The 113,288-nt window shown below is 70.5% G+C and carries 111 protein-coding genes and 1 tRNA gene (1 of these 112 running past the window's edge); 60 read left to right on the top strand and 52 right to left on the bottom strand.

Features of this window, described 5'->3' with window-relative positions:
• The 3 genes in view from ACZ7CH_RS04980 to ACZ7CH_RS04970 are tightly spaced (at most 9 nt apart) and all read left to right on the top strand, a layout consistent with a single transcriptional unit that may run on beyond the window.
• Positions 1–31, top strand: the end of a protein-coding gene (locus ACZ7CH_RS04980) for a serine/threonine-protein kinase (protein WP_470373173.1). Its footprint begins 1,595 nt before the window's first position; 31 of the gene's 1,626 nt are visible here — the last part of the coding sequence; the start codon falls outside the window, past its left edge; it ends in the stop codon at positions 29–31.
• Between the two features lie 9 nt (positions 32–40).
• Positions 41–832, top strand: a complete 792-nt coding sequence (locus ACZ7CH_RS04975; protein ID WP_360396055.1) for a purine-nucleoside phosphorylase — start codon at positions 41–43, stop codon at positions 830–832.
• On the top strand, positions 829–2,448 hold the full coding sequence (locus ACZ7CH_RS04970; RefSeq protein WP_470373172.1) for a phospho-sugar mutase: 1,620 nt from the start codon (positions 829–831) through the stop codon (positions 2,446–2,448). The genes ACZ7CH_RS04975 and ACZ7CH_RS04970 overlap by 4 nt, the downstream gene beginning before the upstream one ends.
• Positions 2,449–2,457: 9 nt before the next feature.
• Here ACZ7CH_RS04970 and ACZ7CH_RS04965 read toward each other — a convergent pair whose 3' ends face one another.
• Positions 2,458–2,793, bottom strand: coding sequence for a hypothetical protein (locus ACZ7CH_RS04965; RefSeq protein WP_360396051.1), 336 nt, complete (start codon positions 2,791–2,793; stop codon positions 2,458–2,460).
• Positions 2,794–2,814: 21 nt separating this feature from the next.
• The gene (locus ACZ7CH_RS04960; RefSeq protein ID WP_470373171.1) at positions 2,815–3,438 is read right to left on the bottom strand and encodes a class I SAM-dependent DNA methyltransferase; all 624 of its coding nucleotides are present in this window, start codon (positions 3,436–3,438) and stop codon (positions 2,815–2,817) included.
• Positions 3,439–3,458: 20 nt separating this feature from the next.
• On the opposite strand from ACZ7CH_RS04960, the gene ACZ7CH_RS04955 reads away from it, so the two are divergent.
• Entirely contained in the window at positions 3,459–3,923 is a 465-nt protein-coding gene (locus ACZ7CH_RS04955; protein WP_470373170.1) for a hypothetical protein, read from the top strand.
• Positions 3,924–3,934: 11 nt separating this feature from the next.
• Positions 3,935–4,384 (top strand): flavodoxin family protein, encoded by a 450-nt coding sequence (locus tag ACZ7CH_RS04950; RefSeq protein ID WP_470370102.1) that lies wholly within the window; start codon positions 3,935–3,937, stop codon positions 4,382–4,384.
• 70 nt (positions 4,385–4,454) lie between these two features.
• Here ACZ7CH_RS04950 and ACZ7CH_RS04945 read toward each other — a convergent pair whose 3' ends face one another.
• From ACZ7CH_RS04945 to ACZ7CH_RS04930, 4 genes are read right to left on the bottom strand one after another with little or no spacing between them, the layout of a single operon-like run.
• Complete coding sequence (locus ACZ7CH_RS04945; RefSeq protein ID WP_470373188.1) at positions 4,455–5,369, bottom strand: aldo/keto reductase; 915 nt, start codon at positions 5,367–5,369, stop codon at positions 4,455–4,457.
• 47 nt (positions 5,370–5,416) lie between these two features.
• Positions 5,417–5,794 (bottom strand): MerR family transcriptional regulator, encoded by a 378-nt coding sequence (locus ACZ7CH_RS04940; protein WP_360396035.1) that lies wholly within the window; start codon positions 5,792–5,794, stop codon positions 5,417–5,419.
• A gap of 34 nt (positions 5,795–5,828) precedes the next feature.
• Positions 5,829–6,215: a type II toxin-antitoxin system death-on-curing family toxin gene (locus ACZ7CH_RS04935; RefSeq protein WP_360396033.1), complete on the bottom strand. Its 387-nt coding sequence runs from the start codon at positions 6,213–6,215 to the stop codon at positions 5,829–5,831.
• Between the two features lie 32 nt (positions 6,216–6,247).
• A complete protein-coding gene (locus ACZ7CH_RS04930; RefSeq protein ID WP_053737502.1) occupies positions 6,248–6,454 on the bottom strand; it encodes a ribbon-helix-helix protein, CopG family in 207 nt (68 codons plus the stop codon).
• 56 nt (positions 6,455–6,510) lie between these two features.
• On the opposite strand from ACZ7CH_RS04930, the gene ACZ7CH_RS04925 reads away from it, so the two are divergent.
• Positions 6,511–7,110, top strand: coding sequence for a TetR/AcrR family transcriptional regulator (locus ACZ7CH_RS04925; RefSeq protein WP_360396031.1), 600 nt, complete (start codon positions 6,511–6,513; stop codon positions 7,108–7,110).
• A gap of 101 nt (positions 7,111–7,211) precedes the next feature.
• Here ACZ7CH_RS04925 and ACZ7CH_RS04920 read toward each other — a convergent pair whose 3' ends face one another.
• Together ACZ7CH_RS04920 and upp are read right to left on the bottom strand one after the other, a co-directional pair.
• Positions 7,212–8,510 (bottom strand): glycoside hydrolase family 18 protein, encoded by a 1,299-nt coding sequence (locus ACZ7CH_RS04920; protein ID WP_470373169.1) that lies wholly within the window; start codon positions 8,508–8,510, stop codon positions 7,212–7,214.
• A gap of 95 nt (positions 8,511–8,605) precedes the next feature.
• Positions 8,606–9,229: a uracil phosphoribosyltransferase gene (gene upp, locus ACZ7CH_RS04915; RefSeq protein ID WP_360396027.1), complete on the bottom strand. Its 624-nt coding sequence runs from the start codon at positions 9,227–9,229 to the stop codon at positions 8,606–8,608.
• Between the two features lie 100 nt (positions 9,230–9,329).
• On the opposite strand from upp, the gene ACZ7CH_RS04910 reads away from it, so the two are divergent.
• The 6 genes from ACZ7CH_RS04910 to ACZ7CH_RS04885 all read left to right on the top strand — a co-directional run bounded on the left by ACZ7CH_RS04910 (position 9,330) and on the right by ACZ7CH_RS04885 (position 14,697).
• A complete protein-coding gene (locus tag ACZ7CH_RS04910; protein WP_470373168.1) occupies positions 9,330–10,322 on the top strand; it encodes a Gfo/Idh/MocA family protein in 993 nt (330 codons plus the stop codon).
• Between the two features lie 171 nt (positions 10,323–10,493).
• On the top strand, positions 10,494–10,688 hold the full coding sequence (locus tag ACZ7CH_RS04905) for a hypothetical protein (RefSeq protein WP_360396023.1): 195 nt from the start codon (positions 10,494–10,496) through the stop codon (positions 10,686–10,688).
• A gap of 19 nt (positions 10,689–10,707) precedes the next feature.
• A complete protein-coding gene (locus ACZ7CH_RS04900) occupies positions 10,708–11,352 on the top strand; it encodes a DUF1707 SHOCT-like domain-containing protein (RefSeq protein WP_360396021.1) in 645 nt (214 codons plus the stop codon).
• A gap of 101 nt (positions 11,353–11,453) precedes the next feature.
• The gene (gene deoC / locus ACZ7CH_RS04895) at positions 11,454–12,410 is read left to right on the top strand and encodes a deoxyribose-phosphate aldolase (protein WP_360396019.1); all 957 of its coding nucleotides are present in this window, start codon (positions 11,454–11,456) and stop codon (positions 12,408–12,410) included.
• Between the two features lie 3 nt (positions 12,411–12,413).
• Positions 12,414–13,841, top strand: coding sequence for an aldehyde dehydrogenase family protein (locus ACZ7CH_RS04890; protein ID WP_360396017.1), 1,428 nt, complete (start codon positions 12,414–12,416; stop codon positions 13,839–13,841).
• Positions 13,834–14,697, top strand: a complete 864-nt coding sequence (locus ACZ7CH_RS04885; protein ID WP_470373167.1) for an aldehyde dehydrogenase family protein — start codon at positions 13,834–13,836, stop codon at positions 14,695–14,697. The genes ACZ7CH_RS04890 and ACZ7CH_RS04885 overlap by 8 nt, the downstream gene beginning before the upstream one ends.
• 4 nt (positions 14,698–14,701) lie before the next feature.
• Here ACZ7CH_RS04885 and ACZ7CH_RS04880 read toward each other — a convergent pair whose 3' ends face one another.
• From ACZ7CH_RS04880 to ACZ7CH_RS04870, 3 genes are read right to left on the bottom strand one after another with little or no spacing between them, the layout of a single operon-like run.
• Positions 14,702–14,908, bottom strand: a complete 207-nt coding sequence (locus tag ACZ7CH_RS04880; RefSeq protein ID WP_360396014.1) for a helix-hairpin-helix domain-containing protein — start codon at positions 14,906–14,908, stop codon at positions 14,702–14,704.
• Positions 14,905–15,534, bottom strand: coding sequence for a response regulator transcription factor (locus tag ACZ7CH_RS04875; protein WP_360396012.1), 630 nt, complete (start codon positions 15,532–15,534; stop codon positions 14,905–14,907). Before ACZ7CH_RS04875 ends, ACZ7CH_RS04880 begins: the two co-directional genes overlap by 4 nt.
• Positions 15,531–16,661: a sensor histidine kinase gene (locus tag ACZ7CH_RS04870; protein ID WP_360396010.1), complete on the bottom strand. Its 1,131-nt coding sequence runs from the start codon at positions 16,659–16,661 to the stop codon at positions 15,531–15,533. The genes ACZ7CH_RS04875 and ACZ7CH_RS04870 overlap by 4 nt, the downstream gene beginning before the upstream one ends.
• A 109-nt stretch (positions 16,662–16,770) precedes the next feature.
• Here ACZ7CH_RS04870 and ACZ7CH_RS04865 point away from each other — a divergent pair, with 109 nt between their 5' ends.
• The 3 genes from ACZ7CH_RS04865 (at position 16,771) to ACZ7CH_RS04855 (ending at position 20,233) form a co-directional block, all read left to right on the top strand.
• The gene (locus ACZ7CH_RS04865) at positions 16,771–17,457 is read left to right on the top strand and encodes an ABC transporter ATP-binding protein (protein ID WP_360396008.1); all 687 of its coding nucleotides are present in this window, start codon (positions 16,771–16,773) and stop codon (positions 17,455–17,457) included.
• Positions 17,454–19,631: an FtsX-like permease family protein gene (locus ACZ7CH_RS04860; RefSeq protein ID WP_470373166.1), complete on the top strand. Its 2,178-nt coding sequence runs from the start codon at positions 17,454–17,456 to the stop codon at positions 19,629–19,631. Before ACZ7CH_RS04865 ends, ACZ7CH_RS04860 begins: the two co-directional genes overlap by 4 nt.
• Before the next feature lie 77 nt (positions 19,632–19,708).
• Positions 19,709–20,233 carry a VanZ family protein gene (locus tag ACZ7CH_RS04855; protein ID WP_360396005.1) on the top strand — a complete coding sequence of 175 codons (525 nt, stop codon included), beginning with the start codon at positions 19,709–19,711 and terminating at the stop codon, positions 20,231–20,233.
• Here ACZ7CH_RS04855 and ACZ7CH_RS04850 read toward each other — a convergent pair.
• On the bottom strand, positions 20,196–20,732 hold the full coding sequence (locus ACZ7CH_RS04850) for an SMI1/KNR4 family protein (protein WP_470373165.1): 537 nt from the start codon (positions 20,730–20,732) through the stop codon (positions 20,196–20,198). The genes ACZ7CH_RS04855 and ACZ7CH_RS04850 overlap by 38 nt on opposite strands.
• Before the next feature lie 91 nt (positions 20,733–20,823).
• Between ACZ7CH_RS04850 and ACZ7CH_RS04845 the strand changes: the two genes are divergently transcribed.
• Both ACZ7CH_RS04845 and ACZ7CH_RS04840 read left to right on the top strand, forming a co-directional pair.
• Positions 20,824–21,150 (top strand): type VII secretion target, encoded by a 327-nt coding sequence (locus ACZ7CH_RS04845; protein ID WP_360396001.1) that lies wholly within the window; start codon positions 20,824–20,826, stop codon positions 21,148–21,150.
• Positions 21,147–22,340, top strand: a complete 1,194-nt coding sequence (locus ACZ7CH_RS04840) for a C40 family peptidase (RefSeq protein ID WP_470373164.1) — start codon at positions 21,147–21,149, stop codon at positions 22,338–22,340. The genes ACZ7CH_RS04845 and ACZ7CH_RS04840 overlap by 4 nt, the downstream gene beginning before the upstream one ends.
• Here ACZ7CH_RS04840 and ACZ7CH_RS04835 read toward each other — a convergent pair.
• Both ACZ7CH_RS04835 and ACZ7CH_RS04830 read right to left on the bottom strand, forming a co-directional pair.
• The gene (locus ACZ7CH_RS04835; RefSeq protein WP_470373163.1) at positions 22,322–22,756 is read right to left on the bottom strand and encodes a limonene-1,2-epoxide hydrolase family protein; all 435 of its coding nucleotides are present in this window, start codon (positions 22,754–22,756) and stop codon (positions 22,322–22,324) included. The two genes, ACZ7CH_RS04840 and ACZ7CH_RS04835, sit on opposite strands and share 19 nt — an antisense overlap.
• Positions 22,757–22,766: 10 nt before the next feature.
• On the bottom strand, positions 22,767–23,093 hold the full coding sequence (locus ACZ7CH_RS04830) for a YnfA family protein (protein WP_360395996.1): 327 nt from the start codon (positions 23,091–23,093) through the stop codon (positions 22,767–22,769).
• Positions 23,094–23,124: 31 nt separating this feature from the next.
• Between ACZ7CH_RS04830 and ACZ7CH_RS04825 the strand changes: the two genes are divergently transcribed.
• Genes ACZ7CH_RS04825 through ACZ7CH_RS04810 form a run of 4 tightly spaced genes read left to right on the top strand, consistent with a single transcriptional unit; the run spans position 23,125 to position 25,772 of the window.
• Positions 23,125–23,481: a hypothetical protein gene (locus tag ACZ7CH_RS04825; RefSeq protein WP_458430258.1), complete on the top strand. Its 357-nt coding sequence runs from the start codon at positions 23,125–23,127 to the stop codon at positions 23,479–23,481.
• A complete protein-coding gene (locus tag ACZ7CH_RS04820; RefSeq protein WP_458430257.1) occupies positions 23,478–23,915 on the top strand; it encodes a hypothetical protein in 438 nt (145 codons plus the stop codon). Before ACZ7CH_RS04825 ends, ACZ7CH_RS04820 begins: the two co-directional genes overlap by 4 nt.
• 55 nt (positions 23,916–23,970) lie before the next feature.
• A complete protein-coding gene (locus ACZ7CH_RS04815) occupies positions 23,971–25,182 on the top strand; it encodes a primosomal protein (protein WP_360395992.1) in 1,212 nt (403 codons plus the stop codon).
• A 32-nt stretch (positions 25,183–25,214) separates the two neighbouring features.
• On the top strand, positions 25,215–25,772 hold the full coding sequence (locus ACZ7CH_RS04810; protein ID WP_470373162.1) for an NAD-dependent epimerase/dehydratase family protein: 558 nt from the start codon (positions 25,215–25,217) through the stop codon (positions 25,770–25,772).
• Here the strand turns inward: ACZ7CH_RS04810 and ACZ7CH_RS04805 are convergent.
• Complete coding sequence (locus ACZ7CH_RS04805; protein ID WP_360395988.1) at positions 25,748–26,845, bottom strand: adenosine deaminase; 1,098 nt, start codon at positions 26,843–26,845, stop codon at positions 25,748–25,750. The genes ACZ7CH_RS04810 and ACZ7CH_RS04805 overlap by 25 nt on opposite strands.
• Before the next feature lie 334 nt (positions 26,846–27,179).
• Between ACZ7CH_RS04805 and ACZ7CH_RS04800 the strand changes: the two genes are divergently transcribed.
• Both ACZ7CH_RS04800 and ACZ7CH_RS04795 read left to right on the top strand, forming a co-directional pair.
• The gene (locus ACZ7CH_RS04800) at positions 27,180–28,583 is read left to right on the top strand and encodes a hypothetical protein (RefSeq protein ID WP_470373161.1); all 1,404 of its coding nucleotides are present in this window, start codon (positions 27,180–27,182) and stop codon (positions 28,581–28,583) included.
• 187 nt (positions 28,584–28,770) lie between these two features.
• A complete protein-coding gene (locus ACZ7CH_RS04795; RefSeq protein WP_470370090.1) occupies positions 28,771–30,204 on the top strand; it encodes a serine/threonine-protein kinase in 1,434 nt (477 codons plus the stop codon).
• 77 nt (positions 30,205–30,281) lie between these two features.
• On the opposite strand, the gene ACZ7CH_RS04790 is transcribed toward ACZ7CH_RS04795, so the two are convergent.
• The 6 genes from ACZ7CH_RS04790 to ACZ7CH_RS04765 form a co-directional block, all read right to left on the bottom strand.
• Positions 30,282–31,556, bottom strand: a complete 1,275-nt coding sequence (locus tag ACZ7CH_RS04790) for a thymidine phosphorylase (RefSeq protein WP_470373160.1) — start codon at positions 31,554–31,556, stop codon at positions 30,282–30,284.
• On the bottom strand, positions 31,553–31,942 hold the full coding sequence (locus tag ACZ7CH_RS04785; RefSeq protein WP_360395982.1) for a cytidine deaminase: 390 nt from the start codon (positions 31,940–31,942) through the stop codon (positions 31,553–31,555). The genes ACZ7CH_RS04790 and ACZ7CH_RS04785 overlap by 4 nt, the downstream gene beginning before the upstream one ends.
• Positions 31,935–33,188 carry an ABC transporter permease gene (locus tag ACZ7CH_RS04780; protein WP_360395981.1) on the bottom strand — a complete coding sequence of 418 codons (1,254 nt, stop codon included), beginning with the start codon at positions 33,186–33,188 and terminating at the stop codon, positions 31,935–31,937. Before ACZ7CH_RS04780 ends, ACZ7CH_RS04785 begins: the two co-directional genes overlap by 8 nt.
• On the bottom strand, positions 33,185–34,258 hold the full coding sequence (locus tag ACZ7CH_RS04775; protein ID WP_360395979.1) for an ABC transporter permease: 1,074 nt from the start codon (positions 34,256–34,258) through the stop codon (positions 33,185–33,187). The genes ACZ7CH_RS04780 and ACZ7CH_RS04775 overlap by 4 nt, the downstream gene beginning before the upstream one ends.
• Positions 34,258–35,838, bottom strand: a complete 1,581-nt coding sequence (locus ACZ7CH_RS04770; protein ID WP_360395978.1) for an ABC transporter ATP-binding protein — start codon at positions 35,836–35,838, stop codon at positions 34,258–34,260. Before ACZ7CH_RS04770 ends, ACZ7CH_RS04775 begins: the two co-directional genes overlap by 1 nt.
• 81 nt (positions 35,839–35,919) lie before the next feature.
• Positions 35,920–37,053 carry a BMP family lipoprotein gene (locus tag ACZ7CH_RS04765; RefSeq protein WP_360396071.1) on the bottom strand — a complete coding sequence of 378 codons (1,134 nt, stop codon included), beginning with the start codon at positions 37,051–37,053 and terminating at the stop codon, positions 35,920–35,922.
• Between the two features lie 503 nt (positions 37,054–37,556).
• On the opposite strand from ACZ7CH_RS04765, the gene sdhC reads away from it, so the two are divergent.
• Genes sdhC through ACZ7CH_RS04745 form a run of 4 tightly spaced genes read left to right on the top strand, consistent with a single transcriptional unit; the run spans position 37,557 to position 40,944 of the window.
• Positions 37,557–37,979 carry a succinate dehydrogenase, cytochrome b556 subunit gene (gene sdhC, locus ACZ7CH_RS04760; protein WP_053737536.1) on the top strand — a complete coding sequence of 141 codons (423 nt, stop codon included), beginning with the start codon at positions 37,557–37,559 and terminating at the stop codon, positions 37,977–37,979.
• A 1-nt stretch (position 37,980) separates the two neighbouring features.
• Positions 37,981–38,388: a succinate dehydrogenase hydrophobic membrane anchor subunit gene (locus ACZ7CH_RS04755; RefSeq protein ID WP_360395977.1), complete on the top strand. Its 408-nt coding sequence runs from the start codon at positions 37,981–37,983 to the stop codon at positions 38,386–38,388.
• A 22-nt stretch (positions 38,389–38,410) separates the two neighbouring features.
• Positions 38,411–40,165 carry a succinate dehydrogenase flavoprotein subunit gene (gene sdhA / locus ACZ7CH_RS04750; RefSeq protein ID WP_360395975.1) on the top strand — a complete coding sequence of 585 codons (1,755 nt, stop codon included), beginning with the start codon at positions 38,411–38,413 and terminating at the stop codon, positions 40,163–40,165.
• The gene (locus tag ACZ7CH_RS04745) at positions 40,165–40,944 is read left to right on the top strand and encodes a succinate dehydrogenase iron-sulfur subunit (RefSeq protein ID WP_360395973.1); all 780 of its coding nucleotides are present in this window, start codon (positions 40,165–40,167) and stop codon (positions 40,942–40,944) included. The genes sdhA and ACZ7CH_RS04745 overlap by 1 nt, the downstream gene beginning before the upstream one ends.
• Positions 40,945–41,066: 122 nt before the next feature.
• Here the strand turns inward: ACZ7CH_RS04745 and ACZ7CH_RS04740 are convergent, their stop codons facing one another.
• Positions 41,067–42,329 (bottom strand): D-alanyl-D-alanine carboxypeptidase family protein, encoded by a 1,263-nt coding sequence (locus ACZ7CH_RS04740; RefSeq protein ID WP_360395971.1) that lies wholly within the window; start codon positions 42,327–42,329, stop codon positions 41,067–41,069.
• A 61-nt stretch (positions 42,330–42,390) separates the two neighbouring features.
• On the opposite strand from ACZ7CH_RS04740, the gene ACZ7CH_RS04735 reads away from it, so the two are divergent.
• Positions 42,391–42,618: an SCO4848 family membrane protein gene (locus tag ACZ7CH_RS04735; RefSeq protein ID WP_053737542.1), complete on the top strand. Its 228-nt coding sequence runs from the start codon at positions 42,391–42,393 to the stop codon at positions 42,616–42,618.
• Positions 42,619–42,627: 9 nt separating this feature from the next.
• Complete coding sequence (locus ACZ7CH_RS04730) at positions 42,628–42,978, top strand: hypothetical protein (RefSeq protein ID WP_360395969.1); 351 nt, start codon at positions 42,628–42,630, stop codon at positions 42,976–42,978.
• Positions 42,979–43,074: 96 nt separating this feature from the next.
• On the opposite strand, the gene ACZ7CH_RS04725 is transcribed toward ACZ7CH_RS04730, so the two are convergent.
• Positions 43,075–43,671 (bottom strand): hypothetical protein, encoded by a 597-nt coding sequence (locus tag ACZ7CH_RS04725; protein ID WP_470373159.1) that lies wholly within the window; start codon positions 43,669–43,671, stop codon positions 43,075–43,077.
• A 104-nt stretch (positions 43,672–43,775) separates the two neighbouring features.
• On the opposite strand from ACZ7CH_RS04725, the gene ACZ7CH_RS04720 reads away from it, so the two are divergent.
• A complete protein-coding gene (locus ACZ7CH_RS04720; RefSeq protein WP_470373158.1) occupies positions 43,776–44,711 on the top strand; it encodes a hypothetical protein in 936 nt (311 codons plus the stop codon).
• Positions 44,712–44,715: 4 nt separating this feature from the next.
• Here ACZ7CH_RS04720 and yhjD read toward each other — a convergent pair whose 3' ends face one another.
• The 12 genes from yhjD to ACZ7CH_RS04660 all read right to left on the bottom strand — a co-directional run bounded on the left by yhjD (position 44,716) and on the right by ACZ7CH_RS04660 (position 55,689).
• The gene (yhjD, locus tag ACZ7CH_RS04715; RefSeq protein WP_458430249.1) at positions 44,716–45,702 is read right to left on the bottom strand and encodes an inner membrane protein YhjD; all 987 of its coding nucleotides are present in this window, start codon (positions 45,700–45,702) and stop codon (positions 44,716–44,718) included.
• A gap of 24 nt (positions 45,703–45,726) precedes the next feature.
• Positions 45,727–46,752 carry a tryptophan--tRNA ligase gene (trpS, locus tag ACZ7CH_RS04710; protein WP_458430248.1) on the bottom strand — a complete coding sequence of 342 codons (1,026 nt, stop codon included), beginning with the start codon at positions 46,750–46,752 and terminating at the stop codon, positions 45,727–45,729.
• Between the two features lie 27 nt (positions 46,753–46,779).
• Positions 46,780–46,974 (bottom strand): hypothetical protein, encoded by a 195-nt coding sequence (locus ACZ7CH_RS04705; protein WP_360395962.1) that lies wholly within the window; start codon positions 46,972–46,974, stop codon positions 46,780–46,782.
• 122 nt (positions 46,975–47,096) lie between these two features.
• Positions 47,097–49,619: a bifunctional FO biosynthesis protein CofGH gene (locus tag ACZ7CH_RS04700; RefSeq protein ID WP_470373157.1), complete on the bottom strand. Its 2,523-nt coding sequence runs from the start codon at positions 49,617–49,619 to the stop codon at positions 47,097–47,099.
• Positions 49,620–49,683: 64 nt separating this feature from the next.
• Positions 49,684–51,348 carry a TIGR03767 family metallophosphoesterase gene (locus ACZ7CH_RS04695; protein WP_470373156.1) on the bottom strand — a complete coding sequence of 555 codons (1,665 nt, stop codon included), beginning with the start codon at positions 51,346–51,348 and terminating at the stop codon, positions 49,684–49,686.
• Between the two features lie 176 nt (positions 51,349–51,524).
• On the bottom strand, positions 51,525–51,665 hold the full coding sequence (locus ACZ7CH_RS04690; RefSeq protein ID WP_458430246.1) for a hypothetical protein: 141 nt from the start codon (positions 51,663–51,665) through the stop codon (positions 51,525–51,527).
• Positions 51,655–51,963, bottom strand: coding sequence for a nucleotidyltransferase family protein (locus ACZ7CH_RS04685; RefSeq protein WP_470373155.1), 309 nt, complete (start codon positions 51,961–51,963; stop codon positions 51,655–51,657). Before ACZ7CH_RS04685 ends, ACZ7CH_RS04690 begins: the two co-directional genes overlap by 11 nt.
• Positions 51,964–52,009: 46 nt before the next feature.
• Positions 52,010–52,804 carry an exodeoxyribonuclease III gene (locus tag ACZ7CH_RS04680; RefSeq protein ID WP_470373154.1) on the bottom strand — a complete coding sequence of 265 codons (795 nt, stop codon included), beginning with the start codon at positions 52,802–52,804 and terminating at the stop codon, positions 52,010–52,012.
• 11 nt (positions 52,805–52,815) lie between these two features.
• On the bottom strand, positions 52,816–53,034 hold the full coding sequence (locus tag ACZ7CH_RS04675; protein ID WP_360395951.1) for a hypothetical protein: 219 nt from the start codon (positions 53,032–53,034) through the stop codon (positions 52,816–52,818).
• A gap of 22 nt (positions 53,035–53,056) precedes the next feature.
• The gene (locus tag ACZ7CH_RS04670) at positions 53,057–53,344 is read right to left on the bottom strand and encodes an SH3 domain-containing protein (RefSeq protein ID WP_360395950.1); all 288 of its coding nucleotides are present in this window, start codon (positions 53,342–53,344) and stop codon (positions 53,057–53,059) included.
• Between the two features lie 199 nt (positions 53,345–53,543).
• On the bottom strand, positions 53,544–54,767 hold the full coding sequence (locus tag ACZ7CH_RS04665) for an NADP-dependent isocitrate dehydrogenase (protein WP_458430243.1): 1,224 nt from the start codon (positions 54,765–54,767) through the stop codon (positions 53,544–53,546).
• Between the two features lie 79 nt (positions 54,768–54,846).
• Positions 54,847–55,689 (bottom strand): SDR family NAD(P)-dependent oxidoreductase, encoded by an 843-nt coding sequence (locus tag ACZ7CH_RS04660; RefSeq protein ID WP_470373153.1) that lies wholly within the window; start codon positions 55,687–55,689, stop codon positions 54,847–54,849.
• 115 nt (positions 55,690–55,804) lie between these two features.
• Between ACZ7CH_RS04660 and ACZ7CH_RS04655 the strand changes: the two genes are divergently transcribed.
• From ACZ7CH_RS04655 to ACZ7CH_RS04640, 4 genes are all read left to right on the top strand, one after another.
• Positions 55,805–56,611, top strand: a complete 807-nt coding sequence (locus ACZ7CH_RS04655) for a metal-dependent hydrolase (protein ID WP_360395945.1) — start codon at positions 55,805–55,807, stop codon at positions 56,609–56,611.
• Positions 56,612–56,698: 87 nt separating this feature from the next.
• Positions 56,699–57,034, top strand: a complete 336-nt coding sequence (locus ACZ7CH_RS04650; RefSeq protein ID WP_470373152.1) for a hypothetical protein — start codon at positions 56,699–56,701, stop codon at positions 57,032–57,034.
• Positions 57,031–57,513: a hypothetical protein gene (locus ACZ7CH_RS04645; protein ID WP_470373151.1), complete on the top strand. Its 483-nt coding sequence runs from the start codon at positions 57,031–57,033 to the stop codon at positions 57,511–57,513. The genes ACZ7CH_RS04650 and ACZ7CH_RS04645 overlap by 4 nt, the downstream gene beginning before the upstream one ends.
• An 11-nt stretch (positions 57,514–57,524) precedes the next feature.
• Complete coding sequence (locus tag ACZ7CH_RS04640) at positions 57,525–58,469, top strand: ribose-phosphate diphosphokinase (RefSeq protein ID WP_470373150.1); 945 nt, start codon at positions 57,525–57,527, stop codon at positions 58,467–58,469.
• 37 nt (positions 58,470–58,506) lie between these two features.
• Here the strand turns inward: ACZ7CH_RS04640 and ACZ7CH_RS04635 are convergent, their stop codons facing one another.
• A complete protein-coding gene (locus tag ACZ7CH_RS04635; RefSeq protein ID WP_360395939.1) occupies positions 58,507–59,145 on the bottom strand; it encodes a TetR/AcrR family transcriptional regulator in 639 nt (212 codons plus the stop codon).
• 106 nt (positions 59,146–59,251) lie between these two features.
• Here ACZ7CH_RS04635 and ACZ7CH_RS04630 point away from each other — a divergent pair, with 106 nt between their 5' ends.
• The 3 genes from ACZ7CH_RS04630 to ACZ7CH_RS04620 are packed head-to-tail and all read left to right on the top strand — an operon-like array spanning position 59,252 to position 61,389.
• Positions 59,252–60,304: a medium chain dehydrogenase/reductase family protein gene (locus ACZ7CH_RS04630; protein WP_458430242.1), complete on the top strand. Its 1,053-nt coding sequence runs from the start codon at positions 59,252–59,254 to the stop codon at positions 60,302–60,304.
• The gene (locus ACZ7CH_RS04625; RefSeq protein WP_458430241.1) at positions 60,301–60,777 is read left to right on the top strand and encodes a TetR/AcrR family transcriptional regulator; all 477 of its coding nucleotides are present in this window, start codon (positions 60,301–60,303) and stop codon (positions 60,775–60,777) included. The genes ACZ7CH_RS04630 and ACZ7CH_RS04625 overlap by 4 nt, the downstream gene beginning before the upstream one ends.
• An 18-nt stretch (positions 60,778–60,795) precedes the next feature.
• Positions 60,796–61,389 carry an ABC transporter permease gene (locus ACZ7CH_RS04620; RefSeq protein WP_458430240.1) on the top strand — a complete coding sequence of 198 codons (594 nt, stop codon included), beginning with the start codon at positions 60,796–60,798 and terminating at the stop codon, positions 61,387–61,389.
• Positions 61,390–61,496: 107 nt separating this feature from the next.
• Here the strand turns inward: ACZ7CH_RS04620 and ACZ7CH_RS04615 are convergent, their stop codons facing one another.
• Together ACZ7CH_RS04615 and ACZ7CH_RS04610 are read right to left on the bottom strand one after the other, a co-directional pair.
• Positions 61,497–61,757, bottom strand: a complete 261-nt coding sequence (locus ACZ7CH_RS04615) for a Prokaryotic metallothionein (RefSeq protein ID WP_065916091.1) — start codon at positions 61,755–61,757, stop codon at positions 61,497–61,499.
• 100 nt (positions 61,758–61,857) lie between these two features.
• A tRNA-OTHER gene (locus tag ACZ7CH_RS04610) sits at positions 61,858–61,932 on the bottom strand.
• A gap of 105 nt (positions 61,933–62,037) precedes the next feature.
• Here ACZ7CH_RS04610 and ACZ7CH_RS04605 point away from each other — a divergent pair.
• A complete protein-coding gene (locus ACZ7CH_RS04605) occupies positions 62,038–63,153 on the top strand; it encodes a J domain-containing protein (RefSeq protein WP_360395931.1) in 1,116 nt (371 codons plus the stop codon).
• 64 nt (positions 63,154–63,217) lie between these two features.
• Here the strand turns inward: ACZ7CH_RS04605 and ACZ7CH_RS04600 are convergent, their stop codons facing one another.
• Entirely contained in the window at positions 63,218–65,239 is a 2,022-nt protein-coding gene (locus ACZ7CH_RS04600) for an ATP-binding protein (protein ID WP_470373149.1), read from the bottom strand.
• Between the two features lie 326 nt (positions 65,240–65,565).
• Here ACZ7CH_RS04600 and ACZ7CH_RS04595 point away from each other — a divergent pair, with 326 nt between their 5' ends.
• From ACZ7CH_RS04595 to ACZ7CH_RS04540, 12 genes are all read left to right on the top strand, one after another.
• A complete protein-coding gene (locus ACZ7CH_RS04595; RefSeq protein WP_470373148.1) occupies positions 65,566–66,408 on the top strand; it encodes a type IV toxin-antitoxin system AbiEi family antitoxin domain-containing protein in 843 nt (280 codons plus the stop codon).
• Complete coding sequence (locus ACZ7CH_RS04590; protein ID WP_470373147.1) at positions 66,405–67,316, top strand: nucleotidyl transferase AbiEii/AbiGii toxin family protein; 912 nt, start codon at positions 66,405–66,407, stop codon at positions 67,314–67,316. The genes ACZ7CH_RS04595 and ACZ7CH_RS04590 overlap by 4 nt, the downstream gene beginning before the upstream one ends.
• Positions 67,317–67,359: 43 nt before the next feature.
• A complete protein-coding gene (locus ACZ7CH_RS04585) occupies positions 67,360–67,929 on the top strand; it encodes an HhH-GPD-type base excision DNA repair protein (protein WP_470373146.1) in 570 nt (189 codons plus the stop codon).
• Positions 67,930–68,037: 108 nt separating this feature from the next.
• Positions 68,038–68,943 (top strand): hypothetical protein, encoded by a 906-nt coding sequence (locus tag ACZ7CH_RS04580; protein WP_470370070.1) that lies wholly within the window; start codon positions 68,038–68,040, stop codon positions 68,941–68,943.
• A gap of 135 nt (positions 68,944–69,078) precedes the next feature.
• Positions 69,079–78,315: a LamG-like jellyroll fold domain-containing protein gene (locus tag ACZ7CH_RS04575; protein ID WP_470373145.1), complete on the top strand. Its 9,237-nt coding sequence runs from the start codon at positions 69,079–69,081 to the stop codon at positions 78,313–78,315.
• Positions 78,312–78,590, top strand: a complete 279-nt coding sequence (locus ACZ7CH_RS04570) for an RNA-binding protein (protein ID WP_470373144.1) — start codon at positions 78,312–78,314, stop codon at positions 78,588–78,590. The genes ACZ7CH_RS04575 and ACZ7CH_RS04570 overlap by 4 nt, the downstream gene beginning before the upstream one ends.
• Positions 78,591–78,694: 104 nt before the next feature.
• Positions 78,695–80,050, top strand: coding sequence for a serine/threonine-protein kinase (locus ACZ7CH_RS04565; protein ID WP_470373143.1), 1,356 nt, complete (start codon positions 78,695–78,697; stop codon positions 80,048–80,050).
• A gap of 112 nt (positions 80,051–80,162) precedes the next feature.
• Complete coding sequence (locus ACZ7CH_RS04560; protein ID WP_360395916.1) at positions 80,163–80,873, top strand: ABC transporter permease; 711 nt, start codon at positions 80,163–80,165, stop codon at positions 80,871–80,873.
• Complete coding sequence (locus ACZ7CH_RS04555) at positions 80,866–81,663, top strand: ABC transporter permease (RefSeq protein WP_360395914.1); 798 nt, start codon at positions 80,866–80,868, stop codon at positions 81,661–81,663. Before ACZ7CH_RS04560 ends, ACZ7CH_RS04555 begins: the two co-directional genes overlap by 8 nt.
• Positions 81,660–82,631 (top strand): ABC transporter ATP-binding protein, encoded by a 972-nt coding sequence (locus ACZ7CH_RS04550; RefSeq protein ID WP_470373142.1) that lies wholly within the window; start codon positions 81,660–81,662, stop codon positions 82,629–82,631. The genes ACZ7CH_RS04555 and ACZ7CH_RS04550 overlap by 4 nt, the downstream gene beginning before the upstream one ends.
• A 59-nt stretch (positions 82,632–82,690) precedes the next feature.
• Positions 82,691–83,038, top strand: coding sequence for a hypothetical protein (locus ACZ7CH_RS04545; RefSeq protein WP_360395911.1), 348 nt, complete (start codon positions 82,691–82,693; stop codon positions 83,036–83,038).
• Between the two features lie 86 nt (positions 83,039–83,124).
• On the top strand, positions 83,125–83,316 hold the full coding sequence (locus ACZ7CH_RS04540) for a DUF1918 domain-containing protein (RefSeq protein ID WP_360395909.1): 192 nt from the start codon (positions 83,125–83,127) through the stop codon (positions 83,314–83,316).
• Here ACZ7CH_RS04540 and ACZ7CH_RS04535 read toward each other — a convergent pair.
• The 3 genes from ACZ7CH_RS04535 to ACZ7CH_RS04525 form a co-directional block, all read right to left on the bottom strand.
• Positions 83,313–84,125 carry an inositol monophosphatase family protein gene (locus tag ACZ7CH_RS04535; protein ID WP_470373141.1) on the bottom strand — a complete coding sequence of 271 codons (813 nt, stop codon included), beginning with the start codon at positions 84,123–84,125 and terminating at the stop codon, positions 83,313–83,315. The two genes, ACZ7CH_RS04540 and ACZ7CH_RS04535, sit on opposite strands and share 4 nt — an antisense overlap.
• A 34-nt stretch (positions 84,126–84,159) precedes the next feature.
• Positions 84,160–85,140: a malate dehydrogenase gene (locus ACZ7CH_RS04530; protein WP_470373140.1), complete on the bottom strand. Its 981-nt coding sequence runs from the start codon at positions 85,138–85,140 to the stop codon at positions 84,160–84,162.
• 113 nt (positions 85,141–85,253) lie between these two features.
• Positions 85,254–85,523 (bottom strand): helix-turn-helix domain-containing protein, encoded by a 270-nt coding sequence (locus ACZ7CH_RS04525; RefSeq protein ID WP_360395904.1) that lies wholly within the window; start codon positions 85,521–85,523, stop codon positions 85,254–85,256.
• Between the two features lie 80 nt (positions 85,524–85,603).
• Here ACZ7CH_RS04525 and map point away from each other — a divergent pair, with 80 nt between their 5' ends.
• Complete coding sequence (map, locus tag ACZ7CH_RS04520) at positions 85,604–86,419, top strand: type I methionyl aminopeptidase (protein ID WP_360395902.1); 816 nt, start codon at positions 85,604–85,606, stop codon at positions 86,417–86,419.
• 5 nt (positions 86,420–86,424) lie between these two features.
• Positions 86,425–87,042 carry a pentapeptide repeat-containing protein gene (locus ACZ7CH_RS04515; RefSeq protein ID WP_360395900.1) on the top strand — a complete coding sequence of 206 codons (618 nt, stop codon included), beginning with the start codon at positions 86,425–86,427 and terminating at the stop codon, positions 87,040–87,042.
• Here ACZ7CH_RS04515 and ACZ7CH_RS04510 read toward each other — a convergent pair.
• The gene (locus ACZ7CH_RS04510; protein ID WP_360395899.1) at positions 87,028–89,670 is read right to left on the bottom strand and encodes a TNT domain-containing protein; all 2,643 of its coding nucleotides are present in this window, start codon (positions 89,668–89,670) and stop codon (positions 87,028–87,030) included. The genes ACZ7CH_RS04515 and ACZ7CH_RS04510 overlap by 15 nt on opposite strands.
• Before the next feature lie 137 nt (positions 89,671–89,807).
• Here ACZ7CH_RS04510 and ACZ7CH_RS04505 point away from each other — a divergent pair, with 137 nt between their 5' ends.
• The 3 genes from ACZ7CH_RS04505 to ACZ7CH_RS04495 are packed head-to-tail and all read left to right on the top strand — an operon-like array spanning position 89,808 to position 91,880.
• Entirely contained in the window at positions 89,808–90,728 is a 921-nt protein-coding gene (locus tag ACZ7CH_RS04505) for a DMT family transporter (protein WP_360395898.1), read from the top strand.
• Positions 90,725–91,573, top strand: coding sequence for a bifunctional methylenetetrahydrofolate dehydrogenase/methenyltetrahydrofolate cyclohydrolase (locus ACZ7CH_RS04500; protein WP_458430229.1), 849 nt, complete (start codon positions 90,725–90,727; stop codon positions 91,571–91,573). Before ACZ7CH_RS04505 ends, ACZ7CH_RS04500 begins: the two co-directional genes overlap by 4 nt.
• 13 nt (positions 91,574–91,586) lie before the next feature.
• A complete protein-coding gene (locus ACZ7CH_RS04495; RefSeq protein ID WP_360395894.1) occupies positions 91,587–91,880 on the top strand; it encodes a DUF3017 domain-containing protein in 294 nt (97 codons plus the stop codon).
• Here ACZ7CH_RS04495 and ACZ7CH_RS04490 read toward each other — a convergent pair.
• The gene (locus ACZ7CH_RS04490) at positions 91,877–92,452 is read right to left on the bottom strand and encodes a TetR/AcrR family transcriptional regulator (RefSeq protein ID WP_360395892.1); all 576 of its coding nucleotides are present in this window, start codon (positions 92,450–92,452) and stop codon (positions 91,877–91,879) included. The two genes, ACZ7CH_RS04495 and ACZ7CH_RS04490, sit on opposite strands and share 4 nt — an antisense overlap.
• 72 nt (positions 92,453–92,524) lie before the next feature.
• Between ACZ7CH_RS04490 and ACZ7CH_RS04485 the strand changes: the two genes are divergently transcribed.
• The gene (locus tag ACZ7CH_RS04485; RefSeq protein WP_470370060.1) at positions 92,525–93,091 is read left to right on the top strand and encodes a dihydrofolate reductase family protein; all 567 of its coding nucleotides are present in this window, start codon (positions 92,525–92,527) and stop codon (positions 93,089–93,091) included.
• 77 nt (positions 93,092–93,168) lie between these two features.
• Here the strand turns inward: ACZ7CH_RS04485 and ACZ7CH_RS04480 are convergent, their stop codons facing one another.
• Complete coding sequence (locus ACZ7CH_RS04480; RefSeq protein ID WP_360395889.1) at positions 93,169–95,202, bottom strand: RICIN domain-containing protein; 2,034 nt, start codon at positions 95,200–95,202, stop codon at positions 93,169–93,171.
• A gap of 255 nt (positions 95,203–95,457) precedes the next feature.
• Here ACZ7CH_RS04480 and ACZ7CH_RS04475 point away from each other — a divergent pair, with 255 nt between their 5' ends.
• The 3 genes from ACZ7CH_RS04475 (at position 95,458) to ACZ7CH_RS04465 (ending at position 101,184) form a co-directional block, all read left to right on the top strand.
• A complete protein-coding gene (locus ACZ7CH_RS04475; RefSeq protein ID WP_360395887.1) occupies positions 95,458–96,519 on the top strand; it encodes a hypothetical protein in 1,062 nt (353 codons plus the stop codon).
• A 52-nt stretch (positions 96,520–96,571) separates the two neighbouring features.
• Positions 96,572–100,852, top strand: coding sequence for a hypothetical protein (locus ACZ7CH_RS04470; protein WP_470373139.1), 4,281 nt, complete (start codon positions 96,572–96,574; stop codon positions 100,850–100,852).
• Positions 100,853–100,914: 62 nt separating this feature from the next.
• Positions 100,915–101,184, top strand: coding sequence for a hypothetical protein (locus tag ACZ7CH_RS04465; RefSeq protein ID WP_360395884.1), 270 nt, complete (start codon positions 100,915–100,917; stop codon positions 101,182–101,184).
• On the opposite strand, the gene ACZ7CH_RS04460 is transcribed toward ACZ7CH_RS04465, so the two are convergent.
• From ACZ7CH_RS04460 to ACZ7CH_RS04450, 3 genes are all read right to left on the bottom strand, one after another.
• Positions 101,185–104,478: an error-prone DNA polymerase gene (locus tag ACZ7CH_RS04460; protein ID WP_470373138.1), complete on the bottom strand. Its 3,294-nt coding sequence runs from the start codon at positions 104,476–104,478 to the stop codon at positions 101,185–101,187.
• A gap of 72 nt (positions 104,479–104,550) precedes the next feature.
• The gene (locus ACZ7CH_RS04455) at positions 104,551–106,053 is read right to left on the bottom strand and encodes a DNA polymerase Y family protein (RefSeq protein WP_470373137.1); all 1,503 of its coding nucleotides are present in this window, start codon (positions 106,051–106,053) and stop codon (positions 104,551–104,553) included.
• Positions 106,050–107,441 carry a hypothetical protein gene (locus ACZ7CH_RS04450; protein WP_470373136.1) on the bottom strand — a complete coding sequence of 464 codons (1,392 nt, stop codon included), beginning with the start codon at positions 107,439–107,441 and terminating at the stop codon, positions 106,050–106,052. The genes ACZ7CH_RS04455 and ACZ7CH_RS04450 overlap by 4 nt, the downstream gene beginning before the upstream one ends.
• A 223-nt stretch (positions 107,442–107,664) precedes the next feature.
• Here ACZ7CH_RS04450 and ACZ7CH_RS04445 point away from each other — a divergent pair, with 223 nt between their 5' ends.
• Positions 107,665–108,375, top strand: a complete 711-nt coding sequence (locus ACZ7CH_RS04445; RefSeq protein WP_458430221.1) for a hypothetical protein — start codon at positions 107,665–107,667, stop codon at positions 108,373–108,375.
• A 51-nt stretch (positions 108,376–108,426) separates the two neighbouring features.
• On the opposite strand, the gene purH is transcribed toward ACZ7CH_RS04445, so the two are convergent.
• The 4 genes from purH to ACZ7CH_RS04425 all read right to left on the bottom strand — a co-directional run bounded on the left by purH (position 108,427) and on the right by ACZ7CH_RS04425 (position 113,120).
• Positions 108,427–109,998 (bottom strand): bifunctional phosphoribosylaminoimidazolecarboxamide formyltransferase/IMP cyclohydrolase, encoded by a 1,572-nt coding sequence (purH, locus tag ACZ7CH_RS04440; protein ID WP_360395876.1) that lies wholly within the window; start codon positions 109,996–109,998, stop codon positions 108,427–108,429.
• Complete coding sequence (gene purN, locus ACZ7CH_RS04435; protein ID WP_458430220.1) at positions 109,995–110,546, bottom strand: phosphoribosylglycinamide formyltransferase; 552 nt, start codon at positions 110,544–110,546, stop codon at positions 109,995–109,997. Before purN ends, purH begins: the two co-directional genes overlap by 4 nt.
• Before the next feature lie 124 nt (positions 110,547–110,670).
• Positions 110,671–112,275, bottom strand: coding sequence for a cell division protein PerM (locus ACZ7CH_RS04430; RefSeq protein ID WP_470373135.1), 1,605 nt, complete (start codon positions 112,273–112,275; stop codon positions 110,671–110,673).
• 152 nt (positions 112,276–112,427) lie between these two features.
• Positions 112,428–113,120 carry a DUF5336 domain-containing protein gene (locus ACZ7CH_RS04425; RefSeq protein ID WP_470373134.1) on the bottom strand — a complete coding sequence of 231 codons (693 nt, stop codon included), beginning with the start codon at positions 113,118–113,120 and terminating at the stop codon, positions 112,428–112,430.
• Positions 113,121–113,288: the final 168 nt, after the last annotated feature.

Below are 113,288 nucleotides of genomic sequence, written 5' to 3'. Positions count from 1 at the left end.
CGCGATCGCATCGACATTCGCCCCGGTTTAAGCTCTCGCGGTGACTCCAGAAGAGCTGGCCGGCAAGGCCGCGGAAGAGATCCAGGACCGCACCGGCGTGGCGAAGCACGACATCGCGATCGTGCTCGGATCCGGCTGGCGACCCGCCGCCGACGTGATCGGCGAGCCGGTCGCGGAGATCCCCGTCGGGGAGCTGACCGGGTTCGAGGCGCCGACCGCGCTCGGCCACGGCGGCACCATCCGGTCCGTCGAGGTGGGCGGCAAGAAGGTTCTCGTCGTCCTCGGCCGCACCCACGGCTACGAGGGCAAGGGCGTGCAGAAGGTCGTCCACGGCGTGCGCACCGTCGCCGCCGCGGGCGTGCGGACGGTCGTGCTGACCAACGCCGCCGGTGGCCTGCGCCAGGGCATGTCCGTCGGGCAGCCGGTGCTGATCTCCGACCACCTCAACCTGACCGCGCTGTCGCCGCTGGTCGGCGCGCGGTTCGTGGACCTCACGGACCTGTACTCGCCGCGGCTGCGCGAGGTCGCGAAGGAGATCGACCCGTCGCTGGAGGAGGGCGTGTACGCGGGGCTGCCCGGTCCGCACTTCGAGACGCCGGCCGAGATCCGCATGCTGCGCACCCTGGGTGCCGACCTGGTGGGCATGTCGACCGTGCACGAGGCGATCGCCGCGCGGGCAGAGGGCGTCGAGGTGTTCGGGTTGTCGCTGGTCACGAACCTCGCCGCGGGCATCACCGGTGAGCCGCTGAACCACCAGGAGGTGCTGGACGCCGGTGCCGCCGCGGCCGAGCGCATGGGCACGCTGCTGCGCGAGCTGGTGGACCGCGCATGAGCCTGACGCCGGCACTGCGCGACGCGACGTTCCGGTGGATCGCCGACGACCCCTCCGCGGCCACCCGTGAGGAGCTGCAGGGGGTGCTGGCGCGGGCGATGGGCGGTGACGCCGCGGCGCGCGAGGACCTCGCCGACCGCATGGCGGGGCCGTTGACGTTCGGCACGGCCGGGCTGCGCGGCCCGGTGCGGGCGGGCACGAACGGCATGAACGTGGCCACCGTGGTCCGCACGACGGCCGGTCTGGCCGCCTGGCTGAAGGCGTCCGGCGCGTCCGGCGCTGCGGGGCTCGTCTTCGTCGGCAGGGACGCGCGCCACGGGTCCGAGGAGTTCGCCGTCGCCGCCGCCGAGGTCATGGCGGCCGCGGGCTTCGACGTGCGGGTGCTGCCCGGTCCGCTGCCGACGCCGGTGCTCGCCTTCCTGGTGCGAGCGCACGGTGCGGTGGCGGGCATCCAGATCACCGCGTCGCACAACCCGCCCGCGGACAACGGCTACAAGCTGTACCTGGCCGGCGGTTCGCAGATCGTGCCGCCGTCGGACGCGGAGATCGAGCGGGCGATCGAGGCGGTGCCCGCCGCGGTGTCGGTGCCGCGCGCCTCGACGTACTCGGTCGTGCCGGACGCGGACGTCGACGCCTACCTGGACCGGGTCGCGTCGCTGCCCAGCGGCACCGCGCGGACGTTGAAGATCGCGTTGACGCCGATGCACGGCGTCGGCGGCCAGTTCGCCGTGGAAGCGTTGCGGCGCGCGGGTTTCACCGACGTGCACGTGGTGCGGTCGCAGGCCGTGCCGGACCCGGACTTCCCGACGGTGGTGTTCCCGAACCCCGAGGAACCCGGTGCCGCGGACGAGCTGCTCGCGCTCGCGGACTCGGTGGACGCCGACCTCGCCATCGCGCTGGACCCGGACGCCGACCGCTGTGCGCTGGGCGTGCGGGACGGGTCGGCGTGGCGGATGCTGCGCGGCGACGAGACGGGCGTGCTGCTCGGCTCGCTCGTGCTGTCCACTGTGGAGAGTGCGGACCCGTTGGTGGCCACGACGATCGTGTCGTCGTCGCTGCTGAAGTCGATCGCCGAGGCGCACGGCGCGCGGTACGCGGAGACGTTGACGGGCTTCAAGTGGCTCGCGCGTGCCGGTGACGGCCTGGTGTTCGCCTACGAGGAGGCGCTGGGCAACTGCGTCGACCCGGAGTTCGTGGCGGACAAGGACGGCATCTCGGCCGCGGTCGTCGCCGCGGACCTGGCGGCGGGCCTGAAGGCGGCCGGGCGGACGTTGCTCGACGCGCTGGACCAGCTCGCGCTGGACCACGGCCTGCACCTGACCGACCAGGTGTCGTTGCGCTACACCGACCTGTCGCTGATCGGCGCGACGATGGCCCGGCTGCGCGCCGAACCGCCGGCGGACTTCACGTCCGAGGACCTGCTGCCCGGCGCGGACGTGCTGCGGTGGACGGCCCCCGGCGTGCGGGTGATCGTGCGGCCGTCCGGCACCGAACCGAAGCTCAAGGCGTACCTGGAGGTCGTCGAGCCGGTCACGGACGGACTGGAGTCCGCCCGTGCGGCGGCGCGGACGCGGTTGGCTGAGCTGCGGGAACGGGTGACAGCGCTGGTCAGCTAGCTCCCGGCGTCAGCCGGCGAGAGCGATCAGCAGGCACAGCACCGCGAGGGCGAAACCCCCGCCGGCCACCCAGTAGGCCCTCCTGGTCGGCGGGGCGACCGCGGTGCGGCGTCCCTCCGTCACGGCCGCGACCGCGATCCGGCCGAAGATGTAGGCAACCGAGCAGAGCCCCACGCCGAGTCCGAGCAACATCGTGTTGACGTCCCACGGGCTGTGGTCGAACCCCGGCCACAGCGACGCGAAGAGGGGCCCGATCCCGATCATCCCGATGCCGATCGCGAGGCCGAAACCCCAGGTGATGCGACGCTGTCGAGGACTCGTGGTCAATAGGGCGGTGGTCTTCATGGTCCCTCCTGTGTACACCTTCTAGGACGTCTTCCCGGCCGCGGGGTTGCGTTGCAACACCAGGAACGCCTGCGGCCCTGCCTCGTCCACACCCCTCTGACGCACGAGCCTGGCCACTTCGTTGAACCCGGCCGCGGTGGCGTTGCGCACGGTCTCGTCGACGTCGTGCCAGTAGACGTCCAAATCCACATCGTGGCCGTACGCGTGGTCGAGGTGCCGTTTCTCGTCACCCGCTTTGAACGCGTGCAACAGGTATCCGCCGGGCTTGAGCACGCGGTGGAACTCCCGCCACGGCACGTCCTGCGCCGGCATGTGCACCGTGGAGTACCAGACGACCGCGCCGCCGAGGCTCTCGTCCGCCAGGTCGAGCGCCGTGATGTCGCCCTGCCGGAAGTCGAGGTGCGGGTGGTGCTGCTTGGCCTGGGCGAGCATGCCGTCGGAGAGGTCGACGCCGAACACGTCCAGGCCCAGCTCGTGCAGGTGCTGGGTGATGCGGCCGGTGCCGCAGCCGAGGTCACCGACCCGTCCCGCAGCCAGCTCGGCGAAGGCGCGCGTGATCGCGGCGTCGAACGGGCGGCCGTCGTGGGCGTCGGAGAGGAGCCGGGCGTAGCTGGCCGCAACAATGTCGTAGCTGGCACGGGTCATGGTCATCTATCTTGCCGCGCATGGAGTACACCCGGCGTGACCTGGCCCTGGCCTACCTCGAGGCGTATCCGGTGCCGGAGCACCACGAGGTGGACCCCGAGTCGCTGTACGCCCGCATGAAGACCTACCACCGGCAACTGCTGCGCGGCCTGAAGCAGCTCTTCGGCTTCGACCTGAACGACGACCAGCTGCTGAAGTTCTTCTTCCGCAGCGTGGCGTACTCCTACCGCGGCAACCGCCACCCGCTCTCCGGCGTGCTGGAGGGCGGCCTGCTGGTCAAGCGGTTCGAAGGCACGGACGTCATGGACAGGTGCGTCGAGCTGGCCACCCTGCACGAGCGGACGCAGGAACGGCTCGTCGACCTCACGGTGGAGATCCTCGCACTGGCCAAGCCGGACGACGGAACGGTCGTGACGACCGAACAGCTCCAGGCCATCGGAGTGGACACCGCGGAGCCAACCGACCCCGACGGCGAGTGGCTATAGCTTTGACCGCCATGAGGCTGCTGATCGTCCACCACACGCCCTCGCCCGCCCTGCAGGCGATGTTCGAGGCGGTCGTCTCCGGCGCCACCACCCCCGAGGTGGAGGGCGTCGAAGTGGTGCGCCGAGCCGCGTTGTCCACAACCGCTGTGGATGTCCTGGAAGCGGACGGCTACCTGCTGGGCACGCCCGCGAACCTGGGCTACATGAGCGGTGCGCTGAAGCACTTCTTCGACACCGTTTACTACCCGTGCCTGGACTCCACGCGCGGTCGCCCGTTCGGGCTTTATGTGCACGGCAACAACGACACGACCGGTGCGGTCAGGAGCGTGGAGACCGCCACGACCGGCCTGGACTGGGTGAAGGCGGCCCAGCACGTGGTCGTCACGGGCGAGCCGGGCAAGGCCGACCTGGAGGCGTGCTGGGAGCTCGGGGCCACCGTCGCGGCTCAGTTGTCCACATGACCCCAGAGTTGTCCACAGCCACTTGTCCCCACCCTGTGGACAACCCTGGGGATGGATTCGAACAGGTGTTCTAACGGCCGATCGAGCTCATGTCCGGGTACCGGTCGCCGGCCACCGCGGACGCCGGAACGGCGGCCTCGATCGCGGCTAGGTCGGCCTCGGACAGCTCCAGGGCGGCCGCCGCGACGTTCTCCTCCAGGTACTTCAGCCGCTTGGTGCCGGGGATCGGCACGACGTCGGACCCGCGGTGCTGCACCCACGCCAGCGCGAGCTGGCCCGCGGTGACGCCGCGTTCGTCGGCCAGGGCGCGCAGGTCGGCGACCATCTTCAGGTTCGCGTCGAGGTTCGCGCCGGAGAACCGCGGGTTCGCGGCGCGGAAGTCGCCCTCGGCGAAGTCGGCGGAGGAGGCGAACCGGCCGGTCAGCACGCCGCGGCCGAGCGGCGAGTACGGCACCAGGCCGATGCCGAGCTCGCGTGCGGTGGGCACGATCTCCGCCTCGATGTCGCGCGACCACAGCGACCACTCGCTCTGCAGCGCCGTGATCGGGTGGACGGCGTGGGCGCGGCGCAGCGTCTCGGCGCCGGCCTCGGACAGGCCCAGGTGGCGGACCTTGCCCTCGGCCACCAGCTCGCCCATCGCCCCGACGGTCTCCTCGATGGGCGTGTCCGAGGGCACGCGGTGCAGGTAGTAGAGGTCGATCACGTCGACCCCGAGCCGCTTCAGCGACCCCTCGACCGCCTGCCGCACGTAGGCGCGGTCGCCCCGCACGCCGCGGCGGTCGCCGTCGCGGACGATGCCGAACTTCGTGGCCAGCACCACCGAGTCCCTGTGGCCGGCGATCGCGCGGCCGACCAGTTCCTCGTTGGTGTGCGGGCCGTACATGTCGGCCGTGTCGATCAGCGTCACGCCGAGCTCCAGGGCCCGGTGGATCACCGCGATCGACTCGGTGTCGTCGCCGGCACCGTAGAACTCCGACATCCCCATGCAGCCGAGCCCCTGCGGCCCGACCTCCAGTGAACCGAGCTGACGGGTCACGCCGTCGCCTCCAAATCGCTCTCGACCACGGCGTAGTGGTCGATCTTGTAGTCCAGCACCTCGAGGCACGACTGCAGCTCCGCGATGCGGGCGCGGACGTCGGTGCGGTGTTCCACGAGGATCTGCTTGCGGCGGCCCGCCGTGTGCTCGCCGCGGTGCCTGAGCTGCGCGAACTCGCGCATCATGCGGATCGGCATGCCGGTGGTGCGCAGGCGGGTCACGAAGGCCAGCCAGCCGAGGTCTTCCTCCGAGTAGACGCGGCGGCCACCCGAGTCGCGGGCGGGCGGGTCGACGAGCCCGATTCGTTCGTAGTAGCGCAGGGTGTCGATGGACAACCCGCTGCGCTGCGCGGCCTGGGCTATCGAGTAACTCACGAAATCGACGCTAAGACCTGGAGTGCACTCTAGGTCAAGCGGAATCCTTGGGCAGCCCCCACGCCTGGAGGTGGCCCGCCATCTCGGCCACGTCGATCTTGTCCCGGCCGAGGGCGCGGACGAGGTCGAGCGCGTCGTCCTCGTCGGCGTCGATCCAGTAGCCGTTGATGTCGCACATCGTGACGGCGGCGACCCAGCCGAGCCGCCAGTTGCCCTCGACGAGAGGGCGGGTGCGGACGATCGAGTCGAGGAGTGCGGACGACTTCAGCCACAGCGTGTCGTACGCCTCCACGCCGAGCACAGTCGCTCGGGGGCGGTACGCCGCCGTGTCCAGCAGCCCGATGTCCCTCACGACGAGGTCACCACCGGTCACAGCCGTGGCCAGCACCAAGAGGTCCCCGGCGTCGAGGTAGGAGATCACAGCACCCAGTTGATCACAGACGTCCGACAGTTTCAGGAAGATCCGAGCCTATCCAAAAGACCTCGGTACTTGGGCAGCACCCTCCCGAGGACCTCGCCCAGCTTCTCCTCCTGCTGCATGCGCTGGTAACGATCCGCGATCGCCAACCGCACGACCTCCTGCTTGGAGCGCCCCTCGGCCGCCGCGAGCTCCGCGAGCCGCAGGTTCTCCTCCTCGGTCAACCGCAAGGTCATCGCCATTCCCGGCACGGTACCAATGTGATACCACTCAGGCCAGGGGCCATTAGGATTGCGTGATGCCCAGGCCCAAGACCCACGACGACGCACTGCGCCGGCGTCTGCTCGAGCGGGCGGGCGAGCTGCTCAGCACCAGGGGACCCGACGCGGTGAGCCTGCGCAGGATCGCCACCGACGTCAACACCTCCACCACCGCCGTCTATTCCCTCTTCGGCGGGAAGCCGGCGTTGCTGGAAGCGCTCCACGACGAGGCGTTCAGCCGGTTCGGGGCGAACCTGGCCGCGGTGCCGACCACCGACGACCCGGCGGAGGACCTGCTGCAGATCGGTCTCGCCTACCGGCGCGGCGCGCTCGCGGACCCGCGGTTCTACTCGGTGCTGTACTCCAAGGTCGTCGAGCCGACGAAGGAGATGAGCCGCGCGGCCGGCCGGACGTTCGCGCCGGTGCGCAACGCGGTGCGGCGGGCGATCGAGCTGGGCGTCTACCGGGACGAGGACCCCGAGCAGATCGCGATGTCGATGTGGGGCATCGCGCACGGGCTGGTGAGCCTGGAGCTCAACGGGAACCTGCCGCGCGGAGTGGACGCCGCCGCCACGTACGAACTGGCGTTGCGCGCGCACGGCCGCGGCTGGCTGGCGGAGACCCCGTCGCGGAAGTGATCCCGTCGCGGAAATGACGGAATCCGGGGAGGCGGCCGCCGCGAAACCTCCCCGGACCCGCTGAACTGTCCCAACGGGACAGTTCGCCTGTGGTGCGGCGTCTACCTGAGGGCGCCGTCCAGCGCCTTGATCAGCTCGCCGTTCGCGGTGTCACCGTCGAGCGACCAGATCATCGCGCCGCCGAGGCGGCGGTCGTTGATGAAGCGGGCCTTGCGCTTCATCTCGGTCGCGTCGTCGTAGGTCCACCACGTCTTGCCGTCGTAGATCCACGCGAAGCCCGCGCGCTCGTCGCGGTGGACCTTGTAGGTGTTGCCGGGTTCGGAGAGCTTCGCCTTGATGCGGTGGAAGTCCTCGTAACCGTTCTCGTACTTGGCGGGCGCGGGCACACCGGTGCCGAACAGGCCGTTGCGGGTGCCGGGTGCGACGCCGTCCCAGCCGCGGCCGTAGAACGGCACGCCGAGCACGGCCTTGGAGCGCGGGGCACCGCGCGAGAGCCACGCGTTCACCGTCACCTCGGAGCTGAACTCGAACTCCGACGGGTCGCCCTTGGGCACGCGCAGCGCGGACTGCTGGTTCGCCGCCGCGTCCCACGCACCGTGGTAGTCGTAGCCCTGCAAGGTGCCGAAGGTGAGGTAGCAGAACACCTTCGCGACCTCGAAGCCCCGGTCGACCTGCCTGGGGTCGGCCGGCAGGAACGCGGTGAGGTCGCGGTTCCAGCCCATCTGCTTGCGGTACTCGGCGAGCAGCTTGGTGAAGTTCTGCTTGTCCTCGGGGCGCACGACGTTCGGCGGCGTCGGGTTGCCCTCGCTCGCCGGCCACTCCCAGTCGAGGTCGACGCCGTCGAAGACGCCCTTCGCGGCGCCCGCCGGCAGCCCCGGCAGGTTGCCCTTGATCCACATGTCGGTGCACGACTTGACGTGCGCGGCGCGCGACTCGGGGGTCAGCGCGGCGTTGGAGAAGTACCGCGACCCCGTCCAGCCGCCCAGGGAGATGTTCACCCTCAACCCGGGGTACTTGGCCTTGAGCTGCTTGAGCTGGTTCAGGTTGCCCATGAGCACCTGACCGGCCTCGTCGGCCTTGCCGCTCACCGACTGCTCGGCGGTGTGGGGCATCTGCCAGTCCGCCCACGGGTCGGCGCTGACGCACTTGCCCGACTCGTCGAGGAACCCGAACGCGTAGTTCAGGTGCGTGAGCCGGGCCGCGGCCCCGCTGTCCACGAGGTTCTTGACCCGGAAGTTCCGGTCGTACACGCCCCACTGGATGAAGTACCCGACCGTGCGGGTCTTCGAGTACCCGTGGTGCCCGTTGGTCTCGACGTCGGCGTTCGCGGGCGCGGAAGCCAGCGACGCGGACAGGGCGCCGACCGCGAGTGCGGCGACACCCCATCTCCGTCTGGACATGTGACTCCTCAGTCAGATCGCGGCAGCGGCGATGCGGTCCACAGCACGATAGGCCTGAGGTCTAGACCATTGCTACGTCCGATCGGAGGTATGTCCTAAACCGCCCCGTACAGACGGTCACCGGCGTCGCCCAGGCCGGGCACGATGAAGCCGGAGTCGTTCAGCCGCTCGTCCACCGACGCCGTGACGAGGCGCACCGGCAGGTTCGAGTCCTCGAGGTGGTTGATGCCCTCGGGAGCCGCGAGCACGCACACCGCCGTCACGTCCGTCGCGCCGCGCTGGGTCAGCAGCCGGATCGTGTAGGCCATCGAGCCACCGGTCGCGAGCATCGGGTCGAGCACGAGCACCGGCCGCCCGGCGAGGTCCTCCGGCAGCGACTCCATGTACGGCGTCGGCTGCAACGTCTCCTCGTCGCGCGCGAGCCCCACGAACCCCATCTGCGCGTCGGGGATCAGCTTGTGCGCCTGGTCGGCCATGCCCAGCCCGGCCCGCAGGACCGGCACGAGCAGCGGCGGGTTCGCGAGCCTGAAGCCGGTGGTCCGCGCGACCGGCGTGTGCGTGCGGTCCTCCTTCAGCGGCGCCTCCCGCATCGCTTCGTAGACCAGCATGACGGTCAGTTCGTGCAACGCCGCGCGGAACGCCGCGTTGTCCGTGCGCGCGTCGCGCATGGTGGTGAGTCTCGCCTTGGCGAGCGGGTGATCGACGACGAGGACGTCCATGCCCGACACCGTAACCGCTGGGCGAACCCGGCAAGGTGTCCAGAGTGGACCAGGCCGCCGTCGTGAACACCGTTAACTCGGCGGGTGTAGGGTCAGCCGCGTGACGGACCACGTGCGCATCGGAGTGCTGGGCGCGGCCAGGATCGCGCCGACCGCTGTCATCCGCCCCGCCCGCTCCTCGACCGCCGCCGAGGTGGTCGCCGTGGCGGCTCGTTCCACCGACCGCGCGCAGGCGTTCGCCGACCGGCACGGCATCGCCCGCGTGCACGGTTCCTACGAGGCCCTGCTCGCCGACCCGGCCGTGGACGCCGTCTACAACCCGCTGCCCAACGGCCTGCACGGCCGCTGGACCCTGGCCGCCCTCGAAGCCGGCAAGCACGTGCTGTGCGAGAAGCCCTTCACGGCCAACGCCGCCGAAGCCGCCACCGTCGCGGCCGCCGCCGAGGCCTCCGGCCTGGTGGTGATGGAGGCCTTCCACTACCGCTACCACCCGCTGGCCCAGCGCGCCGCCGAGATCGTGCGGTCCGGTGCACTGGGCCCGCTGCGCCACGTCGAGGCCTCCGTCTGCTTCCCGCTGCCGGTGTTCTCCGACATCCGCTACGACTACGCGCTCGCGGGCGGCGCGATGATGGACGCCGGCTGCTACGCAGTGCACATGGCCCGCCTGCTCGGCGGCGAGGAGCCCGCGGTCCGCTCCGCCCACGCCCTGCTGCGCGCCCCGGCGATCGACCGGGCGATGCGCGCGACCCTGCGCTTCCCCTCCGGCCACACGGGTTCCGTGCACGCCTCGCTGTGGTCGGCCACCGTCCTCAAGCTGTCGATGAGGGCCGTCGGCGAGGACGGCGTGCTGACCGTGCTCAACCCGCTCGGCCCGCAGCTCGCCCACCGCTTGTCGTTGCGGCTCAAGGACAGGCGCTCGGTGGAGACGTTCGGCCGCCGCTCCACCTACGCCCACCAGCTCGACGCGTTCACCGACGCGGTCCTGCACGGCAAGCCGTTCCCGACGACGGCGGACGACGCGGTGCGGAACATGGCGGTGATCGACGCGGTCTACCGGTCCGCCGGTCTGCCGGTGCGCCGGCCGAGCGCCTGAGCTCCTGCCCCGCCCACCTCGTCCGCCCGCCCGCCTCGCCCGCCCCGTCGAGGAGAGCGACCGGCGGACCACCTGATCAGGGTCCTGCCCCACCCGTTCCGGGAGTCAAGAACCCGCTCCGCACCTCCGAAGTTCTTGGAGTCCAGACAAGACGCGGAGGTGTGAACGGTGATGATCGAGCAGAAGCCCGTCCGGCAGCGGTGTGAGTCGCCGCTGCTCATCCTGGTCGTGTCGGTCACCCTCGGGGTGCTCATCGGCGCGTTGCCGCGGCTGTGGCTGCACGAGCCGGCCCTCGCGTGCGGTCTCGCGCTGCTCCTGGTCGCGGCTTTCGCGATCACGGTCAAGTACGCACCGAACCGCAAGTGAGGGTTCTAGACTCGATCGGGTGAGCGACGAGCTGGTACCGGCTGACCAGAGTCACCTGCGCGCCTCGGACGCGGACCGGGAACGGATCGCGCAGGTGCTGCACGAGGCGACCGCTGAGGGGCGCCTCGACATCCACGAGCTGGACGAGCGGCTGACCGCCGTCTACGCCGCCAAGACCTACGGTGAGCTCGCTCCCATCACCGCCGACCTGGTGCTCAACGGGCTGCCGCAGCCCGCGGTGGGACCGCAGCACCACTCCGCTGTCGACCACCGCGTCGGCGGTGAGCCCGGCAGTGCCGTGTCGGTGGCGTTCTGGTCCGGCGTCAACCGCAAGGGCGACTGGGTGGTGCCGCGGCTGCACAACGCCGTGGCCGTCATGGGTGGCGTCGAGCTCGACCTGACCCACGCGCGGTTCGCCGAGCAGGAGGTCACGATCAGCGTCTTCGCGTTCTGGGGCGGGGTCGAGGTGCGCGTGCCCGACGACATCAACGTGAAGGTCGACGGGTTCGGGCTCCTGGGCGGGTTCGAGGACAAGGCGCCGAGCCGCCGGTACATCCCCGGCGCGCCGACCGTGCGGGTCACCGGGCTCGCGATCATGGGCGGGGTCGAGGTCAAGGGGCCCAAGAAGAAGAAGTCCAAGATCTTGCGCGAGCTCCTGGACTGACATCGGCCCCGACAGCGGGCCCGAGGCTGCCGCAAACGGCGCTGACCTGCGCGAACCCGCTCACTTAGGACGGGCGTCCCATTCCGCCTAGACTCCGGACCATGGCTGCTCCTACGACACTGCCGTCGGCCCTGGCGGACGCCGTGCGCGACGAATCGTCGCTGCGGCGCTTCCTGCACGGCCTTCCCGGCGTCGACCAGGTCGGCGTCGAGCAACGAGCCGCGGGCCTCGGCACGCGGAGCATCAAGAAGGCCAGCAAGCTGCACGCCATCGACCTGGCGATCAGCATGGTGGACCTGACCACGCTCGAAGGCGCCGACACCCCCGGCAAGGTCCGCTCGCTCGCCGCGAAGGCCCGCAGGCCCGACCCGGAGCGGCCGGACGTGCCGCAGGTCGCCGCCGTCTGCGTGTACCCGGACATGGTGAAGACGGCCGTCGACGGGTTGCAGGGCAGCGGGATCGGCGTCGCCAGCGTCGCGACGGCGTTCCCGAGCGGCCGCAGCACGATCGACGTCAAGCTCGCCGACACCCGGTTCGCCGTCGAGCAGGGCGCCGCCGAGGTCGACATGGTGATCGACCGCGGCGCGTTCCTCTCCGGCCGCTACGGGCTGGTGTTCGAGGAGATCGTCAAGGTCAAGGAGGCCTGCGGGGACGCGCACCTCAAGGTCATCCTGGAGACCGGTGAGCTGGTGACCTACGACAACGTCCGCCGCGCCTCGTGGCTCGCGTTGCTCGCCGGCGGCGACTTCATCAAGACCTCGACCGGCAAGGTGCAGCCCGCGGCGACGCTGCCGGTCACGCACGTGATGCTGCAGGCGGTGCGGGACTGGAAGACCCAGACCGGCGAGCTGCGCGGGGTCAAGCCCGCCGGTGGCATCCGCACGACCAAGGACGCGATCAAGTACCTGGTGGCCGTGAACGAGGTGGCCGGGCCCGAGTGGCTCGACCCGCACCTCTTCCGGTTCGGCGCGTCGACGTTGCTGAACGACCTGCTCATGCAGCGGCGGACCCAGTTGGACGGCCACTACAGCGGCCCGGACTACGTGACGGTGGACTGACACATGTGGGAATACGCCCCCGCGCCCGAGTCGCGGGCCATCGCGAACCTCAAGCCGAACTACCGGATGTTCGTCGACGGCGAGTTCGTCGAGGGCTCCGGCGAACCGCTCAAGAGCATCAACCCCGGCACCGAGGAGGTGCTGGCCGAGGTCTCCACCGCGTCGAAGTCCGATGTGGACACCGCGGTGACGGCCGCACGCCGCGCCTACGACCGCGTGTGGTCGAAGATGCCCGGTGCCGAGCGCGCCAAGTACATCTACCGGATCGCGCGCCAGATCCAGGAACGCGGCCGTGAGCTCGCGGTGCTGGAGTCGCTGGACAACGGCAAGCCGATCAGGGAGTCGCGCGACGTCGACGTCCCCACGGCCGCCGCGCACTTCTTCTACCACGCGGGCTGGGCGGACAAGCTCTCGTACGCGGGCTACGGCCCCGACCCGCGCCCGCTGGGCGTGGCCGGTCAGGTCATCCCGTGGAACTTCCCGCTGCTGATGGCCGCGTGGAAGATCGCCCCGGCCCTGGCCTGCGGCAACACCGTGGTGCTGAAGCCCGCCGAGACCACCCCGCTGACCGCGCTGGTGCTCGCCGAGATCATCCAGCAGTGCGAGCTGCCGCCGGGCGTCGTCAACATCCTCCCCGGTGCCGGTGACGTGGGCGCGACCCTCGTCGAGCACCCGGACGTGAACAAGGTCGCCTTCACCGGCTCGACCGAGGTCGGCAAGATCATCCAGGGCAACCTGGCCGGCACGGCGAAGAAGCTCACCCTGGAGCTCGGCGGCAAGGCGGCGAACATCGTGTTCGACGACGCCCCGCTCGACCAGGCCGTCGAGGGCATCGTCAACGGCATCTTCTTCAACCAGGGCCACGTCTGCTGCGCCGGTTCCCGCCTGCTCGTGCAGGAGTCCGTCGCCGACGAGCTGTTGGAGAAGCTGCACGCCCGCGTGTCCACGCTGCGCGTCGGCGACCCGCTCGACAAGAACACCGACGTCGGCGCGATCAACTCCCGCGAGCAGCTCACGAAGATCCAGGAGCTGACCGAGTCGGGCGAGGCCGAGGGCGCGGTCCGCTGGACCTCCTCGTGCCCGTTGCCGGACAAGGGCTTCTACTTCGCCCCGACGGTGTTCTCCAACGTCTCGCAGGCGATGCGCATCGCCCGTGAGGAGATCTTCGGCCCGGTGCTGTCGGTCCTGACCTTCCGCACCCCGGAAGAGGCCGTGGCCAAGGCCAACAACACCCCGTACGGCCTGTCGGCCGGCGTGTGGACCGAGAAGGGCTCGCGCATCCTCTGGATGGCGTCGAAGATGCGCGCCGGCGTGGTGTGGTCCAACACGTTCAACCGCTTCGACCCCACCGCCCCGTTCGGCGGCTACCAGGAGTCGGGCTTCGGCCGCGAGGGCGGCCGCACCGGTCTGGAGGCCTACCTCGATGTCTGATCGCATCTCGGTCGCGAAGACCTACAAGCTCTACATCGGCGGCGCCTTCCCGCGTTCCGAGTCGGGCCGCTCCTACCCGGTGACCGACACCAAGGGCGCCTTCCTCGCCAACGCCGCCCACGGCTCCCGCAAGGACGCCCGCGACGCCGTGACCGCGGCCCGCAAGGCGTTCGGCCCCTGGTCCGGCGCCACGGCCTACAACCGCGGCCAGGTCCTGTACCGGGTGGCCGAGGTCCTGGAGGGCCGCCGCGAGCAGTTCACCACCGAGGTCGCTGTCTCCGAGGGCGTCGCGGTGAAGAAGGCCCAGTCCCTCGTGGACACCGCCATCGACCGCTGGGTCTGGTACGCGGGCTGGACGGACAAGATCGCCGCGGTCCTGGGCTCCTCGAACCCGGTCGCCGGCCCGTACTTCTCGTTCAGCACCCCGGAACCGACCGGCGTGGTGGCCGTACTGGCCCCCCAGCAGTCGTCCCTGCTGGGCCTGATCTCGGTCATCGCCCCGGTGATCGCCTCCGGCAACACCTGCGTCGTCATCACCTCGCAGGACCGCCCGCTCCCGGCGATCACGCTGTCCGAGGTGATGGCCACCAGCGACCTGCCCGGCGGCGTCGTCAACATCATCACCGGCCACACGGCGGAGATCGCCCCGTGGCTCGCCTCGCACGCGGACGTGAACGCCCTGGACCTGACCGGCGCCCCCGAGTCGCTGCGCGCGGACCTGGAACGGTCGGCCGCGGGAACGGTGAAGCGGGTCCTGCGCATCCGGCCCGACGAGGACTTCACCCGCGAGCCGGACCTGTCCCGGTTGCGGGCGTACCTGGAGACGAAGACGGTCTGGCACCCGATGGGGGTGTGAGACCTCAGCCGGCGGCGTAGGTCTTGCCCTGCGCCGCCAGCTCCTCGCCGAGGATGCGGACCGCCTTCGGGCCGACGCCGTGGATGCTCAGCAGGGTCTTCGCGGAGACCTCGGTGAGGGAGTCGAACGTGGTGTAGCCGTGGGCGGCCAGCTCACGGGTGGCGACTTTGCCGATGGCACGCGGGAACTCGGTCTCAGGCTGTTCGGTCACGAGTTCACCAGCCCCGCCCGCCAGGCCCACGAAGCGATCCCCACCCGGTTCTTCACGTTCAACTTCGTCTGCACCGACGCCAGGTGCGTCTTCACCGTCGACAACGACAGGTACAACGCCCCGGCGATCTCCTGGTTCGACAGCCCGCGGGCGACCTCCCGCACCACGTCCTGCTCCCGAGCCGTGAGCAGCCCGAGGTCCGGCCGCGACGCGGGCCGCGCGAAGTGCTCCAGCATCCGCACGGTCACCTGCGGCGAGATCAGCGCGTTCCCGGCGGCTGCCGCCCGCACGGCCTCCACCAGCAGCGCGGGCCCGGCGTCCTTGGTCAAGAATCCCGAAGCGCCGTTCTCCAGAGCCGTGTGCACGTACTCGTCCAGGTCGAAGGTCGTCACCACGACGACCTTGGTCGAGGTCACGGACAGCTTCTTGGTGACCTCCAGCCCGTCGAGACCGGGCATGCGGATGTCCAGCAGCGCCACGTCCGGCTGGAGTTCCCTGGCGGCGGTCACCGCGGTCACGCCGTCGGGCACGTCGGCGACGACGGTGATGTCGGGCTGCTTCTCCAGGATCATCCGAAACCCGACGCGGACCATCTCCTGGTCGTCGGCGATGAGGACCGAGATCACTTGGTTCCTTCCAGTGGCAGTTCCGCGAGCACCTGCCAGCCGTTCTCGCGCGGGCCGGCGGAGAACAGGCCGCCGAGCAGGTCGACGCGTTCACGCATGCCCACCAGACCGTACCCACCCTGGTTCAGCTCGCCGGGGCGGCCGTCGTCGGCGACCACCACGCGCAGTGCTCCCGCGGGGGTGCGGGAGATGTCGACGTCGACCGCGGTCGGGGACTCGGCGTGCTTGTGCACGTTCGTCAGGGACTCCTGGACCAGGCGCAGCACCGAGCGGCCCAGCTCCGGGGGCACGACCTCGGGCAGGTCCATGCGCAGGCGGGTGGTGAAGCCGAGCTCGCGGGTGCGTTCGACGGTGGCGATCACGTCGGCGGCGAGGTCGGTGGTGGCCACGTCGTTCTCGCCCTGGCGCAGGGTGCCGACCAGGCGGCGCATCGCGCCGAGGGCCTCCGTGCCGCTGCGGACGATGCCGGGCAGCAGGCGGTGGGCGGCGCGCGGGTCGTCGTCGGAGACCTCCAGCGCCGCCTGGGCCTGGATGAGCATGCCGGTGACGTGGTGGGCGACGACGTCGTGCAGCTCGCGGGCCAGGACGATGCGCTCCTCCTTCTGCGCGTCGGTGACGGCGGCGGCGATCAGGCGGCCGCTCTCGGAGTCGCGGGCGCGGAAGTACAGGCCGGTGCCGACGGCGAGGAAGCCGAGGACGAGGGAGCCGAGGACCTCGTTGTAGTTGTAGGACGCGAGCCAGTTGTCGCGGATGATCGCGGCGAACACGCTCACGGCCATCAGCGAGCCGACCGACCAGGTGGCGGAGCGGCGGGGTTCCTCGCGCACGACCACGGCGGTGAGCACCAGGCAGGCGGCGGTCTCGGCCACGGTGAGCGGGCTGAGGACCGTCGGCAGGTTCACGTCGAACAGCCGGACCACGAACGACGCCACGAAGATCGACGCCACGGTCACCGGGATGGTGAAGGCGCGGGACCTGAACGACGCCACCGCCGCGATGCAGGGCGGCACGCTGAGCAGCCACACCAGGGCCTGCGAGCTCGTCGGCCCCGACATGAAGATGAGCTCGGCGAGCATCAGCAGCGCGAGCCCGGCGGCGATCGGCCATTGGCCCCGATGACTGTCCACGGGAGACAACGGTAGGACCACCGAACCGTTCCGGCCTCGGTCATCCGGCTGATCCGGTGTGTCGTCAAGGCTGAGGTTTCCCCGGCGCGGACCCGGCACCGTCAGCACCATGAATTCGGTTCTGGCCGCTCGTGGCCTCGTCAAGACCTACGGCGACGTGCACGCGCTCGCCGGGGTGGACATCGACATCTCGCCAGGTGACGTGCTGGCCGTGGTCGGCCCGTCCGGTTCCGGCAAGACGACCCTGCTGCACGTGCTGTCCGGAATCCTGCGGGCCGACGGCGGTGACGTGTTCCTCGACGGGCGCGCGATCGGGGAGCTGAGCGAGACGGGGCGCAGCGAGCTGCGGCGCACGGCGTTCGGGTTCGTGTTCCAGTCCGGCATGCTCGTCGCCGAGCTCACGGCCGAGGAGAACGCCGCGCTGCCGATGCTGCTCGGCGGGCGCTCGCGCGAGGAGTCGCTCGGCGCGGCCCGGCTGTGGCTCGCGCGGCTGGGCCTGCAGGGCATGGAGCAGCGGCGGCCCGGTGAGCTGTCCGGCGGCCAGGCGCAGCGGGTCGCGATCGCACGGGCGCTGGCGCACCGGCCGCGGGTGGTGTTCGCGGACGAGCCGACCGGTGCCCTCGACACCCGCACCGGGCAGGAGATGATGACCGCGCTGCTGCAGGCCGCGCGGGAGACGAACGCCGCTGTCGTGATCGTCACGCACGACAAGGCGATCGCCGACCGGGCCCACCGGGTCGTCGACATCCAGGACGGCCGCATCGCCGTTCCGAACCGCGGTCAGGTGCCGGCATGAGGATCGCGCTCGCGGTGCTGCGCAGGGACCGCCGCAGCCAGGTCGCCACCGTGCTGGTCGCGCTCGGCGTGATGATCGCGGTGTCGCTGGTGCTGTGGCTCGTCGCCGCACCGAACGGACTGCAGGCGCGCGCCGACCGCACCGCGTGGCGGGACGCGGTGAACCAGGGCACCCGGATCGCGGTCGACCACACCACCGACTCGTTCCGCGGGCAGCTCGTCGAGCGGTTCGAGGTCTCCCGCAACGAGCCGGGTGACGTGCCGGTCGCCGCCGGTCTCGGCAGGTTCCCGGAGGCCGGCGAGGTCCTGCTGTCCCCCGCGCTGGCCGACCTGGTGCGCGCGCACCCGGCCGAGGAGCTCGGCAACCGCTTCCCCGGCACGGTCGCCGGCGTGCTGGGGCCGGAGGCGCTCAAGCACCCCGGTGAGCTCGTCGCCGTCGTCGGACGCGCGGGCGTGAACGGGTTCAGCACCGACGCGCTGCGCAACGCGGCGGGCTCCTACCGCGACGACCACCACGGCATGCTCTACCTGCTCACCCGCGTCGGCCTGGTCGTGCTGGTGGTGCCGTGCCTGGTGCTGGTCGCCTCGGCCGCGCGGCTGACGGCGGCGAAACGGGAACGGCGCCTCGCCGCGCTCCGGCTGGCCGGTGCGACACCGGGGCAGGTCGTCGTGATGACGGCCGTGGAGACCGCGGTCGGTGCCGTCGTCGGCAGCGTGCTCGGCGTGCTGGCGGCCCAGCCGTTCAGCCACCTGACCGCGAAGATCCCGTGGGAGGGCGGGACCTGGTACCCCGGCGACTTCGTGCCCTCGACCGCGGTGGTCGCCGCGGTGGCCCTGCTGGCACCGGTGCTGGTCATCGCGGCCGCGATCATGGGGCTGCGCCGCGTGGTGAACCGTCCGCTGGCCGCAGAGGAGCAGCGGCGGGTGCGGTCGTGGCGGCTGGTGTCGATCGCCGTCGCGCTGGGCGTGTTCTTCCTCGGCATCGTCTACGCGCAGCAGGCCGGTGGCGACAGCCAGTTCACCGTGGTGCTGCTCGGGCTCGGCGCGGTGGCGCTGGCGCTGGTGCTGGCCGGTCCGGTGCTCACGGCGCAGGTCGGCCGGTTCTTCGTGGGCCGGTGGCGCACGCCGTCGACGTTGCTCGCCGGGCGCAGGCTCGCCGGTGACCCGGTGGCGGCGTTCCGCGGCTCGGCAGGCGTGGTGATAGCGGTGTTCACCGGCTCGATGGCGCTGACGATGCTGCCCGGCCTGGAGAGCCAGGTGCCGTTCCGCGACGCGACGTGGCAGGGGGGCGCGATCGTCGCCGAGCAGGTGTCGAGCGACCTCGGACCGCTGCGCGCGGCCACCTCGGCGCCGGTCGTGCCGATGCTCGACGGGTTCGTGAGCGACGGCGAGGAGGGCCGCTCCGGCCACTACGTCGTCGTCGGCAGGTGCGCGGAGGTCGCGACGGTCCTCACCGGCCTGGACTGCCGGCCGGGCCCGGCCGTCTACGCCCCCGAGGAGCTGCGGGGGGACCGGTTCCGCACCGCCGGGCCGGGTGACGAGGTCACCGTGCCGCTGCCGCGGCGGTACGAGACGCGGGCGTTCACCGGTGCCGGCCGGATCTTCGCGGTGATCGACCCGGAGGTGCTGCCCCAGCTGGCGGGCCGGGTGTCGATGGTCGGCGTGCCGACCACGGCGGAGAACCGCGAGGTCGTGCACACGGCACTGGTCGGCACGTTGCCCGGCGCGCGGCTCGCGGACGGTGAGCAGCGCGGCCTCTACGGCGACACGCTGATGGAGGACCTCCGGCGCGCCACGGTCATCGGCCTGTCGATCGCGGCGGTGCTCGGCGGCATCGGCGCGGCGGTGGCGGCGGCCGGTTCGGTGATCGACCGCAGGCGCACCTTCGGCGCGTTGACAGCGGCCGGAACGCCGATTCGCGTGCTGGGTCGCGCATTGCGCCGGGAAGTGGTTCTTCCCGTGTTCGCCGTCACCATCGCGGCGTGCGGGGCGGGAATCGCCGTGGGTCTCGGACTGCTCGTCCTGGCGCGCGGACTGGTGGGTCACGGGGAAATGCCGCTCACGCCGTGGGTGGTGGCACCGGTCGCCGTCGGAGTGGTGGTCGCGCTGGTAGCGGCGTTGGCGTGCGGCCCGGTACTACGCGGCATCAGCCCGCGGGATTACGCGGCGGAGTAGCACTCGGCCGGAAGTACGAGGCGGGAACTGGCCCTCAGCGCGATGTGCGCGGAGGGCCGTTTTCCTACTTTGGATTCATGACGAATGCACAGCTCGCCAGCATCCAGTGGGGCCTTTTCCTCTCCGTGGTCTTCATTGCGCCGCAGCTGTTCTTCCGCCAGCTCACCTGGCGCAGCGCGCTCGTCACCGGCTACGCGAGCATGCTGTTCGCCGCGACGTTCCTGCCGCTGCAGACGGTGCCGCCGCGCCAGTCCGTGCAGCTGGTCCCGTTCCAGTGGGTCGCCGACACGCTCCGCGACGGGCGGATCGCCTTCGACCAGATGACGTTGAACGTGCTGCTGTTCGTGCCCCTCGGCGCGATGCTGATGTTCTGGGGCAAGCGCACCATCGGCCAGACGGCGCTCATCGGCTGCGGCGTCTCGCTCGTCATCGAGGGTTCGCAGCTCCTGTGGGCGAACCGGATCTTCGACGTGGACGACCTGGTCGCCAACACCACCGGCACCGCGCTCGGGTGGCTCTGCGCGGTGGCCGCGGTGAAGGTCTGGACCGGCGTCGCCGACCGGGTCAGCTGGTCCGCCAGCCCAGCTCACCAGCGGAGTTGACCTCGGCCGTGCAGTGCCCGATCGCGCTGCGCGTCTCCAGTGCCGTGGCGACCTGGTCGAACATCTCGACGATCGACGTCCACTCCGGCTTGGACATCTCGTTGCGGTCCTTGTCCCACTCGACCACGCAGCCGCGCAGCACGCCGGGACGGAGGTCGACGGCGAGCACGTCACCGGTGCCGTCGAACGCGATCGGAAGCCATTCCGAGTGGAATCCGATCGTCGGCGAACCCGCTTCCGAAGAATCCGCCAGCTTCTTGACGTGGGTTTCCCTCAGCACAAAAGCCCGTTCAGCACCCAGCGGTGTGTAAAAGGGCGGCAGGATCTCGGCGAAGAGGTCGGGGTCCGTTCCGCCGTAGACGCTCCACCACAGCTGCAGGTCGTCGGGAACCCTCAGCTCAGGCAGTGCGTCGTACCTCGGACGGAGCACGGCTCGGGTAGCGGGAGCGTGTTCCGCCAGCCATGCCAGGATCCGGTTCCAGTGCTCGATGACACCCACTGTTCCATGATCTTGGCGGAACGACGGGCGAGGTACCGCTCATCGGGGCAGGATCAACGCGAACAGGTCACACCGGGGGAAGCGGCTTCAGATGGCAGAACAGGGTCTCAAGGTCGATCTCGACGCATTGACCGGATATGCGTCGGCGGTCAGCGGATTGGCGAACGAGATCGGCACGGTCGGCACCGGCACGTTGAGCGGCACCACCGCGCTGCCCGGCGACTGCTTCGGCAAGATCGGCGACGAGGTCGGGCTCAGCGCGGCCTTCCAGCAGGCCGCGCAGGTGCAGCTGGACGCGCTGAAAGCGGCGTCCACGGGGCTGTCCGGGCTCGGCACCGCCGTCACCAAGGCCCGCGAGGCCTACATCGCGCAGGAAGACGCGAACGCCGCCGCGCTGAACAAGGCGGCCCGCACGTGAGCGTCGAGGGGCTGCTGGGCCAGTTCATCGCGCCCATGAAGCAGGACCTGGCGAAGCTGGACGGCGACACCGGCGGTGCCCAGCGGGCCGGTGACGCGTTCGACCGCGCCCAGACCGCGCTCGCCGACCTCGGCGGCCGGCACAGCTCGGCGTCCACCGCGGTGCTGAACACGTGGTCCGGCGACAAGGCCAACGCGTTCACCGGCCGCGTGGCGACGTTCGCCGCGGCCACGAACGTGCTCGTGCAGAACGCCTCGACGGTGAAGGGGGTGGCCTCGGCCGGTGTCTCGGCCGTGACCGGCGGTCGCACCGCGATCCAGGGCCTCATCGACGAGTTCACCGCCAAGGCCACCCCGCGGCTCGCCGCCGCGGTGGCCGCCAGCCTCGTCGCGGGCCCCGGCGTCGTGCTGGCCGCGCTCGCCGACCTGGCCGGGATGGCCAGCGGTTACCAGGCGAAGACCACGGCCGAGCTGCAGAAGGTCCGCGAGCAGCTCACCCAGCTCGTCGGCCAGCTGAACGGCATGCAGAAACCCGACACCGGCGCTCTCGGCAAGCTCGGCGAGCCGCTGGGCGGTGACGACGGCTCGACCTCGACGTCGGGCGTCTCCGACTCCCCGAAGCAGGAGGCCGCTCCGTCCGGCAACGGCAACGGCTCCGGCGGTTCGAGCGGTGGCGGCGGCGGTGGCTCCGGCAGCGGTGGTGGCGGAGGCGGCGGCGGTGGGGGCGGCGGCAACGGTGGTGGTGGCGGTGGTTCCGGCCCGCGGCTGCCGGTCGCGATCCCGCCGCAGCCCGGCGACGGCGTCGGCGTGAACCTGCCCGACGGCAGCAGCGCCGAGGCGCCGAACGAGACCGCGGCGATGGCCGTGCGCAACGCGCTGTCCGCGCTGGGCACGCCGTACGTGTGGGGCGGCGCGAACCCGCCGCAGGGCACCGACTGCTCCGGCCTGACGCAGTGGGCCTACAAGGGCGCGGGCTTCGACATCCCGCGGCCCGCCTGCGACCAGGCGATGGGCGCCTCGGTGCCGCCGGGCCAGGTGCTGCCCGGCGACCTCGTGGTGTGGGACGGCCACGTCGCGATGGTGATCGGCAACGGCCAGATGGTCGAGGCCGGTGACCCCGTGCAGGTGCAGCCGATCCGCACGACGAACTCCGGCATGTCGTTCTACGGGTTCTACCGCCCGACGGGCTGACCGGACAGCGTCTTCCTGAGGGCGCCGAGGCCGAGCTTGGCCAGGCCCTTCAGGAAGGCGCCCGCGACGTACGCGTGGTCGTAGTGGTCGCGCCACAGCACGACCTTGCCGTCTTTCACGACGAACGTGCCGCACACCCAGAACGCCGCCTCGAACCCGCCGCGCCGGACGACGTCGGTCCGTTGCGTGAGCACGACGTTGCCGTTGGCCGCGATGTGGTGGACGCGGACCTCGACGCCGGTGACGGCCCTGTTCATCAGCCGCAGGTGCCGGGCGACCGTCCTCTTGCCGCGAGCGGGCGGGAACGGCATGTTCCGCCACACCACCTCGTCGCCCATGTGCCGCACGACGGCGTTCTCGTCGAGGGTCTCGGTGGCGCGCAGCAGCGCCAGGACAACGTCGCTCGGGTTCGTCACGCCCGGAACGTTAGCGAGGCGCGTACATGATCACGGCCACGCCCACCAGGCAGATCAGCGCGCCGGTGACGTCGTAGCGGTCCGGCCGGTACCCGTCGAGCACCATGCCCCAGGCCAGCGACCCGGCCACGAACACACCGCCGTAGGCCGCGAGGATGCGGCCGAAGTTCGCGTCCGGCTGCAGCGTGGCGACGAAGCCGTACACGCCGAGCGCGATCACCCCGCCGCCGATCCACAACCAGCCGCGGTCCTCCCGGACGCCCTGCCAGACCAGCCAGGCACCGCCGATCTCCAGCAGGGCGGCGAGCGCGAACAACGCGACCGAACGCAGGATCATGCGGCACACTGTCGCAGTAGGGGGTGATCAGGTGGACGACGACGTCGAGCGCGCCGCTCGGAAGGTGCGCGATGTCGGGCAGGCGGTGTCGGAACACGTCACGCGCAGTGGTCCCGTCACGGGACGGGCGTCCTCGCCGGACGGCGCGGTGACGGTGGTCGGGACACCGGGTGGTCCGCCGCTGGAGATCTCGGTGAGCGCCGCCGCGCTGCGGATGGGTCCGCACGGGCTGGCCGCCGAGATCGTGCGCGTCGCCGAGAAGGCCCGGCTCAGCGCCGGCTCGCGGCTGCACGAGACGCTGGAACGGGTCGTCGACCCGCGGGAGCTGAACGCGATGGGCTTCGAACGCGGCCACGACGACGAGCAGCAGCAGGGGTGGCTGCGGTGAACGAGGAACGCATGCGGGCCGTCGAGCAGCTCCAGCGCGACCTCGCGATGACCGCGGAGACCGTCGAGCACCCGAGCGGCCTGTGCACCGCCACGGCGACGGCGAGCGGTGAGCTCAGGGCCCTGCACCTGCACCCCGCGCTGCTGAGCCGGGGTGCGCGGGCGGTCGGCCAGGTCGCCACCGAGACCGCGCGGCTCGCGACGAACGCGGCCGTGCAGACGAGCTTCAACAGGATGGCGCTGGCGCTGGGCGACGGCATGGCCATCAACGTCGAGGCGATCGCCGGCGACTCGCCGTTCCGCGCGACGTGGAACCCGGTGGTGCCCCCGGTCGTTGCAGCTCCTGAGGCGGTTGCGCCCAGGCAGCCGAGGACGCCCCTCGTCGACGACCCGGACGAGGACGCCTTCTTCGAGAACCCCTTTGGGCGCCGGTGATCAGCACCGTTAGGCTCGCCCACGGCATTCGGCAGGCATGACCGGGAGGTCAGTGATGGCGCAGGACATCGTCCCCATCGAGCTGGGGCTGACGCAGGGTGACGTGGTCACGCTGTGGGCACCCCGGTGGCGTGAGGAGGGTGAGGAGTGGGAGGCCTTCCTCGGTGACGAGGAGGACCTGTTCGTCTTCCCCGACGCCGCGCACCTCGCCGCCTTCGTGCGCACCGCGGGCGAACACGACCTCACCGACCACCCGGCGTGGCCGATCGTGCCGAAGCTCGGCATCGCGGACCTCTCGCCGGACGACAACCACCAGTTCGACCTGGTGGGCGTGCCCGAGCTGGTCGCGGAGGACCCGGACACCTGGACCATCGGCGAGCTCGCGGACGTGATCGCGATCGTCCGGTCGCTCGCGGACGTCTGCGACCTCGAGAAGATCCACGAGGTGCTCGACTCCGCGGAGGGCTTCTCGCTGCTGCCGCAGGGCACGCTGCCGTTCAGCGGCCGTGACGGGGCGAAGCTGTGGGACGAGCTGTCCTCGGTCGTCTCGGAGAAGTGGGACGAGGTCCTCGACGCCATCGACAGCGTGGTCAACACGCCGGAGGTGCCGGAGAAGGAGCTCACCCTCGCGCAGGAGGAGCTCGCGGAGCTCGAAGCCGCCCAGCCCGCCGAGGTCGACGACGTCACCGAGGACGGCGACGAGGAGAAGGCGGAGCCCACCGGCTTCTGGGCCGAGGTCGGCATCGACCCCATCAAGATCATCACGTCCGCCGGCGAGTTCTACACGCTGCGCTGCTACCTCGGCGACGACCCGATCTTCCTGGGCCGCCGCGGCAAGATCGAGGTCTTCACCTCGTCGCGCGCGCTGAGCCGGTTCGTCGCCGAGAACGACGACCACGACCTGGCCGAGGTCGAGACCTGGAACGACGTGAAGGTCAAGGCCACCGCGGGCGAGCTCGACGCCGAGGTGGACGACGACAACGTCTACGTGCTCACCGGCATCGCCGAGGACATGGAGGAGGGCCCCGACGCCCTCGACCCGCAGCAGCTCGACCTCGCCGTCGAGCTGTTCGAGGACGCGGCCGAGTGGGCGGGCGACGAGTCCGTGAAGGAGGCGCTGGCCACCTCGGAGTCGCTGGGCTGGCTGGTGTCGTTCGTGGTCGCGCCGGACCCGACGCGGCTCGCGCCGTCCGCGCCGTACGACGCGGAGGTGGCGTCGTTCCGCGAGCTGCAGGCCAAGTTCGAGGACCGGCTCAACGTCAACTGACGTTCCGGCACGGGGAAGGGGCCGCTCGCGCGATGCGAGCGGCCCCTTCCTCGTCGCAGCGGCTCGCCGCCGACCTCCGCGACCGCAGCACGCTCGGCGACCACGGCCCGGTCGGGTCGATGGAGAGCGAGGCCGAGCTGGCCGGCGTCGACGCCACCGAGGCGTTCCACGGGGACTCGCCCTACCGGCCGCGCACGCCGTGCAACGCCTCCAAGGCAGGCGGCGACCACGCGGTGCGGTCGTACTTCGAGACGTTCGGGCTGCCGGTCACGATCACCAACTGCGCCGACATCTACGGGCCGAACCAGTTCCCTGGGAACGTGCTGCCGCAGTCGCGCGAACAGGTCGTGCCGGACCGGCCCGGTCACGACCGCCGCTACCTGCTCGACTCCCGCGTGATCGGCCGCGAACTGGACCGGCGCCCGGAGATCCGGCCGCGAGCTGGGCTGGCGCCCGGAGATCGGCTTCGAGGCCGGTGTCCGGGACACCATCCGCTGGTACGCGGCCAACCGCGCGTGGTGGGAGCCGTTGCGGACGCTCAGCCCGGTCGACGAGAGCGCATGGACTACCGCGCGGTGAGCGCCGCGTAGCCCGGCTTGACGAGCTCGTTGATGATGGCGAGCCGCTCGTCGAACCCGATGAACGCCGACTTCATGGCGTTGATCGTGAACCACTGCAGGTCGGCCCAGCCGTAGCCGAACGTCTCGGCGAGCGCGGCGAACTCGCTCGACAGCGAGCAGTCGCTCATCAGGCGGTTGTCGGTGTTGACGGTGACGCGGAAGCGCAGCTTCGCGAGCAGGCCGATCGGGTGCTCGGCGAGCGTCGGGGCGGCACCGGTCTGCAGGTTCGACGTCGGGCACATCTCCAGCGGGATGCGGCGGTCGCGCACGTACGCGGCCAGGCGGCCCAGCTCGGCGCCGGCGACGTCGCCGTCGGACACCTTGATGTCGTCGACGATCCGCACCCCGTGGCCGAGGCGTTCGGCACCGCAGTGCTGGATCGCCTCCCAGATCGAGGGCAGGCCGAACGCCTCACCGGCGTGGATGGTGAAGTGCGCGTTCTGCTGACGCAGGTACTCGAACGTGTCGAGGCCGCGGGTGGGAGGGAAGCCGGCCTCGGGGCCCGCGATGTCGAACCCGACGACGCCGAGGTCGCGGTAGCGGACGGCGAGCTCGGCGATGCGCAGCCAGCCCTCGTTCTGGCGCATGGCGCACAGCAGCGTGCCGACGCGGATCTTGCGACCGGTCTCGGCGACGCGGGCGGACCCGACCCGGAAGCCCTCCTGGACGGCCTCGACGACCTGCTCCAGCGAGAGGCCCTTCTCGGTGTTCAGCTCGGGGGCGTAGCGGATCTCGGCGTAGACGACGCCGTCGGCCGCGAGGTCCTCCACGGCCTCGGCGGCGACGCGGACCAGGGACGCCTCGTCCTGCATGACCCCGCACGTGTGGGCGAAGCCCTCCAGGTAGCGCACGAGGGACCCGGAGTTCGCGTTGTCGCGGAACCAGCCGCCCAGGACGCCCGCGTCGGTGGTGGGCAGGCCCTGGTAGCCGGTGGCATCGGCGAGTTCGATCACCGTCTGCGGGCGGAGGCCACCGTCGAGGTGGTCGTGCAGCAGGACCTTCGGCGCGCTGCGGATGGTCTCCAAGGTAAGCGGCGTGGACATCACTACACGTTACTCCAGGCGACACGCCGCTTCAGAGCCGGATGAAATGATCTTGGCGGCGCTATGCTCAGGAGTCGTTCTCAGATGTTGCCGATCCGTGATCAGCAACTTTCTGCAACCAGGGCGAGGCTCACATCACCCCAAGGTAGGAACATCACTTCTCGCTACCGCCCACTCGCGGCCAGTGACTTGGCGTTCGGTCCAGCACGCTAGCCCGACCGGGCTAGTCAGCCATCCGCGCACGGCCTTTTTCCGGCGGGGGTGGTACGGAGCCACGCCATGACGCGGATAGGCTCCCGTGGTCTCCCCTCCCCTTGGACGAAGGCACTCAGCCGTGACAGAGAACAACAACTCCACGATGTCCTTCGATCGGATGCGCAACATGCTCACGCGCGCCGCGGAGATCCGTGAGAGCGAGCAGCAGCAGATCTTCGACGCGTTGGACGAGATCCACGCCCGGATGTCGCCTCTGGAGTCGCTGGGTTCGGTCCGCAAGCGCCTGTCGGAGCTGCCGGACCGCACCGAGGTCAGCGTGCTCGCGGAACGTCTCGACGAGGCACTCGCCAAGCTGGAGGCCCAGGACAACGCCGTTCAGGACATCGGCCGCGCGGTCGACGGCCTGGTCGACAAGCTCGCCAAGCCCTTCGCCCAGCTCGACGGCCGCCTCGACGGCGTCGCCGGCCGCTTCGAGGGCGTCGCCGGTCGCATGGACGGCCTGGAGGACAAGCTCTCCAGCATCCACAAGCGCATCGACGACCTCGACGGCCACCTGGACAAGCAGGACGGCAAGGTCGAGGCGCTCCCCGCCGCTGTCACGACGCCGCTGCGCGAGCGCATCGAGGCCCTCGAAGCCGCGCTGCGCGGCCGCCTGGACGAGGTCGACGAGGGCGTGCACGAGCACCTCGACGGCACCCGCGAGGCCCTGCAGAAGATCCTCGCCGAGTCGTTCTCCGGCCTGCACGGCCGCGCCGACGAGCAGCACGACACCCTCGCCGCCGCCCGCGCCGAGCTGTCCGCCGCGATCACCGAGTCCCGCGACTCCCTCGCCGGCTCGCTCGCGGACCGCACCACCCAGATCTCGACCTCGCTGGCCGAGACCCGCGACTCGCTCGCCGGCTCCCTGTCGCAGGCCCGTTCCGAGCTCGCCGGCGCCGTGGTGGAGACCCGCGACTCGCTGGCCGGCTCGCTCGCCGAGACCCGCGCGGAGCTCACCTCCGCCGTCGCCGACACGCGCGACGTCGTCAACGGCAAGCTCGACGAGGCCCGCACCGCGCTGTACGCGGCGATCGAGCAGTCCCGCGACCAGGTCGACTCCGCGGACCGCCTGGAGGCGCTGGCCCGCCGCCTGGAGCTGGTCACCTCGCAGCTCGACACCATGACCAACCGCCTCGACAAGGTCGAGGACGGCTTCGCCGCGCGCATCGCCGAGCTCGGCGGCACCGTCGACGCGAGCCTCTCCAAGGTCGCGGAGACCGTCGGCGCCCGCCCGGACACCGACGCGCTGCAGTCCCTGGTCCGCCGGTCGAACCAGGAGTCGGAACTGCGCATCGGCGGCCAGCTCGACGAGGCCATGGCCACCTTCGCCGAGCTGATCCTCGGCGGCGGCTCGCCCACGCCTCCCCCGCCGCCCACCGCCCTGCCCCGCCCGCAGCGCCGCACCCGCAAGAACGGCGGCCCGAAGCCGGCCAACGGCGGCAAGGACGTGGACGACGACGACCTGGCGGCCGAGGGCGCCTGAGCGCCTGAGACCCCCACCAGGAACGGCCCCGGAGCAACGTCGCTCCGGGGCCGTTCCGCGTTTGCGGTGAACCGGTTGCCGTGCGACGCACGTGCCCACGGGGAGAGCGCTCACACACGCCGTGGTTATGCTCGCGCCGGCTGGGGGTGACCACAAGGGCAGCCGGTGGCGTCCGGAAGGGAAGTCCGTGCAGCAGCAACAGCGAGTCGTCGCCAACCGCTACACCCTGCTCGTCGAGCTCGGCAGAGGTGCGATGGGTGTCGTGTGGCGTGCCCAGGACCAGCTGCTGGGCCGGGCGGTCGCGCTCAAGGAACTGCACCCGCCGCAGGGCATCGCCGCCGAGGAACGCACCGTGCTGGAGGAGCGCATGCTCCGCGAGGCGCGGACCGCGGGCCGGCTGAACCACCCGGCGGTCGTCACCGTCTACGACGTCGTCCGCGAGGACGGCCGCACCTACCTCGCCATGGAGCTGGTCGACGCGCTCGACCTCGCGAGCATCGTGCAGCGGAACGGGCCGCGCGACTCCACCTGGATGGCCGGGGTCGCGTTGCAGGTGCTGGGGGCGCTGGAGGCCGCGCACCAGGCCGGGATCGTGCACCGGGACGTGAAGCCCAGCAACGTCATGGTGCGTCCGGACGGGACGGTGAAGCTCACCGACTTCGGCATCGCGCAGGCCGTGGACGACCCGCGGCTCACGCACAACGGCGGCATCGTCGGGTCGCCCGCGTACATGTCACCGGACCGGCTGAGCGGCTGGGAGGCCTCGCCCGCGTCGGACCTGTGGGCACTCGGCGTCACGATCGCCCACGCGGTCGAGGGCATCAGCCCGTTCGAGCGGACGTCCACGGCGTCCACGTTGCACGCCGTCATGAACGAGCCGCCGGTGCTGCGGCGCGCGTCACCCGCGCTGGCCCAGGTGATCCGCGGGCTGCTGACCGTCGACCCCGCGCGGCGCCTGACCGCACCCCAGGCACGTCAGATGCTGGTCGCGATCGTGCAGGGTACGGCGCCGGTGTCGTTGCCGCGCAACAAGAACAGGCTCGTCGTGGCCGGCGCGGTCGCGCTCGGTGCGCTGGTGCTCGCGGGGGCGGCGTTCGCCGGTTACCAGGCCTTCAAGCCCGACGGCACCACGGGCTCCGCACCCAGCGGGCAGAGCTCCACCGAGTGGGCGGAGGCCTCGCAGCTCCCGGTGGGCGCCCCGCTGCCGGCCCGCCGCATCGCCACGTTCGGCCGTGGTGGTGACGTGCCCGAGTGGAACCTGTCGGGGACGCAGTGCGGGAAGGACTTCCTCACGCAGGGCTCGCCGGTGCGCACGAACGTGCCGTGCGACGGACCGCACGGAATCCAGCTGTTCTCCGCGGCGACGCCGCTGTGGGACAAGCCCAAGGAGACGCCGTACCCCGGCACGAAGTGGCTGGCCGACTTCACGAAGGACTACTGCACCGAGCAGTTCAGGGTGGTCGAGCCGAAGATCCAGGAGCCGCTCGGCTTCACCGGCCTCGTGCCCACCCAGGAGGAGTGGGAGGCCTGGCAGGACGCCACCGCACCGGGCCGCCAGGAGGTCCTGTGCGTGCTCTGGAAACAGGACAGGTCCCCCCTGGCCGGCTCCCTCGTCAACTGACCTCCCCCTGCTGGCCCAGGCATCTGCAAGTACTCGGTACTTGCAGATGCCGTGGAAGCCAGGGGCGGGGTTGTCAGTCAGCCGCGGATGGTGTCGATCACCAGCGGTGACCGTTCCGGCGCGGAGTCTGTGACGCTGCAGGCACCTTCGAGGGCTTGCAGAGCACCGGTGATCGCGTCCGGGGTGTCGGTGTGCAGCTCCAGCAACGGCTGACCGGCCTCCACGACGTCACCCGGCTTGGCCAGGCACACGACGCCGGCACCGGCCTGCACCGGGTCCTCCTTGCGCGCGCGGCCGGCACCGAGCCGCCACGCCGCGACACCCACGCCGTAGGCGTCCAACGTGGACAGCACACCGGCGGCCGGTGCCGTCACGACGTGCTTGTGCGCGGCCACCGGCAGAGCGGCCTCCGGGTCGCCGCCCTGGGCGCTGATCATCCGCGCCCACACCTCGTAGGCCGCACCCGAGGCCAGCACGGCGGCCGGGTCGGCGGAGATCCCGGCCAGCGACAGCATCTCCGCGGCCAGCGCGACGGTCAGCTCGACCACGTCGGCCGGACCGCCACCGCGCAGCACGTCCACGGACTCGGCCACCTCGACCGCGTTGCCCACGGCCCGGCCCAGCGGCACCGACATGTCCGTCAGCAGCGCCGAGATCCGCACGCCGTGCTCGACGCCGATCGACACGAGCGCCGAGGCCAGCTCCCGCGCGGACGCGAGGTCCTTCATGAACGCACCGGAGCCGACCTTCACGTCGAGCACCAGCGACTCGGCGCCCTCCGCGATCTTCTTCGACATGATCGAGGACGCGATCAGCGGGATCGCCTCGACCGTCCCGGTGACGTCGCGCAACGCGTAGAGCTTGCGGTCGGCGGGAGCAAGTCCTTCCGTGGCAGCGCACACCACGGCACCGACCGACGACAGCTGGTCGAGGATCTCCGAAGTGGACAGTGCGGCCCGCCACCCGGGGATCGACTCCAGCTTGTCCAGCGTCCCGCCGGTGTGCCCGAGCCCGCGACCGGACAGCTGCGGCACCGCGGCACCGCAGGCGGCGACCAGCGGTGCCAGTGGCAGCGTGATCTTGTCGCCGACGCCACCGGTCGAGTGCTTGTCGACGGTGGGGCGGTCGACGTGCAACGACAACCGCTCGCCGGAGGCGATCATCGCCTGCGTCCAGCGCGCGGTCTCCGCGGGCGTCATGCCGTTCAGGAAGATCGCCATGGCCAGCGCGGACATCTGCTCGTCGGCGACCGCGCCGCGCGTGTAGGCGTCGATCACCCAGTCGATCTGCTCGGACGTCAGCGCCGCACCGTCGCGCTTGGCGCGGATGACGTCCACCGCCGAGAAGCTCATGGCAGGTCCTCCGGTCCGAACGCGTCCGGCAGCACCGACGACATCGGCAGGACCCCGGACGGCGTGTCCACCAGGCAGTCCCGGCCACCCAGCTCGTAGAGCACCTGGCGGCACCGGCCGCACGGCATCAGCAGCTCACCGGCACCGGACCGGCAGGCCACGGCGACGAACCGGCCGCCACCCGTGAGCTGCAGCTGACCGGCCATCGCGCACTCGGCGCACAGACCCACGCCGTACGAGGCGTTCTCGACGTTGCAGCCCGTCACGATCCGGCCGTCGTCGCACAGCGCCGCGGAACCGACCCGCAGCCCCGAGTACGGGCAGTAGGCGGACTGCGCCGCCTCCACCGCCCGTGCCCGCAGCACGTCCCAGTCGACCTCAGCCACGGCGGTACACCTCACCGTCGGCCGCCGGCATGCGGAGTCGTTGCGAGGCGACGGCGAGCACGGCCAGCGTCACCATGTGCGGCGCGTAGGCCACGAACTCGCTCGGGATCTCGTCGAGGCTGATGTAGAGCAGGTACATGAGCACGGCCACGACGATGGCCGCCGCCGCGGAGAACCACTTGCGGCGGATGAGCTGCCACACCACGATCACGCCGAGCAGCAGCACGACGCCGTAGACCAGCGCCAGCACCGTGTCGCCACCCGACCGCAGCTGCAGGCCGTCGGCGTAGCCGAACAGCGCCGCACCACCGAGCAGGCCACCGGGCCGCCAGTTGCCGAAGATCATCGCGGCGAGGCCGATGTAGCCGCGGCCGCCGGTCTGGCCCTCCAGGTAGGACAGCTGACCGGGGTTCAGCACGAGCGCCGCGCCACCCAGACCGGCGAGACCACCGGAGACGATCACGGCGACGTACTTGTGGAAGTACACCTTCACGCCCAGCGAGTCCGCCGCGTGCGGGTTCTCGCCGACCGAGCGCAGGCGCAGGCCGAAGCGGGTGTGCCAGAGCAGGTAGTACGACAGCGGCAGCAGCAGGATCGCCAGCATCGTCAGCGGTGAGACGCCGGTGACGAGGCCGCGCAGGATGCCCGCGACGTCCGAGATGAACAGGCGCTGACCGGCCTCCAGCTCGCCGAGCCAGTCGTCGAGGCCCGCCGCGGAGAACGTGTCGAACGGCTGCACCGGCGGCGACTGCCGCGGGTTGTTCGACAGCGGGAAGAACACCAGTGTCGACAGGTACTTCGTCAGACCGGCGCCGAGCAGGTTGATCGCCACACCGGAAACGATGTGGTTGACGCCGAACGTGACGGTGGCGATCGCGTGCAGCAGGCCACCCAGTGCGCCGAACACGACGGCCGCGAGCACCGCAACCCACGGGCCCCACTGGTAGCCGGCCCACGCCGCGCCCCAGGTGCCCATGATCATCATGCCTTCGAGGCCGATGTTGACCACGCCGGCGCGTTCCGCCCACAGGCCGCCGAGGCCGGCGAGCAGGATCGGCAGGCCCAGGCGGACCGCCGTCTGGGTCGTGCCGGACGAGGTGAGCTGCGGGAAACCGGTCTGCATCGACGTGATCGACAGCAGCGCGATCGCACCGGCGACGCCGAGCATGCCGACGGCCCACCCGGGAACCCTGCGCTTGCGGGGCGCTGCCGGGATGTGCGGCTTCTCCTCCAACGTCGAGATCACGCGGCACCTCCAACGGTTCCGAGCTCACGGCCGACGCGGCGCTGTTCGGCGGCGAGCTCGAAGCGGCGCACCACCTCGTAGGCGACGACGACCGACAGGACGATCGAGCCCTGCATGATGGTGACGATCTCCCTGGGCACGCCGACGTTGTCGAGCGCGAGGCCCGACTTGTCGAGGAACGCCCAGAGCAGCGCGCCGAACGCGATGCCACCGGGGTGGTTGCGGCCGAGCAGCGCGATCGCGATGCCCGAGAAGCCGATGCCGGCGGTGAAGTTCAGGCTGAACGTGTGGTCGCGGCCGAGCAGCTCGGGCAGCGAGATCAGGCCCGCGATGGCGCCCGAGAGCAGCATCGACACCAGGACCATCTTCTTGGCGTTGACGCCACCGGCGGACGCGGCGGTCGAGGACTCGCCGGACGCGCGCAGCTCGAAGCCGAACCGGGTCTTGTTCATCATCACCCAGTAGCCGACGCCCAGCGCGATGGCCACGAAGATGAAGCCGAACATCGTGCCGCTGCCGCCGAACGAGATGCCGGGCATCCAGCCGGACTCCGGGATCTCGGCGGTGCGGATGTTGTTGCCGCGCAGCTCACCGAAGACGTCGCGGCGGATCAGGTAGGCGGACAGGCCGATCGCCAGCCCGTTCATCATGATCGTCGAGATGACCTCGTTGACGCCGCGCGTCACCTTGAGGATCGCGGGGATCGCGGCCCAGGCGGCACCGGCGAGCGCGGCGACGATGATGATCACCAGCGTGTGGATGCCGGGCGGCAGCACGATCGAGCCGCCGACGACCGCCGCGATGACGGCGGCGACGCGGTACTGGCCCTCGACACCGATGTTGAACAGGTTCATCTGGAACCCGATCGCCACCGCGAGCGCCGCGATGTAGTAGATGCCCGTCGAGTTGATGATGTCGACGAACGTCGTGCCCTTGCCGACCTGCGTCACCATCACGCCGAACGCCTTGAGCGGGTTGGCACCGGAGATGACGAGCGCCACGCCGCACAACAGCATCGAGAAGACGATCGCCAACGCGGGCGGCAGGAGTTTGCCGCGCAGGTGTCCCATCAGTGCTCGCCTTCCTCTACCGCGGCGGTCTCGTGCACCGCGGCACTCGTGCTGCCCGCACCCGTCATCGCGCTGCCGAGGTCCTCGGGCGTGACGGTGTTCGGGTCCGCGTCGGCCACCAGGCGGCCGCGCAGCATGACCTTGATCGTGTCCGACAGGCCGATCAGCTCGTCCAGGTCGGCGGAGATCAGCAGGACGGCGAGACCGGCGGCGCGGGCGCGCTTGATCTCGTCCCAGATCAACGCCTGCGCGCCGACGTCCACACCGCGGGTGGGGTGCGAGGCGATCAGCAGCACCGGGTCGCCGGACAGCTCGCGGCCGACGACCAGCTTCTGCTGGTTGCCACCGGAGAGCGCCGCCGCGGGGACGTCGATGCCGGGCGTGCGGACGTCGAAGTCCGCGACGATCCGCTCGGTGTCGTTCTTGGCGCCGTCGATGTCGAGCCACATGCCCCTGGAGGTGGGCTTGCGGGTCTGGTAGCCGAGGATGCGGTTGTACCAGAGGGGTTGCGTGAGCAGCAGGCCGTGGCGGTGGCGGTCCTCCGGCACGTAGCCGATGCCCGCCTCGCGCCGGGCGAGCGTCCCGAGCTTGGTGATGTCCTTGCCCTGCAACGTGATCGTGCCGCCACCGGCCTTGCGCATGCCCATGACGGCCTCGACGAGCTCGGTCTGGCCGTTGCCCTCGACGCCCGCGATGCCGACGACCTCGCCGGACCGCACGACCATGTCGACGTCGTCGAGGATCGGCCGCGCGCCGTCCGGGGTCATCAGCCGCAGGCCCTCGACCGCCAGCACGACCCGGTCGGTGACGGTGGACTCGCGGGTCTCCGGGCTGGGCAGCTCGCTGCCGACCATCATCTCCGCGAGCTGGCGCGACGACACCGTCTTCGGGTCCGCGCTGCCCACCGTCGTGCCGCGGCGGATCACCGTGACGGAGTCCGCGATCGCGCGGACCTCGTCGAGCTTGTGCGAGATGAACAGGAACGTGTAGCCCTGCTCCTGCATGCCGCGGACGGTGTCGAAGAGCTCGTTGACCTCCTGCGGCACGAGCACGGCGGTCGGCTCGTCCAGGATGATCACCCTGGCGCCGCGGTAGAGCACCTTGAGGATCTCGACGCGCTGCCGGTCGGCGACACCGAGCTGCTCGACGAGCACGCCGGGGTCGACGTTGAGACCGGTCTTGCCGGAGAGCTCGATGATGCGCGCGCGGGCCTTCTTGCCGATGCCGTGCAGCGCCTCGGCGCCCAGGACGACGTTCTCCTGCACCGTGAGGTTGTCGGCAAGCATGAAGTGCTGGTGCACCATGCCGATGCCGGCCTTGATGGCGTCGGACGGGGTGCGGAACCGCACCTGCTCGCCGTTCACCTCGATGGTGCCCTCGTCCGGCGGCTGCATGCCGTAGAGGATCTTCATCAGGGTCGACTTGCCCGCGCCGTTCTCACCGCAGAGCGCGTGCACCTCGCCGCGGCGGACGGTCAGGTGGACGTCGCTGTTGGCGACCACACCGGGGAATCGCTTGGTGATGCCCGTGAGCACCACCGCGGGGTGTTCGTCCGTGCCGACGGACGTGGAACTGCTCATCGTCGAGTGCTCCTCCTACCACGCACCGGGCCCTGTGAGGGCGAAACCTCACAGGGCCCGGCGGTGTTCGTGGCTTCCGGACTACGGCTTGTCCTTGACCGTGATCTTGCCCTCGATGATCTGGGCCTTGTAGCCCTCGAGGATGCCCTGCAGCTTCGCGTCGATCTTGCCACCCGTCGTGGCGTAACCGACGCCGTCGACCTTCAGGTCGAAGACCTTCGGCAGCGACGCGAGGTCGTTCTTCGCGACGGCGGCGATGTAGTCGTAGACCGCGACGTCGACGCGCTTGAGCATGGACGACACGATGACGTCCTTGGTGTCGGCGACGGTCGCCTGGTTGTACTGGTCGGAGTCGACGCCGATGGCCAGCACGCCCGCCTGCTTGGCGGCGGAGAAGATGCCCTTGCCGGACGCGCCGGCGGCCTGGTAGATGACGTCCGCACCCTTGTCGATCTGGCCCTTCGCGGCTTCCTGGCCCTTCGGGGCGTCCTGGAAGCCGGTGAAGTCACCCGCGGGCGTGATGTACTTCTTCTCGACCTTGATCTTCGGGGCGGCGGTCTGCGCACCCTGGAAGTAGCCGGCCTCGAACTTCTGGATCAGCGGGATCTCGACGCCGCCGACGAAGCCCACGTGGCACTTCTTGCTCTGGTACGCGGCGATGACACCGGCGAGGAAGGAACCCTCCTGCTCGGCGAACAGCAGCGGCGTCACGTTGGCCGCACCGTCGACGGAGCCGTCGACCAGCGAGAACTTGACGTTCGGGAACTCCGCGGCGACGAGCTTCATCGACTCGGCGTAGGCGAAGCCGACACCGATGATCGGGCTGAAGCCCTCGGCGGCCAGCTGGCGCAGCCGGGTCTGCTTGGCGGACTCGTCCTCGTTCGGGGCGGCGGACAGCTCGCGCGTGTTCTCCTTCTTCACGCCCATGTCCGAAATGGCCTTGTCCAGACCGGCGGCGGCGGAGTCGTTGAACGACGCGTCGCCACGGCCACCGATGTCGTAGGCCAGACCGATCTTCAGCGCGCTCGCATCCACCTTGGCGCCGTTGGCGGCGCTGGTGTTCGAGGTGGTGGGCGCGGGCGGAGCCGCGGCGAACTCGCAGGCGGCACCAGTACCAGCGCTCGAGTTGTTGCTTCCGCCACCCGAGTCCTTCGCGCAGGCGGCCATAGTCATCACGCTGGTCAACGCGATCGCGGCGACCGCGACACCACGCATACGACGACGCACGGCTCGTCTCCTCCCTGAGGTTCCTCCCCAACGACGTTGTTGGGTCCTAGACGCGGCACCGTACCTCTTAGTAACCAACCCCGTTGCCGCCAGCACCTACAAAGACCCCTATCGGTTACGCATTCGACGCTTTGACCGCACGAGTGGTGATCAGCCGTGTTCGCCGCGTGGCGGAAAAGTCCGCTTCGGCCGCTTCCGGGCCTTGGTCGTCGTCCCAACGGCCCAGTGGTGCGGCCCGAAGAGAGTCCGGCAACTGTGAAACTTCTGCTACGGCTTCACACCGCCCAGCTGGCGTACTCGCCGGTAGCTGTGGCGTGGACCGCATTTCCGTATCGATAAAGACCGCTTGGCCGATCGACAGCGTGTCTCGTCAGTCACAGAGCGGGTACGCCTGCTGGGTCCGTCCCAACGTGCAGGACTACGATTTTCCGGTCATGGTCGGGATGAACCGTTTCGCCGACCACCACCACTGACGTTGGAGGCCGCGGCGCATGACCAGCGCAGGCGCACCCGAGCGGTCGGGCACCACCCGAGGGGGTGGGACGCTCTACCGCGGTGATCTGGGCATGTGGTCCTGGGTCGCCCACCGGATCACCGGTGTCCTCACGTTCTTCTTCCTCTTCACCCACGTGCTCGACACCGCGCTCGTGCGGGTGTCACCGAACGCGTACGACGCGGTGATCGAAACCTACAAGAACCCGGTCGTGAACCTCTTCGAGGTCGGCCTGGTCGGCGCGGTGCTCTACCACGCGCTCAACGGCATCCGGGTCATGCTGGTGGACTTCTGGGAGAAGGGCGCCAAGTACCAGCGGGTCATGCTCTGGGTCGTGCTGGCCGTCTGGGTCGTCGTGATGATCCCCGGCTTCTACTTCATGATGGAGCGCACGATCTCCGACCTGGTTGGGGGTCACTGACATGTCTCTCGCACTCGACAAGCCCCGCTCGCCGCGCCGCCCCGCGGCCCGCCGCGGCAACGGCGAGCTCCGCAGCTGGCTGTTCATGCGGCTGTCCGGCCTGCTGCTCGTGGTCCTGGTCCTGGGCCACCTGTTCATCATGAACATCCTCGACGGCGGCGTCCACAAGATCAACTTCGCCTTCGTCGCCGGCCGCTGGTCGTCCCCGTTCTGGCAGTTCTGGGACCTCTCCATGCTGTGGCTCGCTCAGCTCCACGGCGGCAACGGCCTGCGCACGGTCATCAACGACTACGCGCGCAAGGACTCCACCCGGTTCTGGTTGAAGATGCTGCTCTACGTGTCGATGGTGCTGATCATCTCGCTCGGCACGTTCGTGATCTTCACCTTCGACCCGAACATCTCGAACTGACCCGCGCGGGGAGCCCACCACAATGCAGTTCCACAAGTACGACGTAGTCATCATCGGCGCTGGTGGTGCCGGTATGCGCGCGGCGATCGAGTCCGGCCAGCGCGCCCGCACCGCGGTGCTGACGAAGCTCTACCCCACCCGGTCCCACACCGGCGCGGCCCAGGGCGGCATGTGCGCCGCCCTCGCCAACGTCGAGGAGGACAACTGGGAGTGGCACACCTTCGACACGATCAAGGGCGGCGACTACCTGGTCGACCAGGACGCCGCCGAGATCATGGCGAAGGAGGCGATCGACGCCGTTCTCGACCTCGAGAAGATGGGCCTGCCGTTCAACCGCACGCCCGAGGGCAAGATCGACCAGCGCCGGTTCGGCGGTCACACGCGCAACCACGGTGAAGCCGCCGTGCGCCGCGCCTGCTACGCCGCGGACCGCACCGGTCACATGATCCTGCAGACGCTGTACCAGAACTGCGTCAAGCACGGCATCGAGTTCTTCAACGAGTTCTACGTGCTCGACATCTGCCTCACCGAGACGGAGAACGGCCCGGTCTGCACCGGTGCCGTCGCGTACGAGCTGGCGACCGGCGAGATCCACGTCTTCCAGGCCAAGTCCGTCGTGTTCGCGACCGGTGGCTTCGGCAAGGTCTTCAAGACCACGTCGAACGCCCACACGCTGACCGGTGACGGCATGGGCATCGTCTTCCGCAAGGGCCTGCCCCTGGAGGACATGGAGTTCTACCAGTTCCACCCGACCGGCCTGGCCGGTCTCGGCATCCTGCTGACCGAGGGTGCCCGCGGCGAGGGCGCGATCCTGCGCAACGCCTCTGGTGAGCGGTTCATGGAGCGCTACGCCCCGACCATCAAGGACCTGGCGCCGCGCGACATCGTGGCCCGCTCGATGGCCCTCGAGGTGCTCGAAGGCCGTGGCGCCGGCCCGAACAAGGACTACGTGCTGCTGGACTGCACGCACCTCGGTGCCGAGGTCCTGGAGACGAAGCTGCCGGACATCACCGAGTTCGCCCGCACCTACCTCGCGGTCGACCCGGTCGTCGAGCCCGTCCCGGTCTACCCGACCGCGCACTACGCGATGGGCGGCATCCCGACGAACATCCACGGCGAGGTGCTGCGGGACAACGACAACGTCGTCCCCGGCCTCTACGCCGCCGGCGAGTGCGCCTGCGTCTCCGTGCACGGCGCGAACCGCCTCGGCACGAACTCGCTGCTGGACATCAACGTCTTCGGCCGCCGCGCCGGCATCGCCGCAGCCGAGTACGCGCTCTCCCGCGAGTCGCACGTCGAGCTGCCGGAGAACCCGGCCGCCGCCGTCGAGGCCCAGGTCGCGCTGGCGCTGTCGGAGCACGGCCAGGAGCGGGTGGCGGACATCCGCACCGAGCTGCAGGCCACGATGGACGCCAACGCGTCCGTCTACCGCACCGAGGACACGCTGAAGACGGCGCTGCACGACGTCCAGGCCCTGAAGGAGCGCTACGCGCACATCCAGGTGCAGGACAAGGGCAAGCGCTTCAACACCGACCTGCTGGAGGCCGTCGAGCTCGGCTTCCTGCTGGAGCTGGCCGAGGTGCTCGTGGTGGGCGCGCTCGCGCGCAAGGAGTCCCGCGGCGGTCACGCGCGCGAGGACTACCCGAACCGCGACGACACGAACTTCATGCGCCACAGCATGTTCTACAAGCAGGGCGAGGGCCTGGCCGCGGACATCCGGCTGGACTACAAGCCCGTGACCTTTACCCGGTACAAGCCGATGGAGCGCAAGTACTGATGACCGCCACCGCTGAAACCACTGCTGGCTCGCGCGGCTCCCAGCCGCCGGTTCCGGACGGCGCTGTCACGGTCACCGTCAAGATCCGGCGCTTCAACCCGGAGGTCGACGACGAGCCCCGCTGGGACTCGTTCGAGATCCCCGCGCTGCCGTCGGACCGCGTGCTGAACCTGCTGCACCACATCAAGTGGTACGTGGACGGCACGCTGACGTTCCGCCGCTCCTGCGCCCACGGCATCTGCGGTTCGGACGCCATGCGCATCAACGGCGTGAACCGCCTGGCGTGCAAGGTCCTGCTGAAGGACCTGCTGCTCAAGGACAAGCAGACCACCATCACCATCGAGCCCATCAAGGGCCTGCCGGTGAACAAGGACCTGCTCGTCGACATGGAGCCGTTCTTCGAGGCCTTCCGCGCCGTCAAGCCGTACCTCGTGACCTACGGCAACGAGCCGACGCGGGAGCGGATCCAGTCGGTCGCCGACCGCGAGCGCTTCGACGACACCACCAAGTGCATCCTGTGCGCCTGCTGCACGACCTCGTGCCCGGTGTACTGGACGGAGGGCTCGTACTTCGGTCCCGCCGCGATCGTCAACGCGCACCGCTTCATCTTCGACTCGCGGGACGAGGGCGCCGAGGAGCGGCTCGACATCCTCAACGACGTCGACGGCGTGTGGCGCTGCCGCACCACGTTCAACTGCACGGACGCCTGCCCGCGTGGCATCCAGGTCACCAAGGCGATCCAGGAAGTGAAGCGCGCGCTGCTGTTCAAGCGCACCTGATCTCCCGTTCGACGACGGCGCCGCGTTCCCCTCGGGGACGCGGCGCCGTGTCGTTGCACCCGGTGTGCCGACGACGAGGGCCCCGGCGCGGTGTGCGCCGGGGCCCTCGTGGGAGAAGGCTCTCAGAAGCCCTGTGCGGCCTGGGCGGCCTGGCGGCGTGCCCGTGCCGCCTTGGCCCTCTTGTTGCGGAGGTAGAGGAACACGGCGGCCAGCAGGCCCACGCCGGCGGCGGCCGTGATGGGGAGGCCGACGGTGCCGAACATGGTCGGGGCCGGGCGGCCGTTGGCGCTGTCACCCGGTGCCGCCACGGCGTCCGCGTCGGCGTTCTGGGTGGAGGTCACCCTCGGCTTGGGCTGCGGGGCGCCGTCCACGAGCTTGCCGACACCGCCGGGGCCCATCGCGAAGCCGTAGTCGAGCAGCTTCGAGGCCTGGGTGGTGATCGGGGTCGGCGTCTGCTGGCCGCGCAGCAGCACGACGACGAGGCGGCGGCCGTTGCGTTCCGCGGCACCCACGTAGGTGTGCTGGGAGTCGTCGGTGAAGCCGGTCTTGCCGCCGATCGCGCCCTCGTAGTTCGAGAGGAGGCGGTTGTCGTTGGTCAGCATGATCGTGCCCCCGTTGCGGCCGGGGAACTGCGACTGCTTCAGCTTGATGGCGCTGGCGAACTCGTCGTACTTCATGGCGCCGCGGAAGATCAGGGCGACGTCGTAGGCCGACGTGCTGGTGCCGGGGCCGTCCAGACCGGACGGCGTGACCGCGCGGGTGTCCAGGGCGCCGAGCTCGCGGGCCATGGCGTTCATCTTGCCCAGCGCCCTCGGCACGCCGCCGAGCTGGCGGGCGAGGGTGTGCGCGACGTCGTTGCCGGAGGTGAGCAGCAGGCCGTGCAGCAGCTGGCGGACGGTGTACTGGCCGCCGTCGCGCAGGCCGACGCAGGTGCACTCCTGCTGCGTGTCCTCCGCGGAGGCGGTCACCACCATGTCGCCGCGCAGCTCCTTGGCCACGACGAGCGCGAGCAGGACCTTCATGACGCTCGCGGGGCGCTGGCGGCCGTGCGGGTCGTACGCGGCGATGACGGCGCCGCTGTCCATGTCGGCCAGCAGCCAGGAGGCCGCGGTGTTGCCGCTCGGGGGCTGCGCCGAGTTCGGCGGGAGGATCAGGCCGCACTCGCCGAGCCGGTCACCACCGATCGGCTTCTCGGGCACCTCGAGCGGTGCGGGGGCCTTCTGACCGGGCGCCGGCTGCTCGGAGGTGTCCACGGGCGGGGGCGGGGTCTCGCGGTTGGCGCACTGGGCGGCGAGGTTCTGCTGTGCCGTGCCGGTCGGTGCGGCGAACGCGGCTGTGGCCAGGGCGAGGACCAGGGCGACGATGAGCCGATGGGTGAAGGGCACGCCCCCAGGCTATCCACCCCCGTTCAACGTCTTGCACGCACCACGTCCGATACTGGTCGCCGTGAAGCTCTCGCGCCCGATGTCACTCTTCCTGGTGGCTTTCGGAGTGTGGTCGTGGGTGATCTGGCCCACGTTCCTGAAGAACATCTGGAACGACCCGCGTTCGTTCAGCGACGGACCGACCCCGTTCTTCACGGTGCACCTCGTGCTCGTGATCGCCTCGCTCGTCTTCGGCACCGTCATCGGCGTGCTGGGCGTGCGGGGTTTCCTCGCCACCCGACGTCGATAGGGAAACGCTGTGGAGTTCGTACGCCTGGTGCTGGTCTTCCTGCACCTGCTGGGCATGGGCATGCTCGTCGCGATGATCATGTTGCAGGCGAGGGCCGGCAAGGACGCCCCGGTGAACAAGGGCTGGCTGCACGGCGCCGCCCTGCAGCTGCTCACCGGCCTGGCGCTGGTCGGCATCGACCCGCTCGTCGACTCGGTGAAGTACGACCACGTCAAGATCGGTGTGAAGCTGGCCGTCGTCGTCGCCATCGCGGTGGTCGTCGCGATCACCGTGAACAAGCCCAAGGCCCCGTCCTGGCTGCTGCCGACCGCCGCCTCGCTGGTCGTGCTGAACGTGGGCATCGCGGTCTTCTGGACCTGATCGAGGGAAGTCCTGCTCACTCGCGGGTGACGTTGTCCCAGATCACGCGCGGCCCGATGTGGGCGGCGACACGATCGCGGGCATGTCTCGTATCGCCTACATCGGTGTGCTCACCGCGGGCGCGGTGCTGACGTTCGCCGGACTGCACGGCGCGTCGCCGGAGGCCTCCGCCTCCGGCGACGGCCAGGTGTGCGCCGCCTCGTGGTGCCCGCAGGAACGCCTCGCCCCCGTGGAAAGAGGCGAACCCACGACCAAGACCTCGTGGACCAAGCCGTCGACGACCACGACGACCCCCACGACGACCACGACCGACTGCACGACCACCACCACCGGTTCGACGACCACGACGACCGGCTCGACCACGACGACCGGTTCGACGACCACGACCACGGGCTCGACGACCACCACCACCGGTTCGACGACGTCCACGACGACGTCGACCACGGACTCGACGACGACCACCACCCCGTCGAGCACGACCAGCACCACCGACACGTCCAGCACCACCACGACACCGGTCACGACCACGACGCCGGTCACGACGACAACGCCGGTCACCACGACGACGTCCGCCACGAACGCGACGACGCCGCCGGCCACGACCACCAAGCCCGTCGCCGCGCCACCGCGCCACGACGAGGGCCACCTGGCCTCCACCGGCGCCTCGACCGGCTGGCTGGCCGCACTGGGCACGCTGCTGCTCCTCGCCGGCGCGCTCCTGCTCCTGCTGAACCGCACCAGGCCCGCCCGGCGCTGACCGCTCCGGAACTGTCGGTGGTCCTCGTCACACTGGTGACGTGCGAATCGACCAGCTGCGCGAACGCAGCGACCTCGGCGTCATCACCACCGCGACCCTGAAGTCCCTGGGCGTCTCGAACCCCTGGCACCGGTGCGCCTCGGGCGGGCCGTGGCAGCGCATGTACCCCGGTGTCGTGCTGCTGCACAACGGCCCGCCCACCCAGGACCAGCACCTCACGGCGGCCCTGCTGCGCGCGGGCCCCGGTGCCGCCGTGACGGGGGCGGAGGCCTGCCGCCGCCACGGCCTGCCCGCCCGCGGCCGCGAGCTCCACCTGCTCGCACCGGCCCCGGTCCGCGGCAGCGGCCGGCTGGTCGTCGAACGCGCGTCCCCGATGCCGCCGACCACGACCGTCGACGGCTTCCCCCTGGTGCGCCCGGCCCGCGCGGTCGTGGACGCCTGCCGTCAGCTCCGGTCGGCGGACGAGGTGACGGCCCTGGTCGCCGCCGCGATCCAGAGGGGCCGCTGCACCCCGGAGGCCCTCCGCGAGGAGGCCCGCACCCACCGCTTCGGCGCGAAGCTGGTCCGCTCGGTCCTCGCCGACCTGGGCCGGGCCGAGTCGGTGGCCGAACGGGACGCCCGCCGCCTCTCCCGCCGCATCCGCCTGACCACCCCGCACTGGAACGCCACCGTCGTCGACGCGCGCGGCCAGGTCGTCGGCAGACCGGACGCGTGGTTCGACGACGTGGCACTGGCCTGGGAGGTCGACTCGCGCGCGTTCCACTGCGGAGCTCGCGACTACGAGCGCACGCTCGCCCGCAACACGAGGTACGCGGCGGCGGGGATTCTCGTCGTGCAGACGCTGCCGGCGCGGTTGAGAACGCACCCGGACCAGGTGGCGACTGAGCTGAGACGGGCCTACGAGGCCGCCGGGGCCCGGCCTCGGCCTGCGGTGCGGATCGCGCCGGACGACCGGGCCGCGCCGCGGGGGTGGTGAGCGGCTACCGCCTCTTCCACCTCAGCCCCACCAGCGCGCCGAGCACGGCGCCGACCCCGACCATCAGCGAAGGAGAGGGCCCCGGCCGCACCGACACGACCGGCGAGATCACCGCGGGAGCCGGGGCCTGCACGACCTCGGGCTCCCGGTTCTCCTTCGCGGTCGCCGTCCACGCGGTGATGAACAACATGAACTGCGCCACGAGGTTCGCGAACACGAGCACGCCGATGACCGACCCGAACGCGGCCGAGGTCGGCGACTTCGTCGTGAACGACAGGAAGATCGTGGCGGCCTGCTTGAGCACCTCGAAGCCGATCGCGGCCGCCAGCGCGCCGCGCACGGCGCTCCGCCAGCCCACGGGCTTGCGGGGCAGGCGCGCGAGCACCCACAGGAACACCATCCAGTTCGCGAGCAGCGACAGCACGATCGTGCCGATCCGCAGCAGCACGTGCGCCCAGCCGGCGTCCTCGAACCCCAGCCACTTCAGGACCTGCTCGGCGAACCCGGAGCCCGCGGCCGTGATGCCGAAGGACAGCACGATCGCCAGCCCGAGCCCGACCAGCGACAGGAGGTCCCGCCACAGCGTTCCCAGGAACGGCAGGTCGCCCTTGGCCTGACCCCACTGCGCGGTCAGCGCGTCGCGGAGGTTGCTCATCCAGCCGAGACCGGAGTAGGCGGCGCCGAGCAGACCGATGATGCCGACGGTGCCCTTCGACTCCAGGGCGGTGTCGACGGCCTCGTTGATCTGGGTGCGCAGCTGCTGGTCCGGCACGGCCTCGGCGATGCTGGCGCGCAGCGACGCGAGCAGGTCGGGCTGCGACTGCAGCACGAAACCGGCGACGGCGAAGCCGATCATCAGGATCGGCACGAGCGAGAGCACGCTGAAGTACGTGACCGCCGCGGCGTGCTGGGTGCCGTACCGCTGGTCGAACCGCTCGTACGCGCGGATGATGTGGTCGAGCCACGCGTACTTCTGCCGCCACTTGTCCACGGGTAGGACGCTAGTGCAACCGCACTACTCGGGCAGAACGAAGCCGATCTTCTCGTACGTGCGGCGCAGCGTGCCGGCGGCGACGTCGCGGGCGCGCTCGGCGCCGGTGGCGAGGATCTTGTCCAGGCCGGCCACGTCGTCGAGGTACGTGCGGACGCGGTCCTGCACCGGCGTGACCCACTCGGTGAAGACCTCGCCGAGGTCCTTCTTCAGGTCGCCGTAGCCCTTGCCGTCGTAGTCGGCGACCAGCGACTCGACCGTGCGGCCGGTCAGCGCCGAGAAGATGGTGAGCAGGTTGGAGACGCCCGGCTTGTTCTCGACGTCGAAGACGATCTCGCGGCCGGTGTCGGTGACGGCCGAGCGGATCTTCTTCGCGGACCGCTTCGGGTCCTCCAGCAGCTCGACGACGCCGCCGGGGACCGACTTGCTCATCTTCGCGGTCGGGTCCTGCAGGTCGTAGATCTTGGCCGTGTCCTTGACGATGTACGCCTCCGGCAGGCGGAAGGTCTTGCCGTAGCGCGAGTTGAACCTGGTCGCGAGGTCGCGGGTCAGCTCCAGGTGCTGGCGCTGGTCCTCGCCGACCGGCACGTAGTGCGCCTGGTACAGCAGGATGTCCGCGGCCTGCAGGATCGGGTAGGTGAAGAGGCCGACGCCGACGGCGGCTTCCTGACGTGCGGACTTGTCCTTGAACTGGGTCATCCGCGAGGCCTCGCCGAAGCCGGTGAGGCACTGCATGACCCAGCCGAGCTGGGCGTGCTCGGGGACGTGGGACTGGACGAACAGCGTCGCGCGGTCCGGGTCGATGCCCAGCGCGAGCAGCTGGGCCGCCGAGACGCGGGTGTTCTGCCGCAGCTCCTTGGGGTTCTGCTCCACGGTGATGGCGTGCAGGTCGACGACGCAGTAGAACGCGTCGTGGTCCTCCTGCAGGGCCACCCACTGCCGCACCGCGCCCAGGTAGTTGCCGAGGTGGAACGAGCCTGCCGTGGGCTGGATGCCGGACAGGACACGCGGCCGACGAACGGGCTGTGCGGGTGCGTTCTCCGTGGACACGGGAGAAATCTTCTCAGACCGGGGAAATCAGCTCAGCGGGGTGTCCTGCTGGACCAGGTCGACGCGCTGGTTCTGCGCCGACACCACCGCCGGCTTGCGGCGCTGCTTCACGAAGCCGTACACCAGACCACCGACGCCCGCCGTGACCGCGATCAGACCGACTGGACCCGCAGCGGTGCCCGAGACACTGCTCTCAACAGCAGCGCTCAGTACAAAACTCACGCCTTGCACTTGCCGAGCCTCCCCAAAGCACAGACCACCCCGGAACGGGTGAACCTTGCTGACTGATTGGCCGCCAAGCTACCGAGGACCGGTAGCGTCCATGCGCCAAGTCAGACTATCGGTCACCGGTGATCGGATCGCACTCGCCCATATGTCGTAGTTCGCTGACGGGCGTTACGCCCTGCTAGTGAAGCCATGGTGTTGAGCTCACGCACAGTGCGCGCCGACCCGTGTTCGGACCCGGCCATGCGGCTGATCGTCTCCTCCATCAACGTGCCGCCGAGGTCGTTGGCACCGCCGTTGAGGATCTCCGCGGTGCCCTCGTCGCCGAGCTTGACCCACGAGCACTGGATGTTGTCGACGCGGCCGTGCAGCGCCAGCCGGGCGAAGGCGTGCACGGCCCGGTTGTCGCGGCGGGTGGGGCCGGGCCGGGCGACCCCCGCCAGGTAGATGGGGGCGTTGCGGTGCACGAACGGCAGCGCGACGAACTCGGTGAGCCCGCCGGTGCGGTCCTGCAGCTGCGCCAGCACCCGGAAGTGGCTGAGCCAGTGGCCGGGGTGGTCGACGTGGCCGTACATCATCGTGCTCGACGAGCGGATGCCCAGCTCGTGGGCGGTGCCGACGACGTCGAGCCAGGTCGCGGTCGGCAGCTTGCCCTTGGTCAGCACCCAGCGCACGTCGTCGTCGAGGATCTCGGCCGCCGTGCCGGGGATGGTGTCGAGCCCGGCTTGCTTGAGCTCGGTCAGCCACTCGCGCACGCTCACGCCCGCCTTGGCCGCGGCGGAGACGATCTCCATCGGGCTGAACGCGTGCACGTGCATGTCCGGCAGCCGCTTCTTGATCGCGCGGACGACGTCGGCGTAGTAGGTGACCGGCAGCTTGGGGTCGATGCCGCCCTGCATGCAGACCTCGGTGGCGCCCGCGTCCCACGCCTCCTGCGCGCGGTCGGCCACCTCCTCCGCCGAGAGCCGGAACGCGTCGGCGTCGCGCTCGCGTTGCGCGAAGGCGCAGAAGCGGCAGCCGACGTAGCAGACGTTCGAGAAGTTGATGTTGCGGTTGACCACGTAGGTGACGTCGTCGCCGACCACCTCGCGGCGCAGCTCGTCGGCGAGCCGGACGAGGTGCTCCAGCGCGTCGCCGTCGGCGGTCAGCAGCGCCATGGCGGCGTCGGTGTCGCCGAGCAGCGCGGCCGGGTCGTCCGCCGCGATCTTCAGTCCACGTTGGACGTCTTCGGGAAGTCGTTGCGGGGCAACGGGAACCTTGAGCTCGTCCCAGTCGCCGTAGACCTCGTCGAAGTCGCCGCGCCGGTCGCCGGTGCGGCCCTCGGTGTCGATCGCGGTGTTGAGGTCGGCGCGGCCGTAGGTGTCGAGACCGCCGTCCGGTTCCTGCCACTCGCGGCCGGCGACCTCGGCGTCCGGGTTCGCGAGCCCGTTCTCCAGCGCCAGCGCGGAGACGTGGGCGGTGAGCCGGGTGTCGATCCACTGCCCGGCGGTCGCGCGGACGTAGCGCGGGTAGACGTTCAGCCGTTCCCGCAAGGAGAAACCGGCGTCACGCGTGATGCCGGCGAGCTCGTCGACCTGCGGCCACGGCTTCTCCGGGTTGACGTGGTCGGGCGTGACCGGCGAGACGCCGCCCCAGTCGTCGACGCCCGCGCGCAGCATGAGGCCGAACTCCCCGCCGACCAGGTTCGGCGGTGCCTGCACGCTCACGGTCGACGGCATCACCAGGCGCGCGACGGCGATCGTCGCGGCGAGCTCGGTGAGGTCGGCGTCGGGCATGCCGCGCATCGCCGTGTCCGGCTTGGCGCGGAAGTTCTGGATGATGACTTCCTGGATGTGCCCGTACTGCTTGGCGATCTGCCGCATGGCGAGCAACGACTCCGCGCGCTCGGTCAGGTTCTCGCCGATGCCGATCAGGATGCCGGTCGTGAACGGCACGTTCACCCGGCCCGCGTCGGTGAGCACGCGCAGCCGGACCGCGGGGTCCTTATCCGGGCTGCCGTGGTGCGGGCCGCCCTTCTCGCTCCACAGCCGTTCCGCGGTGGTCTCCAGCATCATCCCCATGCTGGAGGCCACGGGACGCAGCCGCTGCAGCTCCTCCCAGCTCAGCACGCCGGGGTTGAGGTGCGGCAGCAGCCCCGTCTCCTCCAGCACCGCAATGGCGCTGGCCCGCACGTAGTCCAAAGTGGACTCGTAGCCGCGCGCCTCCAGCCACTCCTTCGCGGCCGGCCACCGGTCCTCCGGCCGGTCGCCGAGCGTGAAGAGCGCTTCCTTGCAGCCCTGCTCGGCTCCCGCGCGCGCGATCGCCAGCACCTCGTCGCGCTCCAGGAACGCGGCGGGCAGCTTGTGCGGCACGGTGGCGAACGTGCAGTAGTGGCACCGGTCTCGGCACAACCTGGTCAGCGGGATGAACACCGACCGGCTGTACGTGACGACCCCCGGCCGCCCCTCGGCGAGCAGGTGCGCGTCCCGCACCCGCCCGGCCGCGGCCAGCAGCGCGTCCAGGTCCTCCCCGCGCGCGTGCAACAGCACCGCGGCCTCGGTCGCGTCCAGCACGGCACCGTCGGCGGCCCGGCGCAGCGCACGCCGCAGGGCCGCAGCGCTCGGACGGGGCTGCGGTGGGTTCAAAGAGATGTCCACTGCCACGTCAACGACCTTAGGCCGCCGAAATTCCTGATCAGTTGTGACGGGCTGTGGGACATCCCACTCGTCAGCGCACCGAGACGAGCAGTTCGGTGTTCCGGTCCAGCGGCGTGCCCAGCGGGTCCGTCCGCGAGTGGAGGTCGTTGTAGGTGAGCTCGCGGCACAGGCTGGCGAGGGCTTCGTCGCTGCGGTCGTCGTAGTCGACCTGATAGGGCGCATCGGCTTCGAGCAACGTCGTGAACAGCGACAACGTGCCGTCACCGTTGTCGGCCACCTCGATGACGCGGGCGTGCTGCGGGTAGTCGACGTGCGCCGCGGTGTTGATCTCCCAGAAGCCCCTGCCCGGGGTGTCGTGCCGGTGCGGCGTGATCACGTTGCGGTGCGTGTGCCCGTTGACCCACGCCAGCACGTTCGGGAACCGGTGCAGCAGGTTCACGAGCGCCTCACCGTTCATCCGCGGGTCGAGCGGCCGCCTGCGGTCGGGCAGGACGTTGCCCATCGTCTGGCTGGTGTGGTGGCTGAACAGCACGAACAGCTCGTCGGTGACGTTCTGCCGCTGCGGCAGCCCGAGCCAGTCGTAGTAGAGCGAGCTGTTGCGCCGGAGGGTCCGCTCGATCCAGTTGAGCTGGTGCAGCCCGATCGAGCCGGTGGAGAACCCGGCGAGGTTCGTGGTGTCCATGCTGATGCCGGTCACCCCCGGCGCCATCCGGAACGTGTAGAAGACGTCCACCCCGTCCGCGTTGGCGTCCGTGTAACCGTGTCCGCCCGTCGGCAGATGCTTGCGCACGTACTCGCCGGTGGTGAACAGCCTGCGCCGGTCATCGGGCGTCACGGTCCTGACGACCCCACCACTCGCGAGGATGGCCATCGCCTCGGGGACGGCGGCGGGGTCGTGGAACGCCTGCGCGACCTTCGCGTTCTGCACGGGGTCACCGAACCCGACGATCTTCTTGCGCCCGGTGTACCAGCCGTCGAGCAGCCCGTCCGGCAACGCCCCGACCACGCTGTCGTCGTGGTTGCCGATCGTGGCGTACCAGGGGATGTCGAGGCCGGGGCTGGTGAACGTCCTGGTGGCCGCGTCGAGGAGCCCGGGGAGCTGCGGAAAGCCCTTGGCCTTGTAGTCGTCGGTGCCGGACAGGTCCGGCTGCCAGAACGTGCTGATCGCCGCGTTCTGCACGCCCTCGTACCGGCTGTCGCCGGTGTTGGGCGTGATCCGGCCGCCGTTGAGGACCGTGAGGAACCAGTCGAGCTCGACGTGCTCGTGGTTGTCGGTGTTGTCGCCGGTGGTCATGAGGAAGTCGAACCTCCGCCCGGTGACGGGACCTCGCTGGACCGCGTTGACGCGCTTGACGAGTGCCGTCGAGCCCTGCGCGGTGAGCGTCTCCTGCGGCCGGTGCGCGCTGGACCCCATGACCGGGTGCAGGTACTCGAACCGCAGCGGGCTCTGCGCGTCGCAGATGTGCATGTCGCTGAACTGCACGAAGCTGGCGAGCGCCTGGCGCCGCGCCTCCCGGCCGGGCCTGGCCGCGACCAGGTCGCCGCGGACGACCACCGGCCAGCCCGGTCCCGCCTGGAGCCTGCGGTAGCCGCTGGTGCCGATGGGTGCGGCGGTGGTGTCGAGCGTGGTGCCCGCGGTGCTCGCAATCGCTTGCGCGTCCAGGTCGAGGAGTGGCACGCCCGCGGCGCCCACGCCCATGGCCAGCAGGAAGTTGCGCCGGTTGAAACCCGTCATGCCCGCCCCGATCCATCGATGGTGAATCGTGCTCATGTTCGGGGAACGGCCGGGTTGAATCGAGCGGGCGGTCGGGTGACGGGAGCGATAAAGGCCGGGTGGGCTGGGTCGGACGGCGGAACGGGTGACCGGCCGTGCGGCGGTGCGGTGCTGGGACGTGAACCGGGTGACGCCGGTCAGCTCAAGCCGGCCGACAACTGGCGCAGGTGCTCTTCCAAGGAGACGTAGTCCGCGAACGACTTGCCGTCGCTGAACTCGGCCAGCAGCTCAGTGGCGCGCACCGCGTCCCACAGGTACGCACGGGGATCACGCCGCATACAGGGTTTCCTTGGTGTCCATCACCTGCTGGTGGAAGTACGGGTTGCGGATGCCGGCGCCGACCACCAGGTCGACGGGCCGGTCGAGGATCCGCTCCAACCCTTCCTTCAGCGCGAAGTAGCTGCCGAAGTGGTCGAACCCGTCGGTGACGTCGAACTCCACGAGGATGTCCACGTCACTCGACTCCCCGTCGAACGACTCCCCGACCGCCGACCCGAACACGTCGAGCCGGCGGACGCCCAGCGTCCGGCACAGGTTCTCGATCTCGGTCAGCTTGGCGGCCACGACCTCGTGCACCCTCGTCACCTCCTGGGCACGATTGTGCCTGATCCGCAGTCTGCGATCAGCCCGAGTACACGACGGTCACCGGGGCGTGGTCGGACCAGCGTTCCGCGTAGGTGGCCGCCCGCTCCACCACCGCGGACACCGCCCGCCCAGCCAGCCCGTCCGTCGCCACCTGGTAGTCGATGCGCCAGCCGGAGTCGTTGTCGAACGCCTTCCCGCGATACGACCACCACGAGTACGGCCCGACGACATCGGGGTGCAGCGCGCGCACCACGTCGTTGTACCCGGAGGCGAACACCGAGGACATCCACTCCCGCTCGTACGGCAGGAACCCGGACTCCTTCTGGTTGGTCCGCCAGTTCTTCAGGTCGGCCTGCTGGTGCGCGATGTTCCAGTCCCCGCACACGAGCACCTCACGGCCCGACACGGCGGCCTTCTCCCGCAGCGACACCAGGTACGGCAGGAAGGACGCCATGAAGCGGTCCTTCTCCTCCTGGCGCTCGGTGCCGACGTCACCGGAGGGCAGGTACAGGGACGCGACGACGACGCCGGGCAGCTCGACCTCCACGTAGCGGCCGCTCGACTCGAACTCCGCTTCGCCGAAGCCCACGCGGACCGATGACGGTTCAACGCGCGAGAGCACGCCCACGCCAGCGCGGCCCTTCAGGGACGACGGGGCGTACACGGCGTGCCAACCGGGAGGGGTGTGCAGCTCGGCTGCGAGGTCACCCGGTTCCGCGCGGACCTCCTGCAGGCACACCACGTCCGCCGAGGAGGACGCGAGCCACTCCAGGTAGCCCTTCTTGGCGGCGGCGCGCAGACCGTTGACGTTGACCGTGGAGACCGTGAGCACGACCGGGGAGCCTACTGGGAGGCCAGGCCCCAGGCGTGCGGGTACTCGGCACCGCAGCCGGCGCAGTGGGCGCGCAGGTCGAGGTAACCGACCAAGGTGGCCATCTCGTCACGGGGCAGCGCGAGTTGGCGCTGGCCGTCCAGCTCGGTGTAGAGGCCCTGCCACTCCGGCGTGCAGGTGCACCGGGTCGTGGACTTCGCCCGGCCCCACCGGAACATGTTGCGCAGCATGGCACCAGTGTGCCAGCCGGGCCTACCTGCAGGTGGAGTCGCTCGTCAGCGCCACGAACTGTCCGTTGACCCAGCGGCGGTCGCTCAGCATCCGGTAGCCGTTCTCGACGCGGTCGGAGGCGTCGGTCACGGCGTCGCGGGGCATCGTGGAGACGATCGGCTGCATGTCGCCGGGACCGGAGCGGACGTTGAGGATGTCCGCGGTCACCGTGATCTTGCAGACCTGGTCGGCCTTGTCGGTGCCCATCGGCTTGCCGCCGTTCGCGACGTACATCACCCCGGCGACGCCGAGCACGCCAATCACGATCATGCCCCGGACCGGAACACCCAGCATCGTCGCCTCCCGCGCACCGCACTGCCTTCGATCAGCAGATATAGCGGCTGGGAGGATGCGCCGGACGGCCCGGCGCGGCAACCACCCGCAAGAGGAACCGACCGGGTGACGCGGGAACGAAGAAGGCCACCCCGGCGTGACCGGGGTGGCCTTCGACGAACCGTTCAGGCGAACGTCAGAACGACGCCATCTTCTTCTTGAGGTTCTCGTCCAGGGCGGCGAGGAAGTCCTCGGTGGTCAGCCACTCCTGGTCCTTGCTGATCAGCAGGGCCAGGTCCTTGGTCATCTGACCGGACTCGACGGTCTCGATGACGACCGACTCGAGCGCCTCGGCGAAGCGGATGACCTCGGGGGTCTCGTCCAGCTTGCCGCGGTGCATCAGGCCACGGGTCCACGCGAAGATCGAGGCGATCGGGTTCGTGGAGGTGGGCTTGCCGGCCTGGTGCTGGCGGAAGTGGCGGGTGACCGTGCCGTGGGCGGCCTCGGCCTCGACGGTCTTGCCGTCCGGCGTCATCAGGACCGACGTCATCAGGCCGAGCGAGCCGAAGCCCTGCGCGACCGTGTCGGACTGGACGTCACCGTCGTAGTTCTTGCACGCCCAGACGTAGCCGCCCTCCCACTTCATGGCCGCGGCGACCATGTCGTCGATGAGGCGGTGCTCGTAGGTGAGGCCCTTGGCGTCGAACTCCGCCTTGAACTCCTCGTCGAACACGCGCTGGAAGATGTCCTTGAACTGGCCGTCGTAGGCCTTCAGGATCGTGTTCTTCGTGGACATGTAGACGGGGTAGCCCCGCTGCAGGCCGTAGGAGAACGAGGCGCGGGCGAAGTCCTCGATGGACTTGTTGTAGTTGTACATGCCCATCGCCACACCGCCCTCAGCCGGGAACTCGGTGACGACGTGCTCGATCGGGTCCGAGCCGTCCTCCGGCTGGAACGTGATCGTGAGCTTGCCGGCGCCGGGCACCTTGAAGTTGGTGGCCTTGTACTGGTCGCCGTGGGCGTGACGGCCGATGATGATCGGCTTCGTCCAGCCGGGGACCAGGCGCGGCACGTTCGAGATGATGATCGGCTCGCGGAAGACGACACCGCCGAGGATGTTGCGGATCGTGCCGTTCGGCGAGACCCACATCTTCTTCAGGCCGAACTCCTCGACCCGCGCCTCGTCCGGCGTGATCGTGGCGCACTTGACGCCGACGCCGTGCTTCTTGATGGCGTTCGCGGCGTCGATCGTGACCTGGTCGTCGGTGGCGTCCCGGTGCTCGATGCCCAGGTCGTAGTACTCCAGGGTGACGTCCAGGTACGGGTGGATCAGCTTGTCCTTGATGAACTGCCAGATGATCCGGGTCATCTCGTCGCCGTCGAGCTCGACGACGGTGCCCTGAACCTTGATCTTGCCCATAACTCCGGGCGCTCCTCTCGCGACGATGCAAGCAAGACAAGCGTACTGGTAAACCGCTCCGACGCGCCTGCGACCCTGGTTACACCGGTTCGGGGTTGCGGTCGGTCGAGCGGCTCACGTGCTCCCACTTGTCGATTTCCGCAGTTCGTGCCTGGTCCGCCAGGCGGACCAGTTCCACCGCGTCACTGCCCAGCAGCAGACGCAGCGGCGGCTCGTCCATGGCTACCACGTCGAGCATGACCCTCGCCGCCTCGGCCGGGTCACCCGGCATGTTGCCGTCCGCGCCGCGAACCATGCCCAGCAGTACCCCGACAGACGGAACGTAGTCCTCCGACGGCTCGGTCACCACCAGGGACGGGCCCGTCCAGTCCGTCTGGAAGCCGCCGAGCTCCAGCAGGGTGACCTTCACGCCGAACGGCGCGGTCTCCGCCGCCAGCGACTCGGAGAAGCCGCGCAGCGCGAACTTGGCCGTCACGTACGGGCCGAGCCCGCCGCCGAACGCCACGTGCCCCGCGGTCGAGCCGGTCATCAGGAAGTGGCCGGACCGCTGCCGCCGCAGCACCGGCAGTGCGGCGCGGGTGACGTTGACGACGCCGAAGAGGTTGACCTCCAGCTGTTCGCGGAAGTCGGCGTCCGAGCACTGCTCGATCGAGGTCACGTGCCCGGAGCCGGCGTTGTTCAGCACCACGTCGAGCCGACCGAACTCCGCCACCGCGGTCTCCACCGCCCGTCTGGCCTGATCGGCGTCGCGCACGTCGAGTGCGACAGCTCGGACCCGGTCATCGTGCCGGGAGACGAGGTCGTCGAGGTCGCGGGGGTTGCGCGCGGTGGCGACGAGCCGGTGCCCGGCGGCGAGCACGGCCTCCGCGGTCTTGCGGCCGAGACCGCGGGAGCTGCCGGTGATGAGCCAAACCTGCGTCATGTCCACACGTCCTTCATCGAGTGATCAGTTGTCCGCAGATATGGAGTTCACGACCGACCGCGTGATACCTGCGACTACTGTTCACACTGTCGGGTGATCTTCAGGAGGGGCGTCGGTGTCCACTGGGCCAACACACGCGATGAGCGGCCTGCTTGCCTGGTCCGCCGTCACCGCGTTCGCTTCCGCTCACCCGATCGGCCAGCTGTCCCCGCAGAGCTGGGCGGTGGGGGCCGTGCTGGCGACCGGTGCGGCGTTGCTGCCCGACCTCGACCACCCCGGCTCGACCATCTCGCGCACGTTCGGCGCGCTGAGCGGCGGCCTGTCCGCCGGCATCAACATGCTGAGCGGCTTCGTCTACCGGACCACGAGGACGAAGAAGGACTCCAAGCGCGACGGCGGCCACCGCGGCCTGACCCACACGCTCGTCTTCGCGTTGTTCGCGGCCGTGTTCACCACCGCTGTCGTGCAGAACAGCCAGAAGTGGGCGCTGCCGGTGCTCATGTTCGTGTTCGCCGGTCTCGCGGTGCGCGGCATCATGAACGACTGGTGCCCCAAGCAGGACGCGTTGCTGATCACGGCGGTGTCCGCGGGGATCACGTGGGCGATGATCGCGTGGACGGCGCAGACGAACGCGTCCGCGGCGGCGGCCGGCATCGCGGTCGGCGTCGGGTGCTTTGCGCACTACGTCGGGGACGCGATCACCGAGCAGGGCTGCCCGATCCTGTGGCCGGTGCCGATCATGGGCAAGACCTGGTACCCGGTGGCGCCGCCGAAGATCATGCGGATGAAGACCGGCGGCGTGGTCGAGATGGCGGTCGTCGGGCCGATCGTGACGGGTCTGTCGCTGTGGCTGGGACTGGCCGCGTTGCAGGCCACGGGCGCGTTGCCGTTCCTGGACTGGATCGACCTGCTGCCGATCTGACGTTCGCCGGCAGTCCACCCGGCGGCCACCTCCGCCTCATCCGAACGGTCTAGCCTCCACGGACCCCGGCCGGTTGCGTGGAGGGTGTTGGTCACGGTGCGTCTGGCAACCTCGCCGAACAATGCCGGCCGCGTGGCCGGGATGCGTAGGCTTGACCTCGTCCAGGGCGCGGTTACCGGCCGAACGACTTCTGAAACGTTGTCCACGCCACATGTGAACGTCGAGCGATCCTTCGAGCCGCGCTGGCACCATGCGGTCTTCACGCACACGTTCCGCAACGTCCGGAAGCCTTTCCACCTCAGACTGCGCGGAACCGACGGCAACCGCGGCGCGTTCGAACCGCAGGCGGACACTCCGGGAGCCGCGAACCCGTGGGAGGACCTGTGGTGCCACACCAACCCGATCTTCGTGGAGGTCAGGTGACCAGCACCTTCGTCGGCATCGACGCCGGTTACGAAAACCGCTGGGAAGCAGAGAAGATCGCGCTGGAGCTGCACGACACGTTGCTGACGACCGCGCGCACGGTCGTCGTCCACGAGGTCGAGGGCCACCACGCGATGTCCTTCCTCGTACCGCAGCCCCCGTCCGACATCGAGGTGGACACGCTGGTCCGGCAGGGCTTCGGCGTTGCCGTGCGCAGTGCGTCGTCCGGACGGCTGGTGGGCCCGGAGGCGTTACGCGCGGGCGCGTCGGCTGCTGCCGAGGCGCACCAATATCGGCGTGAGGGGCGCGCTCTGCGTTTTCAGGGCCAACGCTCGCTGCGCGGCCGTCACGGCGTGTCGGACATCCTCGCGTTCACGGCCATAGAAGCCGTGCTGCCGCGCGGAACCCACACGGTCGACACACGGGGGAACCTCACGCCGTTCTTCCAGAACGGCAAGCTGGTGCTGGTGGTCGACTAGGGTTTGCGCACGTGCGCGACATCGCTGTCTTCACCGGTACCGCTCATCCCGAACTCGCCGCCGAGATCTGCCGTCACCTCGGCGTCGACCTCTCCCCCAGCCGCGTCACCCGCTTCGCCAACGACTGCCTGGAGGTGCAGCTGCAGGCGAACTGCCGGGAACGGGACGTGTTCCTGATCCAGCCGCTCGTGCCGCCGGTGCAGGAACACCTGGTGGAGCTGCTGTTGATGCTGGACGCCGCCCGCGGTGCCTCCGCCGCGCGCACGACCGTGGTGCTGCCGCACTACGCGTATGCGCGGTCGGACAAGAAGGACGCGCCGCGGATCTCGATCGGCGGCCGCCTGGTCGCCGACCTGATGGTCGCCGCCGGTGCCTCGCGGGTGCTCGCGATGACGTTGCACTCGCCGCAGGTGCACGGCTTCTTCTCGGTGCCCGTCGACCACCTGCACGCGTTGCGGGAGCTGGCGGCGCACTTCACCCGCAACGACCTGTCCAACACCGTCGTCGTCTCGCCGGACCTGGGCAACGCCAAGGAGGCGGCGCACTTCGCCCGCATCCTCGGCGTGCCCGTGGCCGCCGGTGCCAAGCAGCGCTTCGCCGACGACAAGGTGCAGATCTCCACCGTCATCGGTGACGTGGCCGGCCGCGACGTGATCGTGCTGGACGACGAGATCGCCAAGGGCTCCACCGTGATCGAGCTGCTGGACAAGCTGCGCGAGCGCGGCGTCGGGACGATCAGGGTCGCCTGCACGCACGGCCTGTTCTCGTCGGGCGCGTTGGAACGGCTCCAAGCCTTCGACGACGTGCTGGAGATCGTCGCCACCAACACGGTGCCGATCCCCGAGGACAAGAAGGTGCCGAAGCTGCAGGTGCTGTCGATCGCTCCGGCGCTGGCGGAGGCCATGCGCCGGATCAACGTCGGCGAGTCGGTGTCGACGCTCTTCGAAGCTCCCTGAGACGTACCTACCTGAGATGCGCCCACCCGAGACGTGCCTACCTGAGATGCGCGAGCGCCGTGATCAGGCGCTCCGCCACGTCCTCCGGTCCCGGCATCTTGCGCACCACGGCACGTTGGTGCGCAAGGCCGTGGAGCCCGAGCCACAACGCCACCGCGTCGCCGTAGAGGTCGTCGCTGCCGTGCGCGATCCCGGCCTCCACACACGCGCCGAGCACGTCGGCGAGCACCGCGAGCGCCTCCGCGCCCAGTGACTCCAGGTCGTCGTCGGTGATCGACGCGTCGTCGACCGACGGCGTCCACAGGCCGCCGAACATGATCCGGTAGCGCTGCGGGTGCTCCCGGGACAGGTCCAGGTAGGCGTTGCAGACGGCGAACAGCCGCGCGCGCGGGTCCGGGCCCGCCTGCTCGTCCGCCTCGCGCAGGGCGACGGCGAGCCGGTCCATCTCCTGCCTGACCACGGCCAGCATGATCGACGGCTGGTCGGCGAAGTGCGGGTAGATCGACGGTGCCGCGATCCCCGCCTTGCGCGCGACCGACCGCAGCGTGACCGCGCGTTCGTCGCCGCCCTCGTCGAGGATCTCGACGGCCGCCGCGATGATCTCCTCGCGCAGCTTCCCCCCTTCGCCACGACGGTTTCGCCTGCGTGCGGGGGTTGCCGACCCGGTGTTCGTCACGCTCGTAACCATACACGTGAAAGTTTATGACTGTTAGGCCTTGCGCTCGTTTACTTACGGTCGTTAGCTTATGACCGTAAGCACAACGACCCGAGGAGATACCGACATGAACGCCACCACCGCCACCACCCGCGCCACCGAGGTCGTCCTGCCCGGCGTGGTCGAGCCCGACGGCCTGCACGTGCGGGTCCGCGACCTGCCGGCACCGGGCGCGGGCCAGGCGGTCGTGCGCATGGAGGCGACCGGCGTCTCGTTCGCCGAGCAGCAGATGCGCCTGGGCAAGTACTACGACCAGCCCGCGTTCCCGTTCGTGCCCGGCTACGACGTCGTCGGCACGGTGGTCGCGACCGGGCCCGGTGTCGACCCGCTGATGAAGGGCCGCCGGTACGCCGCCGTCACCAAGGTCGGCGGCTGGGCCAGCCACCTGACCGTGGCCGCGGCCGACCTCGTACCGGTGCCGGACGGCATCGACTCCGCCGCCGCCGAGACCGTGCTGGTCAACGGCGTCACGGCGTGGCAGATGCTGTACCGCACCGCCAAGGTGGAGCGCGGCGGCACGATCGTCGTGCTCGGTGCGAACGGCGGCGTCGGCTCGACGCTGGTGCAGCTGGCGAAGCACGCCGGCATCAGGGTGATCGGCACGGCCTCTGCCCGCCACCACGACGCGGTGCGCGAGCTCGGTGCCGCCGAGGTGGTCGACTACCGCGACCCGGAGGTGTACGACCGCATCCGCGCGCTCGCCCCCGGCGGTGTCGACGCGGTGTTCGACCACGTCGGCGGCGCGGGCCTGGCGGAGTCCTGGAAGCTGCTGCGCCGCGGTGGCGCGCTGGTCAACTACGGTTCTGCGGCGACGAAGGACGAGCCGGGCAGCGGCATGGTGCCGGTGCTCAAGCTGTTCGCGCGGCTGCTGGTGTGGAACGCGCTGCCCAACGGCAAGCGCGCGGGCTTCTACAACTTCTGGGCGGGCAAGCGGTTCCGCACCGCGGCGTTCCGCGCCCGCTTGAGCGAGGACCTCACGCAGGTGCTGCGCCTGGTCGGCAGCGGTGCGCTCACCCCGCAGATCGCCGCGCGCGTCCCGTTGACCGACGCGGCCGCCGCGCTGGCGCTCGCCGAGTCGCGCACCGTCCTCGGCAAGGTCGTCATCGTCCCGCAACCGTGACCAGGCCCGGCTGCCGCGAGACCATCGTGGCGGCGGCGACCGCCCTGGTCGACCGGAGGCACGCGGTGACGCTGCGCGCCGTGTCCCGCGAGGCGGGCCTGCCCACCTCGTCGATCTACCCGCACTTCCCCGATCCGCCGGCGATCCTGCTGGCCGTGTGCCACGAGTCGTTCCGCGAGCTCGAAACCGCGGTGCTCGGCGCGGCCGACGCCTGCTCGGCCGGCCTCGCCTACCTCGACTTCGCCGTCGCGCACCCGCACCGCTACCGCGTGATGTTCGGTGCGGCGGACCTCTCCGGACCGGCGCTGCGCCTGTTCACCCGAGTGCTCGCCGACCCCCGCCGCACCGAACCCGCGGCCGACGCCCTGGTGCTGTGGCTGGGGCTGCACGGCCTCGCCGACCAGCGCGCCACGACCCGGCGCTCACCCCGGTTCGCCGTCCTCGCACCACGCCTCATCACCTCGCTCATCTGACTTCCAGGAGGTCCTGCCGTGAACGCCACCACGATCCGCTCCACCGCCGTCGTCCCCGCCACCGAGATCGACAACCGCCCCGCCTACCTGGGCTTCGCCACCGCCTACGTCCTCGGCCACGGCAGCGCGGCCCTGTCCAGGGGCGTCGACCCGGTCGTGGTGCTGCCGTCGTGGCTGCCGGTCGCGTTCCTCGCCGCCGGCATGCTCGTCGCCACGGTGCTCGCCACGACCGCGGCGCTGCGGGCCCAGCGTGCCGCCGCCCCCGCACGGCGACGAGCGGAGAAACTCGTCGGCGCGGCCTGGATCGTCGGGTTCACCGCGCTCGCCCTCGCGATCACCGGCCTGACCACCGTGTTCGACCGCCCGGAGCTGCAGGCCGTGCTCTGGCCCGCGGGCTCGACCATCGTGGTCGGCCTGATCTACCTCGCCGAGGGCGCCGTCCGCGGCAACGCCCTGCACCACAACCTCGGCACGTGGCTCGCCCTGGTCGCCGCGGCGGCGCTGTTCGTGCCCGGCGCCGGGTTCTTCGGGGTGCTGGCGGTGCTCGGTGGTGCCGCGTACCTGCTGGCCGCGTTCCTGGAGCCGCGCCGCCTGGCATCGCTTGCCTGGTAAGGGTTCCTACAGCCGCACTCGCACCGTGACCCGGCCTTGGGCGTCACGGTGCGATGTCGCGTGCCCGATCCGTTGCGAGCGGAGAACGCCGTCCGCTCGACGCCGGATCAGCCGGGGTGTGCGCCGACGGTGTCGCGGATCTGCGCCCCGAGGTCGGAGGACGCCGACCGCGCGCAGTGGGCGCAGCAGAAGAACCGGCCCTCCACCTCCACGCCGTGCCCGATCACCCGGCAGTCGCAGTGCTCGCAGCGCGGGGCGAGGCGCTGGATCGCGCACTCGAAGCTGTCGAACGTGTGCACACCACCGCCCACCGTGCGGACCTCGAAGGCCATCCAGTACTCGTTGCCGCAGACGTCACAGGTCGCCATGCGCGGAAGACTGCGACAGGTCGGCCGGGTCGGCAACTCGAAACGTCAGGTCGCACACGGTCGATGAGAGGTCCACAGAGGACACGACGCCTCGGCTGAGCGGGACCGGCCGGATTCGAACCGGCGTTCTCCCTCCCCTGTGGGAGGGCGCGTCGACCACTGCGCTACAGGCCCCTTCGCACCGCGTACGACAACACTAGTCCGTGAACAGCGGGCCGTATGCCCTGCGAAAGTGTTGGACCCATAAGGTTCGTGCAACAACCTCGGACTGGACGGTGTCGTGCCAGGGATCGACTACTACGAGTTGCTCGGTGTCAGCCGGGGCGCCAGCGCCTCGGAGATCAAGTCGGCCTACCGGTCACTCGCCAAGGTCATGCACCCCGACGCGGGTGGTACCTCGGGCGGCTTCCGGCTGCTCCAAGAGGCCTACGAGACGCTGAAGGACCCGGTCCGCCGAGCGGACTACGACCGTCCCGCAGCGCCCACACCGTCCGTGGTGCGCCCGCCCGCACGCCCGCGACCTCGGCGAACGGGCCGGACCGGGCGGTTGCGCGACTTCGGCGACGACCCGAGCTACCTGGCGCCCAAGCCGCGCGTCGACCTCGGTTCGATGGGCTGGTGGAACCGGATCGACCTCGGTCAACGGGTCCGCTACGTCCCCGCCACCGGCCTCGGCCACGCCCCCGCGGCGGCCGCGATCGGCGGGTGGTTCGTCCTGCTCATCCCGTTGGCGCTGCCGTTGTCGCCGCTGCTGCTGGCCGTCTGGCTGCCCCTCGTGGCCGCCGCCGGTTACGGGGCGTTCCGGCTGGTCCGCCGGTACGTCGCGGTCGCGCGGGCCGAACGGGCGTTCGCCGGGGAGTACGACGGGAACACCATCTTCGGCCGTCCGGGTGAAAACAGACGCGAACGGCTGACGGCCGGACTGCTGACCGAGTACCTCACCCAGCTGCCGGGGGTGCGCGTCTTCCACGGCCTCGCGTGGCCCGGCTCGGTGTTCGCCGACGTCGACCACGCGCTGCTGTGCGGGCGCCGGCTCGTGCTGATCGAGTCGAAGTCGTGGCTGCCCGGCCACTACTACTGCGACGAGGACGGCGAGCTGTGGCGCAACGGCCACCCGTTCCGCGGCGGTGGCACCCAGCTGCTCGAAGGCGTCGAGCGGTTCCAGGAACTGTTGCCGTCGCTGGAAGTCCGCGGCGCGCTGATCATCTACCCGAGCCGCGCGGGCGAGGTCACCTGCGACGACGACCTCGACTTCGAGGTGCCGCCGATGACGCCGGAGCAGTTCGTGCGCGAGATCGGCGAGTGGCTGGCCGACGACCCGGCCACGGTCGACCGCGAGGCGCTGCGCGTGCTGGTGCGCCAGGTGGTGTCCGAGGTCCGGGTCGCCGGCGCCTGACGGCCTACCGGTCGGCGAGCAGGTCCAGCTCCCGCAACGCCTTCTCAACGTCGGCGACGCGGTTCTACGACCGGTAGAGCGCCAGAGCCGCGCTCCAGCACGACCGCGCCCACGCCAGCCGGTTCAGCGCCGCATAGGTGCCGCCGAGCTGCGCCAGCGTGTCCGCCTCGCCGTAGCTGTTGCCGAGCTCGCGCCTGATCGTGAGCGCGCTCTCGTGGTAGGCCATGGCACACGCGTGGTCGCCGATGGCGCCGAGCAACGTGCCGAGCGCGGCGAACGCGGCCGCCTTGCCCGGCGCGTACTCGTGCTCCTGGAACAACTCCAGCGCCTTGTCCGCCGACGAGTGCGCGAGGTCGTGATCGCCCAGCCGCCCCGCGTACGTGCCGATCATGATCAGCGCCCACGCCTCCCGCATCGGCAGACCGGCCTGCCGGTAGTGGTGCAGCGCCTCGACCGCGTGGTGCAGCGCGCGACCGAAGTCGCCCCGCTCCCCGGCCGCCCGCGCCGCGGCGTGGTGCACCGAACCCCGCCGGTGCGGGTCCCCCAGCCCGTCCACCAGCGCCAGCGCCTGGTCCAGCTGCTCGGACGCCTCGTCGTACTGCCGCAACCGCGAGTACGAGAACCCCAGCATCTGGTGCACGGGCACCCGCGACGACAGGTCGCTCGCCGCCGGCGCCGCCGCCCGCCACGCCCTGAGGTCGTCGTGCAGGTGCCCACGCCACCAGTGGTAGCCGTGCAGCACCCAGGCGAGCTGCCACACCGCGTCGCCCTCCGCGAGCTGTTGCGCCGCAAGGACGTTCTGGTGCTCGATGTCGAACCACTCCAACGCCTCCGCCTGCGAGGCGAACTCGAGCGGCACGCACCGCGGCGGCGCCGGCGCGACGTCCTGCCCGTCGGGGTCGAGCAGCCGGTCCCCGTTGTGCGCGGTGTGCAGGTAGAAGTCGACGAGCCGGCGCCGGACCTCGTGCCGTGCCGCGTCCTGCGCCGCCAGGTCCTCCGCGTAGAGCTGCACCAGGTCGTGCATGCGGTAACGCCCCGGCATGTGCTCGTGCACCAGCGAAACCCGTTCCAGCGCACGGAGCACCCGCGCCGCCTCCACCACCGGCACCCGCGCTATCACCGCCACCGCACCGAGGCTCACGTCCGCCGTCCGCGTGACCCCGAGCATCCGGAACACCTCGGCCTCCCGCACCGACAACGCCGCGTACGACCACGACAACACCGCGGTCAGGCTCAGCGCGCCGTCACCCTCGTCCAACGCCCCCAGCCGGGTCAGCTCAAGCTCCCGCACGAACGCCGCGAGCGGGAACGACGGGTGCGCCGTCGCCCGGCTCGCCACGATGCTCAACGCCAGCGGCAATCCCGCGCAACACGCGACCAGCTCCCCCGCCGCCTGCGGTTCCGCGTCGACCCGCTGCTTCCCGATGAGCGTGCGGAGCAGCTCGTGCGCCGCACCGTCGGACAACACGTCCAACGTCACCGACCGCGCCCCGTGACTGCGCACCAGCCCCGCCAGCCGGTCCCTGCTGGTCACGATCACCACGCAGGACGGGCTGCCCGGCAACAACTGCGCAGCGTGCGCCGCATCCCGCGCGTTGTCGAGCAGGATCAACATCCGCCGCCCCGCCACCAGACTCCGGTACAGCCCCAGCCGCGCACCGACGTCGACCGGAATCCGGTCCGCGGCGATCCCGAACGCGTCGATGAACCCGCGCACCGCCGTGTCCAACGACATCGGATCGCCACTCGCATCCCGCCCGCGCAGATCCACGAACAACTGCCCGTCCGGAAACCTGTCCACATTTCGGTGCGCCCACCACAAAGCGAGCCAGGTCTTCCCGATCCCACCCGTCCCGGCCAATGCGGAAACCACCACCGCCCCACCCTTTCCCGCGGCCTCGTCCATCGCGGCCGCCAGCAACGCCAACTCGCGTTCCCTCCCCACGCACACGAACGGCGCCGCCGGCAACTGCCGCGGAACGGGCAGGACCTGCGCAAACCCGTGCAGGTGCACCCCGCCCTGGATGGACCCGGCCTGCACGACCTGACCCTGCACACCTCCGCCGACCCCGTTCTCCACCGTCACGAAACCACGAGGAACAATCCCCCGCCCACCAGCGCCCCCTAGTGCTCATTCCCCGGTCACGGGGAATGGAACGGCGTTTCCCGCCCCTGCCCTTAGAGTGGCGTGACTGTTCGAACACGGATTGCCACAGCGGCGTGCGTGCTCATTTCAGCGACGAGCGGTCAGACCGCTTCGTTCGGACCTATACGAAAGACCGAATCGGTTCGCGTTGCTCTAGGAAGTGCTGCCGGACCAGCACATCGCCTGAACGAGGCAGTTCACCCCTTGGTGCAGCGTTTGCTACACCTAAGCTGTAGCAAACGCTGCACACGGTGTAGCGTTGGTGCATGGAACGTGTCATGGCCCTTCAAGTCATCGGCGAGATCGCTGCTGACCAGTGGGGCCTGTTCACGACCCAGCAGGCGGACGCAGCAGGGGTGAACCGCACGACTTTGACCCGGCTGGTCTCGGCGGGGCTTGTCGACCACGTGACGCGCGGCGTCCACCTCGTCGTCGCAGCGGGAACTCCGAACCACCTCGAAGAGAAGTCGGCATGGCTTCGCCTGGATCCGTCTCGCCGCGCTTGGGAGCGAGACGTCGCCGACTGCGACAACGGCGCTTTCTCGCATCGCACCGCTTGCGTCCTGCACGGCCTCGGTGACATACCTGCGCCACAGGTCGAGATCACGGTGCCACGACGACGAACCACCCGGATCTCCGGCGTTCGACTGCATCGAGGCACGCTGATCCGCGACGAGATCACCACGACCGATGACGGTCTACCGGTGACCACGGTCGAACGAACCATCAGGGACCTCCTCGTCGCGCAGGTCGACGGAGGCCATCTGGGCGGAGTCCTGCACGACGCACTTCGCCGCCGGCTGGTGGACGTGCAAAGCCTTCTGATGGTGCTGGCCGACCACGCAGCCGCATATGGCATCAGCGGAGACGATGGGTCCCGTCTGCTGCAGCACCTGCTGCAGCAGGCAGGGGCAGATGCCGCGTTCGAGGGCCGATCGGCGGTGACGATGGCCACCGACTCCAGCCTTGCGGCAACAGCGACGGTTCACTCGATCGCCAACCAGCTCGCCGGGTTGGACGTGGCGCAACTGAAGAAGTTGCAGGCGGCCGTGAACGCGGCGATCGACGAATCAACCAGCGACAACCCCGAGCTGGAGAGCAAGCAGTGAGCTACGCCTCGCCCCTGGCACTGAGCCGCGCTCTTCGAGATCGCGCCAAACGCGAGGCCGCGAACGCCGGCACACGTCCTGGCGATCTGCTCAACAGGTTCTTCTTCGAGCGGCTCCTCGCCAGAGTTTTCCGCCACGACCCCGATGGTTGGCTCCTCAAGGGCGGCCAAGCGATGCTGGTGCGCTACCGCGATGTCCGCCACAGCCGGGACATCGACCTGTGCCGCCCACACGCCACCGATCTGAACGAGGCGGTGGCTGCGATCCGCGCTGCCGCGGACTTCGACCTGGGCGACTTCGTTCGATACGTGTATCGCGGACGTGCCGAGATGACGGAAAACCGCCCGACCACGCGCGTTTCGTTCACCATCCTGGTGGGCCCGCGGACGGAGGGCACCGTCAGCGTCGACCTGGTTGTGCACTCACCGCTGCACGGAACACCCGAGCTGCGAAGGTTGCAGCCGTCCGTCCCTGTTGACTGGCCTGACGACTGGCCAGTGGTCAGGCTGTACCCGCTGATCGCTCACGTAGCGGACAAGGTGTGCGCCCTGTACGAAAAGCACAACGGGAGGATTTCCACGAGGTACCGCGATCTCGTGGACCTGGTGCTCATCGCTCTGCGCGAGTCCGTTGTGGGCCGAGAACTGCAAATTGCCATCAGGCACGAATGTCAGCGGCGCCGTGGTGCAGGCATCGATCTTGAGCTCCCCGAGGTGTTCACCGTGCCGGAACCTGCCTCTTGGGGCACCGGGTACGAACGCGAAGCCAGCACCCTCGATGCCTTGGCGGCGCATCGGACGCTCACGCAGGCAACCGAACTCATGAGGAGGTTCCTCAACCCGATTCTGTCGGCAGAGGATCCTGGTCGGTGGATTGCCGCCGAACTGCGGTGGAGCCCGAACCCGTGAGTTCGCCGGGCGACAGTCGCCTGGTCCGTGACACCATCCCGCCATGACCCGCACGCTGTGCCTCGCGCAGAATCCCGACGCGGACGCACTCCTCACGTCGGACATGTTCGCCCTGCTTCTTGGCATGACGCTCGACCAGCAAATCCCCATGGAGAAGGCCTTCTCCGGCCCCAAAGTCATCGCTGACCGAATGGGCAGTCTCGACGTGCACCGCATCGCCGAGGCCGACCCCGAGGAGTTCGCCGCCGTCATGGCGACGCCGCCGGCCGTGCACCGCTTCCCCGCCTCGATGGCCACGCGGGTGCAGGCGCTCGCGCGGTTCGTGGTGGCGGAGTACGACGGGGACGTGACGCGGATCTGGGCTGAGGGGGACGGGGGCGCGGTGTTCAAGCGGCTCAAGGCGTTGCCGGGGTTCGGGAACCAGAAGGCGAAGATCTTCCTGGCGTTGCTCGGCAAGCAGGCCGGGGTGACGCCGGAGGGGTGGCGCAAGGCGGCCGGGCACTACGGCGACGAGGGCAGCAGGCGCAGCGTTGCGGACGCGACGGACCGGAAGTCGCTGCTGGAGGTGCGCGCCTTCAAGAAGGCGGCGAAGGAGAAGGCGAAAGCGAAGTAGCGCCAGAGGCGGTCGTCTGGTCCACTGGGGGCACGCCGCCAGCCCGAACGGGGTGCGTTCGCGCCTCGTGGGAGAAGGGGCGTTGCGTTGCGCATCAAGGCCATTGGCGTGTTCGCGGTTCTCGCGCTCAGCTTGGCGATCACACCCGCGTCAGCGGCGTCCACGTGGCCGGGGGACTCGGCCACCAGGACCGCGGACGGTTCGAACGTGTTCGGCACGAACCTCAGCGGGGTGTCGTTCGAGAGTGCGGGGGTCGTGTGGGCCGTGAAGAACGGGCCCTCGACGCTCTACCGGCTCGTGCCGGGTGGGAGTGGGAAGTGGCAGGTGGACCGGAAGGTGTCGCTCCGGTTCCCCGACGGGCAGGGTGATCCGGATGCCGAAGGGGTCGTGAGCACGCCGGACGGGTTGTTCGTCGTCGTCGAGCGGGACAACGACGACGGTGACGTGAGTGCGCCGGCGGTGTTGAAGGTCGGCAGTGGGAGCAGTGCCGTCAAGGCGTGGGAGCTGCCGGGGATGCCGGAGGTGGATCCCAACGACGGGCCCGAGGGCATCGCGTGGGTGCCGGACTCGTTCCTGACCGGGCAGGGCTTCAAGGACGACACCGGGAAGCGGTACGACCCGGCCGACTACCCCGGGCACGGCAGCGGGTTGTTCGCGGTGGGGCTGGAGGCGACCGGCGGCGTCTTCCTGTACGCGTTGCAGGACGGTGGGGCGCGGCTCGTGGCCGGGTTCGCGAGCGGGCTGGCGCAGGTGATGGACCTCGAGTTCGAGGGCAACCGGCTGTGGGCGGCGTGTGACGACCATTGCAACGGGCGGTCCACGACGCTCGCGATCCGCGATGGGCGGTTCAAGGTCACGGCGACCTACGACCGGCCGGCCAAGCTGCCCAACGTGAACCTCGAAGGGTTCGCCATCGCTCCTGCCTGCGTGAACGGCAAGAAGGTCGTGCTGTGGGCCGATGACGACAACACGGGTGGGCACGCCCTTCGCAGTGGCGCGTTGAACTGCGCGTAAAGCCACGGCGCCCCCGGGACAATGTGTCCCAGGTCACATTGTCTCGGGGTCGTCCGCATCCCAGGCTGAGATCCGCTGGTGCAAGGGAGGGCATCGGCGGGTTTGTACGAACTCACACTTGGGGGAACGAGTTCCATGGGCAGAGCCCGCCAGTTCGGCGTGCGCAAAAGACGGCACGCTCTCATCCTCTTCCTGGTCATAACGGTCACCCTCGGCGTCTTCGGGCCCGCTCTCGGGCAGGTGCTGTCCGAGCAGCTCGCCCGGTCCGCTGCCGAGCGGGAACCAGGTCACGGGCCTGATCAACGGCTCGGCACGGCGAGTGCCGAGGGCGCGACCGGCGAGCGCAACAACGCCGAGGCCGCGACGTTGCAGTCGAAGTACCCACCGGTCGAGCTCAACGCGAAGCCGAAGGCCGCGAACTCCGCACAGGTGGTCGACGCGGCAGCGAAGGCGCAGGTCAAGGGCTTCGACGCCGCCACCAGCACGGAGGTGACCGAGCGGCGCGGTGAGCGGAGCAGGACGTTCCGCAACGCCGACGGCACGCTGACCTCCGAGTACAGCAAGGACCCGCTGAACTTCCGCGAGCAGGACGGCAGCTGGGCGCCGATCGACACGAACGTGGTGGCGGACAACGGTTTCCGCAACGCCGCGGACTCGGTCCGCAGCCGGTTCGCGCCGTTGGCCGACGCGCAGAAGCTCGCGGAGCTGCAGCTCGACGCCGGCCACCGGGTCGAGTTCGGGCTGGCCGGCGCGGCACGGGTGCCCGGCACGAGCTCTGGCAGCTCGGTCACCTACGCCGGTGTGCGGCCGAACGCGGACCTGCGGTTCGAGGTGGAAGCGGGCGGCTTCAAGGAGTTCCTGGTCCTGCACAACCAGGACGCGCCGCACGTGTGGGACTTCCCGCTGAAGCTCACCGGCCTCACCGCCGAGCTCAGGGACGGCGACGTCGTCCTCAGGGACGAGAGCGGCGACGAGCGCGCCGTCATCCCCCACGGCTTCATGGCCGACTCGAAGAAGGGCGAGATCTCCGGCATCACGGCCGAGTCGCGCGGCGTCACGTACGAGCTGCTGGGCGACAAGGGCCGGCAGGTGCTGCGGGTCGGCCTCGACTCCGCGTGGCTGCGCGACCCCGCCCGCGTCTACCCGGTCGTCGTCGACCCGCCGGTGCACCGCAAGGACGCGTCGGCGTCGATGTTCGTGCAGCGCAACGGGGACGGCTCGACGTTCAGCCAGCCGGGCGGTGAGCTGCGCGCCGGTCACGTCGTGGACGGCGGCTCGTTCACGGCGGCGTCGTACCTCCACTTCCCGAACGTGCAGAACGACCTGGCGGGCCACCGCATCCTCGGTGCGCAGCTCGCGATCACCAACTACCACGCCACGTCCTGTTCCGCGACGCTGCCGATCACGGTGCACGCGGTGACGCAGGACTGGACGGCGCGCACCGGGTACAGCTTCCCCGGCCCCGGCTACGACGGCACGGTGCTGGGCAGCGCGCAGTTCGCGCACGGCTGGATCGCTCCGCGCACCACGGTGTCCAAGTGCCCCACGGCGACTGAGCTGGTCACGCTCGGCGAGAACGGCCGTTCGCTGATCCAGCGCTGGGTCACGGGCCAGCAGGCCAACTTCGGTCTCAGCGTGCGCGCGTCCGAGACGGACGGCCGCAGCTGGAAGAAGTTCACCGGCGCCGGCACGGCCAACCCGCCGCGGCTCGCGATCACGCACTCGCCGTTCGACGCCGGGTACCGGTTCGAGAACCCGGTGCCGGACCCGCCGGTCACCCGCACCAACGGCGGCAAGGTCAAGATCACCGTCACCAACCGCAGCGCGGTTGACTGGGGTTCCAACGACTTCGCGCTGGCGTACCGGCAGTTCAGCGAGAACGGCACCTACCTCGGCTGGAGCGAGTCGGCGCCGCTGCCCGGCACGGTCGGCCGCGGCGCGTCGGTCACGCTCGACGCGAACATCCTCAAGACCGAACCGGGCACGTACCGGTACGAGTTCTCGATGCTGCGCCGCGGTGGCGCGATGTTCACCGACGAGCAGGTGCCGCCCGCGGGCCTCACGTTGCGGGTGGAGGAGATCGCTCCCGCACTGCAGGAGCAGTGGCCGCCCAACGGGTACTCGTCACCGTCGCTCACGCCGACGTTCTGGGCCAGGGCGATCGACGTCGACGCCCCTCTCACCGGCGGCACCCTGCAGTACCGCTTCGAGATCTGCGACAAGAACGAGCAGAACTGCTTCGACTCGGGCCGCGTCAACAGCCAGACCTGGACCGTCCCGCACGGCAGGCTGAGCTGGAGCACAGAGTACAAGTGGCAGATCTTCGCCTGGGACGGCCAGAAGGAGAGCCCGAAGATCGGGTTCGCCACCCTGCTGACCGCCGTGCCGCAGCCGGAGATCACCGCGCACCTGGGCACCGCGCCGTACAGCGGCAGCGGCGGTGACTTCTCACCGCAGGTCGGCAACTACACCACCGGCGCGGTCGACGCGTCGGTGACGACCGTCGGGCCCGAGCTCACGGTCAACCGCACGTACAACAGCCTCGACCCGCGGCGCACCGGCCTGTTCGGCGCCGGCTGGTCGAGCCGGTACGACATGCGGATCACGCCGGACGACGACGGTTCCGGCAACGTCGTGGTCACCTACCCGGACGGCCAGCAGGTCAGGTTCGGCGCCGACCTCGACGCGCAGGGCAGGCCCACCGGGGGCCGGCTCGCTCCCCCGCCGGGCAGGTGGGCGACGCTCGTGCCGCAGACCGGCGGCGGCTGGCTGCTGACGGACAAGTCGAACACGACGCACCTGTTCGCCGCGGACGGCACGCTGAGCAGGACCACGGACGCCGCGGGTCGCGCGGTCGCGTTGACCTACGAGTCCGGCAAGCTGAAGACCGCCAGGAACACGACCAGCAACCGCACGCTCACGTTCACGTGGGCGGGCAACCACGTCAGCACCGTCGCCACCGACGCGGTGAACGGCAAGACCTCGACGTGGCGCTACAACTACGAGACCGGCACCGACCGGCTCAGCACCGTCTGCGACCCGCTGAGCAACTGCACGACGTACAGCTACCAGCAGGGCACGCACTTCCGCAGCGCCGTCATCGACAGCAACCCGGACAGCTTCTGGCGGTTCCGCGAGGACAGCGGCACCGACGCCCGCAGCGAGGTCGCGACCAACCTCGGCAAGGACACCGGCCGCCTCACCGACGTCACCCGCACCGCGGTGGGCGAGGGCGTGGCCGGGGCGGGTGACCGCGCGGCCTCGTTCAACGGCACCACGTCCGCGGTGGCGCTGCCGCAGGGCCTGATCAAGAAGAGCCGTGAGGTCACCGTCGAGCTGTGGTTCAAGACGGGGGCCGGCGGTCCGCTGGTCGGCGCCCAGAACACCCCGCTCGGCACCGCGCCCGCGAACACCGTGCCGGTGCTGTACGTGGGCACGGACGGCAAGCTGCGCGGCCAGTTCTGGCACGGCGCGGTCGACCCGATCACGTCCACCGCGGCGGTCAACGACAACCGCTGGCACCACGTCGCGCTCACCAGCACGGTGAACAGGCAGTGGCTGTACCTCGACGGCCAGCCGGTCGGCGACCGGACGGGCACGATCGACAACTCCACCCTGACGCACGTGCTGGTGGGTGCCTCGCAGCAGCTCAACACGACCGACTGGGCCGGTTGGGGCAGCACCGTGCGCAGGCACTTCTCCGGCCAGATCGACGAGGTCGCCGTCTACCAGCACACGGTGGGGCAGCTCGCGATCAACGCGCACCGCGCGGCGCTCGACCCGGCCGACCAGCTGACCAAGGTCGCGCTGCCGAGCGGCAAGGTGGCGGCGGAGGTCAGCTACGACGTCCAGCGCGACCGGATGCACACGCTGGTCGACGGCAACGGCGGCAGGTGGACGCTGAGCGAACCGGTCGTCAGCGGCCCCAGCCGGGAGAAGATGGTCCGCACGGTGCGGGTGATCGACCCCGGCAACCGCTCCCACTTCTACGACTACGACCCGCTGCGCGGCCGCATCCTGCGCTACCTCGCGCCGCTGGGCATGGAGGTCAGGCCGGAGGACCGGCCGACCCAGCCGACGACCACCACCACGACCACGACGTGCGTCAGCCAGCCGGGCGGCTCGTTCTGCGAGGTGCCGATCGGCGGCGGGCCCGGTTCGTTCGTGCCGGTCGAGATGCAGGGCGCCCGCACCTACGAGTACGACGAGGCCGGGTTCCAGAGCAAGATCACCGACGAGACCGGCAACCGGGTCACGCTCCAGCACGACAAGCGCGGCAACATCGTCTCGCGGACGTCCTGCCGCTCGGGCCTGTCGGACTGCCAGACGTCGTACTTCCAGTTCTTCGCCGACGAGTCGAACCTGACGGACCCGCGGCTGGACAAGGTGATCGCGGCGCGGGACGGCCGTTCGGCCAGTGCGACCGACGACACCTACAAGACCAGCTACACCTACACGGCGCTCGGCGAGCTGGACACCCAGACCACGCCGGACGGTGCCGTGGTGCGGCACCTCTACACCGACGGCAACCAGCCGGCGGTGGGCGGCGGCAACGCACCGGCCGGGCTGGTGCGCGAGAGCACCGACGCCCGCGGCGCCGTGACGAGGTACCGCTACCACGCCACCGGTGACCTCGCCGAGGTGACCACGCCGGCGGGTCTCGTCACGACCTACACCTACGACGCGCTGGGGCGCAGGGAACGCACCACCCAGAACGGCGTGTTCTCCGCGACGACCTACGACCAGCTGTCCAGAGTGGACAGCGTCACGCAGCCGGTGGTGAAGAACCCGGTCACCGGTGTCTCGCACCAGTTGCAGGTGCGGACCGACTACACCGTCGACGGCTTCCCGGAGCGCGTCGAGGCCAAGGACCTCACCGGCGGGGACGCGACCAGGACCGCCACGACCGAGTACGACGACCGCAACCGGGTGCGGCGCCTGGTCGACGCCGAGGGCCTGGAGACCACCTTCGGCTACGACAGCTCCGGCAACCGCACCTGGACGGTCGGCCCGGACGGCGTGAAGTACGAGTACGCCTACACCGCGCGCAACATGGTCGCCGAGGTGCGGTTGCGCGGCTGGCGCGACCAGTGGCGACCGGCGGAACCGGACGAGGAGACCAGACCCGTCTCCCCCGACGACTACCTCGTCGTCGCCGCGTACGACTACGACCTCGCGGGCGAGCTCGTCGGGCAGACCGACGCGATGGGACGCAAGACCGGCTACCGGTACTACACCGACGGCTCGTTGAAGCAGACCTACGCGAAGGGCTTCCACGACGAGGACGGCAGCACGCGCGACATCGTGCTCGCCGACTTCAGCTACGACAACGCCGGCAACCTGACCAAGGTCGTCGGCACCGGGAACCGGGTCACCACCACCGAGTACGACCGGGTCGGCCGGATCACCGCCACCACGGCGGACCCGAACGGCCTCAAGCGGCGCTCCGCGCTCACGTACGACCTGAACGGCAACGTCACCAAGGTCGTCCGCTCCGGCCTGGAGTCCAACACCGGCTCCCAGCTGGTGTCGACCGACGTGGAGACCGTCGAGTTCGGCTACGACGCGGCCGGGCGCCAGACGTCCGAGCGCGTGTGGGTGGACGGCAAGTGGCTGACCACCGTGCGCGGCTACGACGCGCAGAACCAGCTGACCTCGATCCACGACCCGCGCGGCACCTCGACCACGGCGGAGATCAGCTACGACGTGCTCGGCCGGGTGATCGGCACCAGGGCACCCGAGGTGTCGGTCGAGGCCGGTGACGGCAGCGCCGCCGTGCGCACCCGTCCGGAGACCAAGGCCGGGTACAACACCTTCGGTCAGCCCACCGAGTCCGTCGACGCGCAGGGCAGGACGTCGCGGGCCACGTTCGACAAGCTCGGCCGGCTGGTCGACGCGTTCGCACCTCCTTACACCCCACCGGGTTCCACCTCGGTGATCACGCCGCGCCTCACGCACAGGGACTACGACGGCGACGGCAACCTCGCCGCCGTGACCGACGCCCGCGGTGCCGTGACGCGGATGAGGTACGACCAGATGAACCGCGTCGTCGAGGTGGCCCACCCGCACCCGACGACGCCGGGCGAGTCGCAGGGCACCTCGTCGTTCACCTACACCCGTGTCGGTGAGCTGCTGTCGAGCGTGAACGCGGACGGCGGGCGTGCCGAGCGCACGTACGACGACCTCGGTCGCCTGGTCACGGCCACCCAGCTGGAGCGCAGGCCCCAGCCGGGCACGTTCACGAGCCGGTTCAAGTACGCCGACTCCGGTGACCTGCTGGAGAAGGTGTCCGCGGGCGGCTCCAGGTCGACGTTCAGCTACGACGCGGTCGGCGCGCTGACCAAGGTCGTCGACCCGGCCGGCGTGCCCACGCACTACGGCTACGACATGGTGGGCCGCCCCGCCACGGTGAAGGACGCGCTGGGCCGGTCCACGCGCACCAACTACGACACGGCGGGCCGGGTCAAGAACTCCGTCGACCTGAACCCGCTGGGCCAGCTGCTGCGCCGTTCGTCGGTCACCTACGACGCGGCCGGCAACGTCGAGACGACGCGTGACCCGCTGAACCGGACGACGACGTTCACCTACGACGCCCTGAGCCGCGTGGTGCAGCAGGCGGAGCCGGAGTCGGTCACGACCAGCTTCGGCTACGACGCGGCGGGCAACCTCACCCGCTACACCAACGGCAAGCAGATCCCGACCTACAACACCTACAACTCGCTGGGGTTGCCGGAGAAGACGGTCGAGCCGTCGACCGCCGCGCACCCGAACGCGGCCGACCGGACGTGGGTGACCTCCTACGACACCGGTGGGCTGCCGGTTCGCGCGGTCGCCCCCGGTGGCGTGGCGCGGGAGCGGACGTTCGACCTGCGCGGGCAGCTGACGCGCGAGACCGGGTCCGGTGCCGAGGCCCCGACCGTCGAGCGGGTCATGGCCTACGACGTGCTCGGCAGGCTGACCTCCGCGTCGGCTCCCGGCGGCACGAACACGTTCACGCACAACGACCGCGGCCAGCTGCTGACCGCCGACGGCCCGTCCGGCACGTCGTCGTTCGGCTACGACTCCGACGGCCGCGTGACCACGCGTTCGGACGCCTCCGGTGCCTCGACCTACGCCTACCTCAACGGCCGTCTGAGCAGCGTGCAGGACGCGCTGACGGGCACGCTGCAGGTCGCCTCGTACAACGAGGTCGGCCAGGTCAAGGCGATGGAGTACGGCGGCGGCCGCAAGCGGGAGTTCGAGTACGACGACCTCGCGCGGCTCAAGGCCGACAAGGTCGGCGGCGCCTCGAAGACGTACACCTACGACAACGGGAACCAGCTCAAGACGGCCACCTCGGCCGGCTTCGCGGGCCCCGCGCTGCAGGAGTACGGCTACGACGCGCTCGGCCGGCTGACCTCGTGGAAGTCCGACGGGGTCGAGACCGCGTACGGCTGGGACGCGGCGGGCAACCGCACCTCGGCGGCCGGCAAGACGGCGACGTTCGACGAACGCAACCGCCTGCTGAACGACGGAACCGACTCCTACGTCCACTCCCCGCGCGGCACCACGGTGTCGAAGGGCGCGCAGCAGTCCAAGTTCGACGCGTTCAACCGCCTGGCGTCCCAGGGCGCGGCCACGTACTCCTACGACGGCCTCGACCGGGTGGTCAAGCGCAACTCGACCACCTTCGCCTACTCCGGCACGGGCAACGACCTGGCCTCCGACGGCTCGTCGACGTTCAGCCGCGGTCCCGGCGCCGACCTGCTGGCGGTGCAGCAGAACGGCACCAAGCGGCTCGCGGTGGCCAACGGCCGTTCCGACGTGATCGGGTCCCTCGACCCGGCCTCCGGCACGCTGACGGACACGACCTCGTACGACCCGTTCGGCAAGGTCGTGGGCGGCACCAAGCGCCCGCTGGGCTACCAGGGCGACTGGACCGACCAGGAGACCGACCAGGTCAACATGTCGGCCCGCTGGTACGACCCGTCCCGCGGCGCGTTCTCCAGCCGCGACTCGGCCGCGCTGCCGGCGAACCCGTCGTCGTTCGCGCACCGCTACAACTACGGTGCGGGCGCGCCGACGAACTTCGTCGACCCGAACGGCATGAGGCCGCGCGACGTCACCTGCGACTACCCGCGCCCCTACCCGTACTGCTACGAGAACGACCACGCGGAGGGCAAGCCCTCTCCCGGGATGTTCGACAAGATCAACCCGCCGAGCAGCCAGGGCGGTGACGACTGCACGGCCCGCAAGGCGTTCTCCGGCGGCGGGTGCGACACGCCGTGCAACGGCGCCGGCCGCGACCCCAGCCTGCTGGTGTCGTTCGGCGGCGGGAGCTCGTGCGTCAACGGCTCCGGTGACGGCGACACCGAACCCGGCGGCCGCAACCCGAACAAGCCCAACGGCTACAACTACGCGCCGCCACCGCCGCCGGACCCCGCGATCGCGGCCCGCGCGGAGAACCGCCGCGCGGCGATGAACAACCCGATGCCGATCCCGTCGGCACTGGGCCAGCCGCTCTACGGCGACAGCTTCGACCCGCCGGTCTCGTCGTCGCCGCAGACGCCGTCACACCAGTTCGCCGACCAGGTCGACCCGGTCGACGGCGTGGCGATGACGTACCAGAAGATCGAGCAGTCGATCACGCGCGCCGAGGTCCTGCTGATGAAGGACGTCGTGGCGCTCGGCAGCTCGCTGGAGCTGAACGAACCGAACCGGCCGGACGGGGACCTGTTCCAGGCCCAGCTGAAGAAGACGTGGGAGGACTTCAAGGCCGACCCGAACGGGTTCGGGCAGGCTCTGACGACCGGGCTGTGGCACGTGTCGCTGGACCTGCTGGGTCTGGTGCCGGTGGTCGGCGAACTGGCCGACGGGCTGAACGCGCTGTTCTACGCGGCGGAGGGGGAGTGGCTCGAAGCCGAGTTGTCGGCGGCGGCGATGGTGCCCGGGATCGGGATCGGCGCCACCGCGGGCAAGGCGGTGGCCAAGACCATCCCGTCCGACGTGGCGACCCATCTGGTCAAGAACGCCGGTACGCCGGACGCCTACGTGCCCTTGCTGAAAGCACCGTGGCCGCGCGAGGTCAAGGAACTGGTGGAGCAGGGCTTCACCAAGGACCGCTTCCCCGGTGAGCCGTTCAGCAAGCGGGCGAGGGACTCCGACCCCGACGGGTTCGCGTACTTCACCACCGATCAGGAGCTCGCCATCAAGTACGCGTTGGAGCGCAGGAGCGGCGTCCTGCAGGTCAAGGTTCCGCTGGCCGACTACGTCCAGCACTTCCAGCAGTTCGAGAAGACCTACGACGGCGGACCGCACACCGAACTGCCCGTTCCCAACACGATGTTCGATCTGCTGAACAGCTACAAGAGGGATTACTTTTCACTGCAATGAGCACCGACACTGATTGGGAAGCCGCGAAAGAGCGCCTTCCGGTGGGCCAGCAGGTGGACGCGACCGTAGCGGCCACGAGGAGGTTCGGCCTCTTCCTCACGTTCGACGAGGATCCGAACGCCACGGGTTTCGTCGACGCGCTCTCGTACCGGCCGCAGGGCGTGTCCCTCAGCCCTGAAGAGCTGCCGGAGGCGGGTTCCAGGATCCGCGGTCTGGTGGTGGAGCACAGCGAGCACAACAAGCAGATCAGGGTCCGGGTCGGGCCACCCGTCTGACGGAGGCGGGCGAACGTCGAGTGACCGGCACGGGCCGGGTCTGGTGTCCAGACCCGGCCCGTGCCGTCTCCGGATTGTCGGTGGCGTCGCCTAAAGTGCCGCCCGTGACCGCACCCCACATCCCCGGCCTCACCCTCCTGAGACCCCTCGGCTCCGGCGGTTTCGCCACCGTCTACCGCGCCCACCAGGCCCAGCTCGACCGCGACGTCGCCGTCAAGATCGACAACCGCGTGCTGGCCGACGAGCGGGATCGCAGGAGGTTCGTGCGGGAGGCGCACGCGGCGGCCAAGCTGAGCGGGCACCCGCACGTCGTCGGGGTGCACGACGCGAACATCACGCAGAACGGCACGCCCTACCTGGTGATGGAGCTGTGCGACGGCGGGTCGCTGGCTGACCGGCTGGAGAAGCAGGGGCGGTTGCCGGCCGAGCAGGTCAGGGATCTGGGGATCAAGCTCGCGGACGCGCTCGCCGCCGCGCACAGGGAGGGTGTGCTGCACCGGGACATCAAGCCGGGCAACATCCTCGTCGACCGGTACGGGACGCCGAAGCTCGCCGACTTCGGGTTGGCCGCGCTGCTGGACGCGCAGGGCGGGAGCACGGTCACCAGGGACGCGCTGAGCCCCAGCTTCGCGCCGCCGGAGGCGTTCGCCATGGCGCCGCCGACGCCGCAGGCGGACGTGTACTCGCTCGCCGCCACGCTCTACACGTTGCTGGCCGGGAAGCCGCCGCGACCGGTGCCGTGGCCCATCACCAGCTTCGACCACCTCGGTGAGGTGCTGCGGAAGCCGGTGCCGACGGTCGACGGGGTGCCGTCGGCGTTGCACGACACGATCGCCCGCGCGTTGCACCCGGACACGACGCAGCGCACGGCGACTGCGGCGCAGCTGCGCGACGAGCTGCGGAGCTTGACGCCCCAGCAGCCCAAGGCCGCGAAGAGGTGGCCGCTGGTCGCGGCGGTCGTGGCGGTCGTGGCGGTCACGGCCGGGGTGCTGGTGTGGAGCTCCGGCGGTGACAAGACGCAGGCGAGCACGCAGGACCCCCGGCAGCAGAGGACGAACGAGGTCGCGCTGGAGTCCGTGCCACCGTTCCTGAAGGTGTGCGACAGCGGTTTCTGCGTCGACAGCTCCACGTGCTTCCGCGGCACCGTGCAGGCCGGTGGTGCGGCGGCCACGGCGCGGCGGACCGGCAGTTGCTCGGAGGACCACTTCTGGGAGGCGTTCGCCGGCGGGTGGCTGTCGGGGCCGATCCCCACGGCCGACCCGGAGGACCTGGCGAAGGCGCCGGAGCTCGCCAAGACCTGTTCACCCGAGGTGATGAAGGCGAACACGAAGGCCGGGGTCGACACGACCGGCTGGGACATCGTCGCCGTCGGCTTCAAGGACGGCGAGCGGAGCTACTACCTGTGCCTCGGGTCGCCGCCGGACGTGGGTGAGACGGTCACGGCCGCTTTCGGCAGTTGAACAAATCCACTTGCGACGGGTCGTAACGTGGACCGCTGTGCGTGTTCACGCCGATTTGATCATTGCTGGGTTCCGAAGGTATTCGACCTACCGACAGGCGATGCTGGCCGGGATGACCACGAACGTGGTCTTCGGCCTGCTCAGGGTCGCGGTCCTCGTCGCCGCCCTCAAGGCGGCGAACGGTGAGATCGCCGACTACGACATCGCCGCGACCAACACGTACGTCTGGATCGGGCAGGGGCTGCTCGGGTTCGTCCTGCTGTGGGGACCGAACGAGCTCGCCGAGCGAGTGCGATCCGGTGACGTCGTGGTGGACCTGTACCGGCCTTGGCACCTGTTGAGCGCCTTGCTCGCACAGGACGTCGGGCGCGGCGGGTACGCGTTCCTCGTGCGGCTGCTGCCGCCCGCGTTGTTCGGCATGCTGTTGTTCCCCTTCCAGTTCCCGGACAGCCCCCTCCGGTGGCCGCTGTTCCTGGTGAGCGCGCTCATCGCGCTGGTGTGCAGCTTCGGGGTGCGGTTCCTCGTGGAGGTCAGCGCGTTCTGGCTGCTCGACAACCGCGGGCTGTACGGGTTCTGGAACGTCACGTCCGGCCTGCTGTGCGGGTTGACCGTGCCGATCGCGTTCTTCCCGCAGTGGGCGCGGGACCTGCTGTGGATGAGCCCGTTCCCGGCGTTGCTGCAGGCGCCGATCGACGTGTTCCTCGGCCACGGCAGTGTCGTGAGACTCCTGCTGTACCAACTTTTCTGGGCCGTCGTGGTGCTGGCGCTCGGCCACTTCGCGTTGCGGCGCGCGGTGCGCAGGGTGGTGGTGCAGGGTGGCTGACGTCATCTACCCGCGGCTCATCGGCGCGCGGCTGCGCAGCCAGCTGTCCTACCGGGCGTCGTTCGCGCTGGACTTCGTCACGCAGGTGATCGCGCAGTGGTACGAGCTGCTCGTGATCCTGGTGCTGTTCGGCCAGGTCAACGCGCTGGGCGGGTTCAGCAGGGACGAGGTGCTGCTCATGTACGCGTTCGCTGGCGCCGCGTTCGGCGCCGCGGACCTGTTCGCGGGGCAGCTCGACAACCTGCCGACCTACATCCGCACCGGCAGCTTCGACGTGCTGCTGATGCGCCCGCTCGGCACGTTGCCGCAGATCATGGTGTCCGACATCCGGTTGCGGCGGATCGGGCGGATCTTCGGCGCGGTCGCGGTCATGGTCTACGCGCTCAACCGGGTCGCGGTCGACTGGTCGCCGGCGAAGGTCGCGCTGGTGGTCCTGACCCCGGTGGCGGGCGCGGTCATCTACAGCGCGGTGTGGGTGGTCGCGTGCTCGATCTGCTTCTGGATCGTCGACGGCCGCGAGTTCGCGAACGCGGTCACCTACGGCAGCGGCGCCTTCACCTCGTACCCGATCAACGTCTACTCCCGGCCGCTGCGCTGGTTCATGGCGTTCGTCGTGCCGGGGGCGTTCGTCGCGTACTACCCGAGCCTCGCGCTGCTCGGGAGGCAGGACCCGCTCGGACTGCCGGGCTGGGTCGGTTGGACATCACCGCTCGTCGCGGCACTGGCGGCCGTGGTCGCCGGGCTGGTGTGGCGGTTCGCGGTCGGGAGATACCGGGGAACGGGATCATGATCGAGGTCAGGGAGCTCCGCAGGGAGTTCAAGGTCGCCACCACCAAGGGCCTGCGGCGCAAGTACAAGACCGTCACCGCGGTGGACGGGGTCAGCTTCGACGTGGCGGCGGGCGAGGCCGTCGGGTACGTCGGCCCGAACGGGGCCGGCAAGTCGACGACGATCAAGATGCTGACCGGCATCCTGGTGCCGAGCAGCGGCCGGGTCCAGGTCAGCGGGGTCGACCCGGCCAAGCAGCGGCGGGACCTCGCCAAGCGGATCGGCGTGGTGTTCGGCCAGCGCAGCCAGCTGTGGTGGGACCTGCCGCTGCGCGACAGCTTCGACCTGCTCCGGTCGATCTACCGGGTGCCGCCGCCGGACTACCGGACCCGGCTCGACGAGTGCGTCGAGCTGCTGGGCCTGCGGGAGTTCCTGCTCACACCGGTGCGGCAGCTCTCGCTCGGGCAGCGGATGCGCGGTGAGATCACCGCCGCCCTGCTGCACGCGCCGGAGCTGCTGGTCCTCGACGAACCGACGATCGGCCTGGACCTGGAGTCGAAGGAACGGCTGCGGGAGTTCCTCAAAGACCTCAACGCCCGCCGCGGCACCACGCTCCTGCTCACCACGCACGACCTCGACGACATCGAACGGCTCTGCCCGCGGCTGATGGTGATCGACCACGGCCGGGTGCTCGCCGACGGGGCGCTCGACGCGCTGCGCGAGGAGGTCACGCCGGAGCGCGAGCTGGTCATCGACCTCAGGGAACCCGGCCCCGCGCCGGACGTCCCAGGAGTGACGGCCGTGCGCAGTGAAGCGAGCGGGACGCGCCACCACCTGACGTTCAGGAGAGCGGAGACGACGGCGGCCGAACTGATCACCAGGGTCGTCGCGCAGGTGGAGGTGCACGACCTCGCCGTCGTGGAGCCGCAGATCGACGACGTCATCAGGAAGCTCTACCAGCGCCAGGTCGAAGAATACGCCCACCGGTAACCGCAGGTCGGTAGAGTCGGGGACAACACAAACGGACACTTCGGGCAGAGGGAGAGCGAATGCGCCTTATCGGACCGCTGGCGGCAGCCGTCATCGCGTTGGGCAGCTTGACGGCCTGCGACACGATCCAGGGAGTCAGCGACACCGCGGACAAGGTGAAGCTGTGCGCCGACGCGATCCAGCTGGTCGGGTTCTCACCGGACCTGAGCGACCCGCAGAAGGCGCTGGAGGACACCAAGGCCAAGGCGACCGACCTCGAGAACCTGGCCAACTCCGCACCCGACGAGCAGGTGAAGAAGGCGCTCGAGGAGGCCGCGAACGGCATGCAGAACGTCGGTTCCGCGGCGGACTGGGTCACGCAGAAGGCTGACATGGTCGCCAAGGTCTCCGCCGCGTGCGGTGGATGAGCACTCGAGTCCCTGTTGCGCACCTCCGGAAGCGGCCTAGGCTTTGACGCCTGACCTCACGCCGCTCCCGGAGGTGTCGCAGCGCCATGCAAGCAACAGTTGGTGACAGGCTCCACGTCCACAGCCGCTCCATCGGTCTCGAGGAACGCCTCGGCGAGATCCTCGAGGTCCGCGGCACCGACGGTGCCCCGCCCTACCTGGTCCGCTTCAACGACGGCCACGAGGGCCTCGTGTTCCCCGGACCCGACTGCGTCGTCGAGCCGCGCGGAACCGTCTAAGCCAGCGCGGTCGCGATCAGCTCCTCGGCCAGCTGGGGAGTCGCCGCCGCCACACCGGACCACCGGCGGGACAGGTCCGGGTCGAACGTGAACGGCCGGCCGTGCAGGTCGACCAGCACCCCACCGGCGGCCGGCACGGTGACCAGCGCCGTGGCCAGGTCCATGATCCGGTGTGTATCGGTTCCGGGATCGATGAAGCCGTCGACGGTCCCCTCGGCCACGAGCATGGTCTCCAGGCACGTCGTGCACAGCACCCGGATGCGGTCGGCGCGGTTCGCAATGCGCAGCCACGCGTCCTGGGTGCCGGTCTTGGGCCGCATCAGGCAGATCGACGCACCGTCCAACGACGTGCGCCCCGTCGTGCGGAACGATGTGTCGACACCCGCGCGCGCATGCCACGCACGGCCCGTGTCGAACCATGTGGTCAAAGCTTCGGTAGCCGTGTCGTCAATGACAACGGCACCGGCGAAGCACGAGAGCGGAACGCCGAACGCGGCGTTCGCGGACCCGTCGACCGGGTCGATGACGAGGGTGACCGCCGAGCCGTTGTCGACGAACCCGGCTTCCTCGGACAGGAGGTTCACGCGACTGCGGTGGATCGACTCCAGGATCGCGTCCTCGACGATGCGGTCGACGCGCATCGTCGGTGTTCCGTCCGCACCGTCGGCGACCTCCTCGCGGAGCTCGAGCCGGGTGTGCGCGGAACGGGCACGCCCGTACGCCGCCGACGCCGCACGGGCGGCGTCAGCGAGCGCGGGGTGCACGTCGTCGGAGATCTGCGGCTGGGGCACGGGCCAGGGAATCAGCACGTGCCCCACAGTGCCACGAAATCCGCGCCGCGGATCAGATCAGGCCGAGGCCCTTGACCGCGTCGCGCTCCTCGACCAGCTCGGCCACGGAGGCGTCGATGCGGGCGCGGGAGAACTCGTCGATCTCCAGGCCCTGGATGATCTCGTACGCACCACCGGAGCACTTGACCGGGAACGACGAGATGATGCCCTCGGGCACGCCGTACGAGCCGTCCGACGGGATGGCCATCGAGGTCCACTCGGTGCCGTTGACCCAGTCGTGGATGTGGTCGATGGCGGCGTTGGCGGCCGAGGCGGCCGAGGACGCGCCACGGGCCTCGATGATCGCCGCACCGCGCTTGGCGACGGTCGGGATGAAGTCGTTCTCCAGCCACGCCTGGTCGTTCACGGCCTCGGCGGCGGTCTTGCCACCCACCTCGGCGTGGAACAGGTCCGGGTACTGGGTGGCCGAGTGGTTGCCCCAGATCGTCATGTTCTTGATGTCGGTGACCGCGACGCCCAGCTTCTTGGCGAGCTGCGACAGGGCGCGGTTGTGGTCCAGGCGCGTCATCGCGGTGAAGCGCTCGCGCGGGACGTCCGGCGCGTGCTGCTGGGCGATGAGGGCGTTGGTGTTGGCCGGGTTGCCGACCACGAGCACCTTCACGTCGTCCGCGGCACCGGCGTTGATCGCCTCGCCCTGCGGCTTGAAGATGCCGCCGTTGGCCTCCAGCAGGTCGCCGCGCTCCATGCCCTTGGTGCGGGGGCGGGCGCCGACGAGCAGGGCGACGTTCACGCCGTCGAACGCGGTTTTCGCGTCGTCGGTGATCGTGATGCCCTTGAGCAGCGGGAAGGCGCAGTCGTCGAGCTCCATCGCGGTGCCCTCCGCGGCCTTCAGCGCCGGGGTGATCTCCAGCAGCCGCAGGTTGACCGGGGTGTCCGGGCCCAGCAGGTGGCCGGAGGCGATGCGGAACAGCAGTGCGTAGCCGATCTGGCCGGCGGCACCGGTGACAGTGACGTTCACGGGCGTGCGGGTCATGAGCCTTCCCGAATGACGGTCCTCGTTGACGTCGGGCAGGTCGCCCGGCGTCCCGCACGTTACCAACACGGGGAGCGACCGAGGGTGTGAGAGTGGACAACCACGCCGAGGTGCTAGGACACGGCGTCGAGCGGCTGGTCGGCGCCGCGCCAGGTGTCCGCGAGCTCCTGCACCGGCACGCCGAGGGCCTCGCCGAGGCAGATGATCGTGCCGAAGCCGGGCGTCGGGAGACGGCCCGTCTCGATCTTGCGCAGGGTCTCCGGCGAGATGCCGGCCGACTGCGCGACCTCCACGAGGTCCCGCCCCGCCCGTGCGCGCCGCAGCAGGGCGCCGAGTCGGCGGCCGGCTTCGATCTGCTCTGGCGTGAGCGGTTGGCGGACCATGCCACCAGGATAGGTTGGTATTACTATACCGACAAGTGTTAGGGTGCCGGTATAACTATACCAAGGCAGTGAGGTAGCTCGTGATTGAACTGAAGTCGCCTGCGGAGATCGACCGCATGCACGTGACCGGGCGCTTCGTGGCCGAGGTCCTCACCGAGGTCGGCCGGCTCGCCGACGTGGGCGTCAACCTCATGGACCTGGAGCACCACGTCCGCGGGATGATCTCCGACCGCGGTGCCGAGTCCTGCTACTGGGACTACGCGCCGTCGTTCGGCAAGGGCCCGTTCCGCAACGTCATCTGCCTGTCGGTCAACGACGCCGTGCTGCACGGCCTGCCGCACGACTACGTGCTGCGCGACGGCGACGTGCTCACCGCCGACATCGCCGTGGGCATCGACGGCTGGGTCGCCGACTCCGCGCGCACCGTCATCGTCGGCACGCCCGCGGAGGAGGACCAGCGGATCGTCCGCGCCACCGAGGAGGCGCTGGAGGCGGCGATCGCGGTGGCCCGCCCCGGCAACCGGCTGGGCGACCTGTCGGCGGCGATCTACCAGGTGGCGCGCTCGTACGGCTACCCGGTCAACACCGAGTTCGGCGGCCACGGCATCGGCCGCACCATGCACGAGGACCCGCACGTGTCGAACAAGGGCCACGCCGGCCGCGGCATGACCCTGAAGCCGGGCCTGACGCTCGCGCTCGAACCGTGGCTCGCCCGCACCACCGACAAGATCGTCTACGACCCGGACGGCTGGACCATCCGCTCGGCCGACGGTTCCCGCACCGCGCACTCCGAGCACACCGTCGCGATCACCGAGGACGCTCCCCTGGTGCTGACGCGGCGCGAGTCGGAGAAGGCCGCACCGGTCGAACAGGTGAGCGACGCTCCGGCACACTAGGGGCCGTGGACAACCCCGTCGAAGAAACCGGCCCGGTCGAAGAGGTCGGCGAGGACTACGCCGACGCGAACATGCCGAACCAGCACTGGGAGAAGCGGTCCTTCACGGACTGCGACTTCACCGAGGCGGACCTCCGCGAGCTGGTGACGACGGGGTGCACGTTCACCCGGTGCGACTTCACCCGGACCGACCTGGGCGAGTCGAGGCACCACGCGACGGCGTTCCGGCAGTGCACGTTCGACCGCACGGTGCTCACGCGCTCCAGCTTCACCTCGTGCAGCCTGCTGGGGTCGAACTTCGCGGACTGCGTGCTGCGCCCGGTCACGTTCACCGAGGTCGACTTCACGCTGGCGTCGTTCGTGAAGGCACCGCTGCACGGCTTGAAGCTGGGCGGTCAGCGGTTCCGCGAGACGAACCTCAGCGAGGCGGACCTGCGCAACACCGACCTCAGCCGGGCGGATCTGATGGGCGCGCGGCTGCTCGACGCGAAGCTCGACGGGGCGGACCTGCGCGGGGCGCAGATCGACGCGAACGGGCTCCGGCAAGCGAAGCTCGCCGGAGCCCTGATCGACATCGACACCGCGGTCTCGTTCGCGGCGGCGTACGGCCTAGTTGTCTCCTGAGCCCGTGATCTCCACGAGCACGCCCTCGGCGATCATCTCCTCGACCGCCTTCGGCAGCAGGTAGGCGGTTCCGCCGCCGGGCTGCTCGAACCACGGCACCGCCACGCCGGTCAGCACCTCGAGCGGCCGGCGCAGGCGGTAGACCCGGTACGGGCGGTTGATCCACGACGGCACGAGGCTGCGTTCCGGGAACGGCGTGCCCGCCACGTACACGAGGTTGCCGCTCTGGTCACCGTAGCGGTCGACCTCGGTGCCCGCCGGCAGCTCGAACATCTGCTTGTGGCGGAACAACGTCAGCGGCGGCTCGCCGGCCAGCGGGGTGATCGGGAACTTCCGCTTGGCCGGGTCGTCCTGCTGCACGGCGACGGGTGCCGGTGCGGGGGCGGGTGCCGGGACCACGGCCGTGGGGGCCGGGGGCAGCGGGGCCGGGAGCGGCGGGGCCTGCATCGGCGGGCGCTGCGGGGGCACGGGGCGGCGCGGTTCCTCGCGGAAGCCGTTGGCGATGGGCCGCTGCGGTGCGGGCGGGGTCTGGCCGCGGGGCGGGATGGTGCGGAAGTTGCCCATCACGAGCCGGCCGACCAGGTACGCCGAGGCGTCCTCGACCTTCTCGAACCGCACCGGGTTCTTCGGGCCGTGGTCGAACCAGCACACCTCCCAGCTGTCGCCGTCGAGGCGCAGGTTCCAGGTGCGGTCGGCGGGTTCGCCGCCGATGCGGTAGACGCCGTGCGGCACGTTCAGGTCGTCCAGCGCGCGGCGGGTGCCCGCGAGCTCGCGGTCCTCCTCCGGCGTGACCTGGCGCGGGTGGGGCTCCGGCTCCGGCTCGGGTTCCGGCTCGTCGTCGGCGAAGAGGGCCGCGTCGAACTGGGCGGTCTCCTCGACGACCGGCACGGCGGGCTTGACCGGTGCGGGCGGCACCACCGGCGCGGGCTCGGGAAGGCGCTCGGGTTGGTGCTGGGTCTGGTGCTGGGGTTGGTGTTCGGGAAGGCGCTCGGGGAGGTGGAGGTCGCGCGAGTCGAGCTCCGCGGTCGTGCGCAGCTCCTCCTCGGCGAGGTCGGGCTCGTCGGCCTCGACCGCGACGACCGGGTGCTCCTCGGTGACCTCGGTGGCGTGCTCCAGCGGTTCGTCCGGGACCGGGCTCCACGCCATCGTGTCCTGCATGGCGTCGCGCGGGCGGTCCTCGGCCTCCGGCACGAAGCTGTCGGTGCGCTCCTCCTCGCGGTGGTGCGTGAACAGCTCCGGCTCGTCCTCCTGCTGGTGCGTGAAGAGCGCGGGCTCGTCGGGCCCCGCGGTCGGCACCTCGGGCTCGTCGTCCGGCTCGACGACGGCGACGGGCTCCTGCTCGTCCTGCTCCGGCAGGTCGTCCTCGACCTGGGCGAACTCCTCGGTCGGGTGCGGCGCGAAGAGGTCCATGCCGGCGCCGTAGGTGTCGCGCAGGTGCCGGTCGTCGACGCGGTCCGGCACGCCGTCGGAGTCGAAGATCACCCGGTAGGGCGGGCCGTCGTCCGCCAGCGGTGCCGCGACGGAGACCGGGCGGCCCAGCGGTTCGGGGTCGTCGTCGAGCGGGGCGCGCTCGGCGGTCACCTCGACCGGCTCCTGCTCGGCGGCGTGCTGCGGTTCCGGCTCGTCGTCGAAGTCGGGGGCCGGCATGAACCGGGTCGACTCCTGTGGCGGCTCGAAGTCGGGCTCGTCGTCGAACTTCGGTGCCTCGACGAACTGCGTCGCGTCCGGCTCCGGTTCGCGGGTGGCCTCGGGTTCGGGTTCCTGCTCGGGGGCCGGGCGGGCCTCGACCGGCGGGGGCGGCGGCAGCACCGTGCCGGGAGGGGCCGCGGGCGCGCCGATGTTCGCGGCGGCGGCGAGCCGGGTCTCCTCGGACACCTCGGGCAGCGCGAAGCCCCTGCCGCGGGCCCGCTCGACCAGCTCCGGCTCGGGCGGCACGCCGTACTTGCGCAGGTAGTAGGACACGCCGGCGGGCCAGATCCACACGCCGTCGGTCTGGAACCCCGCGGGCACGACCGGCGGGGAGTCCGCGGCCAGCAGGTCGGCGTCGAACCCGCGGCCGGCCACGGCGACCGGCGCGTTCGACAGGTAGGCGAGCAGCGGCGCGACCTCGGGCTCCGGCACCGGCGGGCGGTTGACCGACGGGCGGCCGTTCGGACCGGCGCCGTCGAACACCCGGACGCTGCGGAACACCGGCGTCGGCGGGTTCAGCCTGCGGCGCAGCCAGTCGGGGACGTTCTCGTCGGCACGCGGGAAGAACCGCATCTCGTCGACGTACGCCTGCGGAGGCGGCGGCGTCTGCCACTTCGGCTCCGCGCGGTCGAAGTCGAGGTTGTAGCTCGACGGGTGGTCGAGCTGGTAGCGGGCGTTCGACCAGCTGCCCCTGCCCTCGCGGTGCATGCCGGCCCTCAGCCGCGCGAAGAGCTGCGCGACCTCCTGCGGCGGCGCCCACGGCCGCGAAGTACCGTCCGCGACGTGCAACTCGGCGGCCAGCTCGAAGTACCGGCCGGTGGCGCGGTACTCGGCGACCACCCTGCGCCAGTCCTCCGGGGCGGCCCGCATGAGGGTCAGGCCGATCTGCTTCACCAGAGCGTCCTGCTCGGTAGGGTTCAACGGCTTCGGCTCGGACACGCCAACATCTTCCCCCGCAACTCGCCGGATCGCACACGTCCCCCGCCGCTGCGCCGAACGGTGGAGGCCCGACCATAACGCGGGTGGCGTCCACGTTAAAGCTGATCAAGAACACCCCCGTCGGAGCAGGAGGCCCCTTGTCACGGTCCGCACAGGTGTCCGGCGGTCTCGTCGCGGCACTCAGTGGAGTGGCGATCGCGGTCCAGGGACGGGTCAACGGCTCGCTGGCCCAAGCGCTGCAGAACGGTCCCCTGGCCGCGTTGGTCTCGTTCGGCGGCGGGCTGATCGTGCTGCTCGCGGCCGTGTTGTCCCGGTCGTCGGCACGCGCGGGGCTGCGGCGGCTGGCCGACGCGCTGCGGCACCGCCGAATCCGCTGGTGGGAATGCATCGGCGGGATCAGCGGCGCCTTCCTGGTCGGGTCACAGGGCATCGCGGTCGCGACCATCGGTGTGGCGGTGTTCACGGTCGCGGTGGTCGTCGGCCAGCTCGTGAGCAGCCTCGTGGTGGACCGGGCGGGCCTCGGGCCGGGTGTGCCGAAGGCGCTGACGAAGACCCGCGTCGCCGGTGCCGGGCTCGGTGTCGTGGCGGTCGCGGTGGCGGTGTCGCACCAGTTCACGTCGCCGGGCACGTTGTGGCTCGCGGTGCTGCCGCTGGTCGCCGGGCTGATGATGGGCTGGCAGCAGGCGGTGAACGGGCTGGTGCGCGAGGCCGCCCAGCACTCGATGGCGACGATCCTGGTGAACTTCAGCGTGGGCACGATCGCGTTGACGCTGGTCAACCTGGCCGTGCCGCGCGGTGTGCCCGGTGCGTTCCCGTCGCAGTGGTGGCTGTACCTCGGCGGGTTGCTGGGCATCGTCGGCGTGGGCGGCGCGATCGTGTCCGTGCGGTTCATCGGCGTGCTGATGGTCGGGCTGTGCGGCGTGAGCGGTCAGCTCGTCGGCGCCGTGCTGCTCGACGTGGTCAGCGGGCACCTCGCCACGGCGACGGTGGTGGGCGTGGCGCTGACCCTGGTGTCGGTCGGCGTGGCGGCGTTGCCCAGTGGGAGGATGGTGCGGTGACTGCGACGCTGCTCAACGGCCGGGAAACCCGAGACGCGCTGTTCGAGGACCTGAAGGCGAGGGTCGCCGCACTGCCGGCGCCGGTGGGTCTGGCGACCGTGCTGGTCGGCGACGACCCCGGTTCGCACTCGTACGTGAAGGGCAAGCACACCGCGTGCGCGAAGGTCGGCATCGCGTCGATCCGCCGCGACCTGCCCGCCGAGACCACCCAGGAGGAGCTGGAGGCCGTCATCGACGAGCTGAACGCGAACCCCGAGGTCACCGCCTACATCGTCCAGCTGCCGCTGCCGAAGCACCTCGACGCGAACGCGGTCCTGGAGCGCATCGACCCGCGCAAGGACGGCGACGGCCTGCACCCGGTGAACCTGGGCAAGCTGGTGCTCGGCGAGACCGCCCCGCTGCCCGCGACCCCGCGCGGCATCCTCGAGCTGCTGCGCCGCTACGAGGTGCCGATCGCCGGCGCGAACGTCACCGTGGTCGGCCGCGGCGTGACCGTGGGCCGCCCGATCGGCCTGCTGCTGACCCGCCGCAGCGAGAACGCCACCGTGACGCTGTGCCACACCGGCACCAAGGACCTGGCCGCGGAGGTGCGCCGCGCGGACATCGTGATCGCGGGCGCCGGCTCCCCCGGCCTGATCACGAAGGACATGGTCAAGCCGGGCGCGGCCGTCGTCGACGTCGGCATCACCCGCACGGAGAACGGCCTGGTCGGCGACGTGGCACCGGACGTGGCCGAGGTCGCCGGCCACCTGGCGCCGATCCCCGGCGGGTCCGGCCCGATGACCGTCGCGATGCTGCTGACGAACACCGTCGAAGCCGCCGAGCGCGCCCATGCAGCGGTCTGACGCAGAAGCGCTCATGCCGGAACAGCGCTGGCGGTCGGGTGCGGGCAAGCACCTGCCGTTCGCGCTGGTCCTGGGCGTCGGGGTGCTCGGGCTGGTGCGGATCTTCCAGTACCACTGGCGGCAGGGCGCCGTCCTGCTCGGGGTGTCACTGCTGGTAGCGGCCGTGCTGCGGGTCCTGGTGACCGACGAGCAGGCCGGCCTGATCAAGATCCGCGGCCGCGGCATGGACGCTTTCCTCTACAGCACGCTCGGCGTCGTGGTGATCGCCGTGGCGCTGACGATCACCGGCGGCCCGCTGAGCCGCTAGGCCGGGCCGATCACGCGGTCGACGAGGTCTTCGACGAGCCGGTCGAGGTCCTCGTCGGCCAGCACGTCCGGCAGCGTCAGCCGCTCGTGGACCAACCCCGTCATCGCCAGGTACAGCAGCACGACCGCCGTCCGGTCGCCGGGCAGCCCCGCCTCCTCGTTGAAGCGCACGTTGAAGTCGAGGCCCTCGGCGACCGTCTTCGTGATCGCGGTGCGCAGGTCCGGCCGCCGCGTCGACTCCAGCCGCAGCTCCATCATCGCGAGCCAGCAGGCCTTGTCGGCGTCCGCCCGCTTGATGATGTCGTGCATGAACTTCACGGTCAGCGCCCGGTCGCGCGGCAGTGCGAGCGACTCCGCGACCGAGGAGTCCGACGGTTGCAACCGCTGGAACACGCGGGTCATCACCTCGGACATCAGGTCTTCGCGGCTCGCGAAGTAGTTGGACGCCGTGCCCGCCGGCACCTCCGCCCTGGCGTCGATCGCCCGGTAGGTCAGCCCGCGCGCGCCCTCTTCGGCCAGGACGTCGACCGCCGCGTCGAGCAGCGCCGTTCGCCTCGCTTCGTTCCTCACCACGATTTCCTCCTTGCAACCACTACACACATAGTACTACGGTTGTCGTGGTTGGAGCTACAGGAGGTTCTGGGGATGCGAAAGCTCGTGTACTACGTCGCCACCACGCTCGACGGTTTCATCGCGGCCGAGGACGGGACCTACGACGGGTTCGTCTTCGAAGGCGACCACATGGAGGGCATCAACGCCGAGTACCCGGACACGCTGCCCACGCAGTTCCGCGAGGCGCTGGGGCTGCTGGACGCGCCGAACAAGCACTTCGACACGGTCCTGATGGGCCGCAGCACCTACCAGGTGCCGGGCGGGCTCGCGTCGCCGTACGCGCACCTGCGCCAGTTCGTGGTCTCGACCCAGATCACCGGCACGCCGCCCGACGTTGAGGTGATCCGCGAGGACGTCGTCGGCCGGGTGCGCGCGCTCAAGGAAGAGGACGGCCAGGACATCTGGCTGTGCGGCGGCGGCAAGCTGGCCGCGACCCTGCTGCCGGAGATCGACGTGCTGCTGCTCAAGATTCACCCGGTCGTGTTCGGCCGCGGCATCCCGCTGTTCGACGGGAAGGCCGACATCACGAAGTTCACGCGCACCGACGCGCGGCTGTTCGAAAGCGGGGTCTCCTTCATGACCTACGAACGCAGTTCTTGATCCCGCCGACCGCGCGGGTACGGCGAAGGGCTCCTCCCGCTGCGCAGCGGGAGGAGCCCTTCGTCCTCACACCGGGATCAGGCGGTGGCGTGGAGCGTCCACCGCTGGTTCGTCAGACCGTTGACGTCCCAGATGCCGACCGCGGCACCGTTCTGCACGGCGTTGCCGATCGCGTCGGCGGCCTTGCCGGCCAGGACGCTCTCCAGCACGTAGCTGCCGTCGGGCTGGCTGGAGAACGCGAACTGCTCCGTGTCGCCGTAGTGGCAGTCGTACTGGATGAGCTGCGAGCCGTTGAGCTGCACGCCGTTCTTGACGTCGAGGCACTTGCCGGACATCACGTTCTTGAGCGCGTACCGCTTGCCGCCCAGGTCCACGAGGTCCCACGCCATCTTGCCGCCGCCGACGCAGTCCCACAGCTCCTGGCCGGCGAGGTTCGCGAGCGCACCCTGGTTCGGCGTGTCCCACAGACCGGCGGTCTGCAGGCAGCGGCCGGACTGGACGCCCTTGAGCTGGTAGCGGCCGACGGCGATCGTGGCGACGTCCGAGCGGTGCACCAGGTTCAGCAGGCGCCAGCGCTGGTGGCCGTCGTTGGTGCCGACGTAGGTGGTGACCGGGCTGGCGTTCGGCGTCTGGCCGTCCCTGACCGTCACGAACTTGCCGGTGCCGACGTTCTTGATCTGGTACGTGCCGTCGGCGTTCTCCAGGAAGCTCCAGCGGTGGTAGCCGTTGTTCGCGTCGCACGGGTACTGGCGCAGCAGGTCGCTGTGGCCGTCCATGCACTGGCGCGAGTTGCCGTTCATGAGCAGGTACTCGTTGGTGGCGACCTGCTTCAGCGCCCAGACCTGCTTGGGGGCGGGGCGGATGCAGTCCCACAGCTCGTTGTACTGGCCCTGTTCGATGGCCTGCGCGTCGACGCCGGCGATCTGGGCGCACCGCCCGGAGGCCTGGCCCTGCAGCTCGACCACCAGCTCGTGGGCGGGCTTGATCTGGTCGCGCTTGGCGGCCTCGTACCGGCCGAGGTTGATGAACTCGTTGCGCGCCTTGAGATCGCCGGCGAGTGCGGCGGTGGCGGCCGCGACCACGTTCGGCAGGTACCCGTCGCGCTTGGCGCGGTCGAGGATCTCCTTGATCTGCTTCTCGGTCTCCACGGCGCGGGCCGCGTCCTCCTCGGCGACGTCCCTCTGGTGCGCCGTGTGGATGCCGGTGAAGATGAAGGCCTTGATCTGCGCCGCGTCGTGGGTGTCCAGCGCGCCCTGGGCGGCGGCCTTCACGAACTTGCGCGCCAGCGGAGCCCGGTAGACCTCCCAGGTGAACTCGCTGTCGGTCATGACCTTGAGCGAGGTGGTCAGCTCCGCCTGGGCCGCGACGCGCCACGCGTCACCGCGCGCCTTGAGCATCGCGTCCCGCTCCTCGATCGCGGTCCGCTCGCGCTCGGCCGCTTCGCGGCGGCGCTGCACGTCGAGGTTGTAGGCGGTGAAGATGCCCTCGGTGACGAACTTCTGGCGCTGCTCGTCGGTCGAGGTGTTGGTCAGCACGGCCGAGGCCTGCGCCTTGATCTCGGGGTTCTCGGTGCCGTTGGTGTTGATGAACAGCTTGGTGACGAACTCGCTCAGGTTCGAGTCGAGGTAGTACCGGTCGACGTTCATCCAGCCGATGAGGTCGGTGGCCTTGAGCCGCTGCCGGTGCCGCTCGTCCATGATCGGGATGGCCCGCACGTCCTCGCGGAAGGCGAGGTGGATGCCGGTGACGATGAAGTCGTAGCAGGCGTTCTCGTCGGTCTCGTTCGTGAGCGCCTTCAACGCCTCGCGCTTGACGGCGCTGTCGCGCGGAGCGTTGTTGTAGATCCAGATGACGAAGTTCAGGTCGGCCATCCGGGCTTCCCTGGACGTCACCGACGCGCTGATCGTGCTGGCAGCGGCCAGTTTCTGGTCGAAGTCCGACACCAGGGCGGCGGAGAAGCTGACCGTCGACACGTCGGCCGGTGCCGAGGGGTCGACCCCCGGCGGTGCGGCGAGTGCCGGAGTGGCGAACAGGCCGCCGGCCAGCGTGATGGAGACCGTGAGCGCGGCGACTGCGCGCAGGCCACGGTCACCCAGACTGCGTCTGGACAAGGTGAATCCCCCAAGATTCGTCGTAACGGCATCTGCTCCAAGCGCGGCGTGAACCCCCCAGGCCCGGCCGCTCGACTCCCCAGTCGTCGGATGCCGTGGGGAACTTCGCACGGCGCCCGCCTTGTCCGCAATGCGGTGTGAGCTGGGTCACTTCACTATCGGTGTCCCCGCGGGCACTCGAAGTGCTAGGAACTTTTAGGGCGATCAGCCCACCACGTGAAGTTCTGGGGGGAACACATGGGGCGTCATGCGCTCATGCCTGCGTTTCTCGCCGCCGCACTCGCGGCCGGCGCCGTCGGAACCGTCCACGCCACTCCCGCGTTCGCGGAATCGGTGGCCATCAGCACGACCGCCACCGCACTGGCCGCGTCCATGCGCGAGACGGTGTTCCAGATGTCGTTCAACGCCGCGCTGCAGTCCGAGGTGCGCGACGCCGCCTACGTGGCCATGGCCTCCAACGACGAGGCGAAGATCCGCGAGTTCGTGCTCGTCGGCTACGGCAAGGCGAAAACCCGTGCCACGCAACGAGAAAGACTCAACACCGACATCATCCGGGAGATCAACCGGACCGCCATCCCCGGCAGCGAGGTGCAGGGCTCGTCCCTGAGCGCGCTGGGTTCCTCGTTCAACGCCCAGGAGCTGTACGTCCACAGTGGATACGACCGGGCCGTGGAGCTCGACCGCGTCCACGACAACAAGCGCCAGGAACGGCTGGCCCGGCTGTCCGGAGAGGACCGCGCCTACGTCGCCCACCTCGCCGCCACCGACCCCGGCGTCCAGGTGCGGGCCGCGGCGCAACGCGCGCTGAGCGGTGGTGACGACCGGTCGATCGGCCTGTTCTTCGCCTACGAGTGGAAGATCGGCGCCGAGCTCGACACCGAGCGGTTCGTGCGGACCACGACCGAGCAGAACCAGGTCTGGCACGACCAGATCGCACGGCTGACCGCGTCCGCGCTCGCGGCGGAGGCGGCCGAGCGGGAGGCCAGCGGGGAGCTGGCGCGCAAGCACCGGCTGGAGGCCGAGCAGCTCTGGGAGCAGGTCGACCGCGAGGCAGGCGAGTCCTCTGTGGACTGGCTGGCGGAGAAGGCCAAGGCGGACAGGCAGGCGGCGATGTGGGCCGAGGTCGCCGAGTATGCCCGTGGCGCCCAGTCGGAGCAGGACTGGCTCGCGATCCTGGCGCAGGCTAACAGCGGCCGCATCACGTGGGAGGAAGCCGCCGGCAAGGCCCGCGACTCCGCCGCCCACTGGCAGGCCGTCGCCGAACAAGCACGCAAGGCGGCGAAGGACGCCGCCGACCGCGATCTGGGGGATCGCTGACACCATGAAAAGAAGATCATCAGGCGCCACCTCGGTGTGGCGCAGATCAGTCGTGCCCATTTCCGCAGCGCTGGTCCTCACCCTGTTCGGTGGGACAGTGCAGGCAGCCGCCGCGCCGACACCCGTTCCGGTGCTCCAGCAGGCAGCGGCGAACGACCCTCCTCCGCAGGAAGTGGACGAGGAGTTCGAGTTCTACAAGATGCTCGTCACCGACATCTCCGAGCACGCGGAGGACGTCGAGGTCCGCGACGCGGCCAAGGCCGCGCTGGCGGTCGGCACCAAAGAGCGGCTGATCTGGTTCCTCGACCACGGTCAGGCGGAGGCGCAGGGCCGTGCCGACGTGCGCAAGCGCGCCGAACTGGCCGAACACCGCCGCAAGGTCGAGAACTGGGCAGCCACCGGTGGCCCGAACGTCCGCGCGGGGGCGCAGGCCGCGCTGACGGCCGGTGACCAGGCCATCAGGGACTTCGTGGCCTATGGCTACGAGATCGCGCTGAAGCGGGACAAGCAGCAGGCCGAGGACGACAAGGCCGAGCAGGACCGCATCATCGCCCGCGTCCGCGACATGGTGGCCATGGGCGGCCCGCAGGTGAAGATCGAGGGCGAGGCGGCGCTCCTCAGCGGCGACTACGCGCGGATCCGCCAGTTCTACCTCGTCGACTACCACGAGGCGAACCAGCGCGACCACGACATGCGCGCGGTCATCCAGAAAGCCCTGGAGGACCGCAACAAGGCGATCACCGAGCTCGACCAGATCGCCCGTCGCGCCGAAGCCGCGGCGAGTGCGCGCGCCGAGATCCTGCGCGCCAACATCGACGCGGTCAAGCACCTGGAAGACGTCACGTACGCCATGAAGCGGGCCGTGGAAGCGGCTCACAGGGCGGACCGGATCTTCCGCGACGACAAGCCCGGCCGTGCCCACGGCCAGCTCGGCCGCAACGACCTGCTGGACGCCGAACGCGCCAACGCGGCGCGCGAGTCCGAGGCCGCCGACCGCATCGCGCTGGCGTCCGTCGAGGCGAACACGCGTGCGCGCAACGCGGCGCAGCGCCTGGTCGACAGCGGCATGACCGACGGCCTGGACTGGGCCAAGGTCACCATCGGCATCGGCAACGCGGTGGACGCCGCGGCGCTGGCCGCCGAGACGTCGATGCACGCGGCCACCGCCACGCTGGCCGACAGCCGCGCGCTCGACGCCGACCGCAACGCCCAGGAACACGCGAACAACGCGGCGAAGTACCGCGCGGAGGCGGAACGGCAGGCGGCCAAGGCGGCCGAGCTCGCCGAGGCGGCGAAGAAGCAGCAGGACATCGCGATCGCCGCGCGCAACCGCGCGGAGCAGCAGAAGAACATCGCGAGCGCGAAGGCCGCCGACGCGCAGCGCCACGCCACGAACGCCCGCAACCACCGCATCAACGCGCAGGCCGCCGCACGCAACGCGGCCGTCACGGCGAACGCGGCCTACGCCGCGAACGCCGAGGCCGCTCGCCTGGCCGGCGAGCACGACGCCGCGGTGGACAAGGTCCGCTCGATCCAGACCCAGGTCGACGTCATCGGGCGCATGCACAACGCGCGCCTGATCAGCCTGGAGAACATGGAGCTGCGGCTCCGTGATCGCGAGCAGGTCGCCAGGGAACGCGGCGAGAACGTCGAGGAGGTCACCAGGGAGATCCGGGGCCAGGTCGACGTGGCCCGCGGCGCCGCGAACGAGACGGCAGGCTGGGCCTCGGCAGCGGCGTCGTCGGCCGCGGCGGCACGGGCATCGGCCCAGCAGGCTGCGGCAGCGGCGCAGGCCGCCCGCACCGCGGCGAACAACGCGACCAGGGAGGCCGTGACCGCACGCCGGGCCGCCGACGAGGCGCACCGGATCACGCTGGAAGCGGTGAACGTGGCGCTGGGCGCCAAGGCGTCCGCCGAGATGACCCAGCAGGAGGCGGAGGCCGCGGTCCGCGAGGCGAACCAGGCCGTCTTCCAGTCCGTGGTCGCCGACCGCGCGGCCTCGGCGGCGGCGGCGTCCGCGGCGCTGGTGGTCGACTCGGCACGAGCGGCCGAGCTGATCCTCAAGCCGTACGCGGCGCTCAACGCCGACGCGCGCAGGGCGTTGCAGACCCTCTCCGACGCCCTGCTCATCAGCGAGGAGCAGTCCCGCCTGGCCAGGGAGAAGGCCGACGAGGCCGCGCAGGCGGCGGTCAGGGCGGCCAAGGCGGCCGACGACGCCACCGCGGACGTGAAACCCGCGTACGAGGCGGCCTCCCGTGCCGCCGACTCCGCGAACCAGGCGGCGCAGTACGCCCAGGTCGCGAACGACGCGGCCAACCAGGCCGTGCAGCACGCCCAGGCGGCCCACGGCGCCGCCGGCACCGCGGGTCGCTGGTCGAACACCGCCCAGCAGGACGCGGTGGCCGCGGGCAACGCCGCCGCGGCGGCGAGCGCATCGGCTGCGAGCGCTGACCGGGCGGCAGCCGCGACCGAGCAGATCTACGCGATGGCCAGGGCCAGCGCCGACAAGGTGCAGGAGTTCATCCAGTCCGTCGTCGACCACATCGACGACGTCCACGAGTACCGCGTGCGGCTCGAGATGGCCGAGCAGATCGCGCGGGAGGAGGCCCAGAAGAAGGCCGACGAGCTCAACGGGCAGCTCATCAAGGGCATCCTGACCGTCGACCGGTGCCTGGACAACCCGGTCTTCTACTTCGAGGACTGCAAACGCGCCGCGAACAAGGTCGAGGAGGTCGCGAAGAGCGGTCTCAAGGCCTACGGCGAGGCCGCGGTCGAGTCGTTGCAGACGGGCGCCCGGTGCGCCGCCGGTGACCAGGCGGCCTGCCAGCTGCTGCGCGAGGGCAAGGACAAGCTGACCCTGCTCTACAAGCAGATCGGCTCGGGCATCGTCGAGGGCGCCAAGGGCACCCTGGACGGCCTGCTCACCGGTCTCGACTGCGTCGGCGGCTCGGTCTTCGGCGACTTCCACTCGTGCAAGCAGATCTGGGACGGGCTCGTCTACACGGTCCAAAACCCGTACACGCTCATCCACCTGGAGGAATGGCACGACAACCCGGCGAAGGCGCTCGGCCTGACCCTGTGGGACCTGTCGTTCGGTGCGGTGAGCACGGTCGCGAGCGGCGGCGCCGGAGCGTTGACCAAGACGCTCAGCGTGATGAAGAACGTGCTCGGCAAGGGCACCGGCAAGATCCTCGACAACCTCGCGGAGCTCCGCGGCGTCATCGTCAAGCTGGACGACACCGTGCCGCACCGGCTCCCCGGTTCGCTCGGTGAGATCTTCAGCGCCAAGGTCCACATCGAGAACGGCGTCGGCAAGATCGACAACGCGGTCGTCGCGATCGACGGCAGGCTCTACCGCCTGGAGTCGTACTCCAGCCGGCTGGAGGGCGACCTGTCCAAGCTGGACGGTGCGGACATCCGCATCGAGGGCGGCACGCTGCGGATCGAGAACGGCCTGGCCAAGCTCGACGACGCGAAGTTCAAGGTGGAGCAGCCCAAGGTCTGCGCGCACGGCCTGATGGCCGCGGCCGCGGACTGCACGAGCCCCACCCCCGATCCCGACGCACCGGTGTACAAAGAGCCGACGTTCGTGAACGGCGACTACTGGCACGACATCGGCGCGCTCAGGGTCCGGATCAGCGCGGCCGACTACCAGTGGGCCGACGCCCAGCTGAAGAAGGCCGCCGACGCGGAGAAGCGCATCACCCCGGACGTCGACGGCATCGCGGACGCGATCGGGGCCGACCGCAAGTACCGGGTCGTGGAGCCCGGCAAGAAGCGGACCGAGCTCAAGAGCGCGGAGTCGTACCTCCGCAAGCTCTTCGACGAGATGAACGACGGTGGTGTCAAGCGCGATCCGCGGGACATCCAGCACAAGATGAACGACGCGGTCCGGTACACCTACGTGTTCCCGGACGCGACGTACACCAACAAGTTCTACGAGGCCCTCGTCGCGTTCGAGGCCAAGGGCTACACCCTCGTGGAGGTCAAGAACTTCTGGGCGAAGATGAACGGCTACCCCGGCATCAACACGACCTTCAGGTCCGCGGACGGTCAGCTGTTCGAGCTCCAGTTCCACACGGACAAGAGCTTCAAGGCGAAGAGCGACGAGACCACGCACTACGAGAAGCGCCGGACCAACGACGCCCAGGTCGCGGCGATCCAGGGCAGGGCGGCGGCGGAGAAGCGCCCCCTCACGGAGAAGGAGAAGCTGAAGATCAACGAGCTTGAGGCGGACACCGCGGCCGAGAAGGTCAAGTCCGATGCGATCTTCAACGAGGTCGACATCCCACCGAGTGCGCTCATCATCCCGAACTTCAAACTGCTGAGGTGATGACGACGCGCCCCTCGCACCCGCGAGGGGCGCGTTCCCTCTGACGAAACGAGCTGTGCGACATGGAACCTGAGGACGGGCAGTACTCCTACCTCGCCTGGGTGGACTGGGGATCTTCGTCCGCCGAGCCCGACGCGGTCATCCGGACCTGGACGAGCCCGCAGGGCTACGACCTGGAGGAGCGGTACATCACCGAGTCCGGCTGGATGCGCAGCCGCGTTCGCGAGGAGCTGGACCGGGGACGCCGGGACGGGCGGCTGGACCCCATCGACAAGGCCACCGCCGATCAGATCGTCGAGCGCTGGGAACAGCGGCGCGCCGGCCAGGCCTGATCAGCGGAAGTCCCGCGACCGCGAGGGGATGCGCAGGTCGAGGTGCTGGAGCCGGTCGGCCAGCAGGCTGACCACCCCCTCCGCCGACTCGACGGTCCCCCGCACCAGCATCGCCCCGCTGCTGCGCGCGATCCGGCGGTAGCGGGCCCACAGGCCCGGCGAGCACACCACGTTCACCATGCCGGTCTCGTCCTCGATGTTGAGGAACGTGACGCCGCCCGCGGTCGCGGGGCGTTGGCGGTGGGTGACCGCGCCGCCGATCAGGACGCGGGTGCCGGACTCGACGCCGGCGAGCGCGGCGGTGGGCAGGGCGCCCATCGCGTCCAGGGTGGATCGGACGAACTGGGTCGGGAAGCTGTCCGGGGACAGGCCGGTGGCCCAGACGTCGGCCACGGCCAGCTCCACCTCGTCCATGCCGGGCAACGCGGGTGCGTCGACACCGGTCGTGGTTCCCGGCAGGCGGTCGGGGCGGATCGCGGCCACCGCTCCGGCGGCCCACAGGGCCTCGCGGCGTTCCAGGCCGAAGCACGCGAACGCGCCCGCGGTGGCGAGGGCCTCCACCTGGGCGGTGGTGAGCTGCACGCGGGAGCCGAAGTCCTCCATGTCGCGGAACGGTTGTGCGGCGACGATGCGTTCGGCGTCCGACTGGCCGACGCCGCGGACCGAGGCCAGACCGGTGCGGACGGCGTTCACGCCGCCCTCGAAGGGTTCCAGCGTCGCGTGCGGCAGGGAGGCGTTGACGCACGGGCCGTGCACGGTCACGCCGTGCCTGCGGGCGTCGACCACCAGCGACTGCGGTGAGTAGAAGCCCATCGGCTGAGCGCGCAGCAGTGCGGCGCAGAAGGCGGCCGGGTAGTAGAGCTTGAACCACGCGCTCACGAACACCAGGTGCGCGAAGGACAGCGCGTGCGACTCGGGGAAGCCGAAGTTGGCGAACGCCAGCAGCTTCGCGTAGATGCGGCCCGCCAACTCCTCCCCGATGCCGTTCGCCGCGCAGCCCTCGTGGAAGCGGTCGCGCAGGCGTTCCATCCGCGCTGTCGAGCGCTTGGCACCCATCGCGCGGCGCAGCTCGTCGGCCTCCGCGGCGGTGAAACCGGCGGCGTCCACGGCGATCTGCATGAGCTGTTCCTGGAACAACGGCACGCCGTAGGTCTTGCGGAGTGCGTTCTCCAGCAACGGGTGGTCGAAGTCCCACTTCTCCTGCCCGTTGCGGCGCCGGATGTACGGGTGCACCGAGCCGCCCTGGATCGGGCCCGGCCGGATCAGCGCCACCTCGACGACCAGGTCGTAGAACTCGCGCGGTTTCAGGCGCGGCAGCGTCGCCATCTGCGCGCGGCTCTCCACCTGGAAGACGCCCACGGAGTCGGCTTTCTGCAACATTTCGTAGACGCGCTGGTCATCCAGGTCCAGGTGGCCGATGTCGACCTCGACGCCCTCGTGGTCGCGCACGAGGTCGATCGCGTGGTGCAGCGCGGAGAGCATGCCCAGGCCGAGCAGGTCGAACTTCACCAGGCCGATGGACGCGCAGTCGTCCTTGTCCCACTGCAGCACCGTGCGGCCGGCCATGCGCGCCTTCTCCACCGGGCACACCTCGCTGACCGCGCGGTCGCAGATCACCATGCCGCCGGAGTGGATGCCCAGGTGGCGCGGGAAGTTCTCCAGCTGCGCGGAGAGCTCCAGCACCGGGACGGGGATGTCGCAGTCGTCGGTGGTGGTCCGCAGCGGGCCCCAGCGCTCTATCTGCTTGCTCCACGCGTCCTGCTGGCCGGGTGAGTGGCCGAGCGCGCGGGCCATGTCGCGCACGGCGGAACGGGCCCGGTAGGTGATGACGTTGGCGACCTGCGCGGCGTGCCGGCGGCCGTACTTGCGGTAGACGTGCTGGATGACCTCTTCCCTGCGGTCGGACTCGATGTCGACGTCGATGTCGGGAGGGCCGTCGCGGGCGGGGGCGAGGAAGCGTTCGAAGAGCAGGTCGAAGCGGACCGCGTCGACGTTGGTGATGCCGAGCGCGAAGCACACCGCGGAGTTCGCGGCGCTGCCCCGGCCCTGGCAGAGGATGTCGTTCTCCCTGCAGAAGCTCACGATGTCGTGCACGACGAGGAAGTAGCCGGGGAAGCCGAGCTGCTCGATGACCTTCAGCTCGTGCTCGATCTGCGCGAACGCCCGTTCCCGGTGCTCGGAGTCGGCGTACCGGCGGTGCGCGCCCTCGTGGGTGAGCCGGCGCAGCCAGCTGATCTCGTCGTGACCGGCAGGCACGTCGAACGGCGGCAGCCGCGGCGCGACCAGCCTCAGGTCGAACGCGAGCTGCATGCCGAGCAGCGCCGCGTTGTGCACGGCGCCGGGGAAACGGCGGAACCGGTGCATCATCTCCTCGCCGCTGCGCAGGAACGCCGCGGGTGACGGCGGCAGCCAGCCGGCCATCTCGTCGAGGCTGCTGCGCGCCCTGACCGCGGCCATCGCGGCGGCCAGCCGGCCGCGGTCCGGTGTCGCGTAGTGCACGGCGTTCGTTGCCACGACCGGGAGTTTGAGGTGCTTGGCCATCGCGTGCAGCAGGTCGTTGCGGCGGCTGTCCTCCGGCAGGCCGTGGTCGGTGAGCTCGACGTAGACGCGTTCCGCACCGAAGAGGTCGGTGAGCCGGACCAGCTCGCGGAACGCCGCCTCCGGACCCTCCCTGGTGAGCGCGCGGCGCACGGTTCCCTTGCGGCAGCCCGTCAACGCCACGACCTCGCCCCTGGTGTCGGCCAGCAGCTGATCGAGGTCGTAGACGGGTTTTCCCTTCTCCGCGTCGTCGTGGAGGTGGCCGGTGGTGAGCGTGCGGCACAGCCGGTGGTAGCCCTCCTGCCGGCACGCCAGCAACAGCAGGTGGTCGCCCTCGGGGTCCGGTTCGCCGCCGGCGGGCCTGCTCAGGCCGACGCTCAGCTCCGCACCGAACACCGTGTGCACGCCCAGTTCCTTCGCCGCCTCGGCGAACCGCACCACTCCGTACATGCCGTCGTGGTCGGTCAGCGCGAGCGCGTCGAGCTCCAGCCGCTGCGCGGCCTCGACGAGCTCCTCCGGGTGGCTCGCGCCGTCGAGCCAGCTGAAGTTCGAGTGGCAGTGCAGCTCCGCGTACGGCACGCGCATGCGGGTGACCCGCTCGTCGGCGCGCAGCTGGAACCCCGGCGGCGCCGAGTACCGGTCGCGCCGCCGTGACCAGGCGGGACCGTCACCGCCGTCGGGCCTCTGCTCGTGCGGCTTGCCGGAGAGCGCGCGTTCCAGGTCCTTCCAGCGGACCGGCGGATCATTCCAGCCCATCCGGTGCCCTGCGCGGCGACGGGATCAGCTGCTCCAGGCCCTCGGGGACCTCGTAGTCGTAGTCGTCGAACATCAGTCGTACACCCCTTCCAGGAACCACCTCTGGTCCCTGCGGATCAACAGGAACGCCTGGTCCTCGGTCTGCACCTGCACCCGTGCCGCCCGGTGCGCGTCCGGTGCCCACCACCGCTCGTCCACCGGCCACGGGCCCGCCCACGCGACCACGTCCCGCGTTCTGCCGTTCGCGGTGACCTGCCGCGGCCGTGCCGTGAGCTCAAGCCGTCCGGTCACACCGACCTCGCCGCCGTTCGCGTCCCTCAGCGCGGCGGGTTCGTCCCTGAGCGTGGCGGGAGCGCGGGTGAGGCGGCCGGGCCACGGGTGGTCCGGGTTGAGCGCCGGCGTCCGCTCGTCCCCCCACGGCACGAGCCTGACCCGCTCCCGCGGCCCGCGTCCGCCGTCGAGCACCGGCACCAGCACCGCGTCCGGCCCCAGCAACCCCTGCACGTGCAGCAACGCCCTGACCGCGCGTTCGTCGTCCTGCCCCCACAACCCGAGCTGCAACGCGGTGCCGTCGACGACCTCGGCGGGTTCGAGGGTGAGCGTCCGGATGCCCGACGTGAGCCGTTCGCGGGTGAGCCAGCCGTCCAGCTGCCACCGCACCCGGTCCGCGATCCCCCGCGGTGTCAACGGTTCCGCGGCCCGCCACACCCGGTGCAGCTCCTCGTCGCGCTCGGTGCGGGCGTGGATGCCGAGCCGGGTGCACGCGAGCCCGCGGTCAGCGAGGTTGGCGTGCAGCCTCGCCGCCAGCGTCCGCGCGGCGAACGCGGCCGAGTCGACCCGGTCGACCGGTTCGTCGAACGTCTCCGCGACCGCCAGCTCCGGCGCCGGCCTGCGCTTGTCGAGCGGCCGCTCCGACAACCCGCGCGCCAACCGGTGCTGCCTCGTGGCCGAGCCGCCGAACCGGGACGCCACCGCGTTCTCCGGCACGTCCGCGAACGCGCCGAGCGTCTTCAACCCGAGCCTCCTGAGCAGGTCCACGAGCCCCGGCTCCGCCAGCTCGTGCACACCGAGCGGCCGGAGGAACTCCGCGGTCCGGTGTGGCGGCACGATCACGTTGCGGTGCGCGGCCTTCGTGGCGGCGAACAGGCTGTCGGCAACCCCGACCTGCGCCTCCGTGCCGGTCCTGGCCGCGACGTGGTCGACCAGCCGCTCAGCCGCCCGCTCGGCACCGCCGAAGTACGCGATCGGCCCCCGTGCCTGCACCGCCACCACCCCCGGCTCCACCACCTCGACACCGGGCGCGAGCTCCTCAACCGCCTCCGCGACCGGCTCGAAGAACCGCGCATCCCGCTGCGGCTCGTGCTCGAACGTGACGAGCTCGGGACACATCGCCTCGGCCATCCGCCGGCGCATGGCCCTGCGGATCCCCTCGGCCCGCGCCACGGCCGAGGTGGCCACGACCTCGTTGCCGTCGACCACGACCACCGGGACGTGCGGGCTGGTGCCCGTGGCGGCGCAGGCGGCGATCACGGGCCAGTCGGGGCACCAGACGACGAGCAGCCGGGTGTCCTTCACCGCGACTCCGCTGCGCCGGAACTGTCGGTGGTGCCTGGGAGAATGGAATGTGGGGGATCCCAGGCCGAAGGGGACCCCTGCGCGAGCGTGCGCGTCCGCTCTGCCTGCTGGGCCCGCTCCGCCTGCTGGGTTCGCTGCGTCCGCTGAGCCCGCTCCGCCTGCTCCGCCCGCCGGGCCCGCCCCACCTGCTGCGTCCGTTCCGCCGGTTGGGTCCGCTGTGCCGGCCGCGTCTCCTCAGCCCGCTCCACCTGCCGCGTCCGCTGGGTCCGCGGCGCCCGCTCCGCCGGCGACGCCCGCTCAACCCGCTCCGCCTGCTGGGTCCGCTCCGCCTGCTCCGCCTGCTGGGCCCGCTCCGCCTGCTCCGCCTGCTGGGCCTGCTCCGCCTGCTGGGCCCGCTCCGCCTGCTGGGCCCGCTCCGCCTGCTGGGCCCGCTCCGCCTGCTCCGCCTCCCACGCCCGCTCAGCCCCCTCCGCCTGCCGCGCCCGCTGGGCCCACAGCGCCTGCTCCGCCTGCCGCGCCCCTTCTGCCTGCCGCGTCCCCTCCGCCCGCCGCACCCGCTCCCCCTGCCGCCCCCGCCGCGCAGCCAGCTCGTCCCGCTCGGCCGCCGCCCACCTGGCCACGACCGCGGCCGCGCGTTCAGCGGCAGAGCGCTTGTCCCCCAACGCGTTCACCCGCCTGGTGACCGGCTCGTCAGACCGGCCCGGACCGGCATCAGCCGGCTCGTCGGGCCGGACCGGGTCACCGGTCACCAGCGGGAGCTCGATTTCTTCCTCGCCGAACGTCAGCACCGCGGTGCGCGGGCGGCCTGCGGAGCCGCGGCCGCCGGTGCGGACGTCGATCTGCTGGCGGCGCAGGGTGCCGGCGCCGTCGTCGAGCCGGTTCCAGCGCACGGACTCCGCCGTCAGCTCCACGTCGGGAGAGGGCCAGGTGCCGAACGCGATCAGCACGGCGCGGCGTTGCCGGGCGCGGGCGGTGAGGCGGCGGGCCAGCGAAGGGGGCAGGGGGCAGCCGACGGCGACGAGGTCGAGGCCGTCCAGCAGGGCGGCGATCACCGGGCCGGGATCGGTGCCGGGGTGTGGGACGAGTGCCAGCCGCTGCACCGAGACCCCGAGCTCGGCCGCGGCCAGCACCCCCACCTGCGGCAGGCCGACCACGGCGGCCCAACAGCCGTCCGCGGTCGCACCCGCCAGCAGGGCGAGCAGCAACGATGTCGATCCGCCCACCGACACCGTGCTGCCACGCCGCAAGCCGCCCCACGGCAGCAGGTCCGCCAGTTCCCCGCGAACCGGCAGCACCCGCCCCGTGGTCTGGTCGGTGGAAGAGCGGGTCAGCTCGCTGGCCGGGTTCACCCCGAGCGCGGCCAACGACGCCGTTGCCGACCTCGACACTCCACCCACCTCCCGTCCTGATCGTGCGCACCCCTGTGCACGATCGCCGCGGGAAGTTCGGCGACTTGCTTATTCGAACTCTTGTTCGAACGAACGTCATGATCGTAGCGCGTCCAAGCACCCCTGTGTCAATGCTGGGGTGTCACCCTTTCGGTGGACATGCGCACACGGGTCCGGACGGTCCTCTACGGTGGCTCGAACAGCACCGCTATCTGGGGAAACAGTGAACCAACCACCTCCGCACGGCTGGCACCGGCAACCACCGCAGCAGCAGTACCGGGGTCACCCGCAGCAGCCCGGCTGGGGTCCGCCGCAACCACCCGGTAAGAGCAAGGCGCCGGTCATCATCGCCCTGTCGATCGTCGCGCTGCTGGTCCTCGGCGGCGGCATCACCGCCGCGGTCCTGTACCTCGGCGCCCACGAGGACGGCGGCTCTCCCAAGCGTGCCGACCAACTGCCCGCGGCTTGTTCGAACGTCTCCGAGGCGGCGTTGAAGAAGGCGCGCACGACCAACCCGAACGGGCTTGGCTCGTCGGAGACCGACCTGGGCAGGGGCAAGCGCACGATCTGCTCCTGGAACCAGACCGAGGGTGTCGACGGCGAAGGCCTGCGCAACACCGACGTGTACGTCACGCAGGACGCGAAGGAAGAGGACAGGGCGTACCAGGAGGCCGTGCAGATGGCCATGGCCAACACTCAGGGCACACCGCGGCAGAAGCCGATCGACGGTCTCGGTGACGAGGCCACCGCCGTGCTGATGGACGGCACGTCGGCGTTCACCGACATCTCGATCATCGCGCGCAAGGGCGACCACGTGGTCGAGGTCGACCACACCGGCTGGGACGTCGGGCTGTTCAGCCCGAAGCGCGGGGACACCGCCGAGTTCGAGGCCGCGGCCAAGGGCATCGCCGAGGAGATGCTCGCCAAGCTCTGAAACGCGAAGGGGCCGCTCCCCAAGGGAAGCGGCCCCTCCTCACAGCACCGATCAGTGCGCGAAGTGGCGCGTTCCGGTCAGGTACAGCGTCACGCCCGCCGCCTCGGCCTTCGCGATCACCTCGGGATCGCGGACCGAACCGCCGGGCTGCACGACCGCGCGCACACCCGCGTTCAGCAGCACCTCGAGGCCGTCCGGGAACGGGAAGAACGCGTCCGAGGCCGCCACCGCGCCCTTGGCCCGCTCACCCGCGCGCTTCACCGCGAGGTGCGACGAGTCGACCCGGTTGACCTGGCCCATGCCGACGCCGACCGTGGCACCGTTGTCCGCCAGCAGGATCGCGTTCGACTTGACCGCGCGGATCGCGCGCCACGCGAACTCCAGGTCCGCCAGCGTCTGCTCGTCGGCGGGCTTGCCGCACGCCAGCGTCCAGTTGGCTGGCGAGTCGCCGTCGGCGTCGATGGCGTCGCGCTGCTGCAGCAGCAGGCCGCCGGACACCGGGCGCATCTCCGCACCACCGCGGGCGGGTGCCTCGGCGACCAGGATGCGCACGTTCTTCTTGCGCTGCAACACCTCCACCGCACCGTCCGCATAGGACGGAGCGATGACCACCTCGGTGAAGATCTCCGAGACGAACTCGGCCATCTCCACGGTGACCTCGCGGTTGGCCGCGATGATGCCGCCGAACGCGCTGACCGGGTCGCACTCGTGAGCCTTGCGGTGCGCGTCCGCGATGCTCACGTCGGACACCGCGATGCCGCACGGGTTGGCGTGCTTGATGATCGCGACGCAGGGGCGCTCGTGGTCCCACGCGGCGCGCCACGCGGCATCGCCGTCGAGGTAGTTGTTGTACGACATCTCCTTGCCGTGCAACTGCTTCGCCGACGCGAGACCCACACGGCCGTCGCCCTGCGCGTAGATCGCGGCGTGCTGGTGCGGGTTCTCGCCGTAGCGCAGCACGTTCGAGCGGTTCCAGGTCGCGCCGACCCAGCCGGGGAAGCCCGAACCCTCGTCGTCGGGCGCCAGGGCGTTGCCCATCCAGGACGCCACGGCCACGTCGTAGGTCGCGGTGTGCCGGAACGCGTCCGCGGCCAGGCGCTGGCGGTCGGCCAGGGTGAAGCCGCCCTCGCGCACGTTCTCCAGCACCCAGTCGTAGCGCGCGGGGTCGACGACCACGGCCACGTTCGCGTGGTTCTTCGCCGACGCGCGCACCATCGCCGGGCCGCCGATGTCGATCTGCTCGACGCACTCGTCCGGCGAAGCACCGGACGCCACGGTCTGGGTGAACGGGTACAGGTTCACGACCAGCAGGTCGAACGGCGCGATGTCCATGTCGCGCAACTGCTGCGCGTGCGTCTCCTTGCGCAGGTCCGCGAGCAGACCGGCGTGCACGCGCGGGTGCAGCGTCTTCACGCGGCCGTCGAGGCACTCGGGGAACCCGGTGACCTCCTCGACCGGCGTGACCGGCACACCGGCGGCGGCCAGCACCTTCGCGGTGCCGCCGGTCGACACGATCTCGACTCCGGCCGCGTGCAGGCCGGTGGCCAGTTCCAGCAGGCCGGCCTTGTCGGAGACACCGACCAGTGCCCGACGGACCGGTCGCCTCTCGGCGGGAGTGCTCACGGAATGCTCACCTTTCGTCCGTTCACGGTGCAGCCCTCGCGGGCCAGCCTGCCGACCGTCTCGACGAGCAGCCGGCGTTCGACGACCTTGATGCGTTCGTGCAGGGTCTCCTCGGTGTCGCCGGGTTCGACGACAACGGCCTCCTGCGCCAGGATCGGCCCGGTGTCCACGCCCGCGTCGACGAGGTGCACGGTCGACCCGGTCACGCGCACGCCGTAGTCCAGCGCGTCGCGGACGCCGTGCGCGCCGGGGAACGCCGGCAGCAGCGCGGGGTGGGTGTTGATCATCCGGCCGCCGAAGCGGGCCAGGAACTCCGGCCCGATGATCTTCATGAAGCCGGCGGACACGACCAGGTCTGGCTCGTGCGCGGCGACCGCCTCGGTCAGCGCGACGTCCCACGCGGCCCGGTCGGCGTGGTCGCGCAGCTTGACGGCGAAGTGCGGGACGCCCGCCCGTTCGGCGCGCTTGAGGCCCTCGATGTCCTCGCGGTCCGCGCCGACGGCGACCACCTCGATCGGGAGGTCGGTGGCGTCCAGCAACGCCTGCATGAGGGTTCCGGAACCGGAGACGAGCACGACGACGCGCGCCGGTGTGGGAAGCCGAAGTTCGGTGCTCAGCGTCTACTCCTGGTCTTGCAGCGGTGTTGCAGCAGCTCAGGGGCAGTTTAGGTCGTCACCGCCGCGGCTTGTCGTCCAGGTCCTCCTCCGGACCCATGCCGAGCATCTCGTCGAACTCCGCGTCGAAGTCTTCCTCTTCCACCACTTCGGGTTCGGAGCTCTTGTCCTCGTCGACGGGCTCGTCCTCGGCGACGTCGTCCTCGTACTCGTCCTCGTCCTCGTCGGCGACAGCTTCGTCGGCGACGGCCTCGTCGTCCTCGTCGTACTCGGCGTCAGCGTCGTCGTCGTACTCGGCTTCGTCGTACTCGGCCTCGTCGTCGTAGTAGTCGTCGTCGAGGTCCTCCTCGACCTCGAACTCGTCGGCCGCCACGACCTGGAGCTGGTCGGTGAGCTCGTCGTCCTCGAAGACGACCTCCTCGTCCACGGCCTCGGCGTCCTCGACGAAGTCCGGCTCGACGAACTCGGCGTCCGCGGCCACGACCGGCTTCACCCGCGCCCCGGCGAGCCACGCGACGAGCGCTCCCGGCACCAGCACCCACAGCGCCACGAGCAGCCCGAGCAGGCCGGCGGGGATGGTGACCGGGTCGAACGCACCACCGGCGAGCCGCCCGCCCGCCGTCGCGGCGAGCACCAGGCTGCCGACGGCCGCGGTGATCGCGGCGACCAGCACCGCCCGCAGCCGCGACGTGGGCCGGTCGGACACCTTGCGGCAGGTCCACCCGACGAACGCGCCGATCAGCGGGGGCACGACGAGCACGGCCGGGCTGAGCAGGTGCTCACCCTCCGGCATCGCCGCGAGCAGCGGCACACCGGGCACCTGACCACCGGTGAACGTCAGCGGCGTGACCTCGACCAGGCCCATCGAGAAACCGGAGCCCGCGACGTAGGACAGGCCGGCGACGACGGCGTTCGGCAGGTAGCCCAGGCACAGCAGCCACACGCCGAGCCCGACACCGACCGACGGACCCGCGTCGGCGAACAGCTCCGCGGTCTTGGGCCACGAGATCGCGAGCCCGGCCGCCACCGCCAGCGCACCGGCGCTGAAGAGCGCGAACAACGCCATGAAGCCGGACCGCAACCCCTGGAACGCCACCGGGTCGAGCTTGTCGAACACCAGCTCCACCAGGCCGCAGCGGCGGGCCACGCCGACCGTGGCGGCGACACCGGAGACCGCGGCGCAGCCGAAGAACGCGACGGCCGGCGTCGCGCGCACGAGCCCGTCGTCGCCCATCAGCAGCGCGATCATGCCGCCCACCACCGCGTGGGCGCCGGAGATGCTCAAGACCACGGAACGGGCCTGCAGCGGTTCGTAGAGGCCGAGCCGGTCGGCGGTGCCCGCGGCGGTCCTGCCGACCAGCAGCATCAGCAGCGCCGTCGGCAGCAGCGGCAGCACGCCGAGCTGGCCCGCCTCGAAGCGCAGCGGCACGTGGTGCGCGGCGAGCCAGGCGGGCGCGGCGCCCGTGAGCACGCCGGCGGTGTCGAAGTCGGCGTACGTGGCGGTGGCCGTGATCAGCGCGAGCAGGGCGGCGACGGCGGCGTAGCCGACCACCACCGAACCGACGGCGGCCGCGGCGAGGACGCGCATGCGTTCGGCACGCGAGAACTCCGGCGGGCGCACCGCCGTCACCTCGCGGGTCACGTCGCGTTGCAGCACGGGCATTTCCCCACTGTGTCAGGCCGGCTGGTCCATCCGGATGAGGCTCGCCGCACGCAGGAGGGGCGGCACCGTGGTCCGGTACCGCCCCTCCTGCCCACGGCGTCTGCAAGTACTACCAACACGAAGTCGGTGGTACTTGCAGACGCCCCAACTGCTTACTGCTGCGGGCCGCCGAAGCCACCGGGCGGCGTGCCCGGCGAACCGAACTGGCCCGGCTGCGGCATGAAGCTCGTCTGCTGCGGCGGCTGACCCGGCTGCTGGGGCTGCTGCGGCTGCTGACCGAACTGCTGTTGCTGCTGCGGTGCCTGCTGCTGCGGCTGCTGGCCGAACTGCTGCGGAGCGGCGTGCTGCTGCTGGTGCTGGTGGCCCTGCTGCGGGAACGCGCCCGACTGCGGGTTCCAGCCACCGGGCTGGCCCGCGTACGGGTTCGCCGGCTTCGGGTCGAACTTCACGATGCCCTCGCCGAGCAGCAACGCCAGCACGAGCGCGGCGGTCTGCAGCAGCGAGACGATCAGCAGCACGATCGCGAGGCCGTCGACCGACGAGGCCTTGATGATGCCCTGGAGCAGTTCCAGCGTCTGCACCGCGGCGAGCGCGGCGGCGACCGGCAGGAACCTCGGGGCGTTCGGCAGGAGCGTGAGAGCGGCGAGCGCGGCGGCCGCCAGGATCCACGTCACGCCGCCGACGCTGTCGGAGAAGGCGAGCAGGTAGGCGACCAGGCCGAGACCGGCGCCCACCATCGGGAGGATCATGCCCAGGTTGAGGTTGCTCGCGCCGGGAGCGGCGCTGGGCTGCTGCGGTGCCGGACCCGGCGGCTGCTGTTGGGGTGCGCCGTAAGGCACGGACATGTCGAGGTCTCCTCCTCCAGCTGGGTGAATCCCAAACGCTAGTCGATGCGTGTGCTCAGACGATGACCGGATCACGCCGGTTCCGCCACACGAACCCGTCCGACCCGAAATTACCCCTGCCGCAGACGCACGCGGGGACCTTTCGTACTCGATGACGGCACGAAAGGT

It is taken from the genome of Lentzea sp. NPDC037011 (assembly GCF_055607425.1).
The sequence above is the reverse complement of the archived record's forward strand: the minus strand, read 5'-3'. Positions and strand labels throughout refer to the sequence as shown.

Coding starts and splice junctions, on each gene's coding strand:
- ACZ7CH_RS04970 (WP_470373172.1), top strand. CDS start 829: ATGAGCCTGACGCCGGCACTGCGCGACGCGACGTTCCGGTGGATCGCC.
- ACZ7CH_RS04965 (WP_360396051.1), bottom strand. CDS start 2,793: ATGAAGACCACCGCCCTATTGACCACGAGTCCTCGACAGCGTCGCATC.
- ACZ7CH_RS04960 (WP_470373171.1), bottom strand. CDS start 3,438: ATGACCCGTGCCAGCTACGACATTGTTGCGGCCAGCTACGCCCGGCTC.
- ACZ7CH_RS04955 (WP_470373170.1), top strand. CDS start 3,459: ATGGAGTACACCCGGCGTGACCTGGCCCTGGCCTACCTCGAGGCGTAT.
- ACZ7CH_RS04950 (WP_470370102.1), top strand. CDS start 3,935: ATGAGGCTGCTGATCGTCCACCACACGCCCTCGCCCGCCCTGCAGGCG.
- ACZ7CH_RS04945 (WP_470373188.1), bottom strand. CDS start 5,369: ATGGGGATGTCGGAGTTCTACGGTGCCGGCGACGACACCGAGTCGATC.
- ACZ7CH_RS04930 (WP_053737502.1), bottom strand. CDS start 6,454: ATGGCGATGACCTTGCGGTTGACCGAGGAGGAGAACCTGCGGCTCGCG.
- ACZ7CH_RS04925 (WP_360396031.1), top strand. CDS start 6,511: ATGCCCAGGCCCAAGACCCACGACGACGCACTGCGCCGGCGTCTGCTC.
- ACZ7CH_RS04920 (WP_470373169.1), bottom strand. CDS start 8,510: ATGTCCAGACGGAGATGGGGTGTCGCCGCACTCGCGGTCGGCGCCCTG.
- upp (WP_360396027.1), bottom strand. CDS start 9,229: ATGGACGTCCTCGTCGTCGATCACCCGCTCGCCAAGGCGAGACTCACC.
- ACZ7CH_RS04905 (WP_360396023.1), top strand. CDS start 10,494: ATGATCGAGCAGAAGCCCGTCCGGCAGCGGTGTGAGTCGCCGCTGCTC.
- deoC (WP_360396019.1), top strand. CDS start 11,454: ATGGCTGCTCCTACGACACTGCCGTCGGCCCTGGCGGACGCCGTGCGC.
- ACZ7CH_RS04890 (WP_360396017.1), top strand. CDS start 12,414: ATGTGGGAATACGCCCCCGCGCCCGAGTCGCGGGCCATCGCGAACCTC.
- ACZ7CH_RS04885 (WP_470373167.1), top strand. CDS start 13,834: ATGTCTGATCGCATCTCGGTCGCGAAGACCTACAAGCTCTACATCGGC.
- ACZ7CH_RS04865 (WP_360396008.1), top strand. CDS start 16,771: ATGAATTCGGTTCTGGCCGCTCGTGGCCTCGTCAAGACCTACGGCGAC.
- ACZ7CH_RS04860 (WP_470373166.1), top strand. CDS start 17,454: ATGAGGATCGCGCTCGCGGTGCTGCGCAGGGACCGCCGCAGCCAGGTC.
- ACZ7CH_RS04855 (WP_360396005.1), top strand. CDS start 19,709: ATGACGAATGCACAGCTCGCCAGCATCCAGTGGGGCCTTTTCCTCTCC.
- ACZ7CH_RS04845 (WP_360396001.1), top strand. CDS start 20,824: ATGGCAGAACAGGGTCTCAAGGTCGATCTCGACGCATTGACCGGATAT.
- ACZ7CH_RS04830 (WP_360395996.1), bottom strand. CDS start 23,093: ATGATCCTGCGTTCGGTCGCGTTGTTCGCGCTCGCCGCCCTGCTGGAG.
- ACZ7CH_RS04815 (WP_360395992.1), top strand. CDS start 23,971: ATGGCGCAGGACATCGTCCCCATCGAGCTGGGGCTGACGCAGGGTGAC.
- ACZ7CH_RS04810 (WP_470373162.1), top strand. CDS start 25,215: ATGCGAGCGGCCCCTTCCTCGTCGCAGCGGCTCGCCGCCGACCTCCGC.
- ACZ7CH_RS04805 (WP_360395988.1), bottom strand. CDS start 26,845: ATGTCCACGCCGCTTACCTTGGAGACCATCCGCAGCGCGCCGAAGGTC.
- ACZ7CH_RS04790 (WP_470373160.1), bottom strand. CDS start 31,556: ATGAGCTTCTCGGCGGTGGACGTCATCCGCGCCAAGCGCGACGGTGCG.
- ACZ7CH_RS04775 (WP_360395979.1), bottom strand. CDS start 34,258: ATGGGACACCTGCGCGGCAAACTCCTGCCGCCCGCGTTGGCGATCGTC.
- ACZ7CH_RS04770 (WP_360395978.1), bottom strand. CDS start 35,838: ATGAGCAGTTCCACGTCCGTCGGCACGGACGAACACCCCGCGGTGGTG.
- ACZ7CH_RS04765 (WP_360396071.1), bottom strand. CDS start 37,053: ATGCGTGGTGTCGCGGTCGCCGCGATCGCGTTGACCAGCGTGATGACT.
- sdhC (WP_053737536.1), top strand. CDS start 37,557: ATGACCAGCGCAGGCGCACCCGAGCGGTCGGGCACCACCCGAGGGGGT.
- ACZ7CH_RS04755 (WP_360395977.1), top strand. CDS start 37,981: ATGTCTCTCGCACTCGACAAGCCCCGCTCGCCGCGCCGCCCCGCGGCC.
- sdhA (WP_360395975.1), top strand. CDS start 38,411: ATGCAGTTCCACAAGTACGACGTAGTCATCATCGGCGCTGGTGGTGCC.
- ACZ7CH_RS04745 (WP_360395973.1), top strand. CDS start 40,165: ATGACCGCCACCGCTGAAACCACTGCTGGCTCGCGCGGCTCCCAGCCG.
- ACZ7CH_RS04695 (WP_470373156.1), bottom strand. CDS start 51,348: ATGACGGGTTTCAACCGGCGCAACTTCCTGCTGGCCATGGGCGTGGGC.
- ACZ7CH_RS04690 (WP_458430246.1), bottom strand. CDS start 51,665: ATGCGGCGTGATCCCCGTGCGTACCTGTGGGACGCGGTGCGCGCCACT.
- ACZ7CH_RS04675 (WP_360395951.1), bottom strand. CDS start 53,034: ATGCTGCGCAACATGTTCCGGTGGGGCCGGGCGAAGTCCACGACCCGG.
- ACZ7CH_RS04670 (WP_360395950.1), bottom strand. CDS start 53,344: ATGATCGTGATTGGCGTGCTCGGCGTCGCCGGGGTGATGTACGTCGCG.
- ACZ7CH_RS04665 (WP_458430243.1), bottom strand. CDS start 54,767: ATGGGCAAGATCAAGGTTCAGGGCACCGTCGTCGAGCTCGACGGCGAC.
- ACZ7CH_RS04660 (WP_470373153.1), bottom strand. CDS start 55,689: ATGACGCAGGTTTGGCTCATCACCGGCAGCTCCCGCGGTCTCGGCCGC.
- ACZ7CH_RS04630 (WP_458430242.1), top strand. CDS start 59,252: ATGAACGCCACCACCGCCACCACCCGCGCCACCGAGGTCGTCCTGCCC.
- ACZ7CH_RS04615 (WP_065916091.1), bottom strand. CDS start 61,757: ATGGCGACCTGTGACGTCTGCGGCAACGAGTACTGGATGGCCTTCGAG.
- ACZ7CH_RS04595 (WP_470373148.1), top strand. CDS start 65,566: ATGGAACGTGTCATGGCCCTTCAAGTCATCGGCGAGATCGCTGCTGAC.
- ACZ7CH_RS04585 (WP_470373146.1), top strand. CDS start 67,360: ATGACCCGCACGCTGTGCCTCGCGCAGAATCCCGACGCGGACGCACTC.
- ACZ7CH_RS04575 (WP_470373145.1), top strand. CDS start 69,079: ATGGGCAGAGCCCGCCAGTTCGGCGTGCGCAAAAGACGGCACGCTCTC.
- ACZ7CH_RS04570 (WP_470373144.1), top strand. CDS start 78,312: ATGAGCACCGACACTGATTGGGAAGCCGCGAAAGAGCGCCTTCCGGTG.
- ACZ7CH_RS04560 (WP_360395916.1), top strand. CDS start 80,163: ATGACCACGAACGTGGTCTTCGGCCTGCTCAGGGTCGCGGTCCTCGTC.
- ACZ7CH_RS04550 (WP_470373142.1), top strand. CDS start 81,660: ATGATCGAGGTCAGGGAGCTCCGCAGGGAGTTCAAGGTCGCCACCACC.
- ACZ7CH_RS04545 (WP_360395911.1), top strand. CDS start 82,691: ATGCGCCTTATCGGACCGCTGGCGGCAGCCGTCATCGCGTTGGGCAGC.
- ACZ7CH_RS04540 (WP_360395909.1), top strand. CDS start 83,125: ATGCAAGCAACAGTTGGTGACAGGCTCCACGTCCACAGCCGCTCCATC.
- ACZ7CH_RS04530 (WP_470373140.1), bottom strand. CDS start 85,140: ATGACCCGCACGCCCGTGAACGTCACTGTCACCGGTGCCGCCGGCCAG.
- ACZ7CH_RS04525 (WP_360395904.1), bottom strand. CDS start 85,523: ATGGTCCGCCAACCGCTCACGCCAGAGCAGATCGAAGCCGGCCGCCGA.
- ACZ7CH_RS04495 (WP_360395894.1), top strand. CDS start 91,587: ATGCCGGAACAGCGCTGGCGGTCGGGTGCGGGCAAGCACCTGCCGTTC.
- ACZ7CH_RS04485 (WP_470370060.1), top strand. CDS start 92,525: ATGCGAAAGCTCGTGTACTACGTCGCCACCACGCTCGACGGTTTCATC.
- ACZ7CH_RS04475 (WP_360395887.1), top strand. CDS start 95,458: ATGCCTGCGTTTCTCGCCGCCGCACTCGCGGCCGGCGCCGTCGGAACC.
- ACZ7CH_RS04465 (WP_360395884.1), top strand. CDS start 100,915: ATGGAACCTGAGGACGGGCAGTACTCCTACCTCGCCTGGGTGGACTGG.
- ACZ7CH_RS04460 (WP_470373138.1), bottom strand. CDS start 104,478: ATGGGCTGGAATGATCCGCCGGTCCGCTGGAAGGACCTGGAACGCGCG.
- purN (WP_458430220.1), bottom strand. CDS start 110,546: ATGCAGGCGTTGCTGGACGCCACCGACCTCCCGATCGAGGTGGTCGCC.
- ACZ7CH_RS04430 (WP_470373135.1), bottom strand. CDS start 112,275: ATGCCCGTGCTGCAACGCGACGTGACCCGCGAGGTGACGGCGGTGCGC.
- ACZ7CH_RS04425 (WP_470373134.1), bottom strand. CDS start 113,120: ATGTCCGTGCCTTACGGCGCACCCCAACAGCAGCCGCCGGGTCCGGCA.